We start from the raw sequence: 115343 nt of genomic DNA on the forward strand, positions 1-115343 counted from the left end.
CGTGCCTGACAATTTTAAACCAGACATTCTTAGCGCCATTACTATACCACTCTTATCTTTTGTATTCGCACCACTTAGTGCTATGCCTGACTTTAGCATAGGATCTATGATTTTCTCGTCATTGATAAAGAAGCCATGAGTAGTTATATGTAAAACCTTTGGAGAAGATATGCTAAACATATTTTTTTCGCTAGCATTTTCTCTATCATAAATTTTTATGTTAGTGCCAAATACTGCTTTTATAGCGTTTTCTTCTTCTTTAAAACCTTTTAATCTAGTGAAGAAATTCATCTTGCTTAAAGACCTTGTAAGTACGATCTCATCTGAGCTACTTGAAGTTTTATTACTTGTACCTACTGCATTATCATAGTCTGGATCACTAAACATGGTTACAGGTTCTTTTGCACTACTTTGATTATATTTATGAGCTCTTACAAATTCTTTAGCAGAAGCTATGTATCTTATATTTTTATTTTCTATTAAGTAACCATCATTATCACGCAGTGCTTCAAATGGAAAGAGTCGTAAGGCGCCATCGGCAGCTATTATTAAATTCTTATAACTATTTATCCTTGCAGGCATATTGCCAAATAGTGTTTTGTATATATTTGAAGAGAGCTCTTTTGAAAGTTGTGTAGCTTTAGTACTTTGCTCTCCACTTGATATTATATGTTCTATGTCATCTCTAAATTTTTTAATATCTTGATTTATCTCGCTACTTTGAGATTTGTTAAGAACTACAAGATCTACTCTTTGATTTTTATCTACACTAAATATATAGTATTTTTCATCGTAATATCCTATATCTATAAGCAGCTCATCTTGATTTAAAAATTTAGTTACGTCTTGGATACTTATATTTTTCATGTCAAGTATCTCTTTGAAATTTGATGATACAGCAGATAGCTCTGATTCTAAATTCTTTATATTTTTTTGTGTTTGATCTAGCTTTTCTTTACGTTCTTTTTCTAGCTTTTCTGCCTCTTTTTCATCTTCGCTCTCAAAGCTTTGTCTTGAAAGGCCAGCGTATTCTTTTTTTAGAGCATTTAGTTCATCTATTTTTGAAGCTACTAAAGAATTTGTAGTGGTTTGTCTTAGCATATATATAGAGTTTTCAGCATCTAATAAAGAATCTTTTGAGTTTATGAAAATTTTATACATATCTTTTATTATGTCTGGTCTTTGTTGCATTGCTTTTGAGCCAATATCTAAGAAATTAGGCATAAATTCTTTATTTGCATCCAAAAATGCCTTCTTTTGATCATTATCTAGTGATTTAAAATTTTGATTTTTCATAGTATCAAAGATCGTCATAGACTCTTTTGCGTAAGTATAAGCTTTTTGGTAGTCTTGCTTATCGGCGTATATGCTACTGATATCTTTTTTATTATTGGCAAAAAAGATATGGTTGTTGACACCATAAGTTCTATTCATCATATTAATTGCCTTATCATAGTAACTTAGTGCTGAATTATAGTCTTTCATGCCTTTGTAGCTATAGGCTAGATTAGCATATATGTACATTATCAAGTTACTTTTTGGTGCGTATTTATTAGTTAGATCGAGCGACCTTTGCAGGTAGCTAAGAGCATTGTTGTACTCTTTCAGTTCAGTATAAGCAACAGCAACATTTACATAAATCGAAGCTAGTTGCATAGCCGTGCTTGTTTTTCTTTCGTTATTGAAATCTTTTTCTAGTATATTTGTTGCTTTTAGTGAATATTCAAGAGATTTTTTGAAATCCTTTGCATATATATAAACAACTCCTGTATTTGACATTATAGTGCTTATTAAATCAAAATCAGTGCTGCTGCTACCATTATATTTATTTTCAGCTACATTTAAAGCATCTTCGCAAAGTTTTTCTCCCTTTGTAAATTCGCCCAGTGCTCCATAGACTACTCCTTTGCTGCATTGAGCTTGAAGTGTGAAGTGGCCACTAGGATTATCTTCAGCTTTTATTATCTTATCGTAGTAATTTAGTGCTTCTTGATATTCTCCTAGCTCTTGACTAGCAAAAGCAATATAATCATACATTTGAAGTCTTGAAAAAGATGCCTTGCCTAGTTGTTTATCATATCTTTTAAGAAATATAGGTGCATTTCTTAGTAAACTATCATAGTCCCTGTTAGCTACATTTTTTACTAATCGCTTATAATCATCATTAAACTGATCTAGCTTTCCAGAAAAGGTAACTATGGCTACATCTTTTACCATGCTTAGCTCAGCACAACCTGTTAAAATGCCAGCTACTGCAGCTGATATGGCTATGCTTGATATTTTTTTATTTAACTTCATTTAGTTCTCCTTGCTTTATGATGTTTTTGATGTCTAAATTTATATGATGAAATAGCAAAAATGATCTCTAGCCCTTTAAAAGAAAGCAAAGGCAGAGCCCAGGGTATATAATAGCCCCAAAATAATCCAAAAAAAGATATAGTAAAAAAGATCACAAAATTTACAGTGGTTACTAGAGTTAGTCTAACTCCTTGTGATTTTATAGGGCTAAGTTTTAGTGTTAAAAATGCAATTGAACTAAGCATAAAAAAGTAGAGAATAAATGAATAGATAGGTTCTAGCTGTTTTAGCTCTGTTATCTTATATGCCGTAGTTATAGCATCGCCCAATACTAATACCCCACTTCTAGTATCGTCAATAGCTGTTTGATATATATCACCAGAACCTTTGTAGTCTGAGCCTATAAGCACGATAGCATCTTTAAAGCCACTTATGGTTGCAAGCTTGTCAGCAGAATATATAGAGATGTTTTCATAGTTTGATTTTAATGATCCGTTTTTTAGTTTAGTGATCCTTTTATAAAGTACTCTTGTAGAGAGCAGCTGTGAAAAATCATAGCTTTTGTTATCGTCACAATAAAAGCTTTCATATCCACTGCTTAAAGCCACAGCTATGTTAGGTATACTTTTATTGTCTTTGCATGTAAATTTGGCATATCCTCTTGTAATATTATCAGAATTTATATGCATGGTTGTAGAAATTAAAGTGATATTTTTATCTAAATATGGCTCAAGAAATAGTTTATTTTTTTGAGTAGGAAGATAAATTTTATATCTTTGTGAGTATTTATTCAAAGCATTTATAAGTAGTCTATCATCATCGGTTACTTTGCCTTTTATATCACTTGGATATGCCAAATAATAGTCCAGTAAAACAGCCTTTGGCTCTTGATCTTTCGTTCTAGCACCTAGCTCATCAAGAATTGAGGCGAGAAGGTCTCTTGGGGTAAAATTTGCTGCAAGAGGCTCGTCCGCTTTGGATAAATTTTTCTTTTTAAGATATGTTTCATCTATAAGGACAACTATGATTTTTAGAGATTTGTCACTACTTTTTATGAATGAATGAGTTTTTATGGCAATGTCATAGTCTGCCGTATCGATAAAATTTTTTCTAACAAATTCGTTATTTGATAGAAAAGTATTAAAAATAAAGAAACAAAAAGCTGAAACTAGACCGAGTATTAGTGAAAATTTAAATTTGCCATATTTTTGAACAAGGTCTGACTTATTTTTTGATATGGCTACAACAAGTTTTACTAATTCTAAATAAAATTTACGCAAAGCTTTCATGCGAATTATTTTTGAATTCTTAGACAATATAAGTCGTAACCATCCTTGTCTAAAATGCGAATAATATCACCAGATTTAGATTTTATTTTTTTCTGTGTAAAGCATTCGTCTGCCTTACAAGTATAGACTAGCTTGTCGTCCTGATAATATTTTAGTGTATGGGCATTTTGGTTAATAGGTAATGTGTCGGTTGAAATTTTAAATGCCAGACAATCACCACCTCTTGTAAATGCGCCTTTTTGCTCGACTTCAACCTTTGCTGTAAAAAATGCCTTGATCTCGCCAAAGATAGTTTGAGCTACTTCAGCCGTATGGCTTTGCCCAGGCTTTGATAGCTCTATATCTTGATTTGAAACTGTGTCGGTAAGAAAAAGTTTTCCGTTTCCACTTTCAAATTTTATAGTAGAGCCATCTTTAACTTCCGTTTTAGCGCTTGTTTGTCCATCTATGGTGTATATAACATCGCCTTGTGTTTTTATATAAACATTCGCTAAACATAATGAAGCCACCAAAGATAAAATAAAAGCTTTTTTCATAGACATTCCTTTGTTTGATTTATGTTTAAGAATTATAGCAAATTTAAATAATTTTTTAGTTAAATAAACATATTAGAAATAAAATTTGAATATTATAAATTAAATTTGCAGTTCACTACGTTTCCTTACTATCTCCACCTCATTTATATCTTCAAATTTGATCTTAGTTTTTACGATCATGAGGATTTTATCTTTGAAATTTACATCTGAGACTAGTCCGCCAGATCTTACGTAAGTAAAGCCGTCGTGGTAGCTCACACATACTTCGTCAGCGATCTTTATCTCGCTTATCTTTTTTAAAATTTCATCGATCTTGCTCTCATCAAGCTCTAGCTTTTCGCATTTTTCTCGCTCTTTTTGTCGCAAGGCTCGCTCTAATGTTGAGAGAGGATTAAACGAGCTAAAAATTTTCGCCCTATCTTTACTCGCCACTTTTGTGCCCTCCGATCTTTTTGTTTCTATCTTGCCCAGTCGCTTCTGGCAGCAGGTCGATCGCGCGCAGAATCGAGTTTTTACCAAATTTCTCTTTTATCAAATTTAGCGACTTTAGCACTGCTTTTTCTTTGGCGTCATCTTCAAATAAGCTAAATTCTGCCAAATTTTCTTTCACGACGTCGTTTGCCGATATGCCTATTTGCCTGATTAGCCCGACATTTTTTATCTTGTTTAAAAGTAGCTCCTCAGCTACACTCATTAGCACGCTTGAGACATTTGTTGGCGTTTTGAACCGCACACTTGCACGTTGCTGCGGCTCAAGCTTATCGGCAAATCTCACATTTATCGTTAGCCCACTCGCCCTCACATCTTTGTTTATCATCCTAAGCGCGAGCCTGTCAGCCATCTCTTTTAGCACGATCACCGCCTCGCAGCGCTCATAATCTCTTGGTAAAATTTCCGAGCTAAAGTAGGACTTCGTGCTTGGTTTATAGGCCTTTATCTCAGCTATCGTCGTTGGCTCTATGCCGTTAGCGTGATCGATCGTGATGTAGGCATCGACGCCAAAAATTTTTTCAAGCAGGCTTTTTGGCGCATTTGCGATATCTTTCATGCAAAAGATGCCGCATTTTTCGAGCTTTAGCCTAGTTTGCTTACCGATACGCCAAAAGTCACTTAGCGGCTGATGCGTCCAGAGCTGCTTTTTGTAAAGCTCTTCGTCAAGATAGGCGATGCCGTCATCTTGGTGCTTTGCTAGTATATCAAGCGCGATCTTTGCGAGGTATAAATTTGTCCCCATGCCACAAGTCGCCGTCACGCCAGTCGTTTTTAAGATCTCATCCATCATCATTTTCGCCATCTCTTTTGCGCCAAGAGCGTAAAATTTCAAGTAAGAAGTGAGGTCTATGAAGCACTCATCGATCGAATAGACGTAGATGTCCTCTTTGGAGACATATTTTAGATAAATTTCATAGATCCTTGCGGCGTAGTCGATGTAAAACTGCATCCTAGGAGGTGCGATGATAAATTTGACATCTCTTGGTATCTCAAAGAGCCTGCAGCGGTTTTTCACCCCTTTTGCACGAAGCGCAGGGCTAACAGCTAAGCAGATGCCGCCACTGCCACGACTAGCGTCAGCCACGACTAGATCAGCCTTAAATGGATCAAGCCCACGCTCCACGCACTCAACCGAGGCGTAAAAAGACTTTAGGTCGATAACGGCGTAAATTTTCTCTTGCAAATTTTCGTTTTTCATAAGGGGATTATAGATGAAATTTGGTAAAAGTTAGTTTGCAAAATTTTGTTTGAAATGGCTTAAAATTTTTAGAAAATAAAATAAGAAAAAGGCTAAATTTGAGTACAAAGACCACACACCACAGATACCAAAATAACTCCGTGATCAGAAACTATGCCAAGCTGAGCGCAAAAGAGCCTTTGCAAGCACGGCTGTGTCAATGTCCTAACTCGCGACAAAGCTACAACTAGCATCGCTCAAGCAAGTGCGGACGCATGGTCTTAGCTGGTCGTGAAAAATAAAGGCGAGATCAAGCTGGTCGCTGTAAATTTCTAATTTTAGCCCTTGCTTGGGCGATAAATTTGATTTGTTTTTAACTCGAAACTTGGCTGAAATTTAGTAAATAAATTTATCCGTAAATTTTCTTTATATTTTCAAGCTTTGCAGTTGCATTTAGCAGTAGCATATCAGCGATAACTAGCCTTATCATCGCAGTTGCGACGACACTACCACGTATGCCTATGCAAGGATCATGCCTGCCTCTTAGCTCAAAATCCACCGCCTCGCCAGCCGAATTTAGCGTTTTTTGCTCTTTAAATATCGAAGGTGTTGGCTTAAAATGGCTCTTTAGCACGATCTCTGCACCACTGCTTATGCCACCAAGTATACCGCCAGCGTTGTTGCTTAAAAAGCCAAGCTCGTCCATCTCGTCGTTGTTTGCTGAGCCAAGCATAGAGCTTACATTTACGCCAGCGCCGATCTCTACGGCTTTTACGCCATTTATACCCATTAAGGCTGCTGCTAGAGCGCTATCTAGCCTATCATAAAGTGGTTCGCCAAGACCAGCTGGCACGCCTTTAGCCACGCTCAAAACCACAGCTCCAACGCTATCGTGCTCGCTTCTAGCCTTGCTAACCGCCTCTTTCATCGCCTCTTCGTTGCCAAGTGCGTAAATTTGCGAATTTTGTGCAAAAGCAAAATCAACCTTGTCGCTGATGACCTTGCCAATGCCAAGCACGCCGCTTAAAACTTCTATCTTAAGCTCATTTAAAAGTAGCTGCGCAAATGCCCCACCAGCAACTCTTACCGCAGTCTCTCTGGCACTTGCGCGCCCGCCACCTCTATGATCTCTGATGCCATATTTTTTAAAATATGTTAGATCAGCATGCCCAGGACGGAAAATTTCACGTAAATTTTCATAGTCATTTGACTTTTGGTTGTTGTTAAAAATGGCAAAACCTATCGGCGCTCCGGTGCTCATGCCATCAAAGACGCCGCTAAAAATTTCTATCTTATCAGCCTCATCTCTTGCCGTTGTGAAGCTACTTTGTCCAGGGCGACGTCTGTCAAGCTCACTTTGGATGAAATTTGCATCGATCATTAGCCCAGCTGGCAGGCCGTCTATCACGCCGCCTATCGCCACCCCATGGCTCTCGCCAAAGCTAGTTAAGGTTAGTTTTTTGCCAAATGTATTCAAAATTTATCCTATTTTTTGATTTTTTCTAGCGCTATCTTTGCTGCGAGCTGTTGGGCTTGTTTTTTCGAGCTTCCAACGGCACGTGAAATTTCCTTGCCATTTAGCAGCAGGGCTATCTCAAATTCTTTCTTGTGATCAGGGCCAAAAGAGCCGATGAGCTCGTAGCTTGGTATGACGCCAAGGTTTGCTTGAGTGACCTCTTGAAGGGCTGTTTTGTAGTCCTTTTCAAGGTGCGCAAAGTCGATCTGCGGATAGCAAAGCTCAAGCAGCGTGATCGAAATTTCACGCACTTTATCAAGTCCAGCCTCAAGGTAGATAGCCCCCATCACCGCTTCAAATGCGTCGCTTAAAATGCTATCTTTCTCTCTGCCGCCGTTGTTTTCTTCAGCTTGGCTAAGCCTTAAAAACTCGCCCATTTTTAGCCGCCTAGACATATTTGCAAAGCTTTTTTCATTTACAAGCGCGGCACGAAGTTTGCTCATGTCGCCCTCTGCGATCTTGCTAAATTTCTTAAAAAGATACTCAGCCACGAGCAGATCCATCACCGCATCGCCCAAAAACTCGAGCCTCTCATTATTTAATGCCTGCTTGGTGCTTTTATGCGTTAGCGCCTCTTCTAAAAGCTCAGATTTTTTAAATTTATAGCCAAGATTACGTTCAAATTCTTCTAAATTTTTCATATCTTATTCTCATCTTTTATTTTTAATGCCTCGTCTCTTGCCATCTGGTCGCACTCCTCGTTTTCAGGGTGTCCAGCATGCCCCTTGACCCAGCTAGCTACGACTTTATGGGGCTTTGAAATCTCTAAATACTCCTGCCAGAGCTCGACATTTTTTACATTTTTGAAATTTCTCTTTTGCCAGTTTGCAAGCCACTCATTTATGCTATTTGCCACGTATGAGCTATCGGTAAAAAGCCTCACCTCGCATGGCTCTTTTAGCGCTTTTAGCCCCATTATCGCAGCTTTTAGCTCCATTTGGTTATTTGTCGTATATGCCTCGCCACCACTTGCTTTTTTCTGCGCTTCGTTATATCTCAAAATGTAAGCCCAGCCGCCAGCTCCAGGGTTTCCAAGGCATGAGCCGTCGCTAAAAAGTGTTACTATCTTCACTTGGTTTTTCTGTGATGTGGGATAAAATTTTCACACTTCCAAGCTCGTGGCAGACCGGACAGCGGTAAAAGTGCATAGGAAATGAGTTTTTACAGTTTTTGCAAACGTAGTTAAAGCTTAGCCCAGCCGCGTCAAATTTAGCGTCCTTTAGCCTTTTTATGACATTTAGCTCAAAGCCGTAAATTTCACATGGCTCATCTATGTCGCCCTTTGCGTAAAAGAGGGATTTGTATTTTGGATCGCTTAAATTTATAGGCGTTTTTAGGTTGTAAAGTAGGTCTAGCACATCTTCAAATTTGGCAAAATCTTTTAAATTTTCTAAATTTTCATTGTGTCTTATGAAAAGTGCTAAGATCATACGTTTTAAAAGCTCAAAATTTTGGCTAAGGTGCGAGAGAATTTCCACCTTTTCGCTAAAGCTTAAATTTCTATCATCAAGCGTGCTAATCGCCTTTATATAGGCCTTTTGATCTTTCACATTTGCCCCAAGCTCTTCAAGAGAATTTAGTGCATAAAGCGCTTCTTTATAGTTTTTAAGCTTCTCATCTATCATTGTTAAAAAGCGCAGTGCGAGGACGTTTCTAGGGCTTAGCTCGAGCGCTTTTTCAAAGATTTCGCTAGCTTTTTTTAAAAATCCAGCCTTAAAATAGACCTCTCCAAGCTCGTTTAGGATAAATTCCTTCTCGTTTTTATCTTTTACCTTTTCAAGTGCGATGAGATAGACGCCGATTGATTTTTCAAAGTCGCCATTTTTGGCAAAGGTCTGACCTAGCATGCTAAGGCTTGGTATATCTACTTCTGGGCTTTTTAGCATCTGCTTGTGCTCGTCGCTTATGCCATCTTTGCTGTCAAATTTCTTGATAAATTTCTCGATGCGTTTTTTCTCATCTTTGCTAGAAAATATGCCCCAAGCATAGCTTAAAGCAGCGATCATCAAGATGATACTAAATAGAATAATAAGGCTAAATATCGGATCTCTGTGTCCAATGAAAAAAATATCCACGCTAACACTTTGTAATAAAATTTTACTTTAATTATAACAAAGCAGTTGTATAATTTTGCTTATGATAGATCCAAAATCCATTGAAAAATTAAAAAACCAGATAGATATTGTTAGCATTATCGAGCAGTATATCCCTGTTAAAAAGATGGGCTCAAGCTACAAGTGCGTCTGCCCGTTTCATGACGACAAAAACCCGAGCATGAGCATAAATCAAAACAAGCAGATGTATCACTGTTTTGCCTGCAAGGCTGGCGGAGATGCGGTTAAATTTGTGATGGATTATGAAAAGCTAACCTACCCAGAGGCGATAGAAAAGATCGCTCAAATTTCAAACTTTAGCCTTGAATACACAAATGACAAGGTGCCAACGCAAAAAGAAAATAAGCACATTTTAGAAAAGGCAAATGCTCTTTACAGGAGCGAATTTTACAAAAACGAAGCAGCCATTAGATATATCAAGTCGCGCGGTATAAATGACGCGATGATCGAGAAATTTGAGCTTGGCTGGGCTGGGGATAGTAAAAGTACCATTAGGCTTTTGCAAAACGAAAACATAGAGCCAAAAGAGGCACTTGAGGTTGGTATTGTAAAGCAAAATGAAAAGGGGATTTACGCTAGTTTCATCGAGCGCATAACATTTCCCATCTACTCGCACACCACAAGACTAGTTGGTTTTGGTGGCAGGACGATCTCAGATCACCCTGCAAAATATGTAAATTCTCCCCAAAGTGTGGTATTTGATAAGTCAAAGCTGCTCTACGGCTACCACCTAGCTAGACAAAGTATCTTTGAGAAAAATCAGATCATCATAACAGAGGGCTATCTTGACGTCATCATGCTTCACTACGCTGGCTTTACAAATGCTGTTGCAGTGCTTGGCACAGCACTTACTACAAGCCACTTGCCACTTTTAAAAAGGGGTGAGATAAGCGTAGTGCTTTGCTTTGACGGCGATGGCGCTGGCATAAATGCAGCCATAAAATCCGCTCACCTGCTAAGCATAAATAAGATAGATACAAAAGTAGTCATCATAAGTAACGGCGCAGATCCTGCTGATATGGTCTTTGCAGGTAAGATAAAGGAGCTAAAAGAGCTCTTTGGCTCTGGCGAGGATGCGGTGAAATTTTACATAGAAAAGATCATGCAAAAGTATGACATCACTCGCTCAATGCAAAGAGATAACTGTCTTAGCGAGATAAAAGCCTATATGGACGAGCTTGGAGAGGAGATAGCAAGCTCGTATGTAACAGAGGTAGCGGCAAGATTTAACCTAACTCCACAAAGCGTGGCAGATAGGTTTGGGCTAAAGCAGAAGCCAAAAAATGAATATAAATTTAAAAAAGAGTTGAGAAAAAAAGATAAAGATGAATTTAGCAACTCTGTCATGGTAGATGAGGTGCCAGCTGTGATGAACAAAGACCCGCTCGAGTTTGCTCTTTTTAAAACCATGCTAAATAACCCAAACTACAGAGATGAGATACTCTCAAAGCTTGGGGCTAGATACTTTATAAAGCATCCTGAGTATCTAAACGCCATCCTTTATAGATACGACGTGAGCGATGAGGAGATGGTTAGAGAAATTTTAATGGACGAAAAGATCCATGAGATCACTGACCCAACTACTTTGCAAAAGGCAATTTTAAATATGCAAATCGCATTTTACGAGAACGAACAGCAAATTTTAAAAGGCTCTGACAACCCAAAAAAGATAGAAATTTTAGAAAAACTGCTATTTATCATCAAAGATCTCAAGACTCAGCTTTATAAAATTTAAAAACTCACACTTTTTCAGCTTCAAATCATAAAACAAAATGTAAAATGCTTAAAGTAATAAATCTTTTTAAGATTGGCTTTATATTTTAAGGATTTATGATGATAGACGATAAAAGATTTGAGAGAAATTTTAACGCTATAAGCGAGTTTGGAGCGCTAAAAGGTGGTGGGCTAACAAGACTTGCTTTTAGCAAGGAAGACCTTGAAGCAAGAGAATTTCTTATAAATTTGATAGAAAAAAATGGCTTTAAACTTAAAATTGACAATGTTGGCAACATCTATGCCATCTATGATGAGGGTTGTGAGCTAGGCGCAAAGCCAGTTTGCGTGGGCTCTCACATAGATAGCGTGCCAAATGGCGGCTTTTATGACGGCACACTTGGCGTTATGGCTGGGCTTGAAGCGCTAAGCTCTATAAAAGAGGCCGGCATCAAGCTAAAGCGCCCACTTTGGCTCATAAATTTTAGTTGTGAGGAGTCAAGTCGCTTTAAGACAGCGACTATCGGCAGCAAGATAATAAGCGGCAAACTAAGCCAGCAAAGGCTTCATGAGCTAAAAGATGAAGATGGAATTTCGCTTTTTGAGGCGATGAGTGCGGCTGGGTTTAAACCACAAAATTTAGATGAAGCCATCTTAAAAGAAAACTCCCTACACGCATACTTAGAGCTTCACATCGAGCAAGGCCCAGTTTTAGAGCGAAGCGGTATAAGCGTTGGCGTGGTAAGCGGGATCGCAGCTCCAATTAGATTTGAGATCACTATCCATGGCAAAGCTGATCACAGCGGTGCAACTCCTATGAATATGCGTAGTGACGCCCTGCTTGTCGCTTCACACATCATAATCGCTGCAAATAAATTTGCTAAAAACAAAAAAACAGCCGTCGCGACCGTTGGCTATGCGCATGCAAAACCAGGCGTTTTAAACGTCGTGCCAGGCGAGGCGAGGCTTGGCGTTGATCTGCGAGATATCGATAAAAAAAGCCTTGAAGAGCTAAATTTAGAGCTTAGAAATTTTGTTGGCGAGCTAAGCCGTGAGCTAAATTTTAGCTACGAGATAAGAGAGCTAAGTAGCGACGAGCCAGTAAAACTAAGCGAGCACGCCATAAATTTACTTGAAGATGAAGCCAGAAAGCTTGGTGTAAAAACGCTTACTTTGCCAAGTGGGGCTGGGCATGATGCGATGAATTTAACAAAGCTTGCAAGCAGCGTTGGCATGCTCTTTATCCCTTGCGTAGATGGCATCAGTCACAACACCAAAGAGGCGATAAATTTCAAAGACGCCGTAGCAGCAACAAAAATTTTGACAAACGCACTAATAAGACTTTCAAACGAGGAGTAGTCATGGACAAAATAGCAAAATTAGCACTATCTTTAAAAGAGGATATGATCAAAGATCGCAGATACTTTCACTCGCACCCAGAAACTGGCTGGTTTACCTTTTTTACGACTGCGGTTTTGGCAAAAAGGCTTAGCGAGCTAGGATATGAAGTGAAGCTTGGCGAAGAGGTCGTAAAGAGCGATGCAAGGCTTGGAGTTGGCAGCAAAGAGCAGTGCCAAAAGGCGATCGAGCGGGCAAAAAGCCTTTTAAATCCTGACGAGGCAAAATACCTTGAATGCATGAAAGATGGCCTAACTGGCTTAACAGCCTTCATCGATACAAAAAGGCCTGGTAAATTTAGCGCATTTAGATTTGACATTGATAGCGTTGATGTGACAGAGAGCGCAGAGGCTGCTCATAGACCTTGTAAAGAGGGCTTTGGCTCAGATATCGTTGGTATCACGCACGCTTGTGGGCATGATGGACACATGGCGATGGGTCTAGCACTTGCAAAGCTGATCGCTAAAAATTTAGATGATTTTAATGGCAAATTTAAATTTATATTTCAAACAGCAGAAGAGGGCACAAGAGGCGCTGTGGCTATGGAGGCTGCTGGCGTGCTTGATGGGGTTGAGTACCTACTTGGCGGACACATCGGCTTTCAAGCAGAAACAAATGGGGGCATAGTTTGTGGCACAAACAAACTGCTTGCAACTTCTAAATTTGACGTGCATATCACAGGTCGCTCAGCCCACGCTGCAGGAGCACCAGAAGAGGGAGCAAACGCCCTTTTAGCCGCTGCTCAAATGGCTCTAAATATGCATGGCATCACAAGACACGCAAAGGGTGTGACTAGGATAAATGTAGGCGTTTTAAGAGCAGGCGAGGGCAGAAACGTCATAGCACCAAACGGCTATCTAGCCTGCGAAACAAGGGGCGAAGATACAAATTTAAATGAGTTTATGTATAAAAAATGTATGGATATCGTAAAAGGTGTCAGTGAAATTTATGATGTCGATAGCAAGGTCGTGATGACTGGTGGCACAAGCGGAGCAAATAGCGACAAAGAGGTGACTGAAATTTTCTATGAAGCGGCAAAGCAAAGCCCATTTATAGATGACGATAAGATCGTTAAAGAGCTTGACTTTGGCGCTTGCGAGGACTTCGCTCACTTTATGAGAGCTTTGCAAGATAGGGGCGCAAAGAGCGGATATATGATGATCGGTACAAATTTAAAAGCAGGCCATCACAACAGCAAATTTGACTTTGACGAGGAGTGCTTGGTCGCTGGGGTTGATATCTATCTAAGGGCTGCTTACAAACTAAATGGAGTGAAAAAATGAAAAATGCTTTACTAATCAGCGCTTCAAGCTACCAAGATACTGGCTACTTGAGACACTGCAAAAACTGGGTTAAGGACTTCTTGGGTGAGAGTGGCAAGGAGGAGATTTTATTTATCCCTTACGCTGGAGTTAGACGAACAAATGACGAATATGAGCAAAAGGTGATCGACCGCCTAAAAAATAAAAATATAAAATCTATCCATCACTACGAGGATAAAATTTCAGCGATCAAAAACGCTAACAGTATCGCAGTTGGCGGTGGTAATACCTTCATGCTTCTTTACACGCTTTATAAGCTAAATTTAATCGAGCCTATAAAAGAGGCTGTGGCTAATGGTGCAAAATACTTTGGCTGGTCAGCAGGCGCAAATATCGCTGGAAAGACGATGATGACGACAAATGATATGCCTATCATCATGCCAAAGTCCTTTGATAGCCTAAATATCTTCCCATATCAGATCAACCCTCACTTTATAAGCGGCAAGCTAGCAGGTCATAACGGCGAGAGCAGGGAGGAGAGGCTGGAGGAGTTTTTGATAGCAAATCCAAAAGAGACTATCTGTGCTTTGCCTGAGGGGACGGCTTTGCTTATAACGGACAATGAAGCTGAGGTCATAGGACACAGCGAAATTTTAAAATTTGAGTATCAAAAAGAGATAGAAAAAATAGAAGTTGGAACTAAATTTAAAATCTAAACAAGGAGAGAGGTATGGAAACATTCAAGCTAATTGCTGCCATTCTTGGCATCGTTGCAGTTGTAGCACTTCTAGTCTTAAAAAAAGAGACAAGAACGGTGCTAATAGGTGTTGGTTTGGTGCTTTGTATAATCGCACTAAAACCGATGGGGGCACTAAGTGCTTTTACTGACTATATGACTAAAGCAGGGCTTATAAAAGCTATTTGTGCTAGTATGGGTTTTGCTTTTGTTATGAAATACACAATGTGTGATAAGCACCTTGTTGCGCTTCTTACAAAGCCACTTAGAAACGTGGGATTTATCTTGATCCCTGTAACAACCGTGCTAACTTACTTTATAAATATCGCTATCCCTTCAGCTGCTGGCTGCTCGGCTGCTGTTGGTGCGACGCTTATACCGCTTCTTATGGCTTCAGGCGTTCGCCCTGCGATGGCTGGTGCGGCTGTTTTTGCAGGTACATTTGGCTCAGTCCTAAGTCCAGGCTCTGCGCACAACATATATGTGGCTGACCTTGTTAAAAAGACAGTTGAGGGATATACAGTTCAAGACATCATAAAAGTGCAAATTCCTAGCGCATTTACAGCTCTTGCTATCGTAGTTGTCATGCTAACTATCGTCGCAATATTATTTAAAGACTATCAAAAAGGTACAAATTTCACTCTTGAAAATGGCGCAGCTAGCGAAGAGAAGTCAGCGTTTAAAGTAAATTTGATCTACGCTATTATGCCACTTGTCCCACTTGTCATCTTGATTATTGGTGGAACAAGCCTTGCAAAAGACTACAGCTTTTTGGCATGGACAAAGATGGGCGTTGCTGAAGCTATGATACTTGGTGCTGTCATAGCTATCTTTGCTACGCTTACAAACCCACAAAAGATCACAAAAGAGTTCTTTAACGGTATGGGTCACGCTTACGCTGATGTTATCGGTATCATCATCGCAGCTGGCGTCTTTGTCGCTGGCTTAAAGGCGTGCGGAGCTGTTGATGTGGTCATCGCATGGCTAAAAACTGATCAAAGCTATGTTAAATTTGGCGGAACATTTGTGCCATTTATCATGGGTATAGTTACAGGTTCAGGCGACGCTGCTACATTTGCGTTTAACGAAGCCGTCACAACAAACGCTGCTGCTCTTGGCTTTGAGCAAGATAAGCTTGGTATGGCTGCAGCAATAGCTGGCTCACTTGGACGTTCAGCTTCTCCGATCGCTGGAGCTGCTATCGTTTGTGCTGGTATCGCTATGGTTAGCCCAGTCGAGCTTGCAAAAAGAACATTTTTAGGCATGTTTCTCTCGGTTGTGGTTATCGCATTTTTTGTCATCTAAAAGGATGAAAAATGGATATCGTAGAGAGATTTATAAACTATACGAAATTTAATACCACGACAAATAAAGAGAATGGATTAAAAGGCGTTATGCCTTCTAATCCAACCGAGTACGAGCTAGCCAAATTTCTAAAAGATGAGCTTAGCTCGCTTGGTATAAAAGATATCATCTTGCAAGATAATGCCATCTTGATAGCAAAGATCCCTGCAAACTGCGAAAATGCTCCAAGTATCGCCTTTTTTGCACACTTAGATACAAGCAGCGAGCAAAAAAACGACACAAAAGCTAAGATAGTAAAATACACAGGCGGCGACATCTGCCTAAACGAAGAGCAGGGCATCTATCTTAAATTTAGCGACAATCCAGAGCTTAAAAAATACGTTGGCGACGAGATAGTCGTGACTGACGGCACTAGCTTGCTTGGCGCTGATGATAAGGCTGCGATCGCTAGTATCGTAAATATGGCTAACTTTTTCATGCAAAATCCTGATGTAAAGCACGGCAAGATCGTGATCTGCTTCGTGCCTGATGAGGAGCAGGGCTTGCTTGGTGCAAAGGCGCTTGATGTAAATTTACTGGGAGCTGACTTTGGCTACTGCTTAGACTGCTGCGAGATAGGCGAGCTAATATATGAAAACTGGAACGCGGCTGACTGCACGGCGGTCTTTAAAGGCGTTTCGGCTCATCCGATGAACGCAAAGGGCAAGCTTGTAAATTCGCTACTTCTTGCACATAAATTTATCTCGCTTTTGCCAGGTGGCGAAGTGCCAGAGTGCACCGAGGGCAAAGAGGGCTATTTTTGGGTAAAAGAGCTTAGCGGAAACAGCGCGAAAACGACGCTCAAGATTGACATAAGAGAATTTGACGAGGTGAAATTTCAAAAAAGGCTTGATTTTTTAAGTGAGATGGCAAATTCTTTTAACAAAATTTATGGTGAGTGCTGTGAGATCACGCTAAAAACACGCTATGAAAACGTCTTTAAGTTCTTAAAAGATGAAAACTCACTGCCTATAAAACTAGCAAAAGATGCCTTTAGTGAGCTAAATATCACGCTAAACATAAAGCCGATGCGTGGCGGATATGACGGTGCTGCGATCTCTGCAAAGGGCGTACCAACGCTAAATTTATTCACAGGGGCAAACAACTTTCACTCTATCTACGAGTACTTGCCAGTTAGCAGCCTAAAAGCCGCAAGCGAAGTGATCAAAAAAATCGTAATTAACGCTGCTAAATAAACTTCATAAAAGCCTAGATTTAGTAAATTTAGGCTTTAAATTTTACTTTCAGGACAAAAATGAAGGCTTTAGCTTTGTTTAGCGGAGGGCTTGATAGCATGCTCTCTATGAAAATAATAAGCGATCAGGGTATCGAAGTGGTCGCACTTTATATGGATACTGGATTTGGCGTGGATGAGGAGAAACACGAAGTTTTAAGGCGCCGTGCAGCCTTGGCTGGGGCTAGCCTGAAGGTGGTTGATATGAGAAACGAGTATCTTCGTGATGTGCTTTTTAACCCAAAATACGGCTACGGCAAGCAGTTTAACCCTTGCATCGACTGCCACGGATACATGTTTAAAACCGCTTTAAATATGCTAAAAAGCGAAAATGCAAATTTTATAATCACAGGCGAAGTCGTGGGTCAAAGGCCGATGAGCCAGCGCAGAGATGCACTTTTTCAGGTTAAGCGCTTAGCTGATGATGAGGATGATCTAGTGCTTCGTCCGATGTGCGCCAAGCTCTTGCCGCCAACTAAGCCAGAGCGCGAGGGCTGGGTCGATAGAGAGAAGCTACTTGACATAAGCGGGCGCGATAGAAAGCCGCAACTTGCTTTGGCAAAGGAATTTGGCTTTGAAGACTTTGCAACGCCAGGAGGTGGGTGTTTGCTAACGATCGAGAGCTTTGCTGTAAAGATAAAAGACTACTTGAAATTTGACAAAGAGATGCGAGATATCGATGTCGTGTGGCTAAAGCTTGGTAGGCATCTGCGCTTGGTAGATGGCGCTAAAATGATAATAGGACGTGATGATAGCGATAACAACGCACTTTTGGCTCATCCAAATGATAAATTTGAGCAGGTGAAATTTAAAGAGAGCGATGACATCGTAGGAGCTGTTAGCTTCATAAGCAAAAACGCTAGCCAAGCTGACAAAGAGCTTGCCGCAAGGCTCGCACTAGCATATACAAGAGCTAGTAGAGAAGATGAATTTGAAGTTAGTATCGCTAATGAGAAATTTATTATTAGGCCTGAAGATAAAAAGCTAGCGCAAGAGTTTTTTGTAAAATAAATCCAAATTTGCAAAGGAATTTGATATAAATTTCTTTGCAATATCTAAAATTTTATAACTATTTCAAACTCCCACAAAATCTAAATTCACAAAATTTTCAGTCATAAATATGTCACACTTGTACTGAAGTACAATGGTTTGTTTTTAATAAAACCGCTAAATTTAAGAAAAAATTTAAAAAGGGAGATACATGTCAAAGGAAATAGGTGTAGTAAAAAATGTAACGCAAGGAAGCGTAAAAGCTGTAAGTCTAACAGGTGAAAGCAGAGAGTTAAAAGTAGGTGACATAGTATATCAAGATGAAAAGATAGTCACTGAAACAACTGACGCAAAAGTAGTAATAGTAAAAGCGGATGGAAAAGAGATAAGCCTAATAGGTAAAGACTCAATAAATTTGGACCAAAGCGTTAGTGAAAATTCTCAAACAACAGCTGATATAAATTCACTTCAAAAAGCAATTTTAGGCGGTCAAGACCTTAACGCTTTAGAAGAGACTGCAGCTGGTGGAAACCAAGCAGGTGGAAACGCTGGAGGTGACGGAGTAAGCCTTGGTGCTGCTAGATTTGCACAGGGTGGTCACTACTCAAATATAAGTGCGAATTTTTCTAACCTTTCATCTCAAGCAAGCGCAAATGCCCCAGCTGTTTCAAACGTAGGTGGTGGACAGGCTATCACTCTTGATACTCTTGCAGTTGCTATTAATGAGATATATCCAACTAGCAATGTTCCAACTCCAACAATTACATCGATAGTAGATGGTACTTACGGTGGTAAATGGAATGCTGATGTAATAGGTGATCTATCAAATGATAATAGACCATTTATCAAAGGAACAGCAGAGGCTGGATCAATAGTTGAAATCTATGATAATGGCAATAAAATAGATGAAACAAGAGCCTATGATGATGGCACTTGGGAATATGTGGTGCAAAATGACCTTCCTGATGGAAAGCATACTATCACAACTGTCGCTGTTGTAGATGGAGAGAGAAGCCTTAGCAGCAAAGGAGCTGAGGTTACTATTGACGCAACTAGGCCAACAGTAGAGTGGACAGATTTACCACATAATATTATAAGAAAAGATGTAGTTTCTATGAGTGATGGTGATCCTGAACCATCAATGAGCGGTAAGACTGAGCCAAATTCTGAAATAAATGTAAAAATAGGCAAAATAGAAGATAGTGGAACGCATACAGTTTTTGAAGGCAAGGTAAAAGCTGATGATAATGGTAATTTCACAGTAGATAAATCTACAATGGGAGATGGTTTCCCAGAACACTTTACGCCTGGTGAGTATTCTTTTAGAACACAGGTGTTTGACCCTGCTGGTAACTCAAGTTTTACAAATTTGCCTAAAAACTATATACCAAAAAATGGTGCATTCTCAATAGAGCGCATATATGATGACGATTTTAGTGATCTAACAGAAGTGCAAGGTGATTATAGTCCTGTTTATAGACCTGTTGATGGTGATAGAAAGCCAACATTTGAGGGCACAGCAGAAGCAAATGCTGAGATAACATTAGTTGTTAAACATCATGGCTTTGACTTTATGACTAATCAAAGAACTCAAGTTGATATACAGGAAGTTTTAACAACAAGAGCTGACGAGAATGGTAGATGGAGCGTAGAGGCAAAAGTTGATTATAAAGACTCTATGCAAGATTACCACACAGTAGAGGCAAAGGCTACTAACCCATCAGGTGAGACACTTGATCTTACTCCAACTACATTCTTTATGCCAACAACTGCACCTGAAGATCACCTATAATCAATTATGCGAAGAGTTTTTCTCTTCGCTATTTCTTATTATTTAAAAACTCTTATTTGGCACTAAAAATTTATATTTATGCAAATTTCAAGTAGGATAACTCAGTGCAAAATGTCCCTAGCGCATATCTAGTACCTAGCTCTGTCTATGAAAAAATGGTAGAAATAATAGAAGAGTATCATATAAGCAAAGCAGTAGATGCTGCTCTGACAAGTGGTGAAAAACCAGTAAAGGTAAGCTTAGATGAGATATGAGTTAGAATTTTGCTAAGCGTAAAAAAGAGGACTTTATAAAAAATTAAAATATTTACTATTTAAATTTACAACTACGCCACAAATCCAAAAAATTTAAAAAACTATTTCCTATTAATTTTTTATCATAAATAACATAATCTCTTTCTTTGCCTATTTAAGATACTTTATAGCTACTTTATCACAATTGCGATCAGTTAGCTCTAGTAGTATCTATATTGCTGTTTTATTTAGATCTATGATGATAGTGTTATAGAGATGGTTGGGGAGAGGAAAGAAGGAGAAAGAGTCAATGCCTAAAATATAATCCACTCTTTAGCCTGAGATTCTCGCAATTAAATTAATTGCTTTTCAAAAATTTAATTAGAGATTGACCTATTATATAAGTTCTTATACTAAAAAGAGAAGCTAATGCTATAAAGTTACACATAATCCCTCTACATTATTTAGTTTTTATAAAAATATTTTTATGTCTTATAAACTTAAGCCAACACTTTGTTTAACAAATCTATAATAAGCCTTTTTATCTTAATCTTAAAGGAATAGACATGAAAGGGACTGTATTAGCTCCTGGCATAATATTAAATGCTGATGATCAGCGTTTTACTTATCTACAAGAAGACGTAGCGTCTGTGGCAAAAGACGGAGCTGCCATAGTTTTAAAACAAGGCGATGAGGTTGATTTTATCGCAGATGGACAAACTGCAAAACAAATCTATCTCACAAAAGCAAAATCCATGAATCTAAATTTAGATAACATAAATTTTGATATTAAAAGCAATGATTTATCTACCATTAGAACGCTGGGATTAGCAGGCTCTGCTTTACCTATTTTGGGCATTATCCCTTTCATCGGATTTATCTTTTTTATCGCTGGATTTTTATGTATGTTGTTTGCTATATTTAAGCTATCAGATAAAGTCGGTAGTCCTACACTAAAGAAAAACTATATCTTATATCTAGTTGTCGCGGTAGCATCGACTATCCTGATCTCAATCGGCGCGATAACTGGAGCATTAGGCTTTGCTGGTATGGGTTCTGGCTATGCAAATGCTGGTGGGACAGGCGCTATTTTTGGCGTCATTTTAGGCTTAGCGGGCGTTGTAGGTATGATTTATGCATTTTTCAAAGAATTTCAAGTCTATAACGAGCTTTCAAACATATCTGGTGATAAATTTTTCCTCTACTATTTTATAGGTTCGGTTGTTGGAACCATTACTATATTCATATTCATTGGCTATATCTTGTTGATTGTGGCATTTGTTTTACAAATCATCGCATGGTATAGATTGCAAGAGGTTAAAGCAGCTTAAAAACTTCAATCATAAATCGGACAAGAATTTTCTGGTCCGATTTTCTTTCTTTATACAACACAAAACTCATATTTAATTGATATTAGTAAAACTAACACTAAGGGATAGTGTCTTGTGTATAGTAAGTTTGCAGTATAAAATTTTGCTAAACACTTATGCCAAGCCCATTAACGCTAATACACTAAAGGCTAAAGTAGAGATGGTATCGTATGAAAATGAATAGGGGCAAATTTCAAAGCATGAGTTTTAAGACTATCTTTATATCTTATTTAGTATTATTTTAGGTATTAAATAAAGGATAAAAATGCAAACCATACAAGCAAATTTCACAGCTAGCATAAGCGAGCTAAAAAAGTCTCCAGCTCAAATTTTAAAACAAGCTGGAGATAATGTTGTAGCTATACTAAACCACAATGTCCCTAGCGCCTATCTAGTACCCAGCTCTGTCTATGAAAAAATGGCAGAGATAATAGAAGAGTATCATCTAAGTAAAGCAGTAGACGCTGCTCTAGCAAGTGGTGAAAAACCAGTAAAAGTAAGTCTAGATGAGTTATGAGTTAGAGTTCTTGCCAAGTGCTTTAAAAGAGTGGCAAAAGCTTGACAATAGCATAAAAGTGCAGTTTAAAAAGAAGCTAAGTGAGCGTCTAGAAAACCCAAAGGTTACCAAAGACAAGCTACGAGGCTATGAAGATGTCTACAAGATCAAGCTAAGAGATGTCGGCTACCGCTTGGCATATCAAGTAAAAGATGACGAGATCGTAGTATTGGTGCTAGTTGTCGGCAAAAGAGAGAATAACGAAGTGTATGAGATGCTAAAGGATAAATTTAACTAAGCATAAAGCTAGACTTTAGTTATCTTTGATCTGTTAGCAGTTAATTTCATATTGCTAGCTTGTCCTATCTAAAGTGCTCTTTTATGATGAGTATAACCCCCTACATTTTTATTATTTTATTTTCTTAATTTCATACTAGACTAAATTTTTAAGAGAAATTTAAAAGCTACAAAAATTATATTATATATTTCATAGTATTTTTAAAAAACACGCATTTTAGCGGCCTGAAGCCTACCGAATTCCTTGTTTTAGGTTGTGAAATTTTATAAAATAATCTTAAAAGATATTTAAAGAGCAAGTCTGACAAAAATTTTTATGGCATAGGATTTTTTGAGTGGCTTCTTCTTAGATTGGGAGTAAATTTACGTGAGTTCTGAAAAGATAAAAAAACGCAAGGTAACCAAAGTCATAACTAAAAGACTTAGGCTAAGTAATGCAGAATGGTTGGTAATTAATGATAAATTACAAGAAAGTGGCCTAACTTTCTCAAAATTTGCCCTAAGAGCTATGTTGTCTAAGCAGATTTATGCACCAATTATGAGAGAGCTTTTAGCTGAACTATCTAGACATGGACAAAACATGAACCAAATAGCTGCCAAATTAAATAGTGGGCAAAGCCTAGATAGAGTTGGTATTGAGATCATAGCGGACGATAATGATGTCTTACATAAAGTGTATGAAGCATTGGGTAAATAATATGTTGCTTGATTTACTTTGCATCAATACAAATAAAGGCACTAGTGATGCTAGTTAAATTTCTTCGTACTTATACTGGTGGTGGCCTTGGGAGCATAAATTATCTTTTAAATGAGAGAAAAGCTGCTGGAACAGCAAGAGTTATAAAAGGTGATGAAAATTTAACTAGAGCTATTATAAAAGGCATCACCTATAAACAAAAGACCTGTTTTGGTGTTTTATCATTTGAAGAGAAGTATGACTTTTTGACTGAAGAGCAAAAACTAAAAATCATTAAGGATTTTGAATACGCTCTTTTGGGTGAATATATGCTTGAACGTACAAATGTATTATGGGTAGAACACTCAGACAAGGATGGACGGCTTGAGTTAAATTTCCTTATCCCTAAGATAGATCTTGAAACAGACAGGTCATTTAATCCTTATTTTGCCAAATATGATCAAACGAGAATAGATCTAATCAAAAAGATCATTAACGATGAGTATGGACTATCAAGTCCAGATGATCCAGCAAAAGAGCAAACTATATTGTCTAGCAAGAAAAACATCAATCATTATAAAAATTTAGAAGAGCTAGACCAAAAGTTGCACGATCTGGTTAAGCAAGGCTATATTAAAAATAGAGACCACATGATTGAACTTCTTAAACAAAATGGTATCGAAATAACCAGGATCAACAAAAAAGGCATAACGATCATACTGCCTACTAAAAAAACAAAAAATCGTCTAAAAGGAGGAATATACGATGCAGACTTCACCAGTGCTCAAAGACTTGGAGAACTCAGCCAAAGCTCAAGCAGAAGAATTAGAGAATTCCATGATAGAAATACACAAGCAGAGTGCAGAGAAAATAGGCGAAAACTTGAGGAGCTTATTGCTAAAAGAGATAGATTTAATCAAGAAAGATATGTCGAAAGAACTTCAAAAAACAATATCCTTGCATCACAAGGACAGATCGGTGATAATCTCGCTATCAGCGGCTACCGCACTAATTTTGGGAATAGCAATTGGCTGGGTAGTGCACGCAATGATATTAAAGGAAGAAGTAGCTTGGACGATACCAAAACAATGGAGATACAGCCAACCTACTGCGGACAAGACCCAGAGGGAGTATTACATATCGATTCCAAAAGACAAAGAGATAATAGAGAACGAGAGCAGGAAATTTATATTAATGAAAATGGAGTAGAGGATGACAGCATTAGAGAAAGCATTGCTAGAAGAGAACGAGCGCTTGACGAAGACGATCGAAGACGAAAGGAGCAAGCACGAATTAGAAACAATGAATTTGCAACAAGACTGCGAGAAGAAGCTCGCGATATTACAGACAAATGTGACAGAGCTAACAAAGAAAGTCAAGAGCTTGAACAAAGATTGCAACGACGCCTTAACGGAATCTTTGCAGCAACAAAGAGATATGTACGAGAGTTCAATATCTTGCTTGGAAGAAAAATTAGAAAATTTAGAAGAAAAATTCCAAAATTTGAGAGAAGAATACGAGAGCTTACAGATAGAGCACAAGATGCTACAAGAATATGTAGAGAATTTATAGAGGAGCGTGAATACTCCCAAAAAGCCAGCATATATCACCATGTGGGTGATGTATGCAAGGAAAAAACTCAAAGTCTAGATATGTTTTAAACGTAGAGACTCTACTAAGTTTATTACATAATCATCTCATTTATTACTTCCAAAAAACCTTATTTGTTACGTTGCCATTTTAAAAATATACTAAAATATATTTTGTAGATCATAAAAAATAATTTAGTCTAATTATTTTTGTTCTTATGGCTGCCTTTAATCAACTTAAGCTTTTATTAAAAAAAGCCTATCTTGCATGGCCACTTTAATAAAGAAAATATTTTTTAAGCGTGGGTCAAGGGAGCGGCAAGCTATCCTTGCGAGCCTCTATGGAGATGCAAATGGTAACATTTTGTAGCTACATAGAGTATGCTCGCCCTAATATCTGAATTGAATTTTGGCGCATACTGGAATTAAATCAGTCCCACCAAAGAATGACTTAGTAAAAGTAAATTTTTGTAATTTTTGTGATTGGCATATTTGTCACTTGTTTATTTTGACTGATAAATTTGGATAGTCAATTATTTTATGGTTACTTTAATTAAAACTTAAAAAGCAAGAAGCTAGGAGGCAAACCACGAATGATATTAGCATCTTAAGCACCAATATAAATTCATACACTAAGCAACAGCACAAACAAGGCAGGTCTGCAAATTTTAGTGATATTTTTAACCAAAAGACCAAAGAAAAGATTAGCGAGCCAAACCTGTAACAACTTGTCAAGGACTTTCTAATCATTTTTATCATTTTTTTGATGTTTTTCACTCTCAATTTCTCTAAGCATTATGCGTTTCAATTTGTCTTGCATTGTTTCAGTAGTATTTTTATTAAAATGTACAACAACTTCATAGGTAGTTTTTCCAATCTTCTTTATTGTTTTTGTTTCTGTATTATTTTTTTGCATATCATCATTCCTTTTCTTGCAATTAAAAAGCGATTAGAATTTTTTACTTTTCCAATCGCTCTCATTCATCTATTAAGTTTTGTGCTTTCTTCAGCTTTTCTTTGCTCTGTATTTTTCTTCTATCAAGTCCCGTTATCCTAAGAGGTAAACACATCTCGATTATCCTTGAATAAATCCTGCCAAGCATTATATCTTCCTGTTCTTTTTCTATATCTTTGAAATTAAGGTTAGTAGTTATAATGGTTGGTCTTGCCTTTAGGTATCTTGCATTGATTACATTGTAAATTTGCTCTAAGGCATATTCTGTATTTCTCTCTATTCCAAAATCATCAAGAATTAGTAGGGTAGGGCTTGTTATCTATTCGATATATTCGTTTCTATCAAGATTAAAGCCGCCTTTTTGTAAGTCGTTTAATATCTGTGCAAAGTTCCTCATTTTTACTGTATGGCTATATTCTGTAATTATAGCGTTGGCAATAGCACAAGCTACATAGGTCTTGCCACTTCCTACATTTCCGTAAAGTAACAGTCCAACATTATCTTTTCTCATTTCTTCAAAATGTTTTACATAGTTCTTTGCTTTTTTGATGATTTCCTTATCTGTATCTTCATCGGCATTTTTAAAGGTGTAGGCTATTTGATTTTTGGATATAAAGCAGCTTTGTCTCAACCTATCTTGTTTTAACAGTTTTTTCTTGTTCAGCTCTATCTCTATCACATTTACAAGCCGTTCTGATAATCATAGGCTTATCCAACATCGGAATTACCTTACCGTCTATTCTTTCATTACAAATCTTGCAATAGATATGTCCGTCTTCTTCATAGTGAGTATCTTTGTTGTAGATAAAATCTGTCCCTTGAATTTTTGTAGTAATCATATTTTCTTTATCATTCATAATTTTAGTCTCCTTTTCTACATCAGGCTCTATAATGCGTTTTTAAGGCTTATTTTTATCTTAACCATAGTCTGACACCTCTTTTATGATTAAACCCTTAAAAACACCTTTTATAGGCTGTCGCTGTCTTCATAGTTGGTTGAATAGGTTCTATGGCTTTTATTTTGATTATTTTTCTGTGATAGCTTTTCTTTATCCTGTTCATACCAATTCATACCAATTAAGGATTGTTACATAGTGGTCTTTGTAGTCTGTGCCTTTACTTTTGATATATCTTAATAGCTTTTCAGTCATTGTATCTGTATGACCTTTCAGCCTATCTTTTAGATTTTGGTATTTTTCATCGGTTAAATGAATATTTTGATACTCTCCATAAAGGGACACTGGGGCAACCTGTTCTATTCTCCTCTTATCTAATCTACCCTTAACTATACTATGCGGACAAACGGTTGACACTTGGTTGTCATTTGGTATACCAAGATTTTCAACCTTGATATATGCTCCATTTTCCGTTTGCGTTATACTTTGCTTTTCTTCAAGATACATCGTTTCTTTTCGTCTGTCATTTCTGATGTAGTTATTTATCTTCCAATAGGTAATGACTATAACCCCTCTTTAAAAGACAATTACAAAACCTTTTGTAATTAGAATTTTTAAGTCATCATCATCTGCCCTCATAGATAGATGAAAATACAGGCATTGGCTACTTAATGGCATATCCAAAAATAAGTCGCTATCCACTATCTTTATTGAAAACATCCTTTTATCTGCCATTTTTCTCTCCTATCTTTTGTTATGAAAATGTAGCAACAAATCGTTACTCCTTTTATCTTTTAAGGAAGTCGTGTTTCACTACCCCCTTTGATTAGTACTGTCTTTGATTTAGGTACACTCCCATTTTGGGAATGTGGCATTTGTCATCTTCTTATTTTTCTTTTGTTGTTTTAGATGTCGGTCTTAAAAATACTTTTGCTTTTCTATAAACTGAATGAGCGTTTTGAAACGGTACAATAGAAAAAGCCGACTTTTGTTGTTTCAGTATGTCGGCTTAATGTAAGCTATCTGTTTCAAATTTTTATTGTCAAGGGTGAGCGATAGTGAATGTGCTTTACCCTTGATGATAAAAAAGCGAATGAATTATATTCAGTTGTCTTTTGCCTTTAATACGGAAAAATGCTTCGGCTTTTTTCTTTGCTCCCCGCAAGGGTAAAAGCACCGCAGGTCGCAAGGACACCTAAAGGGTGTATAATTGCGCCCTTAGAAAATCTAAGGGAATTACAATTATACTATGTCCTTGCGTTTCTTAGTCTTTTTGAAATGCTCTTTGCAAAATAGCCTTTATTTCTTCATTACTTTTCTCGCTTGCTCCCTCAATTAAACTTTCTAAGATTGCTCCTCGCTCTATCAATCTATGGTTTCGCTTTTTTCTTTCTTCAAGGCTCGTTTGCTTTCTGATTTTCTTTTCCTGATTTTTAAGCTGAGATAGTTTCTTTTCATATTTTTTTTCTTCTTACTTGCTTTCAATCTTTTCTTTTACTTTTTCTAATTCTGTTTTTATTGTCCATAAATTTCATCTCCTTTCAAGTTTTTTTCATAAGAAAAGACGATAGATGTTTTACTTTCTATCGTCTTGAATCTGTATTATTCAGCTCGACAAACTGAAATTTGACTTACTTCTTGTATTTCTCAACGATTATGCCTGCTACAATACCTACAATAAATCCCGCCGTAGTAACAGCCGAAAACTTAAACTTACCCCAAAGAGAAGGAAGCGCAGAAATCGCAAGTGCATACCAAAACAGATTACTACTGAGCAACCAACCATATAAATAACTATGCTCACCAGTTGGAATATTAGTAAATAGCCAACCAATCAAGTTGCTCTCACCAATATATCACCAGATATACAGCTATGTATCCCAATGTTATATAAACATTTTTCTTTCTCAAGTATAATCACAATCCTTTGTCAAACGGGAATTTTATTCTCCTGTCACTCGTTTATAGGATCATAGTCGGAAGGGACAGGTGCTACTATACTTACAAAGATGATATCCTCATCTCCAGTATTTTTTGCTCCGTGGCAGGAGTCTTTCTTCGATACTATGACATGGCCTTTCTTGAATGGAACCTCTTCATTAGGCTGGGGGTAGAATATTCCCTCTCCCTGAAGGACGATCCATATATCGTCGGAATTGTGGTGATAGTGCTTTTGCAATGTCTGACCGGGTTTGATAACCCAGACCGATCCGCCTGTAGATTCTGTCTGATAAAACGGTGTTCTGACAGCCTTTTCCGGATCCTCTTTTTTTACAAGGTCCATGCAATAGATTCTCTGTTCGCTCATGATTATTTGCTCCTTTGTATTCCATAGTTTAATCGAAAAAATGCGATTTAATGATATACCGACAAATTCTAATTTGTCTACTTCTTTATGTTTTTTAATCGTTCATCATAATATTCTTCTACAAATTTATGATTTTGGTGTTTTTCAATTTGCTTAGTGATAAGCTCTATCATTTGCTCATTTTGTTCTACTGTGTAGTTGAAATTTTTCCAATGAGAAACATTGTCTAAACATATTTCAACCAACTTTTCAAAGGTTAATACCCTTTCATTATCGGAATAATATGTTTCTTTTATATTTTTTGTTGTTGTAACTTGTATATTAGCCTCATATAGAGTGTTCAATACATCAGAGCTAATAGAAGTATCAAGAGTTGCTAAAAACATTTCTCTTGCACCTGTTCTTCCCATTTCTTCAGGTACTTCTTGCCATCTTTCTCTTAATGTGGTTTTTGCACTAATTAAGACAGTATTTCTCTTATTTACAATGTATTCTAAAACACCCGGAGAAACTAAATCTACCAATTTACCAAGACCTTTATTGACAAACTCTTGTTTACCTATATTACCTTGACTGTCAAGTGGAATCCCTGCACCAATCAAAATGAGTTCTATAATACTTTCAAATTCTTTACCTGCTCTACTCCTCCTACTTTGAGTATTTGACAAAGTCAAAGCATATATATGTTCCGGAAATTCTTCCACAAACCAAGTAATTGCCTCTATTGGTGTAAGAGTTTTGATATACTCATCATCAACTAACTCTTTTAGCATTTTTGAAGTAAAGTCTTTTTCTAATGGCTGAAATTCACTCCAACAGCTATTTCTAAGTTTTTCAACAACTTCACTTGCATTACTTAAAAAGAATTCTTTAGGGACTTTGTCGTATCCTAATGTAATAAAATTATCATAAACTAAGTCATAAGGCTGTTTAAAGCCTTCTTTCCTTTTTTCTTTAACTAAGTTTTTATATTCATCAAGAGAAATATTTGCCATAACTCTTTTCCTTTCTTGAAAAATTTTCTTCTATATGGTACAATAGTGTCAAATAGAGGACAGTTAGTCCTTGAAATAACATATATAAAAAGGAGAATATATATGAATATTATACCACAAATCATAGATAATTCCCCTGCTATTTTAATAAAAAATAAGCGTATCAGATTACAAATGACTCAAAAAGAATTAGCTGATGCTGTTGGTATGTCCAAATTCGGAGATAGGACAATTCGCAGATGGGAAAATGGAGAAAGTCAGCCATCGTCCATTGAGCTGAAACATATTTTATCATTTCCTGAAAAAGTACCTTTCCCTAATAATGAAAATGCCCCCTATAAAATCATTGATTTATTTGCCGGAATTGGTGGTACAAGGCTTGGATTTTACCAAACAGGTAAAACAAATGTCGTATTCAGTAGTGAAATTGATAAATTTGCAGTAAAAACATATAAGGCAAATTTTGGTGAAACTCCTTTTGGAGATATTACAAAAATATCTGAAAAAGATATTCCTAATCATGATATTATTGTCGGTGGTTTTCCTTGTCAAGCATTTAGTCAAGCCGGTAAAAAGCTTGGTTTTGAAGATACTCGTGGAACATTATTTTTTGAAATTGCAAGAATTATTAAAGAGAAACGACCTAAGGCATTTCTTCTTGAAAATGTCAAAAACCTAAAATCTCACGATAAAGGTCGTACCTATAAAACAATAGAAAAAACATTAAAGGATTTAAACTACGATGTTCATTCTATTATACTTAAAGCAAAAGACTTCGGTGTTCCACAAAATAGAGAGCGTATTTACATTGTTGGATTTGATAAGGATAAAATAGATAACTATAAAGATTTTTCTTTTCCAATTCCTCCCTGCCCAGATGTTTCTGTGGGAAATATTTTAGAGCAAAATGTTGATACTAAATACACCATTTCAAATGCACTTTGGCAAGGTCATCAACGACGAAAGAAAGAACATAAAATAAAGGGAAATGGATTTGGTTACACATTGTTCAATGAAAACAGTCCTTATACAAATACATTATCTGCAAGATATTATAAAGACGGGAGTGAAATACTTATTGAGCAAAAAGGAAAAAATCCACGAAAACTAACACCTCGTGAAGCTGCAAGACTTCAAGGCTTCCCCGAAAACTATATCATTCCTGTAAGTGATACTCAAAGTTACAAACAGTTTGGTAATTCTGTTGCCGTTACTGTTATCCATGCAATTGCAAATAACATAATTGATATACTTGATACCTGTACTAAAAAAGAGATTGACTAACTTCAATCTCTTTTTTCTAACTTATTAACTTGTATACCTGCCCTTTTCAGAACCTTTAATTTTTCTTGTTTTCTCTGTTCTCTCCTTGCCTTATACCTTTCCTCATATTCCTGTTGTTTTCCATTTACTTTACGCTTTAAGTAGTTTTGATGAAGTCTATCTTTTCTTTCCTTGATTTTTCTCTTTTCTTCCTCAATTTTTAATCTTTCTTCTTCTTCAGTCAATTCTTCTTTTGGTGGCTCATAGTTACCGATAAAATTAAAATATATCTCTATTTTTTTGCTTTGATGTTTGACTACCTTTTCTATTCCTTTCATGAACAATAATCTTTTCTACAAACTCATTTATCATTGTAGTTGTAAGTTCATCAAAATTTTCATATCGGCTTATTAGAGATATAAACTTTTTCGCCTTATCTGTTTCTTTTTCATATCTTGATATTGCAAACTCTAAGTCTTTAATTTCTTTGCTTAAAGCTATTTGCTCTGTTTCATATTGACTGTTAAGTATCTCATATCTATTACTTGGTATTTTTTCAAGTATCATATCTTCGTAAATACGGCACATCAATCGTTCAAGTTCCTGAAGCCTGTTTTTACTTTCCATTAATCTTATTTTTTTCTTTTCTATCTCTACTTTTTCCTTTTCTTCCATTTCATTTTAAATGGAACGGATAAAGGCTTCGTGATCTTCATCAAGATATTTTTTAATGTCTTTTAAGGTTTCCTGTATAAGGTTTAAGACTGCTTCCGCTTTTATCCTGTGAGTAGATGGACAAAGCGTTCCACAGGGTACTTTCGTGTAAGCACTGCAAGTGTAGTAGGGAATATTTTTGTAATTACTTGTTCTATGAACATACATTTTACTGCCACAATCTGCATAATACATAAGCCCAGTTAAAGGGTGATATTCTCCCCAACCATCGGGATACCTTTTTACATTTCCTCTTATCCTTTGCACATTATCAAAGGTTTCTTGGTCTATAATTGCCTCGTGGGTATTTTCAAATATCAGCCAGTTTTCTTCAGATACATATTTGCTTTTCTTATCCTTGAAATGCTTTCTTGTTTTGAAGTTTACAGTATGACCTAAATATTCCTGTTTCTTTAAGATACTTACAATTGTAGAACTGCACCAACGATAAGGATGTTCAAACACTTTGCTTTGATGTAGTCCATATCCTAATTTTTGCTGATGGTAAGCAGGTATATCTACTTTTTCACTTTCCAATATCTTTGCTATTCGATACGGACCATTGCCTTGCATGGTCAGATTGAATATTCTCCTTACTATCTCCGCTGCTTTTTCATCTACAATCCACTTATCTTTGTCTTTTTCATCTTTGATATATCCATAAGGTGGAGAGCTTGCCGTATGCTTTCCGCTTTCCCCCTTTGACCTGAATGTAGATTGTATTTTTCTTGAAGTATCTCTTGTATACCATTCATTCATAATATTTCTAAAAGGGGTAAAATCATCTTCTCTATAAAAGCTATCTACATTATCATTGATAGCAATGAGCCTAACTCCCTTTTGTCTTAAGATTTCCATACATTGACCGACTTTAAGATAGTCTCTGCCAAGTCTACTCATATCTTTTACGATTATACAACCTATTATATTACCTTGATTAACTCCGTTCATCATTGCCATAAAGCCCGGTCTATCAAACTGTGTTCCGCTTATTCCATCATCTGTAAAATGTATGATGTTGCTTAAATTATTTTTACCTGCATATTCTTCAAGGATTTTCTTTTGATTTACAATAGAATTGCTTTCTCCTTGAAGTTCATCATCACGACTTAATCTCTCATAGAGTGCTGTTATCTTTTCATAATTCCTCATTTTTACCCCCTTTCTCTTAGTTTCTTAAATAAAAAAGAATTAAGAAGTACATATTTCACTAATATAGTGATTAAGTGTTCTCCTTAATTCTATTACTCCAAGAGCCAGCTAAATTTAACTATATCTCTTCTTCACAAAACAGCCTCATCTCTTTAAATTTCAGTGATCTTCAAGCTTATGGCTACACAGTAGATAAAGCTGGCTTTATGGGAGCTGACTTTAACAAAGCTGCAGACTTGCCACAGGACTTTAAAATTCACAAAAGCACGCTTGATGAGCTTAGTAGATTTGCCGAGCGCAACCATGTACTAAACCGCATCAAGAGCAAAGACGAGCAGATAAAGATCTTTGATAACATCGATATGGCTGACACCATAAAGCACTACTACAGACTATTTGACCAAATGACGTCTAGCACTTTAGGTGATGATAAAAAGAGCTACACCCTTGCAGATATAGGCAAACTACCAAAAGGTTACAGCACAAAAGGCACTAGCTACGATGCCAAAGGACACTTACTAAAAGATCTATCAAACTCTACTATCTCAAACATCTACTCTAGCACTGATGAGCTAAATAGCGCTAAGTCTCTAAGTAAAGAGCTTTCAAGTGCAGGCGTTAGGCTCATAGTAAAAGAGGTTGATTTTACGATGAGTGAAGCAGGTGATGAGTTTAGTTTTAATCCTGATATCTCTTTTTATAAGTCAGATGAAGGTTACAGCAAAGAGGCTCTTTTTATGGGATTTTTACGCAGTTCTAGACCACTACCAAGTGATAGTGCAAAGACTAAGCTTAGTAGCGCTGCCTTAAATGATATCTCAAGCACTGGAGAGCATAAAGAGTACTTTGTGGATTTTGAAAAAGTGGGCAAGGACAACGAGAGCATAAAAGTGCTCATAAAAGAAAGGTTAAAAGAGCTAACCCTTTTAATGTATGCAAGATCAAAGAACATTGGCGCAGAGAGTGTCACTTCAAACGAGTATGAGAAATTTAAGCCAACTAGAGAGGATATAAATTCTCTAGCAAATTCCTGGAGTGAGAGGATAAGCTCTATTAGCAAGACTTTTGTGTAGAGAAATCATATATAAACTAAATTATTAAAAGGTCGATTTACAAACTAAGAAAATTTCACTCAAACAAAAGGCTTTTAAATATGATAAGCAGTGTAAATGGATTTACATATCAAAATATGAGGTATGAGCCAGCTGGAGCGGAAGAGAAAAACATACAAACAAAAGCAGAGCAACAACCTGATAAAAATAAAATAAACGATGATAGCAATAACGCTGTAGCAAATAGTGCTCTTCAGCGCATTTTTGGAAACTACATGAGTGGTATTGCAGCTGATGGTAGGATAACCATTTGGGGTAAAGCAACAGGACTTGATAGCACGATAAGCAATGACGAAGCAAATTCTTTGTTGCACTTTATACAAGAGAGCAAGACAGGCGATTTTATGCCAATGATATCTGATGATATTAGCGATGAGTTGTTAAACTCAGCTGACCTTAGTATCAGTGAATTTAAAGAACGCTGGCTACAAGATAGAGCAAGGATGGCAGAGAAGCTAGAAAAGAGCAATGAAGATTTTTTCGCACAAGTAGATGCTATGAATGAAGAAGCTCAAAGAATTTTAAATAATAAAAACAATAAGCCAAGCTCAAATGATATAAAAGAAGAATCCTTTAAGCCTATTCAGGGACATAGCAAAAATTTAGAAACTTATGACATTACTAAGGATGAGAAATTTTCATATTTGCTCAAGCTTCAAAAACTTGAGAGAGAACGAGGTATCGATGTGCTTCGTATCATGCAAAAACTTGAAGAAAATGGTAAAAAGGTTGTCGATAAAAAGGTTTAAATTTATCTTTATATCTAGCACAAGTCGCAACCAAGTCATCCTATGACAAGGTAGAGAATGATCCTCGCTCTGCTTTATCCATCAAGCCATCTTATTTAAAATTTGCTTCTTATCTATCTTTTGCATAAGCTCCAAGACATCTATGCCTCTTTTTTCTTTAAATTTTAAAAGCTCTCTTGCATAGAGAAATTTCTGATCCTTGTTTATATCATAGGTCTCATACTTCTTCTTAACCTGCATAGGTTTAAATTTCTTCTCGCTTTGCTCTTTGGCGAAATTTGCATTGTATTCTTGCTCTTCTTTGATTATCTGCTTTCTTTGCTCCTCAACATCCTTTGTAGCTTTCTCTCTTGCTTTGGCAAATAAGCTCTTAAATTCATCTATACTTAGGTCGGTTCTATCTAAAAGACTAAGCGACTCCTTGTTATTATTTGGATATAGAGAGGACATAGTTTCCATAAAAGCATCTAGTTCATCTTCTTCTTCTTTTGTGCCGATACCAACCATCAGTCCAGAAATTGTTGGTTTGCCGTCTATAGAGTTTGTAAGCAACCAGTCCATGTAATCTTGGAGTTCGCGAACTCTAAATTCTTCCATATTTTCTGGCTCTCTTTTTGCTGATAAAGCCCGTCTTTCTTGAATGGTGTAATCAGACAGCATATTATCAATTCGATTTATAGTATCTGCTATCCAGCCCTCTTTGCTTTTGTCTATATCTATAAATTCTTTTATAGTTTCGCTCCAGGGTTTAAAAAGATTCTTTGAGTAGTCAAATTTTTCTTCGGTAGCGTTTTTGTCTTGCTTACCTTCTTTGGTTATATTTTCTGTTGCATTTTCTTTTTGGATAGTGTTATCTTGTATCGGTGTGTTGCTAGGTCCGTTTATGCTAGTTATCATTTTAACTCCCCCTTACGCCTTTATATCAACATCTCTTTTTATACCAAGCATATCTACTAGGTATTTTCCAGCTTGGTTTTCATTTAGCTCTTTTACTAAATTTAAAGGCGGCATGCTAAATCTCAAAAAGCTATCCATAAAGTCCTTGCTCTTTTTGCCGTCCTTGTCTATCTCACCAAAGAGTAGCTTTAGCATTTTTAGATTACGCTCCATCATCTTTTTAAATGATAGCTCATCTTCTTCATCTGAATACTTACCAACAAACCCAGTCGTTAGATCTACATAGACAAGGTCTCTTTTATACTTAGCATACTCTTGCATATATTCAGGCATACCAGCTAGGTCAGAGTCGCTTGCTTTGTTGAAATTTGCTCCAAATTTCATCTCGCCCATAAGTTCAAATAGCTCAAATGCTCTACTAAATTCTTTGCTATCTACGCTCTTATCAAAGCCTTGCTTCTTTCCAAAAACGGTGGTTTCACCTTCTTTGACGTCAAGGTTGCTATTTATGACGGCTGCTAAAAGGCCACCTTTGGTTATAGAGCCATCTTTATTTGTATATCTTTCGCCGTGCGGATCGATAAAAACACCACTTCCCACACTCTCCTTGCCACCATTGTTGTTGTTAAAGATATCTGTTGTTGGCTTTAGTGGCTGCCTGCCATCTCCACCGCTAAAGCTTGGGTTGAAAAAAAGCGTGCTTATCATCTGTTTGTTTGACTCTTTGTAGTTAAAGCTAGAAGCAGCTGCATCAAATTCGTAAATAGAACTATGAATTTTTGTTACTTGCATGCTTTGGCGGTTATACTCAAAGCCTTGTGGGAAATTTCTTATCTCATCTAAGCTAAAGCTATCCTTTGAATTTAGCGTATCTTCGTCAACTACTTGTGAGAGGATTTTGTAGGCATTGCCAGCAGTTTTTGCTATATCTATGCTTTTAAAGGTGCGACTAAAAAATGAAGTCCCCTCTGCAACATTTACTAATGACTCCAGCGTGCTTGAGTGAATTTTATAATCACTTGGTATGCCAGCTTGTTTATTAAACTCATCTGTAAAGTAGCCATCTTTATCTATCTTGTAGCCTAAAACTTCTGAGCTGGTTTGGTTGGTGGCAACTTTGGTTGATACCTTTATGTTCTGCTCTAAATTCAAGGGGTAGCTGCCAAGTGCGTTTATCATCTAATATCCTTTAAATTTAAGCCATCTTATTTAGAATTTGCTTCTTATCTATCTTTTGCATAAGCTCTAAGACATCTATGCCTCTTTTTTCTTTGAAATTTAAAAGCTCTCTTGTAAAGAGAAATTTCTGATCCTTGTTTATGTCATAGGTTTCATACTTCTTTTTAACCTGCATAGGTTTAAATTTCTTCTCGGCCTGCTCTTTAGCAAAATTTGCATTATATTCTTGTTCTTCTTTGATTATCTGCTTTCTTTGTTCTTCGACATCTTTTGTTGCTTTTTCTCTTGCTTTGGCAAATAACGTTTTAAATTCATCTATGCTTAGATCGGTTCTATCTAAAAGACTAAGCGACTCCTTGTTATTATTCGGATAAAGAGAAGACATACTGTCCATAAATGCTCTTAGATCGGCCTCTTCTTCTTTTGTACCAAGACCTATCATCTTACCTTCTATTGTTGGTTTGCCGTCTATAGAGTTATCCCTCAGAAAATCCATATAGCCTTGAAGTTCCCAATCTATCGCTTTTTCTATGGTTTCTGGATATTTTCCGTATAGAGCTCTTCGCTCTTCTGGGGTGTATTTGTTTGATAGCATACTATCTATTTTATCTATGGTTTTTGTTATCCAGTCTTCCGTTCCTTCTTCTATACCGATTATCTTATCTAGTCCAACACCAAATGGTCCTTGCATATAAGCATCAACTTTAGCTTTCTCATCTTCTGCAGATAAATTTTTATTGCCATGAGCTATGTAGTCATCTAAAATTTCTTTATATTGCATCGATCCATTATAGGTAGTAATAAACATTTCAACTCCCCTTTATGCCTTTATATCAACATCTCTTTTTATACCAAGCATATCTATTAGGTATTTTCCAGCTGGGTTTTCATTTAGCTCTTTTACTAAATTTAAAGGTGGCATACTAAATTTTAAAAAGCTATCCATAAAGTCTTTGCTCTTTTTGCCATCTTTATCTATCTCACCAAAGAGTAGCTTTAGCATTTTTAGATTATGCTCCATCATCTTTTTAAATGAGAGTTCGTCTTCTTGGTCGCTAAATTTATCAAGGCTTTGTCTGTGTCTCACATAATCTTGCATATAATCAGGCAGCATAGAGACAGCACCATCATCTGCTTTTGAGAAATTTACCCCATAAGCCATTTGCCACATAGCGTTAAAGGCATTAAATGACCTTTGAAATTCTTTTGTGTTGATGTTTTTATCATAGCCGCCATATTTGCCTATCGCAGTGGTTTCGCCCTCGTATATGTCTAGGTTGTGATTTAGCACGCCAGCTATAAGACCACCTTTAGTTATGGAGCCATCTTTGTTAGTGTATTTTTCTCCGTGTGGATCCATAAATATACCAATGACCGTGTTTTCTTTACCGCCATTTGCGTTGTTAAAGATGTATGTTACGTTTTTTGGATGTATCTGCTTATCTGCCGCAATAGACAAAGAGCCATTGTAAAAGAGCGTGCTTATGGTCTTTGTTGGCGTATGCACAAAGCTATCTTCTACCGCAGAATACTCACTAGCACTAGCATATCTTTGATCTACTTGCAGACTTTGACGATCATAAGAAAAGCCTTGAGGGAAATTTCTTATATCTTCTGCGCTAAAGCTGTCCTTTGAGCTTAGTGTATCTTCGCCAACCACTTGAGCTAGCAACCTATAAGCGTTGCCAACTGTTTTAGCTATATCGATACTTTTAAAATTCTTGATGTCTGGGTCTATTATGTCGTTTGATCTGACTAACGACTCCAGTGTACTTGAGTGAATTTTATAATCAATTGGTATGCCAGCTTGCTTGTTAAACTCATCTGTAAAATAACCATCCTTATCTACCTTGTAGCCTAAAACCTCTGAGCTGGTTTGGTTGGTGGCAACTTTGGTTGATACCTTTATGCTCTGTTCTAAATTTAAGGGGTAGCTACCAAGTGCGTTTATCATCTAATATCCTTTTAGCTTCATGCTAAAGATATCGTCTTTTTTGTAAAAAGATTTATTTTGCAAAGGGTTTTTAGTCTGCATAAATTTACTCCTAAACTCTCGCATCTATCTTTTTATAAAGCCTATCTTTACTAGATAGTTCTTTAAAGTTTAGGTCATTTTCAAGATAGGTGATGTTGTAAATTTCTTTGGTGGTGATGCTTTTGCCGTTTTCAAGTCCGATCAGAAATTTGCTTGTAAATTTATCAGAGAGGTTTTTAACCAGCTTTGCTCCAAGCTCTTTTAGGCTAGATATCTTCTCATCTTGCTTTATGCCTATATCTTTAAAGTCAAGTCTATTTAGCTCTACATCATTCATGCTCTTAGCATCTAAATTTATACTTGCTCTTTTGCTATCCTTGTCATCTTTGCTGATTAGCTTGCCAGTGTCGCTATAAATTTCTTTTACCTCTAGCTCTCTTCCGCTATCAAATTTAAGCGTGATCGTGCCATTTTTGTTTAGCTTCATAGCTATTACGCTATCTGTGTCCTTTAGCGCAGCTGCTGCCTTGCTAGTATCACTCTCAAAAGCATGCTTTGCTCTTTCTAAATTTTCTAGGCTAAACTCCAGTCCAGTCGCTTTTTCAAACTCACTCTCCATAGCGATTATATAAGATGACTTTGTGACTTTTAGCTTTGAGATGAGATCATCTGCGTCTTCTACATCATTTTCTTTTAAATTTTTGCTTATCCACTCTACGTCTTTGCTGTGAGCGCTAGACTCTTTTTGGTAGTCGTTATAAAATTTCATAAAGCTATCTTTTTGATAGCCTGCGTATGAAAAGCTCTCATCTTGTTTAGGCCCAGAAGGCTTTATGATAGGGTTAAACTCGCTAAGCTTTTTCTTGCCGTCAAAGCCAACTTTCTCATAGGCAAAGTTATTTAAGCCGCTCTCTTCGTTAAATATCTTATTATCCCTAAGATCTACCCAGCCGTCTTTGTCTGCATGGTCTTTGAAAAATTTATTAGTCTCTTCTTTGTCTATCTTTTGGTAGCGATATTCGGCTGAAAATAGAGTATAAGGGTTTGAGTTATTTAAACTAACTCTGTAATCAACCGTGTTTTTGCTAGCAAAGTCCATAGCCTCATGGCTTAAATTTCTAATATCTTTTTTGATAAAGTCGTTAAGGTTTATCTCGCTTACAACTTCGCTTAGTTTGAAAATTTTCTCATTTCCGTCTTTATCGTAGCCTCTAACTTTTAGCTTATCAAAGTATTTATCACCAGAATTTATCACTCCGTCCTTGTTGCTATCAAAGTTAAATAAAAATCCATTTGCATCTAGCTTGCCTATGCCTAGTTTGTCATTATCGTTATAAAGATCCAAAAAGACCTCCACGTCACCCAGTGAGGTTTTTATCGTTTTTTCATAGGCGTAGTCATTTAAATTTGTAAATTTAGTATCTGCTGCCGCAATGGGCTTAATGGGAGTTTTTGAATTTATAGATGAAAAATAGGTGCTAGTTTGATCCACTTTCCTTAGTGCTGAGGCATCTTCGCCAAAGAGATATTTGTTTTCAAAGTCCTTTTTGTCCCAGTTTCTCCGCTGGATATCCACGTAAGAAAAAGCATCGTTTGTCCCGCTATCTGCTTTAGCATACTCTGACTTTACGCCACTGGTGCTGGCATTTTGAATGATAGAGTAGGTGCTATTTGAGATAAGCTTAGTAGCTATGTCTTTAAGCTCAGATTTTAAATTTGTATTGTCTAAAGTTTGCACTCTATCTACACCAAGAAGGACTCTTGAATAGATCATATCTTTGGGTAAATTTATATTTATGGGCTCTAAATTTGGTGATACATTCATTTTAAATCCTTTTAAAATATATATCTTATATCGGCAAATATAAAAAATGTTTAGTAGTTTATAGTCTAAAAGGGCTTAGAGCGAATGCCTACTATGTTATATTTTTTAAAGCTCTCTTGTCTTCGTCCTCTCATCAAATTCTTTTAAAACGTCCATTATCTTGCTTGCTAGCCCCTCGAGCGTGTGATCTTTTTTAAGCTCTAAATTTCTAAGCTTTAAAATCCTAGCTAGTATATCTTTTAGATCTTTTTTGCCAGATAGTATCTCATTATAATAAGCCTTTGGTATGCCTATCTCGCTTCTATCTTGCTTTGTAATTATTTGATAGTTTTTATATACACTAAGAGCCTCGTCGGTTATCCTTGTTGTGCCACCTTGCAGCACAAGACCTTGCTCGTTTTTTAAAAATGCGACAAAGATTTGCTCCTTTGTATAGCCTTGTTCATTGTCATATACAGACATATCAGGCTTGAAGTCATATCCAGCGCTACTAACCCACATATAAGGGATAGTATGCTCAGTTGTCATCACTTCTGGAGAAAAGTCAAGGAAATTTCCATTGACTTCTACATTTATATCGCTTAGATCATCCCATAACCTATGTGCATCTTCTGCGTCTTGGGCTGTCCTGAAGATATGAGTTACCTTCTCATTGCTCCTATCAGTTAGTCCATCTAGCTCATCACTAGTCATCCTACCCATTAGGTATTCATAATGCTCTATTTTTTTATCTTTTGAAAAGTAGCCCTTTGGCATCTTTGCTAGATCTTCGTTTGAGTAAAACTCTTTACCCTTACTGATCACTCCAGCTGAAATTTGATCAAAGATTTTATAGTATTGCTTTATAGTATCTGCTATATCGATATTTGCAAAGCTATCCTCTCCAAAGAGCGCATTATCTTTCTTTGTGTCCATTGAAATATTTGTATAGTTTGGATGTTTTTGATTGTGCAGCACTATAGCATCAAGTGTGCTTTTGTGGATTTTAAAGTCCTGTGGCAAGCCTGCAGCCTTGTTAAAGTCAGCTCCCATAAATCCTTTAGCATCTACACTATATCCATAACCCTCTTGTGAAGTAAATTTGGCCTGATAAAGAGAGTCGATAGCGCTAGATGAAACAAAGTCATTTTTAGGAGTAGTGGTTTGGTTGATCGAATTTATATTTGGAGTGTTAGGCAAGAAATTTGCAAAGCCTTCGCTTTTTGTCTGTTTTTGGTAGTGCTGTTTTGTTAAGATGGAGTTGTAGGAAACTTTCATAGCTTACTCCTTGAAATTTAGCTTCAAAGAGTAAGCAAAAGTTGTGCCGTAAATTTAAGCGAGATAAATTTATGTTTGTTCACTTTGAGATAAAAATTTTATCTATCAGTAAAAATAAAAGCAAATTTATAGAAAGCATCTTGTAAAATAAAACAATCCTGAAAAAATGTACCGCTTTTTTTAAAAAGTGTACCATACTTTTAGGAAATTTTAAAGAAAGGGAAACTGCAAAAAGGGCAGTTAAAGTATCGATAAGTAGGACATCTATGGTGTCACGGGGGAGACTTGAACTCCCGACCTCCGGCTTATGAGGGTTTAAAATAAACCTTGTGTAAGCACCAAAAAGACGGCACACAGCCAGTTTCACACTAGATATCTGCTACATTTTGCTACAAAGTTATATTGCATAGGTAACAAAGATGCAATATCTAGTCAAACGAAATGGCATATACTACTTTAGAGTAGCCATTCCACTATATTTGAGACCTTATTTTGGTAATAAAACCGAATACATAACCTCCTTCCTCACAAAACGCTTTGATACAGCAAAAAATCGTGCTAAGATCTACTCTATAATTTTTAACGCGATCAAAAAGGCATGGAAGATGAATTTGAGCAGCGAACTTATAGAGCACTTGGTGCTTATGCTTTTAAAAGCCAAGGAGGCCAAAAGTATCAAAGAGCATGATATGCTTGGCAGATATATAAATTTAGATGGATTACTATCACTAAATTTGTTTTTAAAACAGAGTTTAAAAGAAGATAGCTTGCCTAGTGTAATATCAAAAGAGGTTGATGAGATCTGCAAAAAGCTATCTTGTACTGACTCTCACACCAAAAAGCTTCTTGGTAAAAGAGTGCTTGAGGCAACGATAGATAACATAAATCACATATCATATAAGATGTGCAAAAACCAAAAGCTACTAAATGATAAGCAACAAGCATTTGTGCCTCTTAACAAAAAGCACAAGAGCAAAAATTTAGATGATAATGCCAAAGATGAGATAGCAAAAGGCATTAAAGAGGCTAACATAGATAGCTATCAAGACTACATAGAGACTTTAAAAAAGCAGAATTTGGTACTCCCTTTTACTAAAAAGTCCTTAAAACACTCTGTTTGTGAGCTAAGAGATGCTATAAATGAGCTAGCTAGGCAAAAAGGAGCACTCACACAAAACGATATCCTAAGAATATTTGGTTGTGAGCTATTGCCAGATGGAGACAATGAGCTAAGTGAAGATCTAAAATTTGGATATGGAAATTTAAATGATCCTACCTTTGGTGGTCAGGTAAAGCTATATAAGGCAGATAAATATGAAGATAAGGGTATAGTTTTAAGTGACATTGAGGCTAAAGATCTTGCTTTGAATGATACAAGTGATGCTAGCTGCATGACTTTCAATGAAGCTATAAATTTCTTTCAAAAGCTCTTCTCAAATAGAGCTAAAAGTCTTAGATATAAACTAGACTCTTCTACTAAAAATGAGAGTAAAGCTGACATTCTCACGCTAAAGAGTACTTTTGAAAACTATGTATCAAACACAAGCATTTCAAACAACTGGAGTGATAGCACATTTGGCCTTGTCAGACATGTAGGACGGTTAATGTCTATAAAATTTGGCGATGAGCTAGACATCAAAAAGATAAAAAGAGATGACTTGCTAAATTTTAGAAATATCTTGCTACAACTACCAACCAAGCTCTCTCAAAATAGTCTCTATAAAGATAAGAGCATAGATGAGATCATAGCTTTAGCAAAGGATAGGCCAAAAATTTCTAAATCAACTATCAAGAAGTATATTGTTAGAGTTAGTGAGTTTTTTAAATACTGCTATGATAGCGACTATATAGATAAGAATCCAGCTACAGATCTACAAATAAATTTAAACCAAGATGACGTTACAAATAAAAACCCTTATGAAGATAGTGATGTAAATGCACTTTTGGATATTGTGAGTAAGATTAGATCAAGTGGTGATACTAAAAGCCAAAGAATTAGTAAAGATGAGCTATTTTTCGTTACTCATATAGCAGCTTACTCTGGTATGAGACTAAATGAGATAATACAGTTAAACACAGATGACATAGTCGAAAAATATAATATAGTATGCTTTAGTTTAAATACAAAAGTAGATGTAAAAACGGGTAAGAGCAAGACTTTAAAGACTAGAAACTCTGCTAGGATTGTTCCTATCCACTCTAAGCTAAATAGCATTGGGCTGTTTGAATTTATAGAGGGTAAAAAGAAGCTAGCTAAGCAATGTGGCAAAGCAGTTAGGCTATTTAATTGTAACAATAAAGACTTCTCTGAGTATTTTAGAAAAAAGATTAATACTCAAGTTATAAAAGATGGTGATAAGACAAGGACATTTCACTCATTTAGGCATACTTTTATAAACAAGCTCATCCAAAGTGGCCAAAGGGTTGAACATATAGCCGCTCTGGTAGGACACGAACAACAATACAAGATCACCATGAATACTTATGGAGAGCCAGTAACTCCAAAAATTCTAAATGATCTAGTTGAAGAGATAAATTTTTATCAAGAAGGGGAAGGGTGATAAACTATTTAAAATGATGAGATTGTTAGCATAAATAGTAAAGATTGATTTATAATTTAAGGTTATTTAAGATTCTAAAATTATGCTTAATTTTATGGCTTTTTAATATTTTGCTATATGTTCTTTGATTTATCTTAAACGGATCGATAACAACGAAAAACATAACCTAAACCAGCTTGCATCTATATTCTATATATGGTATTTTGCTATCAAAAAGCCATCTTGTATTTCACCTGGGCGAGGATACTTTTTGTCTGACAAGTCAGACAAAAAGACCTCGTTAGGGATAGTCCCTAAAACCCCATATTTATTATACAGCCTAAAAAATTACTGTATTTTGTTCCATAAGAACCAAACACTAATAACTCAAACGCATCTTTATTTTCAAAAAAATACCCTCCTTACTGGTTTGTCCAGTAAGGAGGGTACATATCAAAACCCTTCTCTTTTTCTTTTATAGAACTTTTGCGTTATATACTTCTTCGGGCTTAGCGGCCAATAGTCTTGCTGCCATATCTTTTTTCATCTGAATCAAAGTAGTCTCTTCTTCTTCACTTCTATCTTCTTTTCTTGCTAATTCAATAAATTCTTTTAGTACAAAACCTGGCTTTATGGTTATAACAACTGTTTTATCTCTATACTTGAATTTAAAATAATATCTTCCATGGGGACTTTCTAAGACTTCTTCAGCTTCTTTTAAATTAATATCAACGGAAATTCTACCATCTGTTACGCATCTTGTTACCATTTCAAAAGCATCTAGCCCTCCCGGTCCAGGAAATGCTGTAATAAGATATATCTCTCTTCTTTCTAATAATTTCCCATCATCTAAAAGTGGAAAGGCTCTACTCATGACTTGAAATGCATGAGCTACTCCCCCAGGATAACCTACACCATGATAGCTTAGTAAATTATCAAAGCTATATTCTAATTCATGTCCTTTTTCTAATACTTTTATTTTATCCATGTTTTTTCCTTTCTTGTTAAACTACTTCCTCAATATTGTAGCAACTTCATCATCTGATAATTTGTAATCATATTTCTAATACTTTTATTTTATTTATCCATGTTTCTTCCTTTCTTGTTAAAACTACTTCCTCAATATTGTAGCAACTTCATCATCTGATAATTTGTAATCATATACATATTCAAAGAAATTCTTTAACTCTACTTCCATGTCCATATCTGAAAACAATTGTGGATACTGTATTTTTGCAGCCCATTTAACTGTAAGCGGAGTTTCAACCCCAGGAGGATCCCACCTATAAACACCTATAGGAATTTTGTATACTTGTTTGTTAGCTACAGCTTTAATTGTTGACCAGTTTCTACCTTCCTGCTTATTTTCAATAAAGTCTTCCGGCATTAAGTCTGAATGATTTCCTAAATAAATGATATCAGGGTTCCATACAATCATCTGCTCCATGTCCACTTCAGCCAATTTACCCTTAAGCTCGTGGGCCGGATTATGGGCTCCACTTGGTTTCATCCAATGGTCGTATGTTTTTACAGCTATTTTCATGTCACTATAAAACTCTATAACTTTTGGTTTATCTTCATCTTTTATTTCAGCTAACTTTGATGTTACTTCATTAATTCCTTTGTCCATATATTCAACTAATAAGTCGCCACGTTCTTTCTTTTGAAGTACTTCAGATATCATTTTTATATTTTCTTTTATACTGTCAAATTCTGCCCTCTTTAAAGCTACTACCTTAAGTCCTGCAGCTTCCATTTTTTCAATTTCTTTCTCAATATTCGAATAAATAAACACTACATCCGGTTTTAGCTTCAATAACTCTTCCACGTTAACAACTGAGTCTTTTGAACACCATTTAGTATTCGCATTAGCTAGTTGTGGATACATGTTTTTTAAAACACTTTCTTCAAAAGCTTTAATAGAAGATGGGTTGCATCCTACAATTTTATCTGTCTTTCCATCAATTGCATATATTATAGACGGAAGAGGCTTGTCCACCGTTGCAATTCTTTCCGGTGTTTTTTCAAATTTAATCGTTTTTCCTCTAACATCAGTAATCGAGTATTCGCTTTCTTTTACCTTTTTAACTTCTTGCACTTGACTAGCTTCTTTTTCCTTGTTTTCACTGATTTCATTTTTATTACTTTGAGAGCTGCCGCCATAAGCATTTAAAATTAATGCTAGTACTAAAAATAATAATAAACTAATCCTTCTTTTCATTTTTCCTCCTTCGAAAATTATACACTTAGTGGATAAACTCCAAACAAATCTGCAACTTCTTCTCTTAATATATGAGGTCTTTGTCTAAGAGCTTTGCCAACTTCTATCTTTCTTTCTAAATCAACTTGATTAATTCTTTCTTTTAATTTTCCTTCTTGTTCACTCCTTTCTTTAGCAGAGTAAGGTTCTTGATATAGGGTTTTAATAGCTTCATTAATTTCATCTTTTGAATTAAAGGTTCCCAGTACAGAATCTATAAAAGGAAAGGACAGAATATATGCATATGCCGCTTGAACCAAAGTTTGGTCTTCTTTTATACGAATAGCGTTAAATATATCTTCATAAAGCAACAAGTCTCCTGTTGCCAGCGGATTCATAGCTATTGTCCCTATATCTTTTTCATGAGTCTTCATTATTCCTTTTAATCTGTATTTGGAATTAATTATATTAAAGCCCTGTAAACTATAATCAAATTTATACTCCCCAATCATCTCAATTAGTTCTTTATTTTGTAAGTGTGAAGAAAAAGTAATATGCTTAATAAGTCCTTCTTCTCTTGCTTTTTCCATCTCTCTTATAGCTCCATAGTTTTTAGCTCCTCTCCATTCTTCAAAAGATTTTACACCCCAAAGACAAGTAAAGGAGTCAATACAACTTATTCCTAAATTCTTCAAAGAATTTTCAAGATTTTTTCGAAATGTTTTAGAATCTCCGGCATGCGTCTTTGACATAATATAAAATGGTTTTTTATGCTTCTTCATTTCTTTTATGGCTGTACCTAATATAAGTTCTGAACAATTGTTTCCATAAGTATCGCCGGTTTCAAAGAAATTTATTCCTTGTTTATATGCATAGAAGAAATTTTCTGCATGTTTATCTATATCTTGGGGATTCTTTAAGTGATGACTTCCCATAGATATTCTTGAAATTTGTATGCCTGTAGATCCTAATTTTCTATATTCCATTCATTAACCTCCTTCTAACAGTTCTATATGGCTTTATAAGGTGCAACTGTTTTGTATTCAACTTCTTCTGCTTGAAAAATTAAAATTTTAGCTTTGATCTGAAAATACTTTTGTAAGTTATCTTCAGTAATGGCTTTCGAACTTTCATCAAAGGTTGTTTTGTAGTCACTACCGATAAACAAAGTTTTGTCAGATATCTGCAATGCATGACTAGGAAAATGAGTGTTTATTATGCAAGCAGATTTTTTATTTACATTTATATGTTTAATTGCCTCTATGATTCTAATTTGATTCTTCATATCCAGGTTTGACTCCGGTTCATCTAAAATAAGAAGTTTTGGATTAGAAACAAGAGCTCTCGCAATCATAACCATTTGAAGCTCTCCTCCGGATAGCTCATCACAGTATCTATTTGATAGCTTTTCAACTCCTAATTCTTTTAAAGTTTCATAAGCTTTATCATAATCTTCCTTCGTAGGGATATGGAAAAAACTGTTTTCCTTATCTAAACCCATCACAACCATTTCTAAAACCCCATAACTAAACACACTTTTCTTAACTTGAGGAACATAACTTAAGTTTTCCCATAATTCTTTTTCTGCATATTCATTTATATCTTTGCCGAACAATAAGGCTTTTCCCGTGTCCCATTTTAAAAATCCCATAAGACACCTTAAGAAAGTAGTTTTACCCACCCCATTGGGTCCAAGAATGGACATTACTTCTTCTTCTTTTAAATCAAATGAAATATCTTTTAAAATTTTTCTCTTGTCATATGAAAAAGTACCTTTTTTAACTTGGAGTATCATCTTCTTTCTCCCGAATTCTTTCTAAGTATAGTTATGAATAATGGCGCACCTATAAATGCTGTTAATATTGAAATGGGAATTTCATTGCTTGTAGCTGCTCTTGAAAGGGTATCTATCAGTAATAAATAAATTGCTCCCATAACACAACAAGTTGGAATAAGGTACCTATTATCATTTCCGATAACCATTCTCGCCAAATGGGGAATTATTAAACCTATCCATCCTATAATTCCACATACAGAAACTGTAGTTGCAGTTATCAATGTTGAGAGTAAGATAACCACAATACGTAATTTTTTTACATTAATTCCTAAAGACCTAGCCTCATCAGAATCTAGAGATAAAAGATTCAATTTCCACCTTAATAGAAAGAAGCCGAAAATACAAGGTATTATTATTATTGAACAAATAACAAGGTCTCTATAGGATACACTTGCTAAACTTCCCAGCAACCACATAGTGATAGTTGGAAGCTTATCTTCCGGATCTGCTATATATTTAATAAATGATATTGAAGCATCAAATAGTGACTTTACAATTACTCCGGATAAAACTAACACATACAAATCTGTTCGTTTTTTTACTCTGGATAGGTTTAAAACTATATAAACTGCTAAAAGCCCCAGAAGCAAAGAAACATGCTGAGTCACTATCATGTCTAGGGATAATAATATAGATAAAGCCGCCCCAAAACCTGCTCCTGAAGACACCCCTAGTATGTCCGGGCTAACTAAAGGGTTTGAAAAAACAGTTTGATATGCTGCTCCTGCCAGTGATAGCCCTGCACCTACTAAAACTCCCATAAGTATTCTAGGTAGTCTTATGTCAATTATTACACTAGTTTCATATACATCTAAGCCGCTAACATCTCCGGTTATTGTTTTGTATATAATCATAAATGCTTTATAGGGGCTAACCGGATATCTTCCTAAACAAATAAAAGTTAGTATTAAAAGCAATAGCAATACAAAGAGAACCAATATGCATAATTTTTTATTCTTAAAGAAACCTTTTCCCATTTATCCACTCTTTCTAATTAATAGTAAAAATCTTTTATATAGTCTCCTATCCTCAATATAAAGAAGTTAACAAAATCTTTTTAGATATTTGCTCTAAATTAGGACTTAAGGATAAGTCATAAGAGATTATTTCATTTGTATACATATCAAGTATTGGTGAAATGTAGCATTTACTCCATGAAAAGTTAAATTGAGATACATCAGTACTCCATTTTTGTAACGGCTTATCAGCTTTAAAATTTCTGTCTATTATATTATCAGCAATCTTTCCTACTTTACCTTTGTATGAATGATATTTTTTCTTTACACTATTAAGAATCCTATTATGAGTTACTTCATAATCTCCGTTTGCCATGATTTACCCTCATTTCTTTAAATGTAACTTGGTTGTATTATAGCACTTGTTATATTTGAAAGTCAAGATATTGATACGCATATTCATCTTTAAAATGGTCATCATCATACTCTTCATATACATAATCATAATTTAACCTAAAATGCACATTACCAATGTACGCATCTACCATTGTTGTGTTGGCAGTCGGTTTTTTAGTGTAGGCTTCGATAGTTAGGCTTGCTGGCAAAAAAGATTCTTGGTAAGTAAATTCACTTTTGGCAATAACACATTTTTCATTTAGGTATGAACTACAAAATTCTAAAAACTTAGCTCCTAATTCATCTGCTAGCTCTCTTTGTGTGCTAGCCAAATCTACAAACTGATGTGTCCCGTGAGGTATATGACGTCGCCGATTTTGATGTTTGAAAGATCATCAGCGCTTATTGGTGTGGTTAAAATTTTCTTACTCATAGCGCAAACTCCTTGTGCGATTTTACATCGAAATTTAGATCTGCGTCCCAGACAATGTGGCCTTTACGGTGCGACCAACAGCCCACATTTACGGCGACAGCGATTACACTTGGGTGGCGGGCGCAGTTTTCTATATGCACGCCCATCACAGAGCTTGCACCGCTCATACCTTGTGGTCCAAGGCCGATTTTATTGATGCCATCTTCAAGCAACTTTTCAGTTAATGCGGCACGTTCGTTTGGATTTTTAGAGCCCAAAGGCCTCATAAGCGCCTTTTTAGAAAGCAAGGACGCTACGTCGATCGAAGTACCCACGCCAACACCCACTAATAGCGGTGGACAGGCGTTTATTCCGTAGCTTGTCATTATATCCATGACAAATTTAACAACGCCCTCGTATCCCATACCAGGCATCAGCACGGTCGCTTTACCAGGCAAGCTACAGCCACCGCCTGCCATATAGGTGTGGATCTCACACTCGCTGCTTTGCGGCACGATCTCCCAAAACAGGCTAGGCGTGCCTTTGCCGACGTTTTTGCCGGTATTGTACTCGTCAAACGTCTCGACACTGTTATGGCGAAGTGGGGCTTCACGAGTAGCTTGCAGCACCGCCTCTCGCAGTAGCTCCTCAAGCTCGCCGATAAGCGGAAAATTTGCACCGCAACGGACGAAAAACTGGATCACTCCAGTATCCTGACAGGATGGGCGGTTTAGCTCCTTTGCAAGACGCTGATTTTCAAACATCGTTTTGTAGATCTCCTTTGCCAGCGGCTGCGTCTCGCGCTCGGCGAGCTCGCTTAGCTTCGCCGTCACGTCATCAGGCAGCACCTTGCCCGTGTAGCCAACGAATTTTGCCATGACCTCGGTCATCTTTTTTATGGATTTTTCTTTATCCATCGCTTCTCCTTTTTTCAAATTTTTCATACGCACCCGCTAAAATACAGCCAGCCGCGTAGCAGAGCAGATCGGTAAGATCAAACGTCCCGCCGATCATTATCTTTAAAATTTTATTTTCTATGCCTAAAATTTGCACCACTCCAAAATACTGCGCAATCTCCAAAGCCGCCGCAAAAGCAAAAATTTTAAGCGCTAAATTTGACGGCGTCACGCTAAAAATAGCCCTTGCCAAAGCGTAAAGCAAGATAACAGCCAAAACGTCGCCAGCGTAGTGCCGCACAAAGCCACCCTTTACGCAAACTGCGATGTAAATTTCAGTTACTAAGATCACACCAGCCACAGCTAAAAATGCTAGCCTCGACCGCAAACTTTCTCTTTTTGCTAAAGCCTCTTTTCTCCAGCTTAAATTTAACTCTCGCAACGCTTTTTCTTTAAATTTAGTCTATTTTTCAGTGCTACAAGCATAAAATTACAAATGATTTATCAGGCTTGCGTTATATGCAGCGCCGTATCCGTTGTCGATATTTACGACACTTATGCCATTTGCACAGCTATTTAGCATCGCTAGCAGTGCCGCAACTCCGCCAAAATTTGCCCCGTATCCCACACTAGTAGGCACTGCGATCACTGGAGAGCTTACAAGCCCAGCTAGCACGCTAGCAAGTGCGCCCTCCATGCCAGCAACGGCAATCACGACCTTTGCACCGCGTATCTCATCAAGCTTTGCGACCAGCCTATGTAGCCCTGCTACGCCGACATCGGTAAATTTTCTCACGTCATTGCCTAAGAATTTTGCCGTCTCGTAGGCCTCCTCCACGACTGCACCATCAGCAGTGCCAGCAGAGACGATAGCTATATAGCTTTTTGTAGGCGCAGACTCTTTGAAATTGACGCTGATCACCCTGCCACGAGCGTTAAAATTTGCCTGCGGAAAGATCTCATGAATGCGTTTAAAAACGCTCTCATTTGTTCTTGTGATTAAGATATTTTCATTTTTTTCGCCGATCGCACTAGCAATTTGCAAAATTTCATCATCTGTTTTATTTGCCCCGTATATCACCTCGCCAGTACCATTTCGCAAAGCGCGCTGAGTGTCGATCTTGGCGCATCCGATGTCGTTAAATGGGTAGTTTTTTAGATACTTTAGCGCATCTTGCTCGCTCATCTTGCCGTTTTTTATACCAGCGATAAATTCTAAAATTTCAGTCTCGCTCATACCAAAACATCCTCTCTAAGCCCCTTTAGATCAAGCGTTACCTCTGCCACGCCAAGTGCAACTAGCTCTTTAACGATAGACTTAAATTTCACGTCGCTCAAAAAGGTTTGCATGCTAGAAAATGGCATTTGCAGCTTCATTTTTCTATCATCAAGCCTTGCTCGCACATTTGCGTAGCCGCTTTTTATCAGTAAATTTTCAGCCGCTTCTACTAAATTTAGCCCATCTATGCTTATCTCTTTTTCATAGGGTAAACGAGTTAGCAAGCATGCGTAGCTTGGCTTGTCTGCTGTTGCTAAATTTAGCTCGCGCGAGAGCTCGCGGATCTCAAATTTACGTAAATTTATTAGCGGCGAAAGCACGCCAAGCTCTTCTTTTGCTTTTAAACCAGGGCGATATTCGCCAAGATCGTCTTTGTTTGTGCCATCAGCCAAATTTGTAAAGCCTATCTCTTTTGCACGAGCAAGAAGTCTTGAAAAAACTGCTTTTTTACAAAGATAACAGCGATTTTGCGGATTGAGCTTTATCTCATCGGCGATATCCACTTCAAATATCTCGTGTCTGATGCCATAAAATTTAGCAAATTCTACCGCCTCGTCTATCTCGCGCAAAGACATATAGGGCGATTTTACCGTGAGTGCTAGTGCATTTTCACCAAGCACATCTGCAGCGACCTTTAGCAGTAGCGAGCTATCTACGCCGCCGCTAAAAGCAATGGCTAAATTTCCTAGCTTTTTTATATCATTTTTTAGAATTTCTAGTTTCGTCATATTTTTTTAAAGTCTCGTTTCTAACCTCGCGAATCGTCGTTTGAAATCTCTGCGCAGCTTTTTTGCAGTCCTCGAATTCGGGCTTGATTTTTAAAATTTCGGGGTAATTTCGGGCTAAATTTTCGTCCGTTAAATTTTGTTCGGCGTTAAAACCGCAAACTCGGCCGCGCGAAATTTTAAGCCTTATTTTGCCGTATTTAGTCTCTACCTCGCAAAACTCGCGCGCAAGCTCCGTTTTCCTCACGGCGCACTCTCTAACTCCGATCGCCGTCGTATGCGCGAAAATTAGCCCCTTTATCCGCGCGGCGTCCTGCTTGCGGCACAGCGCGTTTAGCTCAAAGCCCGCGCGCCCCTTTTTCATAAAAATAGACCTGCTAAATACGTCCAGCGCGCCGCTATCTCGCAAAATATCGCACGCAAAGGCAAAGCTCTCGGCGTCCATGTCGTCGATATTAGTGGAGATTAAAATCCGCTCGCAAAGCTCGCCATAGCCGATCTGCACGCTCAAATTTGGCTCATCTCTCAAGCCTAAATCCTCGCTCGTTTCGCAAAGTATCACGCGAAGCGCGTTGGCAAAATCTGCGATGTCTTTATCGCCAGCGCCGTAGCCCGTGCTTAAAATTTTAAAATTTCGCGGCGACTCGCGGCGGTCTTGCTCCCTTAAATTTAGTGCGCAGGCCTTTAAAATCGCCGCTCCTGTGGGCGTAGTCATCTCGAAATTCGCTCGCCCTAGGCTTACTTGCGCGCTTTTTAAAATTTCGCAAACCGCAGGCGCCGGTACGGTCAGCCTGCCGTGAGCGCAGTGCGCAAAACCGCCGCCAAGCTCGATAGGCGAAGCAAAAATTTGCGGCGCACCCAAGGCCTCCAAACAAATAGCCGCACCCACTACGTCCGCGATGCTGTCCGCGGCGCCCACTTCGTGGAAATGTACTTGCTCTGCGCTAGTGCCGTGGATTTTGGCCTCGGCCTGCGCGATAACGCTAAAAATTTCGCTTGCCGTTTTTTTTACGAAAGCGCTTAGGCTAGAACCCTCGATAAGCTCTAAAATTTGCGTGAAATTTCGCGGACGCGGATGGTTTTGGGCGGACTTATCCGCTCTAAATTCGGCGCCGTGAATTTTGCCGTTTAAATTTTGACGCGGGCTAAATTTAGCGCCTAAGAGGCCAAGCGGAATTTGGCTCGGATTTGCCGCGCAAACGACGTCTATTTTGGTTGCAGAGATACCGCATTTTAGCACTTTGCGCTTGCGTAGGTAAAATTCGCTAGCTAAATTTAGCTTAGCAAGCTCGGCGCAAAGATAGCTAAAATCCGCGCCCAGATCCACCAGTGCGCCTAAATTCATATCGCCGCTGATGCCACAGCTAGCATCATAGTATAAAATTTTAGCCATACTTAAACCTTAGGCACAGTCATAGAGCCAAACGGCAAGATGACTATTTTTGCGTCCGCACCCTTTTTGTGCCTGATAAAGATCGACGTCCATCGGATAGGGCGCGACCGAGATCACGATATCTGCCTTGCGCGGAATATTTACGCAAAAGACCTCGTCTGCCTTTTTCATGCAGTCATAAAAGCTGTCGTTTAGGTGTCCGGCACTCGCGTAATACACGCCGTGTTCGCTGTCAAGCACCGTCTGGATCGAAAAAACGTCGATGTGCGCGAGCACCTTCATCGCGTCGATCATATCTTCATACACGGGGTTGCCCTCTAAGCGCAGCGCCTGAGCATCGGCGCTAAGGGCTAGTTTGTGGTTTTGCTCGATAGTTTCGTATTTGGCGACGCCGGGTAAAAACGCCTTTCGTCCGCCCGTATAGCCTGCAAAATAGTACGGCTCGACCGAGCCTATGACGATCACTTTTTTTGCTTTGGCTACGATTTTGTTTAGATACATCTGCGTGCCGTTTTTGGACTCGCCCAGATAGCTCATTTCGTCTTTTTTCGAGTCGTGGTCGCATATTTCGCTTTTAGCGTTAAGCTCGGCGTAAATTTCTTTGCCGAATATCATCTCGTACTCTTCTAGCGTGCCCTCTCTATGGCAGCCTGTGGCGATGATGAAAATTTTATTTTTATCGCGGATTTTTGGGTAAATTTGCTTTAAAACTTTTGCCGTCGGCGTAGGTCTCGTGCCGTCGTTTACGATGATGACGATCTTTTCGTCGCCAGCGATAAACTCATCAAAGCTTTTTTGATTTATCGGATTTGCCAGAGCCTTTGCGATGAGTGCCGTTTCGTCGAATTTAGCCACGGGGTTGGGGTTAAAAACTCCCAGTAAATTTTTTTCCGGAACGCTTAGGTCGATGATATCATCTTTGCCGTAGCGAATAGGAATTCGCATGTTTGCTCCTTAAGTATAATTATTAATTTTTTATCTTAGGATCATATATAAATTTTTCTTTTAAATGTATTTAAAAAGGGTATTTAATTTTTAAATTTATAGAGCGGATAAAATTTATTATGGTTCTTTGTCAATAGTGGGGGGGGGTGTAAAAACACCTCTATCTATTGCAAAGACGTAAATATATCAATTTTCTAAATCTTTCATAGTTTCTTAGTCCATAAGATACTCTTTTTATTACTTTTATTTTGTTGTTATTTCCTTCTACAAACCCATTGTTTATTTTATATTCTACTATATTTATTATCTCTTTTTTCCAACTTGTTATTGTATCTGCTAGTTTTATACTTTGCTTTATATTAAATACTCTCAATTTTTCAATTAATTGCTCTATTCTCCTTCTCATTGTCTTTACTGTCTTGCTCTCAAACATCTTGTAAAATTCTTTTATTATTCTATACATCTTTTTCAATGTCTTATCTACTTTTAATATCTCTTTTAATATCTCTTTTTGTCTTTGACTAAACTGACTTATTGGGCTTTTACTTAGTATTTTCCAATATTTTTTTAACTTCTTATACTTTTCATTGTCTTTGTTAAATAATTCTACTCTTAAATCTCTTAATGCCCATATCCCTTGTCTTATTACATGATATTTATCTGCTACTATTTGGGCCTGAACTATATTACTATTTATTACGCTTCTAAATGGCTTAAACATATCCATTACAACTACTTGTGGTTGTATTTCAAATTCGTTTATTATATTTTTTATTGTTTGTGAATGTCTATTTCTTAATATATCTACTAGTTTACGGTTTTTATCATACATCGCTAGCTGATATTTCTCTTTTTCTATATTTCCTTTAAATTCGTCTATATGTATGACTGATGTATCTGGAGAGGTTTGTCTTTTTAGGGCGATTGCATTTTATGAGGGAGATATTAAGCATATTTATTTTGTTGCGGAGACCAAGGGGTCTATGAACTCTATGCAGCTTCGCCAAGTCGAAGAGTCCAAAATCCACTGCGCAAAGGAGCATTTTAAGGCTATAAGCAATGATAGCGTGGTCTATGACGTAGTGGATAGCTATAAATCGCTACTGGATAAAGTTATGAGGTAAAAAATTTATTGGGAAGTTAGGTTGCAGTATAAAAGAGCCTGTGCAATATTCCAAAAAATGGTTATTGTGCTGCTCCTTTTGAGGAAAAATTTGACTACCATTTGTCAATATGGAAATCTGAGGTGATATTGCTTAAAACTCTACAAATAAAATACTCAGTATGATAGAAAATCACAGTGACTGACTTAATCTTGCCAGTTTTAGTTCGAATTAAATTTAAATATACAATTATCTTAACCAAGCCATCCTTGTAAATTTATATAAATCATAGTATTATACTCCTAAATATTTAAGGATAAAATACTATGTACATCAAACGAGCCATAAGCGACGAAATAAAAGAGTATATGAAAAGCTTTCCTGTGCTTTTGATAAGCGGAGCTAGACAAGTTGGCAAATCAACCCTTGCCTTAAATTTAGAGATACCAAACTACATAACGCTTGACGACATAAACATATATGAATCCGCAAGGAATGATCCCAAAGGCTTTATAGAGCATTGCGATAAGCCCATAGTAATAGATGAGATACAAAGAGTGCCCATACTGCTTTTAGCAATAAAAGAATTTGTAGATAAGGATAGAACAAATGGGCAGTTTATATTAACTGGCTCTGCAAATTTAAAAGGCTTTAAAGATATCTCGGACTCTTTGGCTGGTAGGATAGGTATAGTAGAGCTTTACCCGTTTTCTCAAAAAGAGTTAAGCCATAGTGATGAAAATTTGATCGATATTTTAAGTGGCGATATAAGCCATCTAGCGCTAAAGAAGTATGACAACGACGGCTTATCTGAAAAGATCATAAATGGCGGCTACCCAGAGATCACAAAGATAGACTCAGAGAAATCAAAATATCTCTGGTTTAGCTCATACATAAGAACATATATAGAATCAGACGCCAAAGAGATAGGTAACATCAGAAATATGGATAAATTTATCACTATGTACCGCCTATGTATGCTAAGAAGTGGCAACATCTTTAACAAAAACGAGCTATGCTTGGAGTCGGGGCTTGATAATAAGACATTTGATAGCTATTTTAGCGTGCTTGAGCATACATATCAGATCCAAAAACTGCAACCGTATTTTAACAACGCTCTAAAAAGGCTTATAAAAACACCTAAAATTTTTGCTACAGACACAGGGGTGCTGGTACACTTGCTACAAATTTCTTCAGCACAAGAGCTTGCAAATTCTCCTTATAAAGGTGCTATATATGAGACATTTGTATTTGATGAGCTACTAAAGGCAAATACAAGTAGCAAAAAAAGAGCAAATATATACTACTATAGAACGAGCGATCAAAAAGAGATAGACTTTATACTTGAGATATCGGGCAGACTCATAGCTATAGAGGTCAAATCCTCAAAAACTATCAGCAAAGATGACTTTAGACATATCTACCACTTAAAAGAGAATTTGCAAAGTAAATTTGATAAGGGCATAGTCTTTTACGCCGGAGATACGGCCGTAAAACTAGATGATGATATGTTTGCCTTGCCGTTTGGTTTTATGGATTAGAGATAGCTGAGAAGATGCAATGCTAATGATCTGACTTCTACAAAATCTATCTCTCCAAGCTGTCATATCCTGACTTTACATCCTGATCTTTGGGTTCTACTACACTTGATGGTTGTTTTGTTTGCTCTATCCCAAAGTCTTTATCAAGTCCTTGACCATATAGCTCTTGCTTTGTTATTTTTAGTGAACCAAATGATATATGATCCTCTGTTAGATATATCTTATCTGTTTTATAACACTCCTTTAGCTTATTAAAGCCTTGCATATCTTGCCAATCTTTCATATATGTTTTTATATTATAAATTAAGCCTTTATAGTTAATTCTAACTATATCTGGCAGGTATTTTTTAAAGCTTTCGGTTCTATTTATAAAAGCTAAATAGTATCTATTTATATCTAAATGACCATCGATATCTTTTACGAAGCCTTCATATTCATTTTTTGTAATACTTAGCTTTTGAATGAGATCATCATCATAAAATCCAGTTTTTATCTTTCTGGCTGCTTCATCAAATTTATCTCTGATATAGATATACGGAGTATAGTGTCTATTTAGGCTAAAAGAGTAGGCTGTGTTTTCTTCTGGTAGGTATAGGTATCTGCCACTCTTACCAGAAAGTATTTGATGATTTTTATATTCTTTAAGCACAGCACTCTCGTCAAAGTATTCTATTAAATCTTTTATAGAAATCTTTGAAGATATGGCTTGGTAGCTTACTCTTTTAATATGCAAGTTGTTATCTTTTGGCTCACAGCTAAGCTCATATATTCTTAGTTTTTGTAAATTTTCCTCTAAGGCTTTAACATCCATATTATTAATATCTGTTTTTAAGCTGGCATCTTCAATAGCTCTTGTATTATCCAAAGTTTTTCCACTAATGCTTACAAGTTCAGATCCTGGCACTGGAGTGTAGTGAAATTTACTATGATGCAAGCTGGAGTTATTTACTATGTTATATAACCCAAGCTCTCTTGTTATCTCTTTTATGTATTCATCATATTCATTTAAGCTTGGAGCATCTGTTGTGGGTATGATGAGTTTAAAATTCTCTACTTTTGCATCTGGAACTTGATAGCTTGTTGGATATATAAAGCCCTTTATTCCTTTGCTTTGCAGTAAATTTTGAGCATCATTTGTAGTAAATTTTGAGCTATCTATATCATATATAAGCGTAGGAGTTATGCTGTCAATACTGCTAGCTTTTTCATTTTTATCTTTGGAACTTGCCACTGATATAGCTGAATAGTTTTTAAGTATTGATTTTAGATTGTATGGCTCTATTTGTATCGTTTCCCAGCTATTTAGCACTTGAGCTTTTGGATCTTTACTTGGCGTGCTAAAGTCACTGCTTACACTTAATGTTATTTTTGGCTCATTTTTATTGGCCTCAAGCTCTATAAGCATTTGCTCTAGCTCATTAACTACGTGAAATAACGCTCCTTTTTTGCCATTATAGACTATCTTACACATTAGATCAGTTAGATTATAAGTCCCCTTAAAACCATCCACTCTTACTTTATATTTGTCATTTACTATTTCAGGTTTTGCGGTAATGTTAAATTTTGCATTGATCATAGGCAAAAATTCCCTTATATCCACTGCATTAAGCCTCTTTGCTCTATCATAATAGTCTTTTTTGAAACTCTCATCTTCTTCTATCATTCTTAATAGATAATCAGCTGTAGAATTTCTAGCATCAGCTAGCAGCTCTTCAACACTTATATTTTGCTTTTTTGTATTTGCTTTTGGCTCGATCACCACATCTGTTTCTATCTTCATCTGCGTATCTTTTTCTTTGCCTTTCTTAACCTTTTGTGCTGCACTTTTAAAGCTTTCATATTGCTTTTTTAGTTGGTCTTCATCCATGCCTAAAGGCTCTATATTATTTAATCCATACTTGTTAGATAAGATGTCATTAACAACTCTTTTAAATTTCTCTGCTGATTTAGCCATAACAGCTTTTGCTTGTTGCTTGGATGCACCTTTTGTATATATGGCTCCACCAGTTTTTACACTATGAGTAAATTTCATATTTTCAAAAGAGACTATTAGATGGATGTGAGGCTCTCTTTTTAGCGGTTCGCCATTTTTATGTTTCTTGTTTAATGTTCTATTTTCTAGTGCCCCTTCTGGGCGAGGGATATATGGCTCTTCTTTGATTATAGGCAGATGAGCTTCAGCATAAAAAAGTAACTCATCTATGTCGTGATTTGGGAAAGTGAGCTTCAAAAAATCCATTATAAACTCATCTATATTGCCACTTTCATATAGTCTGCTCCACTCCTCTGAAGTAAATGATAAGGATATATGATAGTAGTTATATTTTTTGTTCTTTTTCTTTATCTGGTGCTTTTCAGACATCTCTATAAGATCTAAATTTCCAGCCAGTGGCAATCTATCATCTTTTTCATCTCTAGTTAGCTTTGAATCTCTTTTCTTACCAGTTTTTAAATAATCAGCTATGCCTTTTTCTCCCTTTGAGATCTTAACTATCATAGCTACTCCTTATTATGCTTAAAATTTCAGTTAGGACTGATTGAACTTTGTACAACTCTTCTTGTGTTCGCAGTATCGTTTTTAAATCTATATCGCCACTAGTCTTATAAGCTATATTTAGTCTCTTTGCTATTTGATTGATGTTATTAAAAGGTCTAGCAAAATATGTAATGATTGTTGGATATAGCTCTTTCTTTTTTATGGATTCAGAATTTACAGTGCCATTATCTATAAGATAGGAAATGATTTCTGATTTTGATATTTTTAGTTCTCTAGCCATATCAGATAATTTGCTATTTTGCTGAGAAGTGATCCTTGTGGAGAGTACCTTATCCTTGATATTTTTTGGCATATGATATCCTTTCATAAAATACGTTAAATATGTTAGCAGATGAAGCGCTTTTAACGCTTCTTATATCTCGCATTGTAGCCCTCGGCAGAGCAAGATTATACAAGGTATGAAAACGAAGTGTCATACATTGTATGTGTCTTGCTATTAGAAAAATTTGCTTACTACCAAACATTGCTGTCGCCATTTTTGTTTAGCCATTTAGTAAAATCTTCACTAGCTTTTTGACTATCTTGATTGTAAATATGGATGATAAAGTCTTTAAGGTTAGACACATCATAAAGTGCCTTATCTAGACTGCTTTGTAGTGCGGATTTGGCTTCATTTGTCTTATGGCTATCATAAAACATGTAGCCAAAAAAGAAGATCGCTTCTATAAATACAAAGGCAATTAATGCAGATACTATATTCTTCATCAAAGAGCTAAAAGATGAGTTGATCTTCGATATAGTTTTGTCTGCACCTTTTAGAGTATTTTTAAAGTTGTTTTGAATCTCTTCTGTCGCGTTCATAAGTTCAGCACCTCCTTGCTCTATAAGCTCTATTTTTTCTTTAAAGCTTTTATCAAAGATATCTGCGGTTTGATTAAAAAGTTCAATATTATTTCTAATATTTTCACTAGCCTTATTGCCCATTTCGATATATTCTTGTAGAGCAATTACGGCATTTGCCGCAACTGCTGTATCGCTACTCTTGGTTATTAGTGCCATTGCTTAGCTCCTCATCTTCTTTTTTGTTTTCGTTGGGTACGAGAATATGACATGCATCAGATGATTGATTTGTTATTTGTGCTTCATATTCTTTCTTCCATTTGAAAAACTCTTTATTTGATAGCTTTACGCTATAACGATTTTCGATTAGTAACTTGCACTCTTTGAGTGTTGCTTGTTGTGGAAACAAGACCTCAAGGCATGCTTGTTTAATCTCTTCTTTTGTTTTATTTTTTCTAATAGCCTTTAAATCATTTAAAAGCATTTTTTTACTTGGCATTTTTTCTCCTTTTTGCCATTTAAAAATCAAGAGACAGCAATAGCTATCTCACCAAATAGACATACCTATAGTGTGTCTAATAAACTCAATATGATTGGTACTAATGAAGTTTTTTTATTTAAGTAGTTTAAAAGTAGAGAACGATTACAATAGGAGTGCTAACAACCTATCGTAGAAGCTCTCTTTTAAATACTTAAAATAGAGCTTCTGCTTTCAACTGGTTTTAATCATCTTAACCTCCTTTGGTTAAAAACATTTTATTTTTAAATTTGTGTGTATTATAGAATATTTTGGTGGCTAGATTGCTTAAAGTGGTAAATAATTTTTGACTTTTATCTCATAAGCACGATGTATCAAGGGGTTTTGCTTATGATTTATTACGTATCATAAAAATACTTATAAATTACTTAATGATAGTATATATATTAGGAATCGAAATAAATATCTTAAAATTATAGACCATGAATGACCTTATTTTTAAGCGGAAAGATAAAAATATTTTATTAATAACATGTATTTCTTTAAAAAGATAAACGAAAAATATTACATAATTATCAACTGCATTCTAGATACTCCTCAAGCAATTTCTCAAATTTCACCCTTAGATATTCAGGCTCTTTTATCTTGATAAATGGCAACCAGTATTTGACCACGCGCAGGATCTCGTAATGCTTATGTGGTCTATCTCTATTTTGTGTTTTGTTGTTAGGAAATATGAATGAATCATAATCATCAAAAATATTTTTTAGCCCATATTCAATAGCTATAAACGCCATTTTTACTACGCATCTATACTCATTTTATTTAAGTTATGATAAAAATTTAACACAGTAGAGTGACAGATTATATCATAGTAGATGATTCGTTAAAAAATTTTACTTGTTTTTTAAAATTTTACAAAAAACGTGTTAAAATTACTGCAAGCTTAAAAATTTGCTACATAAAATTTTATTTTGCTACAAACTTTAAGCTATATTTTATGAAAGGTGACTGCAATATAATATTGTAGAAACATCGTAGTTTAGGTATTTATGGTGTCACGGGGGAGACTTGAACTCCCGACCTCCGGCTTATGAGACCAGCGCTCTAACCAGCTGAGCTACCGTGACAACTTAAAATAAGTTTTGGATTATACAACCTAAGAACTTATTTTTAGCTAAAATTTATCTCACAAATTTTATATATAAAAAGCAAATTTGACTGCAAGGGCAGCCAAATTTATTTAAGCTTTTTTAGTGAAAAATCCAACGTAGATGGCGTAGATAAAGCCGATCACTACGGCATACGGAGCAAAAGGTGTTATGCCAGCTCCTGAGCTTGCAAGCACGAAGTTATGACTTATCGCAGCTCCAGCTCCCATACCTAAAACAAATACTGCTGAGCTTAAATTTCCAGCTCCCATTTGCACTAGGTGTTTGCCAGGGCAGCCATAGCTTAGGCTAAAACAAAGACCAGCCAAGCTCATGCCAAGGAAATTCCAAAGCATATCATTGTGAGCGATAGGTTGAGCTTCAAAGCCAAATTTGTATTGATCTAGCACTAAATTCGTTACGCTTGCGCAGATGATGATAGAGACGACGCCATAAAACATCGAAAAGTCACGCTCGAAAATTTTGCTTATTGCTCCCACTGAGCAAAATTTACTTCTTTGCATAAACGCACCGATGATGATGGCACAAATAAGCGAGATAAACAAATTTGCATGCTGTGAGCCTGGACCTTTTTCTGAGCTAAATAATGCGCCATTTTCACCAAGTTTTAGGCCAAAGATAAGTGCCATCAAAAGTAAAATCGCAATAATCAGTGGCAAAAGTCCTATCGCCTTTGCAGTGGTCTCGCTCTCTGGTAAGATGTAGCCATTTTTCTTGAAAGCTCGTCCCACAAAGACGCCAGCAAATAGACCAACTACGCCAGCAATAGCAGTCATATCTCCGCCTCCAAGACGCAAAAACGCCCTCCAAGGGCAGCCTAAAAATATAAGGCAGCCTATCATCGCAAACACGCCTAAGAAAAACCTAGAAAATGCCGCACTACCAGATACTGGAGTGAAATTTCTACTCCAAAGCATGCTAGCTAGAAAGCCTCCGATGATAAGCCCTAAAATTTCAGGCCTTAGATACTGCACGACTTTGGCCTGGTGAAAGCCAAGCGCACCCATGCTATCTCGTAAAAAGCAAGCCGCACAAACGCCCATGTTTGCTGGGTTGCCAAAATGAACGAGCACTGGAGCTAGTATGCCAAGGCTCGCACCTGCGATGATGTAAAGTAGTGTTTTGTTCATGTAAATTCCTGTGTAAGGGTAAAACCAGACTGGTTTCTTAAACGACATTTTAATAATCATTAAATAAAACAAAGATTAATTTTTTGTAAAACAGAAGTGGCTAAAATATGCAAAAATTTCATAAAAAGGACAAATGATGAAAGATTTTATGAGCTATGCAGATAGCCTGAAAATTCTAAAAGATACGATAAATGCGTGGGAAAAGGTCGAAAAAGTAGCCATCACAGATGCGCTTGATAGAAATATCGCCTATGATGTGAAAGCTACTGAAAACTATCCAGCAAAGCCAGTTTCGGCGATGGACGGCTACGCTTTTGCCTTTAAAGATGGACTAAGCGAGCTTGAGCTCATCACAGATCTGCCAGCAGGTAGCGACAAAGGGCTGCATGTAGAGGGTAGCAAATGTGTCAAAACCTTTACCGGCTCGCTAATGAGCGAAGGCACCGACACTCTTGTGCCAGTTGAAAATGTCGAGGTAAGCGGCTCAAAAATAATCATCAAAAAGAGCGTGCCAAAGGGCTTTGCTGTGCGAGCAGTGGGTGAGAGCTACAAAAAAGGCGAAATTTTAATAAAAAAAGGCACACGTCTAACTTACGCTGAGATCGCACTTCTTGCCGAGCTTGGCGTCTTTCACGTAAGCGTCTTTATCCGTCCAAGAGTGGCGATACTTGCAACTGGTAGCGAGATAAAAGACCTTGGCGAACCTCTTGATAGTCCAGCGCAAATTCACAGCTCAAATCACGTAGGTATCGCTATGCAGATACGCAAAATGGGCGCGGAGCCGATCCTTTGTGAGATCGTAAGAGATAAGGCCGAGCTTGTTGAAAAAGCGATCATAAATGCGCTAAAATCAGCCGATATCTTAGTGACTACTGGTGGCATCAGCATGGGAGACTATGACTTTGTAAAGGGCGCTTTAAATGAAAATTTTAGCCTCATCATCGAAGGCGCTGCGATAAAACCAGGCCGCCACATCAGAGTGGCAAAATCAGGCGACAAATACATCTTTGCGCTGCCTGGATTCCCTTACTCGGCGATGGTTATGTGCGTGCTTTACGTAAGGGTGCTTATAAACACTTGGTTTAGCCAAGAAGAGCCAAAGATCACAGCGATAATGGACGAAGACTACAAAAAACGCTCGCCATTTTTGGAATTTACAGCGGTAAATTTAGAAAACAGAGATGGCAAGATCTTTGTAAATTTAGATGGCAAAAAGCTAGGCAGTTCAGCGATCGTAAATAACCTAACAAACGAAGCTGCACTGCTTATCATCCCAAAAGAGACAGAATTTATCGCAAAAGGTGAAGTAGTAGAAGTTTTAAAGATGCCTTGCTAAAATGAGTGAAATTTAAATTTGCCAGAGTTACTTTGGCAAATTTAGAGTAAAAAGCAGGGAGAGCTCCCTGCTGTGGTTATTTCTCTTCGTTTGTTTTGATGTAAGCGTAGTCAGAAATTTTAGTCCATTCTCTTGCTTTTTTGAGGAAAGCTCTTTGAGACTCGACGATCTCTTTAAATAGTGGATCTTTTGCGCTCTCTTCATCAAGTAGCTCATTTGTAGCCTTTTTAAGAGCTGCGATGACCTCTGGTGGGAAAGATTTTACTTGGATGTCTGGATACTCGGCCTTCATCTTGTCCCAGTACTCTACGTTTGCGTAAAATACCTTAGTATTCACATCTCTTGCCACCTCAGCAGCAGCCGCTTCAAAGATCGCTTTTAGATCATCTGGAAGTTTTTCATACGCATTTTTGTTGAAGAAAAACTGAGTTTCGCCATCTGGCTCTTGCCAGCCTGTGTAGTAGTATTTTGCCACTTTGTGAAAGCCAAGCGCCATGTCGTAAGCTGGGCTAACCCACTCAACCGCGTCGATCGTACCCATCTCAAGTGCCATATATAGCTCACCAGTTGGGATAGTGTTGATATTTGCGCCAAGTTTAGCGTAAATTTCACCGCCAAAGCCTGGAATTCTTATCTTTAAGCCTTTGATATCATCAACTGACTTGATCTCTTTTTTAAACCAGCCGCCCATTTGCATGCCAGTGTTACCAGCTCTAAAAATTTTGATGTTATACGGGTCAAAAACTTTTGCCTCTAGCTCTTTGCCACCGCCAAATTCATACCAAGCTGTTTGCTCGTCGGTATTCATCATAAATGGTGTCGCTGTAAAAAACATTGTCTTAGGGTCTTTGCCCTTGTAGTAGTAGCTAGCTGTGTAGCCGATGTCGTACTGACCGCTTTTTGCAAAGTCTAGCATCGCAAAAGGTGACTTGTGTTTTGACGGGTAGTCGATCCTGATCTCGATGCGGCCGTTACTCATCTTTTCGACCTTCTCTTTTAGCTCTTTTGGCACTTCACCAAGCACTGGCATAGTGCTCTCCCATGAGCTTGCAAGCTTGAGCTTGTAGACTTTGTCATCTCCCATAGCAGCACAAGCAAGAGCCGCTAGGCCAAGAGATGTTAATAAAAATTTATTCATACTCTCTCCTTTAAAAATTTTGCCTATTATACAAAAAATTTACATTATTAAAATGTGTTATAATCGCAAAAATCAAATTACAGGGCATAAAAATGATAAAAAAGACGAAAATTGTAGCGACTTTAGGGCCAGCAAGTGACAACGAAGAGACGATGGAAGCGATGGTTAAAGCAGGTGTTAATGTTTTTCGTTTAAATTTTAGCCACGGAACACACGAATACCACAAATCAAACATCGACAAGATCAGAAACATCGAAAAAAGACTAAACAAACGCATAGGCATCTTGCAAGATATCTGCGGACCAAAGATCAGAGTTGGCAAGCTTAGTGAGCCATTTTACTTAAAAGCTGGCGACGAGCTTAGCATCTACGCAGAGGATATCGTGGGTGAAAAGATCGAAAAAGGCGTTTATAGAGTGAGCCTAAATCAGCCTCAAATTTTACCTATGCTAAAGGCTGGCGAGTACGTCTATCTCTACGATGGCTCGATCAGAGCAAGAGTTACAGGCGAGGGCAAAGATGTGGTAAAAACCATCATCGAAAATGACGGCATTTTAAACTCAAACAAAGGTGTAAATTTCCCAAATACCACCCTTGGTATCGAGATCATCACGCCAAAAGATAAAGAGGATATGGAATTTGGCGCAAAGCAGGGCGTAAATTTCGTCGCCATTAGCTTCGTGCAAGACGCAAATGACGTGATAAAAGCGAGAAATATCTTAAAAGAATTTGGCTCCAAAGCGGCTATCTTATCTAAGATCGAGAAATTTGACGCAGTTGAAAACATAGACGACATAATCGCAAAGAGCGATGGCATCATGGTAGCTCGCGGCGATCTTGGCATAGAAGTGCCATTTTACAAGGTCCCAACCATACAAAAGCTCATCATCAAAAAGGCAAATGCAGCCAGCAAGCCAGTCATCACAGCAACGCAGATGATGCTAAGCATGGCTGAGCATGAAACTGCTACAAGAGCGGAGATCAGTGACGTGGCAAACGCCGTGCTAGACGGTACTGACGCAGTTATGCTAAGCGAGGAGAGCGCGATCGGCAAAAACCCAGTCGCAGTCGTAGAGGCGATGAGCAAAACGATCATACAAACGCAAAGCATCTATCCATACAATAAATTTGACGAATTTGACTTTTTAGACGAGACAGATATGGTCGCAAATAGCGCAGCTTCGCTAGCTGTTCGCATCAAGGCAAATGCGATACTCTCTATCACGGGCTCAGGCAAATCAGCAATAAAGCTAGCTAGAAACCGCACAAGTATCGACATCATCGCTATCGCGCACGACGAGCAGACAGCTCACATGCTTACCCTTGCTTGGGGCGTGACGCCAGCGCTCGTGCTTGAAAAGACAAAGCTAAATATCCTACTTGCAAATGTCATCAAAAAGGCTTACGACGCTGGATACGTCGAGCATGACAAAACCTATCTCGTCACAGCTGGCCACCCAACAGGCGTAGAGGGCAGCACAAACCTCATACGTATCATCAGACGCGACCAGCTTGATTATTACCTAGACCTTGCAACTGAGTAAATTTATGGATTCTAGTGCCTGATATTTTGGGCACTAAAATTTTTTTAAATTTATTTATCATACGAATTTTAAAATTTGATCGAGTTTTTTAACTGCATGCAGTGCGAAGCACTAAAGCATGCCCTTCTAACGTTGTCGGAGTTAGGGGATCGTTAAGGGGGAAGAGAGCGACTTCGTAATTCAAGCCTCTTCCCCCTTAACAGAGAAACAAAAATCTAAATTTATACTTGTAAATTTTAAAATTCCATTCACTCGCAAGAATTGACTACTAAAATTTGGCTTCGCTTACCGCTTAGCTCAAATTTTAGAGCCGAAATTACTCGCTCATGAAATTTTAAAATTTACTTGGCACTTATTTGTTTTGATAAAGCAAATTTTGCAAATTTTAAAACTTTACTTACTCGCCTTAGCAGACTACTAAATTTAGATCTTGCGAAGCTCGCCACTAAATTTAGAAGCGTGATATGCTCGTTCATGAAATTTTAAAATCTGTATGAAATTTACTTGTAAAAATATAGGATATATAAAATTTATTTTGAAAGAATTTGTGACACCAAATTTAGCGCCACAAATTTAGATTTATTTTTTCTTTTTGCCTTTTGGCTCGTCGCCTTTAAACCAGCCTTTTATCTTGTCAAAGACGCTCTCATCGGTGCTTGACTTGCCTGAAACTATGCCAAAGCTAACTTGAAGCTTGTTTAAAAGCTCTTTTTGCTCGTCGCTTAGTTTATCAGGCGTTTGGATAGAAATTTGCGCTACGAGTCTGCCTTTTTTGCGCGAATTTACACCCTTGATGCCCTCGTTTTCAAAGACAAATTGCTGTTTATCTTTTGCGCCAACTGGCAGTTTTAGCTCTGTTTCACCGCGAAGAGTTGGGATTTTTATGCTCTCGCCAAGAACGGCTTGGGTGAAAAAGACTGGAATTTCTATATAAACGTCGTCGTTGTGGCGGATGAAATGCTTGTCGTCTTTTACATTTATGCTCACATAAAGATCGCCTTGAACGCCGTTTGCACCGATGTTGCCTTTATCAGCGACCCTCATCCTCATGCCACTATCAACGCCCTCTGGGATCGTGATCTTGACGCTTTGTTGCTGGATTTTATAAGCTTTTGCGTTGCAATCAGGGCATGGCTCGCTTATCACTTCGCCAGATCCGTGGCAGTATGGGCACTCTTGAACGATATTCATAAAGCCATTTCCGCGCGTGATCCTGCCGCTTCCGCCGCAGTGCTGGCAAGTTTTGTTTTTGCCATCTTTACTGCCTGTGGCGTTGCATGTTGGGCAAGGCACTTTTTGATCAAATTTGATCTCTTTTTCGCAGCCAAAAACAGCTTCATTAAACTCTAAATTTATAGGAATTTCAAGGTCGGCTGAGTACTTTTCAGCTCGTCTTTTTCTCTGTCTAGAGCCACCGCCAAAACCGCCTCCAAAAAACGAGTCAAAAATGTCTGAAAGGTCAAAATCGGCGCTAAATCCGCCCCCACTGCCAAATCTACCCTCAAGCCCGCCCTTGCCGTATCTATCGTAGATAGAGCGCTTTTGCTCGTCGCTTAAGACCTGATAGGCTTCGTTTATCTGTTTAAATTTCTGCTCAGCCTCTTTGTCGCCAGCGTTTCTGTCTGGATGGTATTTTAAAGCGAGCTTTCTAAAGGCTTTTTTTATCTCGTCGCCAGTTGCATTTCTTGAAATTTCAAGGATCTCGTAATAATCAAACTCCACATTTTTCCTTGTTTATTAAGCTTATTTTAAATGTGAGATTTTATCCAAAAAAGTTTAAATTTAAAAAAAAATTTACATTTTTGCCGTATAATCTCTACTATTTTTCAATGAAAAGGATGATTTATGATTAACGTTTTAATGATAGAAGACGATCCAGAATTTGCTCAAATTTTATCTGAATATCTTGATAGCTTTAATATAAAAGTGACTAACTTTGAAGACCCATATCTAGGACTAAGCGCAGGGATAAAAAACTATGACCTGCTCATACTTGACCTTACTTTGCCAGGCATTGACGGTCTTGAAGTTTGTAAAGAAATTCGCCAAAAATACGACATCCCTATCATCATAAGCTCAGCTCGCAGTGACATCAGCGACAAGGTTGTTGGACTTCAGCTTGGCGCGGATGATTATTTGCCAAAACCATACGATCCAAAAGAGATGTATGCTCGCATCACAAGTCTTATTAGAAGATATAAAAAGACAAATGAAGTTCAAGAAGAGGTCGTTGATAGCGCATTTAGGATAGACGACAAGCGCCATGAAATTTACTTTAATAATGAAGCCCTTGCTCTAACACCTGCTGAGTATGAAATTTTAACCTATCTCATCAAACAGCACAGCTTTTCAGTATCTCGCGAGCAGCTAGTTTATAACTGCAAGAGCCTAAAAGATAAGGACTCAAAGAGCTTAGACGTCATCATCGGACGCCTTAGAACAAAGATTGGCGACAGCTCAAAAGCGCCAAAACATATATTTTCAGTTAGAGGCATAGGATATAAGCTTATCGGATGAAATACTCCATAACCACCAAGATAACTATCATCTTTGCCATCGCTTTCTCGCTGATGTGCTTGCTCTTTGTGACATTTGCAAACATTCAGCAAGAAAGTGCGCTTGAGAAGCTAAAAGACAAACAAATAAGCGCTATGAACTACCTTGTGGCGCTTTACGAGCGTGGCAACCCACCAAGAGATTTAGAACACTACTTTAAAAATTTCAACCTAGAATATGTCGGCAACAAAAATTTAGCCACCTCAGTTACTACAAGCGGAAACGCCATTTTTACGCAGCACACGCCTCTTGGCATGATGCAGTCGGTTAATTACAAAGGCGATTTGTATCTGCTTATCAAAAATCCATCTTTTCAGCTCTTGCTTGAGAGCAACGATGCAAGGCACGTAAATGACCCGCTTTGGGTGGCATTTTTGATCATCTCGGCTCTGCTCATCTCGCTTTATGTCTCGGTGCTTAGAAGCCTCTTGCCGCTTAGAAGACTGAGCAAAGATATCAGAAAATTTGCCAGCGGAAATATGGAGATGGCGATGACTGCTAGGCTAAATGAAAACGAGCAAGACGAGATCGGGCAGGTCGCGGTCGAGTTTGACAACGCCGTTTGCAAGATCAGAGAGCTCATCCGCTCAAGGCAGCTATTTTTACGTGCGATCATGCACGAGCTAAAGACGCCTATTGGCAAGGGCAGGATCGTCTCTGAGATGGTCGCAAACGACACCCAAAAAATGAGGCTCATAAACGTTTTTGAGCGCCTTGAGATGCTGATAAATGAATTTAGCAAGGTCGAGCAGCTTCTTTCAAAAAGCTACGCGCTAAACTACCAAGAGTGCCATTTCTCGCTCATTTTGGAGCAGGTGCAAGATATGCTCATGCTTGATAAATTTGAAGAGCGAGTGAGCTGTGATATCAGAGATGACGTCTTGTTAAGAGTGGATTTTCAGCTTTTTAGTTTGGCGATTAAAAATTTGATAGACAATGCCCTAAAATACGCAGAGAACAAGAAAGCTATTTTGATCTGCGATAGCGAATTTATAGCGGTTAAAAATTTAGGCAAAAAGCTAAATCACCCGATTGATTACTACAAACAAGCCTTCGTGCGCGGCGATAAAGTGAGTGCGGGGAGTGGCATGGGGCTTGGACTTTACATCATCGAGCAAATTTGTCAGATGCAAAAATTTGAGCTTGCTTACGACTACGAAGACGGCTATCACGTATTTAAAATTTTACTTCGTGCAAAGGCAAAACGCGTATGAAAAGGGGCTTAGAGAAATTTAACGAGCTAACTGAGTCTTTTGCTAAGCTACCAGGTGTGGGTAAAAAGTCAGCCGCAAGATTTGCTTACTTTGTCTGCATGCAAGATAGCTTTGCAGGGCTAAGGCTTGCGCAAAATATCGAAGATGCGGTGAGATTTATCAAGCGTTGTGAGCGTTGTGGTGGGCTAAGCGAAAATGAAATTTGCGACATTTGCAGTGACGAGAGCAGGGACAGCGAGGTCATCTTGCTAGTAGAGAGCCCAAAAGATATCCTAGTCTTTGAGCAAAATGGTATCTACAATGGCCTTTACTTCGTGCTTGACGAGATCGATGAGGACGCCATAGAGAGGCTGCGAAGCGCTATCAAGCAAAATGGCTCAAAAGAGGTCGTCTTTGCCTTTACGCCGGGGCTAAATTCAGACGCTCTTATGCTTTATGTCGAGGATAAGCTTGGCATGAGTGAAATTTCTTTTAGTAAGATCGCTCAGGGCGTGCCAACTGGTGTAAATTTAGAAAACGTCGATATGCTCTCACTCCTAAAAGCCTACGAGAGCCGCACAAAAGCCTAATTAAAATTTCTTTTAGTTATAATCTCACCTAAATTTATAATATTTAGTCCGTGTAGCCGCCGCTAAATTTAAAAGGATAGAGATTGATTTTACTTATAGATAACTACGATAGTTTTGTCTTCAACGTCGAGCAGTACGTAAAAGAGCTCACCAGCGAAGAGGTTAGATGTGTTAGAAATGACAAGATAACGCTTGAAGAGATCAAAAAACTAAACCCAAGTAAGATCATCCTAAGCCCAGGACCAAAGCACCCAAAAGATAGCGGAGTTTGCTTAGAAATTTTAAAAGCAGACCTTGGCATGCCGGTGCTTGGCATCTGTCTTGGACACCAAGCCATAGGACTTAGTTACGGTGCAAAGATAAAAAGACTAGATGACCCGCTTCACGGCAAGACCTCGTTTATCGACGTGAAAAACAAAGAGCCGCTCTTTGCAGGGCTGCCTGAGCGCTTTGAGGTTATGCGCTACCACTCGCTCTATGTCGATGAGCTCCCAGCTAGCTTAAGCGCTGATGCGGTGAGCGATGATGGCGTAGTCATGGCACTTAGCGTAAAAGATAAGCCGATCTTTGGCATCCAGTTTCACCCTGAAAGCTACTTCACACAATACGGCAAAAAGATCGTTGAAAATTTTGTAAATTTCAAAGCAAAAGATGAGGTAAAAGAGCCAAAAACACGCTCATTTAAACCATATCTTATCAAGCTTCAAGAAAACATCCCACTTGATGATAGCGACTTTGAGCAAATTTGCGAGATAATAGCCAGCAAAGAGTACGAGATCGTGCAGCTCTCAGCCCTTTTGGTGCTAATTAGCGAAAAGAGCTTATACCCAAAAAGCCTTGCAGCGCTTGCAAAAAATATCCTAAAATACTCGCAAACTTACCGCGACGATACGCCTATGATCGATCTTTGTGGCACTGGAGGCGATGGCTTTAAGACGATAAATATCTCAACTACAGTTGCTTTTATCCTTGCAAGTCTTGGCATAAAGGTCGCAAAACACGGCAACAAGGCCGTCTCAAGCAAGTCAGGCAGCTCTGATGTGCTTGAAATTTTAGGCGTAAAAAGTGAAAAATCACTGGCAAAACAGCGTGAAAATTTAGCTAGTAAAAATTTAGCCTTTTTCCACGCGCCATTTTTCCACCCACTAGTTGGCGAGGTGAGAGAGGTGCGCCAAAGACTTGGCATAAGGACCGTATTTAACGTGCTCGGACCTCTTTTAAATCCAAATTTAAACCTTACAAACCAGCTAGTTGGTGTCTATCATAAGCCAGTGCTAAAACTCTACGCCCAGACGCTTAAGATCCTTGGTAGAAAGCATGCTTTGGTCGTCCGCGGCGATGACGGACTAGACGAGATCACGCTTTGCAGTGAAACAAGCGTTGTGGAGCTAAAAAATGGCGAAATTTTTGAGTATAGCATCACGCCAGAGCAGTTTGGCTTTAAAAGAGTGCTTCACAGCGATATCGAGGGTGGCACACCTGAAGAAAACGCCAAAACCTTGATACGCACGCTAAAAGGCGAGGAGCATGGGGCAAAATTTGACATCGTGGTCTTTAATGCGATGTTTGCCCTCTACGCAGCTGATGGGGCAAAGAGCCCAGACGAGGCCAAAAAAATGGTGCTTGAGGCGATAAATTCTGGCAAGGCGTATAAATTTTATGAAGAGTTTATAAAGGCGCAGGCGTAATGGCGCTAGTTAAAATTTGTGGCATCAAGACGCTAGATGAGGCAAGTGCGGTTTGCGCTTTGGATGTTGATTTTATCGGGCTAATATTTGCCAAAAGTAAAAGAAAGGTCGAGCTAAATTTAGCTAGGCAGATAGCGAAATTTGCTCACAGCAAGGGCAAAAAAGTAGTTGGTGTTTTTGCTTTGCAAAGTGATTGTGAGATAATGGAAATTTGCCAGTTTGCGGAGCTTGACGTCGCTCAGGTGCATGGAGTGGTGAGCGAAAATTTGCATGCAAATTTAAAAGATATGGGGCTTGAGATTTGGCAGGTTTTTAGCGTGAAAGATAGCTTGCCAGAGGTTGATTTTAAGCATTTTGACATGGCGCTTTTTGACTGCAAGGGCGAAAATGCTGGCGGAAATGGCACCAGCTTTGAGTGGGAAATTTTAAAAGAGGTTAAGTTTAAATTTGGCATGGCTGGGGGCATAGGCGAGCACAATATAAAAGAGGCGCTCAAATTTAAGCCATACCTAGTCGATATCAACTCCAAAGTCGAGGACGAAAACGGCATAAAAGATGCGCGAAAGATAGAGAGAATTTTAAAGATCATAGGTGAGGTAGAAGATGAACACTAAAGCATATTTTGGAAAATTTGGCGGGCAGTTCGTGCCTGAGACGGTGATGTTTGCCCTTGATGAGCTAGAAAATGCTTATGAGAGCATCGCAAAGACAAAAGAGTTTAAAGACGAGCTTGATGATCTTTTGAAAAACTATGTTGGCAGGCCTAGTCCGCTCTTTTTTGCAAAGCGCTTAAGCGAGCACTACGGACATGAAATTTACCTAAAAAGAGAGGATCTAAACCACACTGGCGCGCACAAGATAAATAACGCCCTAGCTCAAGCGTTGCTTGCTAAAAAAATGGGTAAAAAGAAAATTTTAGCTGAGACTGGAGCTGGTCAGCACGGCGTGGCAACAGCGACTGCAGCGGCACTTTTAGGCTTAGATTGTGATGTGTATATGGGCGCAACAGACGTTGCTAGACAGCAGCTAAATGCCTTTCGCATGCAGCTTCTTGGCGCAAAGGTGGTGAGTGTAGAAGATGGCTTAAAAACGCTAAAAGAGGCGACCACGGCGGCCATACAAGCGTGGGTAAATGAGATAGAGAGCGCATTTTACGTCATTGGCTCAGCCGTTGGCCCACACCCATATCCAAAGATTGTGCGTGACTTTCAAAGCATCATCGGCACGGAGGCTAAGACCCAGCTTGCAGAGTATGGCAAAAAGGCCGACTACGTCATCGCATGTGTTGGCGGTGGCAGTAATGCCATTGGCATTTTTAGTGCGTTTTTGGACGATAAGAGCGTAAATTTAGTAGGTATAGAAGCTGGCGGCCTTGGCATAGATACGCCTTATCACGCAGCTACGCTTAGCAAAGGCAAAACCGGCATCATCCACGGCATGAAAACGACGGTCTTACAAGATGAATACGGCATGATCTCGCCAGTGCATAGCATCTCAGCAGGCCTTGACTACCCAGGCATCGGCCCAGAGCACGCCCATCTAAATGACATCAAAAGGGTAAAATACGAAGCCGTGACCGACGATGAGTGCATAAATGCCTTGTATTTTTTAAGTAAGATGGAGGGTATCATCCCAGCCATCGAGAGCGCGCATGCGGTGGCGTATCTGGAGAAGCTTTGCCCAAAACTTGATAAAAAAAGCGTCATCGTCGTAAATGTCTCAGGCAGGGGCGATAAGGACATAAACACAGTCATCGGCTACGAAAAAGGAAAAATTTATGGATAAGGTTAGAAGCGCATTTAACGGCAAAAAGGCAAACATCGGCTACATCGTGGCTGGATATCCAAGCCTAGAGAAAACTAAGGAATTTTTAGAAAATTTAGATGAGAGCACGCTTGATCTGCTTGAGATCGGCATCCCATACTCTGACCCGCTGGCTGATGGCAAACTCATCGCGCAAGCTAGCTTTGAGACAGCTCAAAGTGGCGTAAATACCGACGTTGTCTTTGATATGCTTGAAGGCTGCAAGGCAAAAGTGACAAAGCCACTTGTTTTTCTAGTTTATTACAACATCATCTTTGCTTATGGCGTTGATAAATTTCTAAAAAGATCATGTGAAGCTGGAGTGAGCGGCTTTATCGTGCCGGATCTGCCTTGTGAGGAGTGCGAGGAATTTGCTCTAAAATGTAAGGAGCTAAATTTATGCCTTGTGCCACTTATCAGCGTCACCTCTGGGGGCAGGGCGGATGGAATTTTGAAATTTGGCTCAGGATTTATCTACGTGCTAGGTGCTATCGGCGTTAGCGGTTCAAAAAGAGCTGATGAAGATAGGATAAAAAATTTAGTCCTAGAGCTTAAGAAAAAGAGCGATCTGCCAGTGGCTGTGGGCTTTGGCATCAAAAACAAAGATGATGTTAGTGAAGTGAAAAAATATGCTGACGCTGCGATCATAGGCACGCAAATAGTCAAGCTTTGCGCCAAATTTAGTGGAAAAGAGCTGGTTAAAGAGGTCGATAAACTCTTTTAAAATGCTTAATAAATTTATAGCTAATTTAGTAAAGCCAAAGTATAATTAACGCGCATTTCAAGTCTTAAGGAAGAGATATGAGAAAAGTTATAGATGAAGCCACAAGCTATCTTTGCAAGGATACTTTGGGGTTGGATTTAGAGTTTGGCAAGAGCCTTGGTAAAGGATTTTACGGGGCTAGCATACCAGTTTATAAGGGCAAAAGTGAGTATCAGTTTTATCTATTTTTTAAAAAAGATACTTTAAAAATTTTCATGAATGCCTTTTTTGGTCACGAAGATGTTGATGGTGGCGATCTGGACGATCTTTGCAAAGAGATAGCCAATCAGATCATCGGCAAGGCTAAAAATCTACTAAATGAAAAAGAGCCAAATGCTTATAAGCTTGGAACGCCTGAGTTTTTAGGCGAGGTTGAGAATTTTGGCATAAAGCTAAAAGAGAAATTTATATATAAGATAAAAAATAGAACATTTCAAATAGGCTACAAGATACAATGAACGACGAAGGTGCGATAGAGACACTAGAACAGCTAGGGCTTTTCAAGAGCTATGACGAGCTTATGGATATAAGCGTTGATTTTATAGCTGAGCTAGGAACTACCACAGTTAGCATAAATGAGCTTTTGAAATTTGAAGCTGGCTCGGTAATAGACCTCGAAAAACCAGCTGGCGAGAGCGTGGAGCTATATATAAATAATAGAATTTTTGGAAAAGGCGAAGTAATGGTTTATGAGAAAAATTTAGCCATCAGGATAAATGAAATTTTGGACTCAAAGTCAGTTATTCAGTACTTCAAAAAAGAACTTTTATGAAATTTGTACTATTTTTTGTGCTTTTTGCTACGCAGATCTTTGCCTCAAACTTGCTAACATACAACATCTATGAGCGCACTGACAGGGTTGATATCATGCTTAGCTTTGATGCGCCGTATGAGGGCAATATCTTTCAAAAGCGAGAAAAAGATACGACCTCTTTGATACTAAATTCTCTAAGCTACGATCAAAGCGCGAGCAAGGACATAAACTCAAAGATCATTCAAGAGCTAGAGATAGAGCCAAAGCAAAACTCCTTGGTCTTAAATTTACGATCAAACGATGCGATCATCGTAAATGCTTCAAAGACAACTGACAGCTTCGGACTTCGCATCCGCGTAACACTAAAAAACACAAAAACGCAGGTGCAAAATATGCCTCAAGCAAGCGCAAAGATAGAAACTGCTAGCACGCCAAAGACAGAAAATGAACCTATGGTTAATATTGATTCGAGATACTTCATCGTCCTAAGTGTGCTCATCGCACTTCTTATATTTTTATATGTTTTTAAAAGATATATCACTTCAAAAAGTAGTGATTTTAGCGGGTTCAAAACGCCACAAAATCAACCACAAAACGACACAAAGTCGATGAACTGGCTACTTAAAAACCAAAATAGTGGCGTCAATATCATCTATGAAAAATATCTTGACCGCACAAACAAGCTAATGCTTCTAAGCCACGAAAATAGGCGCTATCTAGTGATAGTTGGTAGCTCAAACGTCATGCTTGATAGCTTTGGCGAGGATAAGATCCAAAACGAGCAAGACTTCGCTGTTTTCTTTGAAGAAAATAAGAAAAAACTTGGTTCATTTTTACAAGAGCGCCAAAATAGCCTAAATAACTACAAAGATAAAATGAGCGGGGAATTTTAGTCTCACTTCGCTACTAAATTTAGAAAAGTGTTTTCGCAAATTTTAAAAGCGGCTTCGTATCCGCCATGAAGTTGCTAGCCTGCGAAGTAAAATTTGAGACCTTTCTCACCTTTAAATAAAGATCTTTCGTAAATTTTAAAACTTCATTCACTCGCAAGAGTTGACTACTGATTTTAGGTCTCGCAAAGCTTGCCACTAAAATCAGAGCCGAAATTACTCGTTCATGAAATTTTAAAATTTATCGTATTTTTTTAACCGCATGCAGTGCTTCAGCACTGACGCATGCACTTTGAACGTGCGAGGGGATTGGGGGATTTTAAAAGGGGGATAAGGGGACGGCCTCGTAATTCAAGTCCCCTTGTCTCCCTTTTGGATAAAAAGAAATTTATAAACTTAATCAAGCTGTCTTTACAAAATTTTAAAATCTCACTCACTCGCAAGAGTTGACTACTAAAATTTAGCTTCGTTTGCAGCTTAGCTCAAATTTTAGAACCGAAATTACTCGTTCATGAAATTTTAAAATTTGCCCAAATACACTAGCGTTTTTTTAAAATTGTCAGCTACTTTTACCCTACACAAACGAAATGGCGAAAATTTCAGGTTTTGCGATCTTTTTTATCTCTTCTTTTGCCATGGCAAATTCTTTTGCGCCCTCTATTTTTAGTGTGTGGCCGCTAAACTCAAAGCTCAAATTTAGCTTCTCGCAGGTTATATCAAGTGCCTTGGCTAGCGCAAGGATGAAGCTTAGCCACCTTACACACTCAGCCTTTGGTAATAAATTTTTATACTTTTCAAACTCATAAATATTTTTCTTGCCGTTTGTGCCAATTACTGCGGCTATCAGTGCCTTTTGCTCATGTGAAAAGCCGTAGTTTAGGGCATTTAGTATGATATAGGCTGAGTTTTTGTGATCGCCGTAAAAGCCTATCTCTTGACCGACGTTGTGGAGCTTTGCGGCAATTAGCAGTGTCTCAAGATAGCTATCATTTAGTCCATGAAGCTTTTTAAGCGCCACAAAGATATCCTTTGCGTATCTTGCCACGGCTTTGTTGCAAGAGAGGATGAAGCGATCTTGCAGGCTTTTTACGCTTGGATTGAAATTTTCTGGAAATTTAAGACTTGGACGCAAAAAGTCTTTTAAAAAGACGCCCTCTCTTACACCAACGCCACTTGTGATGACGTTTTTGGCGTTTAGCGCCTTGGCAAGGGCTAAAAATATATGCGCACCCTCTCTGATGGTGTCATATCTATCTTTTTTTATAGGAAATTTATTTAGTTCAAGCACGCTAACGTTTGCGATGCTCTCGATGTAGGCTTGTTCGTCGCTAAGCTTGTAGCAAAAGCCGTGAAGCGATGAGAGCGGATATAAATTTTTGCTCATTATGGCCGATGAGATCGCTCTTAAAGAGCCGCCGATCGCTATTAAATTCGGACACTTAAATCGCTCATCTATCTGCGCCGTGATCTGCGACAGAAATTTTGGTAGTTTGTTTAAATTTTTCTTATCAAAAAATAGCTCTTTTAGCCTCACTGTGCCTATATCAAGCGAGAGGACATCGACTATCTTGCCGTTACTTATCCTGGCAAGCTCAGTTGAGCCTCCGCCGATGTCGATAGTGACGCATTCAGCTAGATTATGAAGCAAATTTTTAGCTGCTATCGCTCCAAAAGTGGCCTCCTCCTTGCCGTCAATAACTTTTAAATTTATGCCAAGTTTTTTTCTTAAAAGCGAGATTAAAACGCCTGAGTTTGGAGCATCTCTAAGCGCTGAAGTGCCGACACATAGGACTTTAGAGCATTTATAGCTTTTTATGATGTTATCAAATTCGCTAAAAGCTTTGATCGCTTTTTGCATTGAAGCTTCTGAAATTTCGTTGTTTGAGCCGTAACCGCCTTCGCCTAGTCGCACTTTGGTTTTGTATTCAGCTAGTATAAAAAATGCTAAGCGTGACGTGCGCTCAAATATCGCCATACGCATAGAATTTGAGCCAAGATCGATCACTGCGGTTCTCTTTGCCATTTTTTATCCTTTTAAATTTAAAACGAGGCTTGCAACTGCTCCGTTTGCACCCTCTCTATTTTTGATAGATATCTCAGCGCCAAGTGCCTGTGCTGCACCTTTTGCGAGAAATAGTCCAAGTCCAGCACCGCCTTTGTTGCCGTATCTTTTAAATGGAGCAAACAAGTCCTTGCTCTCGTCTATACCTACGCCTTCATCGGTTACTTTGATGATAAATTTGCTCTTTTCAAGCCTTGAGCTAATCGTAATGGTGCTATTTTTTGGAGAAAATTTGATAGCATTTTGGACGAAATTTTGCATGATGTGAGTTAGTAGGCTAGTTTGGATGTTGAGATTTAAAATTTCTGGTTTTAGGTCGAGTGCGAGATTTTTTTCTTCACCTTTTGCGAGCACTTCGTAATTTTTACCTAGTTTTTTTAAAAATGCGATCACATCGGTATTTACTGGCTCTTCAAACTGCGCGCCCTCTTGACGACCGATCTCAAGGACTGAGCCTATCATAGCGTTCATGCCGTTGATCGCTTCGTTGTTTGATTTTAGCGCTTCTATGTATTTTTCGCTATCTCTTGGTTTTAAAAGTGTCACTTCGTTTTTGGTTTTCATAACGGCAAGTGGCGTCTTTAGCTCGTGAGCAACGCCTACAAAGAGCTCTTTTTGGTATAAAACGAAAGTTTGTATGCGAGAGATCAGTCTATTTATGCTGTTACCAAGTGGCAAAAACTCATCTGGCAGGCTTTTGATATCGATCTCTTTTAGAAATTTCTCATCTAAATTTGTAAGCTTGTGACTTAAAATTTTTATAGGTATTAAAAGCATTCTTGATAAAAATAGTGCGTAAAATAGCACCAAAAGTATCGCTGTGACATTTACGATTATAATATCTATAAAAATTTCTTCTACTATCTGGCTTTGAAGAGTGGTATCCTTTTCGAGGACTAAGTAGTTGCTTTCATCTAGCCTTGTTGTTAGTGTGGTTGTGCTCTCATCTTTGATCTTTTGCATCACGAGGTAGGGCTTTTCGCCTTTAAGCTCGCCTGCTTTTATGGTGGCTAGAGTTTTGTTTGGGATTTCTATAGTAAAAGTTTTTAGATTGTTTGGATTAAAATTTTGAGGATTGTTTTTGTAAGATATGGCTTGCTGGTTTAGCTCGCTAACTACACTTTGAAAAACGGTGACTCTTATGTAGTGATAGAGCATCACCGAAACAACGGCAATTAGCATCATCGCACCAGATGCTAATTGCAGTATAAATCTATTTCTTAAGCTTTTTTGGGAAAGCAAAATCTATATCCGCGTCTTCTAACAGTTTCTATTGTCGAAATATTTAGCGGTTTGTCCATTTTTTGGCGGATTTGGTTGATAGCAACCTCAATAACGTTTGGAGTTACAAGCTCTGGCTCTTCCCAGATAGCGTCAAGTAGTTGCTCTTTAGATACGATCTGATCTGAATGTCTTGCAAGGTGAGTTAATACCTCAAATGGCTTGCCTTTTAGCTCGATGTCGCGGCCAAGATATGTGATCTTCTCTTCATCAGGGTTGATGATAAGCTCGTCTATCTTGATGATATTTGTGCCGCCAAAGCGTAGTCTAGCCTCTAGTCTAGCTACTAAAATGTCAAAATCAAATGGCTTTTTGATGTAGTCATCAGCGCCAGCTCTAAGTGCTTTTATCTCGCTCTCTTTGTCGTCTTTTGCAGAAAGAACTACAACTGAGGTGCGTGGAGATTTATGTTTTATAATGTTTATAAGATCAACGCCGTCACCATCTTGAAGCATCCAGTCAGTCAAAACTAGGTCGTAGTTTCTGATACCGATGTAGTACTCAGCGTCTTTAAAATTTTCAGAGCTATCTGTCTGATAACCAAACTCTTGCAACCCCTCAGCAATCGTCTTATTTAGCGTTACTTCGTCTTCTACTATTAAAATACGCATTTCTTTTCCTTAAACTAAAATTTATGGTCGATTGTATCATAAATTAAGAAATATTTCAAGATACTTTAATAAATTTTTAAAAAATAGTGCTGATTTTTGCACCAACAATTGCATTTGGTAAAATCTCGGTTTTTAAAATCTCCATATCCAAGCTAGTAAGCGAGCTAAACCTCTCTTTTAGCGCTTTGCAGGTTGCTTCCAGTGATTCCTCTACGCTTTGAAATTTCATTTCATTGTAAAATTCTTTTATAAAATCAGCCACCAAAACATAATCAATCAAGCTAGTCGAGCGAAATTCTAAGCTTACTTTTACTTCTTGCTTTGCAACTCGCTCAAAGTCAAACATTCCGATGACGGTTTGAAATTTATAATCCTTAATAATCGTTGTTATTTCACTTTTCATATGACTTTTTGCTCCTTGCCTGAAAGCAGGCGAACGATGTTTGGTATGTGCTTATAAACTACCAAAAATGCGATGATAAGGATCGGCGCGTGAGTGTAAATTTCATCAAGCTCTGGGTGGATGATGAAGCTTGATGTGATGAGAGCTATCAGCGCGCATAGCGAGGCTAGAGAGCTTATCTTTAAAAACTTACCAACCAAAAACCAAACGACAAGAGCGATTATTATCTCAACTGGTAAGAAAAATGCGAGTACGCCAGCTCCGGTTGCTACGCCTTTGCCGCCTTGAAAGCCCAAAAATATAGAAAAACAATGCCCCGCAACACTTAAAACCGCCATCGTCCAAAGCACGCTTTGGCTAGCTCCAAGCAAAGAGGCTATGATGAGTGGCAAAACGCCCTTTAACACGTCACAAACTACGGTTAAAATGGCTAGCTTTTTGGCGAGTTTTGGGTTAGTTTGTTTTAAAACCCTTAAAACATTTGTCGCACCTATGCTTTTGCTACCTTCGTTTTTTATATCAACATGTCCAAAAATTTTTGCTAGTATGAGCCCAGATGGGATGCTGCCAAGCAGGTAGCTAATGGCATAAAGTATTAAATTTTGCATATTTTACCTTTTAAATTTAAAGAGAAATGATATTAAAAAAATTCTAATTTTTTTATAAATCATCTCCACAAAAGCACGACTTTTTCGTCGTAGATATCGCTTTTCTTTGGCGAAATTTGCGTTTCATTTATCGTGATGTTTTTAATATCATTTGCCTCTTTTAGCGCATCGCACTCTTGTGCAAATTTCTCCTCAAGCTCGCTTATGGCCAAATTTATATCATTTACGCTTTGCTCGCTAAGCTTGACGTCGCTTCGCTCTTTTAAGACCTTGTTTGCGCTTCTTGCACTTGATGCGATCTTGCCGGCGTTTTGGCGAGATAAGAGCTTGTTACCAAATATCGCTCCAAATATGCTTGCGCCTATATTTATAGCAGCATCAAGGCCGCTTGTGGTCATCTCTTTTTGCTCTTTATCAAGCTTTGCAAGGGCTTTGTTTAGCTTATCTTGCAAGCTTTTTTGCTCTTTTTCAAATTTAGCCGTGAGCTTTGCGGTTTGCTCCTCTAAAATTTCATTGCACTTATCTTGAAGTCTTATGAAAAACTCCTCTTTTGACTCGTTTTCTTTTGAGTAAATTCCCATCGCTTCAAAGGTGTTAAATTTGAAATTTCTATACAAAAACTCTTTAAAATCTTTCTCTAAAGCGTCAAAATTTTTAGCACTCGTTATGAAATTTGGCACAGTAGCAAAGCTTGCGCCGCTTGGCTCATTTTCGCTCGCATCAACGTGCATGCCTTCGCTAGCCTCGCTCCAGTTTGGCTCTTTGTCGTTTTCACTAAGCTCGTAAAGATAGCTCACCTCACAAACGCTGTCTATGCCCTTTTTAGCGTCATAAATTCTCACTTTTGCGCTTGCTAGTAAATTTGGTGTGAGGTTTTTTGAGTTAGCATAAAGCTGCGTGATTGCACTTGATATGATAGGTTTTGCGCTAAATTTCATCTCGCTTTTATCTACATTTTGGGTGCTTAAATTTTCTTTTTTATCTTTCATCAAATTTGAAATTTGCTCGCGGCTGAGCGGGCCTTTTAGATAGCTAAGTGCCCAGCGTGTGGAGATGACGTTTAGGCCGTCCTCGTTTATATTTTTGAGTAAGAAATTTCTTTTGGCTAAATTTGATATGAGGCTCTCAAGCGAGGCTTTGTCTAAGCTTGAGCCTGCTATGCCGCTTAGGCCGTCGATCACGCGGGCTTTGTCCTGCGCTGTTTGGAGGCGGCCGATGAACCAAGTGCCGATGTTGCTAAGGCCTTTGTAGTCAAGATCGACTGGGTTTTGCGTGCTTAAAACGCAGCCAAGACCAAATGCACGAGCCTGTTTTAAGAGCGTGAGCATAGGCGTTTTTGACGGAGGATTTGCGTTTGGCGGAAAAAAGCCAAAAATTTCATCCATATATAGGATCGCTCTAAGTGAGCTAGTGCCCTCTGTGCCACGCATCCACGCGATGATCTCGTTTAGTAAAAGGGTGACAAAAAACATCCTCTCAGCGTCATTTAGGTGTGAGATCGTAAAGATGTTGCACTTTGCTTTGCCGTTTTCGTCAAAAAGCATCTTTGAAATTTCAAGTCTAACGCCCTGCGTCCAGCCCTTAAAGCTTGGACTTGCGATGAGTGCGTTTATCTTCATGGCAAGCTTTAGGCGCTCACTGCTTGGATAGAAGGTATCCACGTCAAAAACGCCTATCTTTTTAAACGGCGGATTTGCTATGAAATTTATGAGCTCTTCGATGCTGACGTCTTTTTGCTCTTTAAATTTGCTCTCAAATATAGTGGATATTAGCAGCTGTTCTTTTGAGCTCATATCCTCAGAACTCATGCCAATAAGCGATAACACCGAGGCTGCTAGCGAATTTATATAGTTGCTAAAAATTTCCTCGTCACTAATATTAGGACAAGCAAAGTCGCTAAGTAGCGCCACGCCTATGCCAGATGAGCTTTTTGGTGTGTAGATGTTAAAGCTAGCGCTATCTTTTAAAATTTTTACGCGCTCAAGGTCTTGAAAGCTAGACTCTATGCCGTTTCTCCAAAGCTCGGCCTGAGAGGCGGCAAATTCCTCTACGCTTTGACCTTTGTTTGCCGCTTCTGCTTCATCGACGTATGGTAAAAAATCCTCCGGCCTCATCTGCGGAAAGGTGAGGGCTAAATTTGTGATATCGCCCTTTGGATCGATGATGATAGAGGGGATGTTGTCTATGCAGGCCTCTTCTAAAAGCGTGATGCCAAGACCTGTTTTGCCGCTTCCAGTCATACCGATAATGGCTGCGTGGGTGGTTAGGTCCTTGTTTTTATAAAAAAATGGCTCTTTGTCTTTTAGTCCGATGTAAAAAAGTTTTAAATTTTCTTGTATGGTTTTCACTAATTGCCTTATTCGTATAAATTTATGCGTGAGCGAAGCTCGTCAAGTGTCTCTTTGACGCGCTTTTGCGTGAAGTCTTTTATCGTTTTGTCATCATCAACTAGCTGCATGCAGTATCTGATGTAGCCCTTGTATGCTAGCTCAGTAACGAGCCTTAGCTTTAAAGATACGTTTTTTACTTCATCTGGTGAGAGCATGATGTCAAAATTTGCCTCAAGCTCTTCGCCGTCTTTAAAATTTGTAGCTTGTGAGCTCAATATACTTATGCCGCCCTCTGAGATGTCGTAAAGGCTGCCAACAAGCTCGCCTTGCTCTCCTTTTAGAGAAATTTTGGTAAAGCGGTTTGGTAAGACGCGCTGGAATTTTCTCTTGTTTGCATGCATGGTCGCTGTGCGCGAGAAATTTGAAAGAGTGACGCTTTTATCGGCGATATTGTAGTCGATGATGTCGGCGCGAAGTTGCTTTGAGAAGAAGCTATTTGGTAGGATAAAGCCCTTGCCATCTTGCTTCATGGCTAAAATTTGCATCATATCTACGCGAAAAACGACACTATCTTCTTTAACCTCTAAAATTTCGGCTTCGTATTTTATATTTAGTCCGTCGTATAAATTTAAAAATTCAGGGCGGACCTTGGCGTTTTTCATGCGTGTAAATGTGTTGATCGGATCTTCGTAGAAAAATGAGCCAGTATCGATCATCTCTTTTACTGTGGTCTCTTGATGATTTTCGGCGTTATATAAAATTTCTTTCAACCTTGAGACGGCATTTACAAAATATCCCACATAGACTGCATTGTCGCAGGCATGACTAAAATTTAGTGTCAAATTTAAGAGCAAGAAATTTATCAGCTCGTCTTTTGCGTTTAGTTTTGGTATTAGGCTGTTTAAGTCGTCGCGAATTTGTGTGGCATTTGGTTTTTGGATGAGTAGCGCGTCAAAGATACTCTCAAGGCAAATTTTCATCTGCTCGTGCGGTACTACAAGGGTTAATTGTCTGCAAAATTTGATGCCCTCATCTATAAATTTAGCTCTTAAACCAAGTATGCAATCCTCGCAATTTTCGACAAGTTCTTGCCTGCCCTTAAACTCCATGGGGTCTCCAAAAAAGGTTATTTATTAAAACATCGCTATCATATATAAAGTTATATTAAAAAAATATTTAAATTTGTGTAGAGAGAGAATTTCTAGGCAAAGCTGCCTAGAAATTTGAATAATTATAGTTTGCTTTCGTTGTGTGAAAGGTAGTCAGCAACACCTTCAGTACTTGGTTTCATACCAGAATCACCTTTGTGCCAGCCAGCTGGGCAAACTTCGCCGTGCTCATTTGTAAATAGCATAGTATCTACCATTCTGATCATCTCGTCGATGTTTCTGCCAAGTGGTAGGTCATTTATAACTGCGTGGCGAACTGTGCCGTCTTTGTCAAGTAGGAATGATCCGCGAAGTGCTACGCCAGCGTCTTCTAGAAGTACGTCAAAGCCACGAGCGATTGATTTTGTCATGTCAGCTACGATTGGGAAGCGAACTTTGCCGATACCGCCTTTATTTACTGGAGTCTCTTTCCATGCAAAGTGTGAGAACTGGTTGTCGCAAGAAACTGCGATAACTTCGATACCACGCGACTTGAACTCGTCATATCTTTTATCAAATGCGATGATCTCGCTTGGGCAAACAAATGTAAAGTCCATTGGGTAGAAGAAGACAACAGCGCCCTTTTCGCCGATATTTTTGTAAAGGTTGAAATCATTTACAATTTGATTGTTTCCTAAAACTGCTGCAGCTGTAAAGTCAGGTGCTTTTTTTGTTACTAACATATTTTCTCCTTAATAATAAATTTTATTGATTGCGAAATTATATCCATAAAAATTTAAATTCTAATTAAATAGATCTAGAAATTTAAAACATTGTAATTTTAATATGCATTTGAAAATGAATGGAAATTTTTAAAAATTTATAGAAGATGTTGTAGAAATTTTATTAAATTTAGTGTTTTGGGTATAGAAGCGATTAATTACAGATCGCTAAAATTTCTACCGCCAAATTTTAGTATCGCAGAACCCCAAGTAAAGCCACCGCCAAATGCATCAAGAAGCAAAATAGAGCCATTTTTGATGCGTCCATCCTCGTAAGCATCATTCATCGCCATTGGGATCGAAGCAGAGCTTGTGTTGCCATATTTTGCAACCGTCAAAACGCACTGCTCGTCGGTGAAATTTAACCTATTTTTTACAGCGTCTATTATCCTGATATTTGCTTGATGAGGTATGAAAAAGTCGATATCTTCGCTTTGCATTTTGTTTGCGTGTAAAATTTCTATCACGCTTTTGCTAAGCGTTTGAACTGCTATCTTAAAGACCTCATTTCCGCTCATGTGGATGAAATTTAGCCTATTTTTTAGCGTCTCTTCGCTAGCTGGAAATGCACTGCCACATCCTGGAGTTATCAAAAGCTCAGCCTGTCTGCCGTCGCTTGCAGTGTGGATGTCAATGATCTCGTTTTCTTCGCTCGCACTTATCACAGCAGCACCAGCTCCGTCACCAAAAAGTATGCAAGTGCTTCTATCTGTGTAGTCGATCATCGAGCTTAGTTTTTCAGCTCCTATGATCAAAACATTTTTCTTAGCACCACTTGTAACAAGGGAATTTGCAAGCTCTAAAAGATAGATAAAACCCGTGCAAGCCGCACTTATATCAAAAGCTGTAATGCCAAAATTTAAACCTAAATTTGCAGCTATCTTACAAGCTGTTGAAGGCATGCAAAGATGATCTGGAGATATCGTAGCGCATATCACCGCATCGATTTGTGATTTTTCAAGTCCTGAGCGTTTTATAGCTAGCTCGGCAGCTTTTGTGCCAAGGTCGCTTGTTATCTCAGTCGTTGCAATGTGTCTTTGTTCTATGCCAGTTCGCTTTACTATCCACTCATCGCTCGTATCGACCATTTTTTCAAAATCAAAATTTGTTAAAATTTTTTCTGGGACATATGACGCAATGGAGATCAATGAAGCTTTTGGCATATTTTACCTTGCAAAGTGTGAAAGTTCTTCTTCTATAACTTTATTTATATTCGAATTAGCAAATTTAATTGCTTGAAAGATTGCATTTTTTATAGCTTTTGAGTTGCTTTTGCCGTGACTTATGATGACGCAGCCATTTACGCCAAGAAGCGGAGCACCGCCGTACTCATCGTAGCTAACCTGTTTTTTTAGAGTTTTGAAAACTTTTCTCATAAGCACCGATCCAGCCATAGCAAGGGGTGATTTTTTGACTTGCTTTTTGATGATCTTGCCTATGGCATCAGCAACGCCTTCGCTCGTTTTTAATAGGATATTTCCCATAAAACCGTCACAAACCATTACATCAATGCTGCCATCAAAAATTTGATTGCCTTCCGCGTTTCCAACAAAGCTATCAAGTCTAGAAACTAGTTTAAAAGCCTCTTTGCTGACCTCGTTGCCTTTGCTCTCTTCTTCGCCATTTGATAAAAGACCGACTTTTGGGGCTTTCCTACCTAAAATTTCTTTTGCGTAGGCTTCACCCATTATGGCAAATTGAAACAAGTGTTCGCTTCTGCAATCAACATTTGCGCCAACATCCAAAACCAAAGTAGCTGTCTCTTTTGAATTAGGCATAAGTGTTGCGATCGCTGGACGAGATACATTTTTTAATCTACCAACTCTTAATGTAGCTAAGCTCATAGTAGCACCGCTGTGACCAGCAGAAACGACAGCATCGACTTCTTTTTCTTTTAAAAGCTCAACAGCTTTGTAGATCGTACTATCTTTTCTTTTTAGCGCGTCTGTGGCTCCGTCAGCCATAGAGATGACTTCAGTAGCTTCTATAAATTCTATATTTTTTAAATAGGGTTGTGGGATGAGTGGTTTTATGGCATTGCTATCGCCAACTAATACAGCTTTAAATTCTGCCTCTTTCAGTGCTTCGATAACGCCAGATATTATAGGCTCTGCACCAAAATCACCACCCATAGCATCAATAGCAATGCGAATCATATTTTAGTATTCACCTGTTGTTTTGTTTATGCGGTGAGGCATTTTCCAAGAACCATCTTTGTCTTTTACAGGCACTGGAAGTGTAACTTTGTAATGTGTTCTACGTTTTGCTGCACGAGAATGACTCACTCTACGCTTTGGTACTGCCATTTTACTCTCCTTTATAAATTTTTACATTTTTCACAATAAAAATAATCGCTCTTAAAAGCTTCTAGCTCACTTTCAAAAACTTCTTTTAAATCAATATTGCCATCAAAAAATTCAACCGTATCGCTAAGCTCATTTTCTCTGTCTTTATAGACACCATCACTTAAATTTAGCTCTACGTCTTGATCGATAGGCAACATAAATTCATCACCGCATCGATCACAAATATATTTTATCTCGCCCTTTATAGTGCCTTGACATTTTACCAAAAAAGGGTCTTTTCTTTTTAAAATTCCACTAAAAATTAGATCATTATTTCTTACTAGCTCAAAGTTTATCTCTTTGTTTGCTATTTTAGAAAACGGAATAATCAAATTTTAGTCCAAAATTAGCAAATTTCTCTTGAAGCAAAGAAGAAATTTATCTCATTTACAGCGTTTTCTAGGCTGTCACTTCCGTGAACCGCATTTGCATCAATGCTATCAGCAAAATCAGCTCTAATAGTGCCAGGAGCTGCTTCTTTTGGGTTAGTTGCACCCATTAGCTCGCGGTTTTTAGCAACTGCATTTTCGCCCTCTAAAACCATAACCACAACTGGTCCGCTTACCATAAAATCAACTAGATCGTTGAAGAAAGGTCTATCTTTATGAACTGCATAAAATGCTTTTGCATCGCATTTGCTAAGTTTGATTTTCTTTGCAGCTGCGATTCTTAAGCCATTGCTTTCAAATCTATCTATAATCTTTCCAACAACATTTTTCTTAACAGCGTCAGGCTTAATAATAGAAAGTGTTCTTTGCATAAATTTTCCTTAAAATTTAGGTTATTTAAATGAAGTTGGCAATTATATCAAATAAAGCTTAAAAATAAAATAGGCTCAAATTTGAGCCTAAAATTTGTAAATTTATTGGATAACTGGAGTGCTGCCAGTGCGAGCGTCAGCACCGATTTGGTCACGTGAAGGTTGTCCTGCTACTACGGCATCCCAAACGATGCAGCCATCAGTTGGACAGGCAGATGCACAGGCTGGCTCATCGTTGTAGCCTACGCACTCAACGCATTTGTTTGAATAAACATAGTATGTATCTGCTCCAGTTGGGTTATCGCTATCATCAACAATAGCTGAAACTGGGCACTCATCGATGCATGAACCACAGCTTATGCATATATCGGTTATTTTTACAGACATTTTTTCTCCTTAAATAAAATTTTGGCGTAGAATATCAAAAAAAACTGAAAATGATATAAATATACTTTTAAATTTTCATAGCACGCTTAATTTCTCTAAACTACTTTATAAAGTTTTTATCACTTTTAGACTAAATTTACAGATTAAAATTTTAAAAAGGTCGTATAAATTTAATGAATGATACTATAAAAATAACTGGCGCACGCGAGCACAATCTTAAAAATTTAAACCTTGAAATTCCTAAAAATAAATTAGTAGTTTTTACCGGTCTTAGCGGCAGTGGCAAGAGCACACTAGCCTTTGACACGCTCTATGCTGAGGGGCAGCGCAGATACATGGAGAGCCTTAGCAGCTACGCTAGGCAGTTTTTAGACCGCGTGGGCAAGCCTGATGTAGATAAGATCGAGGGTCTAACGCCTGCAATAGCGATCGATCAAAAGACAACTTCAAAAAACCCTCGCTCAACGGTTGGCACGATCACTGAAATTTATGATTATCTAAGGCTCTTATATGCAAGAGTGGGCGTGCAACACTGCCATAAGTGCGGCAAACCTATCTCAAAAATGAGTGCGAGCGACATCATAAATGAAATTTCAAAGCTCCCGTTTGGCGCAAAAGTGATCATCTATGCGCCGCTAGTTCGTGAGAAAAAGGGCACATGGGCGGACTTGATCGAAAATTTACGCCAAAAAGGCTTTGTTAGAGCACAGATAGATGGCGTAGTGGTGAGGCTTGATGAGGAGATCGAGCTTGCAAAAACGAAAAAACATACGATAAAGGTCATCGTTGATAGGATCGCTATCGATGAGCAAAATCACGAACGCCTTGCAAGTGACGTGGAAAAGGCGCTAAACGAGAGCTTTGGCGAGGTCGAGATAGAGATCACAAATGCTGACGAGCTTGGTTTAAAAGAGAGCTTTATACATTACAGCGAGCACATGGCTTGTTTTGATTGTAAAATTTCATTTACGCCGCTTGAGCCGCTAAGCTTTAGCTTTAACTCGCCAAAGGGCGCTTGCGAGCACTGCGACGGACTTGGTATAAGATATAGCCTAGATATGAGCAAGATCATCGACGAGGAAAAGTCGATAGAAAACGGCGCAATAAAGCTACTTTACGGCTACAACATGAGCTATTACTATAAATTTTTACTTGCTTTTTGTGAGCAAAATGAGATCGACATTAAAAAGCCATACTATGAGCTTAGTGAAGATGAAAAAAGGCTCGTTTTATATGGCAACGTCAAGGAGGTTTCGTTCTTTTGGAAACGAAACAAGCTACTTAGAAAATTTGATGGTGTGGTTAAAATTTCACACGGGCTTTTAAAGGATTACAAAGACTTTGACGAGTATATGAGCGAGAAAATTTGTGACGCTTGTAATGGCCACAGACTAAAGCCTCAAAGCTTAGCGGTCAAGGTCGCTGGCCTTGGGCTTGGTGAAATTTTGGATATGAGTATAGAAAACTGCACCGCTTTTTTCTCAAACGAGAAAAATTTTGCCTATCTTAGCGACTACGACAAGGCGATCGCAAAGCCTATCTTAAAAGAGATCAACGAAAGACTTTTCTTTTTGTATGACGTGGGACTTGGCTACTTGTCGCTTGGGCGTGATGCTAGGACGATCAGCGGCGGCGAGGCACAGCGCATCAGGATAGCGAGCCAGATAGGAAGCGGGCTAAGTGGCGTCATGTACGTGCTTGATGAGCCAAGTATCGGCCTTCATGAGCGAGATACTCTAAAACTTATAAAAACGCTTAGAAATTTGCAAGCCAAAGGCAACTCCGTAATCGTCGTCGAGCATGATAAAAAGACGATAGAGGAGGCTGACTATATCGTAGATATCGGCCCTGGAGCTGGTAAATTTGGCGGTAGCGTGGTCTTTGCAGGCACGGCAAAAGAGCTTTTAAGCTCAGACACTCAGACTGCACAATATATAAATGGTAAGAAAAAGATCGACTATCAAAAAAATAGGAAAGCTGAGAAGTGGCTTGAAATTTCAAATGTAAATATCAACAATATCTCAAATTTAACCGCTAAATTTCCGCTTAGAAACCTTGTTGGCATCACCGGTGTCTCAGGATCTGGTAAGAGCTCGCTAGTGCTTCAGACCTTGCTTCCAGAGGCGCAGGAGCAGCTAAATAGAGCTAAAAAAGTGAAAAAGATAGCTGGGGTAAATTTAAGCGGGCTTGAGAATTTGGACAAGGTCATATATCTTGATCAAAGCCCGATCGGTCGCACCCCACGCTCAAATCCAGCGACTTATACTGGCGTGATGGATGAGATAAGAAATTTATTTGCGCAGACTAAAGAGGCAAAGCTTAGAGGCTATAAAATAGGGCGCTTTAGCTTCAACGTCAAAGGTGGGCGCTGCGAGAAGTGCCAAGGCGAGGGCGAGATCACGATCGAGATGCACTTTTTGCCTGATATCAACGTGGTTTGTGACGTTTGCAATGGCGCTAGATATAACGCTCAGACTTTGGAAATTTTATACAAAGGCAAAAACATCGCCGAGGTGCTAAATATGAGCATAGATGAGGCGGTTGAGTTCTTTAAGGCTGTGCCAAAGATCGCTTCAAAGCTTACGACACTGCAAGATGTGGGGCTTGGCTATATCACGCTTGGACAAAATGCAGTCACACTTAGCGGCGGCGAGGCGCAGCGCGTAAAGCTAGCAAAAGAGCTTAGTAGAAGTGACACCGGAAATACCCTTTACATCCTTGATGAGCCAACGACGGGACTTCATTTTGCAGATGTTGATAGGCTGGTAAAGGTGCTAAATCACCTGGTTGATCTTGGAAATTCGGTCTTTGTCATTGAGCATAATATGGATGTCATCAAAAACTGCGACTATATCGTCGATATGGGACCAGAAGGTGGCGCAAAAGGCGGTAAAGTGATAGCGTGCGGCAGCGTCAAAGAGGTGGCTAAAAACTACAAAAAAACTGGCAGCTACACAGGAGAATTTCTAGCGCAAGAGCTTGCTTTGTTAAAAGCGAAATAAAATAAATTTGATAGTTTGGTGTTTGTCTAAAATGCCAAGCTATATAATATGTAAGATAAATTAAATTTGTTAAATTTTAGGGGATTTAAAAAAAAAGGGGCGAATGCCCCTGGGGTTATGCAGCTGGATAAACAGATACTTTTTTTCTGTTTTTATCAAGTCTTTCAAATTTTACAAAGCCATCGACTAATGCAAAAATAGTGTGATCTTTGCCAAGACCTACGTTATTTCCAGCGTGAGTTGCTGTTCCTCTTTGGCGGATGATTATATTTCCAGCACGAACGAACTCGCCACCAAATTTCTTAACACCTAATCGGCGTCCGATACTATCACGGTTATTCTGGGTTGAACCTTGACCTTTTTTGTGTGCCATATCTTATCTCCTTAAGCTGCGATACTTACGACTTTTACACGTGTAAATTGTCTTCTAAAGCCGCGTTTTAGTTTTGAGTCTTTACGTCTGCGTTTTTTGTAGATAACTACTTTTTTGTCTTTGCCTTCATTAACGACCTCAAGAACAACTTTTGCACCCTTAACAAATGGCGCACCTACCTTTACTTCGCCGTCATTTACAGCTAAAACTTCTGTAATCTCAACGGTTGATTTAGCTTCAGCGCTAAAGTGATCTAGCTTAAGGAATTCGCCCTCGCTAACACGATATTGCTTACCGCCATGCTTAAATATAGCGTATTTTGACATACTCTACCTTTCTAAAATTTGGTAAGACCAAAAAGCACTTTTTTGCAAAAGATTTATGGAGCTTTGTTGGTTGTAAGGTGTGAATATTAGCTAAAAGTTTATAAATTCTACTTTAATGCCCCTGATCTTATGATCTCGTCGGCTAAATTTCTTATCATAGATGTATGATCTAGTAAAAATGTTTTGTCATTTGGCAAATGTGGCTGATATATCAGCGTCTTGGCTACTGGTGCGCTTAAGATCACATTTATCAGTTCAAGCTCAGGCGGAAAAGTAAAATAGAGTTTTGGCTTAGGAATTTCATTTTGAAAGAGCCTTTGTGCGTAAAATTTACTGAAATTTTCATTTTTTGGTAGCTTTATCTCTTTAAAGAGCTCAAATGGCAAAAAGTAGCGCGCTAGTGCGTGAAGTCCGTGCGCAAAGATGTAGAGCCGCTTTTCAAATTTAGGTGCCTCCGTCCTGCCAAAAGTGGAGCAAAATTTCTGCAAATGCTCGCTCATGGCAGCCGTATCTTTTTCATGCAAGGCTAGTACAAATTTAACCACCTCTCTTTCGTTTGCTGGCTTTTTAGAGTCCGCAAAAGTGCGGGCTTTTTCTAGGGCAGGGGCAAGTAAATTTTCATCTTGCCAAAGTATCGCTGTGAGCAGATCGTGCATAACACATAGAAATTTATAGCCGTTTTTGCTAGGTGGCAGACCTTTTGGAAAGATCCTCGCCAAGCTATCTGTGTCACCGCAAGCGATAGCAAAAAACGCAGGGATCAGTTTCTCACACTGGTCATATCCGCCGCTGCAGCCTGGGAGTAAATTTAGCTTAGCGTATTGAAAGATGAGATCGTTTAGTGCCTCGGCGTCGCCGTCAGCTAGGCACTTTTCAAGGCAAAAGTCGTAGCGTCTAGCTCTTGAAAAAGAGAGTAATCGTATGAGCTCACATAAAAAGTCGTATTCGTTTAAATTTTTCTCTTTTATCTCGGCGTAAATGCTTGCGTACTCGTCTAAAAGTAGCTCTTCATCGCTTTTTGGTGGTTTTTTGGCTTTGAAAATGTTAAATAAGCTTTCTAAAAATGACATTTTGCGTCTCCTTATTTTTGCTAATTTTAGCCAAAAACGCCTAAAATGGCTTAGTTTTTTGGCTCACAAAAAGTTAAATTTAGCGGATATTTTAACTGCATTTTGGCTATAATCGCCCCAAATTTAAGCAACACTAGGACAAAAATGGCAGGCGAAGATCAGGAAAAAACCGAAGAAGCGACCCCCAAAAAGATAGAAGACGCCAAAAAGGACGGCAACGTCCCCAAAAGTCAGGACCTATCAGGCTTCGTGACCCTAGTTATTGCTATTGGTGTCCTGCTTGCGATGCTAAATTTCATGAAAGATCAGGTCATCTCGCTTTATATCTACTACTCTAAATTTATCGGTCAGCCACTGACATTGCCAACGGTAAAGATGATCGTTGTAAATACCTTTGGCAGGGCGCTTTTGATGATCCTGCCAGTTTGCATCTGCGTCGCGGTTGCCGGTATAATCGCAAATGTAATGCAGTTTGGTTTTATCTTTACCACAAAGCCCATAACGCCAAATTTTGGCAAGATAAATCCACTAAAAGGGCTAAAAAATTTATTTTCTATGAAAAAGGCGATCGAGAGCGTCAAGATCGTCGTTAAAGTAAGCATTGTCTTTGGTGTTGGATTTTACTTTTTCTTGCAGTTTATCAAAGAGCTTCCGCACACGCTATTTTTTTCTATGTTTGACCAGCTTGCGTGGCTAAAGGAGAAGCTCATCATCCTAGTTAGTGTCATGCTTTTTATACTTTTTGTGATCGGCCTTGCTGACCTGCTTATCGTGCGTTTTCAGTATTTTAAGGACCTTCGTATGAGCAAGCAAGAGATCAAGGACGAGTATAAGCAGATGGAGGGTGACCCACAGGTAAAAGGCAGGATCCGCCAAGCACAAATGCGTGCAGCCAAACGGCGAATGATGCAAAATATCCCACAAGCTGACGTCGTCATCACAAACCCGACCCATTACGCCGTGGCGATCAGATATGATAAGAGCCGTGACGAAGCGCCGATAATACTTGCTAAAGGGGTTGATTTCTTAGCGCTTCAGATAAAAAAGGTGGCGGTTGAAAACGGAGTGCAAATTTATGAAAATCCACCTCTTGCAAGGGAACTTTATAGAGTTTGTGAGGTCGATGATACGATACCAGCGCACCTTTTTAGGGCTGTGGCTGAAGTGCTAAGCTTTGTTTATATGAGCAATAAGCAGAAATTTCAAGATAAGCTTTGAGAGCATTAATCCAAAAAATTTTATAAAAATAGTAGTAAATTTTGTAGAAAAAAGACAAGCTGCCTTTAAAACAGCTTGTCAGAAATAAAATTTTAGTTAAGATATCCGTAGATATTTGCTAGCACCCAGCCAACTGCACAAGAGCTAAATACACCTATGAAACCAGGTATGATAAAGCTGTGGTTGATTACATATTTGCCAATGTGTGTTGTGCCTGAGCGGTCAAACTGCACGGCTGCAAGGTCGCTTGGATATGTTGGAAGGATGAAGTATCCATAGCAAGCAGTAGCAAACGCGACAATAACGCCTGGGTGAACGCCTATTTGAACAGCGAGTGGCACGAAAGTCGCAGCTGCAGCAGCTTGAGAGTTTAGGAATTTTGATATAAGCATACCAACTATGATATACATCCAAGGATATGCTTTCATAACCTCGCCAAGTGAGCCTTTAAGCATATCAATGTGTGAGTTGAACATTGTCTCAGCCATCCAGCTAATGCCGTAAATCGCAACAAGTGCAACCATACCGCTGTGGAAAATTTCATTTTGACCAATTTTGGCTGCTTTAATGCCTGAGTAGATCATCATGATAGATGCTGCTAAAAGCATGAAAATTTGGATCGTATCAACCATGCCAAGTGGTGCAGTCTTTTTCATAGTATCTTTTACTACAATGTTCGCGTTTGTGATAGTTTCGCTTTTATCACCTGCAGTGATAACAACATCAGCGCCATTTGAAACAATGCTTTGTGTTACCTTGTTGTCTTTATCTAGTACTTGAACGCTTGTAAATTTAGTAGCGTCTTTTACTTTATTGTCTTTTACGTTTGAGACGATTTTGCTGTCGCCAACCATAGAAACAACTTGTCCGTCTTTAACAGTGATGTTTTTAACTGTTTTTTTATCTACGATTATTTCTATTGATTTACCAGGAACGTTACTTGTCCAGCTTGGGCGAAGTTGTTTGTAATAGCCTAAAACCGCAACGACAGCGATTGTAGCAAGGAATATCCACATAACATTCCATTGTTTTTTTGGTAAATGCACACCGATCAATGAATGTGCCTCATCAGAACCATATATATATTTTCTTTGCTCTGGATCAGCTATTTTTGCTTGGAATTCTGGATCTTTATCAAGATCTTTACCTCTAAATACTGAGTAAGTTCCTATACAAAGCACACCTAAAAATGTAGAAGGGATGGTAACTTTTAATAGATCAACATAGCTTGTAAAGCCCTCAATATGAACTGTGCCAGTACCAAGAAGAACAGCAACCATAGACACGCCAGCAACTGAAACTGGGCTTGCGATAATAGCAAGTTGTGAAGAGATCGTAGTAGCTGCCATCGGACGTTCTGGACGGATGCCACTTTTCATTGATACGTCATATATGATCGGTAAAAGTGTATAAACTGTGTGACCTGTACCGCATAGCACTGTTAGTGTCCAGCCGCAAATCGGCGCAAGATAGCAAACTGTTTTTGGATGTTTTCTAAGCGCTTTTTCAGCTATCTGAAGCATAACATCAAGACCACCAGCTGCTTGAAGCGTAGCACTTGCTACAACAACTGCAAGAATAGTTAATATAACATCAATAGCAGGCTTACCTGGTTTTAAATCAAATGCAAATACCAAAATAACAAGACCGATGCCGCCAAGGACACCAAGTGCCATACCACCTTTTTTTGCTCCGTAGAACAAACAGCCGAGCACGACAATCAATTGTAAGAAAAACTGCGTACTCTCAGACAAACTTGTAAGAAATTCCATGATTTCTCCCTTTTCGAAAATTACGCAATGAGTATATAAATATTAAAATTAAATACTAATTAAAAAAGATATGTAGAATTTAATATTACATTTAATTCTTGTTATCTTATCTATATTTTTGTGAAAAAATTAAATATATTTAAAAGAAAGATTGAGATAAAATCCTAAAAGTAAATAACTAATAGTTAAATTTAAGGAGAGAAGCATGCAAATCCCTATCGCTTATGGTAAAGATGACCATATAAATTTAAAAATAGACGAAAAAAACTTGCTTGGTGTTTTTGACCCAAACAAAGTCGCTAAATTTGACGAAACAGCGCTTATCGCAAAGGCTTTGGCTAATCCAATAAATCAAAAAAGTTTTGATGAGTTTATCGCTGGCGATGAAAAGATCGTTATCATCGTAAATGACGGCACAAGACCTACGCCAACTGCTAAAATTTTAAAGCAAATTTATCCAAAACTTCGTGATAAAAATAAAATTTTCATCATCGCTACTGGCTGCCACAGAGAGGGCACGCTAGATGAATACAATATGATATTTTCTAAAGAAATTTACCCAGAGATCAGAGCTAAAAACGAGGTTCATGACCACGACTCAAAGCATGATGAAATGGTCTTTTTAGGCGAGAGCAAAAACGGCACGCAAATGTATCTAAACAAGATCGTAGCCGAAGCTAAAAAAGTGATCGTCATAGGTTCGGTAGAGCCTCACTATTTTGCAGGCTACACCGGCGGTAGAAAGGCCTTTTTGCCAGGCACTGCCTCATACGAAAGCATCACGCAAAACCACAAGCTAGCGCTTAGCGCCGATGCTCAGGCTCTGCGCCTTGAGGGCAACCCTGTGCACGAGGATATGATAGACGCGATGAAAGTTCTTGCGCATATCGACGTATTTTCTATACAGACGGTGCTTGATAGCGAGCATGGCGTCTATTACGCAAGTGCTGGAGATCTAAACGATAGCTTTTATGACTGCGTAAAAAAGGCTGATGAGGTATTTTGCGTAAATATCCCACAAAAAGCCGACATCGTGATCTCTGTTGCGCCTTATCCTATGGATGTGGATCTTTATCAGGCACAAAAAGCCTTAGATAATGGCAAACTAGCGCTTGCACAGGATGGAATTTTAATAATGGTCGCAAAATGCCGCACAGGCATCGGTCCAAAACCTTTCTTTGACCTTATGGCATCGGCCGATACGCCAAAAAAAGTGCTAGAAAAGATAAATTCTGGCTTTAAACTTGGCTATCACAAGGCTGCAAAAATGGCTGAAATTTCGCTTTGGGCGCAGACTTGGGCAGTGACTGATCTAAGCGATGATGAGATGAAAGCTGTGCATCTAAAGCCGTATCACGACCTACAAAAGGCCGTAGATGAGGCGCTAGCTCAAAAAGGCAAGGATGCAAAAATAATCATATTGCCGTTTGGCTCTATGACCGTGCCTAAGGTGTGAGTTTGGCTAAAATTTTATACTATGACGCAAGTTCTGGCATTAGTGGCGATATGAATTTAGCCGCTCTTGTCGGTCTTGGGGTGGATTTTAACTATCTTTGCTCTGAGCTAGAGAAGCTAAATTTGAGCGGAGAATTTCGCTTAGAGCAAAAAAATGTAGTAAAAAATGGCATCGCTGCGACCAAAATAGACGTCGTGCTACTAAAATCGCAGCCTCACGCTAGGAGTTACGCTGATATCAAGCAAATTTTGACTAGCTCAAATTTAAGCGAGATTTGCAAGAAAAAGGCTGCAGCGATATTTCACGTGATCGCTCAATCTGAAGCAAAAGTGCATGCAGTTAGCATCGATGAGGTGCATTTTCACGAGGTTGGAGCGATTGATAGCATAGTAGATGTCGTTGGAGCGGCGATCTGCTTTGAGTATTTATCTAAAAATTTTGGTATTTCTAGGATTGTTAGCTCAAAGATCGAGCTTGGTGGCGGCGTAGTAAAGTGCGACCACGGCTATCTTAATGTCCCAGCGCCAGCGGTTTGTGAAATTTTAAAAGATGTGCCAGTTGGTCTTGGGCGAGCAAATTTTGAGATGACTACGCCAACAGGTGCTGCGATACTAAAAGCATGTGCAGATGAGTTTGTGAGTGAGATAAATTTCAAAATAGAAAAAGTAGCTTACGGAGCTGGCGAAAAAAATGCGCCAAATTTTGCAAATGCCCTTCGCGCGATGATCTGCGAGGTAGATGAGAGCCAAAATTTAGTGCAAAAAATGATATCTACAAACATAGACGATATGGACGCAGAAAGCTTTGCCTTTGCGTGTGAAATTTTACGTGAAAATGGCGCGCTAGACGTCTTTAGTCACTCTATCTATATGAAAAAAGGACGTATCGGCTTTGAGCTAAACGTCTTGTGTAAAAGCGAAGATGCGAAAAAACTAAAAGAGCTTATATTTACGCATACGACGGCCATTGGCGTTCGTGAGATAGATGTCGTAAAAACCGAGCTAAAACGAAAATTTGTAAGTGTTCGCACAAAATTTGGCGATATAAGGCTAAAAATTTCAGGCGAGGATGAAAAGGTAAAGCCTGAATTTGACGAGTGCAAAAGCGCTGCACTTGCACATAAAACATCGATATTTCAAGTAAAAAAAGAAATTTTTAAAAAGTATGACGAAATTAGAAATTCTAAAAAATGATATAAAAAAGCTAGGAAATTTAGCCGTTGCATTTAGTGGCGGCGTGGATAGTTCGCTACTGCTAAAGGTCGCTGCGGACGTGCTTGGCGAAAATGTGCTAGCACTCACGGTAAAATCGCCCTATATGTCTTTGCGCGAGACAGACGAGGCGGTAGAATTTGCTAAATTTTATGGCATCAGGCACGAGGTATTTGAGGTAGGCATCGCCGATGAGATAAAGCTCAATCCGCAAAATCGCTGTTATCTTTGTAAAAAAGCAGTTTTTTCAAGACTTCTTACTCGTGCAAAAGAGCTTGGTTTTACAAATTTGGCTGATGGCACGAACAAAGACGATCTTGGCGAATATCGCCCAGGGCTTAAGGCAAAAGAGGAGCTTGGCGTGCTTTCGCCTCTAATAAATTTACGTAAATTTGAGATCCGCGAGCTCTCGCGCGAGCTAAATTTATCAACGGCTGAAAAGCCAAGCTACGCATGCTTGCTAACTCGTTTGCCACATGAAAAAGAGATAAGCGTGAGCGATATAAATTTAGTAGAGGCAGCTGAAAATTTACTGATAAAAAGCGGCTACGCAAATGTGCGAGCAAGGCTTGATGATAGAAAAATGAAGCTGCAAATGCCGTTTTCTAGCATGCAAACCTTTTTAAACGATGTGAAATTTAAGTCTATCGTTAAAGAGTTAGTCGCACTTGGCGCGGCAGAGGTGACGCTTGATCTAAAGGGGCTTAGAGAGGATGTTTTGGCATGAGTGAGGCTGAAATTTTAGAATTTATCGCTGGTATAAAAAACGGCAAGACGAGCGAGCAAGATGCGCTAAAGTATCTAAAAAACTACCCATTTAACGACATCGGATGCGCTAAGATCGACACTCAGCGTGCTTTGCGAAATGGTACTGGCGAGGTGATATACGGGGCAAATAAAACAGATGATGAAATTTTGCAAATCGCTAGTGCGATCGGCGAAAAAAATGAAAATATCTTAATCACAAGAACAAATGAGAGTGTTTTTAAACGCATTTGTGAGATCTTTCCGCAGGCAAATTTTAACGCTCGTGGCAGGGTGATCAGCGTCAAATTTAAAGAGCCCGCACCTACAAAAAGCTACATCGCGATAGTCTCTGCTGGCACTGCTGATGGCGCAGTCGTGGAAGAGGCCTATGAGACGGCAAAATTCTTAGGCAATGACGTGAGAAAATTTACCGATGTCGGCGTGGCAGGGCTACATAGGCTGGTCGCAAAGCTTGACGAGATACGCGGCGCAAAGGTCGTGATCGCCGTTGCTGGCATGGAGGGTGCGTTAGCTAGCGTGCTAGCTGGACTTGTAAGCTCTCCAGTGATCGCAGTGCCTACCAGCGTGGGATATGGGGCAAATTTTGGCGGAGTTGCGGCACTGCTAGCCATGCTAAATAGCTGTGCAAATGGCATAAGTGTCGTAAATATCGACAACGGATACGGCGCTGCATATAACGCAAGCCTGATAAATCATCTCTAAATTTTAAATAGAATTTGTAAGGGTAAAATTGAGAGAGGATACGAAAAAAGCAATACTTTCGCCTACGGACGCATCTAGAAGTGAGTATTGTTGGGATGCTAGAATGAACTGGGCGATGACGGGTATTGCTATTTTAGCATTTGAAATTTTTATCGCAATTTACGCCAAAGACGGCTTCATACGCTACTATCTAGGCGATGTGCTAGCCGCAGCGATGCTTTATGCATTTGGGCGAGCCGCGTTCAGGCTACCGCCTAAAATTTTAGCGCTCGCGGTCTTTACTCTCTCGCTAGTTATCGAAATCGCACAATATTTTAAAGTACTTGAAATTTTAGGTGTTCAAAATTCTATATTGCGGATAATTTTTGGTGGAACATTCGATTGGACGGACATTATCTGCTACGCGATAGGCTGCGTTTCAGCTTACGCATCTGAAAATTTCATCGGTAGTGAGCATGCGACCTATAACGAGATACGAATTTTTAGGCGTAAAAGATTACCCAAAAATTTTAATGAAATTTTGCAAAGCGGCGACGATGAGAAGATTAAGGCGGTATTTGAAATTTACGATATAAATGCGACCGACAAAGACGGCAACACGATACTGCATATGCTACATGCAAACAAAGATATCAAGAAAAAAGATCCAAACTCGCCCTATGCGTATGCGGACGCAAATTTAATCGAATGGATTATTATGCAAGGCGGCGACATAAACGCTAAAAATAAAAAGGGCGAGACGCCGCTTAGAAATTTTATGTGGTATGTATATAAAAATTTAAAACCGCATCAAAAGTTAGTAATCGTAGGCAAGCAGGACTATACCTCTCGGGAATATATAAAACAGGCGGGTGAAGTCGTTAATATCGATTTTGGAATAATGTATAATTATATATACAATCTTCTACCTGAAAAATCGCAAATTTATATTTGGCGTCGCTTTGGCAAAAGGTTGGAATACCTATATGTACCCGAGTATCCAACGGATATGGAAAAATACGATCCGCAAGAATACAGCGAATTTACCTATAATTTTTGGATGAAATTCTTAAGACAAAAAGATAGCGTGCAGTATAAAATGATACATGTGGCTACTAATTTATACCGGTACTGGGACTACAACGGAGAATATGGACGTTGGAATTCATGGGATGATGAATATACAGATAAAGCTGCTGTCGAAATTAAAAAATATTTTAAGCTAGGCGATAGGCTCGAAGAGCTAAATGACGACGCGCTTGATAAGATGTTTTATAATTTAAGGAAAAGCTGGCATGCTGAAGATGTAGGTAAGCTTAGATACCTGTTCGTGCTTTGGTTGCTTAAAAATCCCGAGCCGTTTTTCGAGGGCGAAATTTAAAAGGAGAAGCGATGGATAAAGAAAAAGCTGTGCAAAAAATGACTGAAGTTATGGCGAAATTTGTCGGCTACACTGGCAAAGTGCTACCCGATGACGTGACGGCGAAGCTGAGGGAGCTCGCAGAGCGCGAGACGCAGCCGCTGGCAAAGGAGATCTACAAAACGATGTTTGAAAACCAGCGCCTTGCAAAGGAGCTAGACCGTCCGTCCTGCCAGGATACTGGAGTGATCCAGTTTTTCGTAAAATGTGGCGCAAATTTCCCGCTCATCGGCGAGCTTGAAGAGCTGCTGCGAGAGGCCGTACTGCAGGCTACTCGCGAAGCTCCGCTTCGCCATAACAGCGTCGAGACATTTGACGAGTATAATACCGGCAAAAACGTCGGCAAGGGCACACCGAGTGTGTTTTGGGAGATCGTGCCAAATAGTAGCGAATGCGAGATACACACCTATATGGCAGGTGGCGGCTGTAGCCTGCCTGGCAAAGCGACCGTTTTGATGCCTGGCATGGGTTATGAGGGCGTTGTTAAATTTGTTATGGATATAATGACAAGTTACGGCATAAACGCCTGTCCGCCGCTATTAGTGGGTGTTGGTGTGGGCACTTCGATCGACGTAGCGTCGCTGTTATCCAAAAAAGCGCTGATGAGACCTTTGGGCTCTAAAAATCCAAACGAACGCGCTGCATTAACTGAAAAGCTACTCGAAGAGGGCATAAATAAAATCGGCCTGGGCCCGCAGGGCATGAGCGGGGCAAGCTCTGTAATGGGCGTGCATATCGAAAACTGCGCTCGCCATCCAAGCGTCATTGCCGTCGCCGTAAATGTAGGCTGTTGGTCGCACCGCAAAGGGCACATCGTTTGGGATGCGGATCTAAATTTCGACGTAAAATCGCACAAGGAGTTCGCGCTATGAGTAAGAAAATTTTAACCACGCCAATAAGCGCTGAGGATCTTTCAAATATCAAAATCGGCGACGTCATATACCTCACGGGACACATCGTCACTTGCCGAGACGTGCCACATAGACGCGTAGTAGAGGAGGGTATGGAGCTGCCAGTTGATATCAAAGGCGGCGCGATCTTGCATGCAGGGCCGATCATCAGAAAAACAGGCGAAAAAAGCTTTGAGATGGTCTCGGTTGGGCCTACGACTAGCATGAGAATGGAGAAATTTGAGCGAGAATTTATCGCAAAAACTGGAGTTCGTCTCATTGTCGGTAAAGGCGGCATGGGTGAGGGCACGATGAGCGGATGTAAGGAGTTTGGCGCGATTCACTGCGTGTTTCCGGCAGGCTGTGCGGTAGTGGCTGCGACGCAGGTTGAGGAGATAGAGAGTGCGGACTGGACGGAGCTTGGTATGCCAGAGACCCTTTGGAAGTGCCGTGTAAAAGAGTTTGGCCCGCTAATAGTCTCGATCGACGCACACGGAAACAACCTTTTTGAGCAAAATAAGGTCAAATTTAACGAGAAAAAGGACGAGGCATTAGCTGAAATTTTACCGCAGGTTGGGTTTATAAAGTAGGTAAATTGATGCTTGGTTGCTTATAAATGCGCTTTAAAATTTACGCTAATTTAAAGCGCATTATTTATTGCTGCTTCTAAAATTTCTCTAGTTTTTGCAGTGTGTTTGGTACTAAAGACTATTGTCCCTCTTGTTAGCCAAAATTTGCTCTATTTTAGTTCGCCCCAGTTTTTGGCGATATTTAGCGATGTTTTAAGTGGCACATTTAGCGTGTAAATTTCTTCCATCGTCTTTTGTGTCGCCTTGCCAAATTCCTGCGTAAATTCGTCTTTGACCTCGAAAATTAGCTCGTCGTGGATCTGAAGTAGCATTTTTGCATTTTCATCTAAATTTGCTCTAACTTTTACCATCGCCATCTTGACAAGATCTGCCGCAGAGCCTTGAAAGACCGTATTTACCGCCTCGCGCTCAAACATAGCTATTTGCATAGGTGTGGCACTTTTAAAGTCAAAGTAGCGCCTTCTTCCAAGCAGCGTCTGCACAAAGCCCTCGTTTTTAGCTGAAATTTTTATGCTCTCCAAAAACTCTTTGATCGTCTCAAAAGCCTTGAAATAGCGCTCTATATACTCTTTTGCCTCAGCTCTTGTGATATTTACTTGATTTGCTAGTTTGCTTGAGCCCATGCCGTAAATGAGACCAAAATTTATACTCTTTGCCACGGCTCTATTTTGCCCGTCGCTGCTACCAAATATGCTAATAGCCGTCCTTGCATGGATATCCTCGTCATTTTTAAACGCCTCAAGAAGCGCAGGATCACAGCTAAAGTGAGCTAGTAGCCTAAGCTCGATCTGGCTGTAGTCAAGCCCCACAAAACTATACCCTTCGCGCGCTTCAAAGCACTCTCTGACGTCCTTTGCGAGGTTGCCACGAGCCGGGATATTTTGTAAATTTGGATTTTTGCTTGAAAGTCTGCCAGTACTCGTGCCAGTTTGCAAAAAGCTCGTGTAAATTCGTGAGCCCTCGTCCTTTTTCGCAAGCGCTAAAAGTGGCTCGCAGTAGGTGCTTTGCAGTTTATATAGCTCTCTGTAAGCTAAAATTTTTTCAATCACCGGATGAGCGTCTATGAGCTCAGCTAGCACGCTCTCATCGGTGCTATATCCTGTTTTTGTCTTCTTTTTGCTTGGAAGCTTTAGATGCTCAAAAAGTATGACACCAAGCTGTTTTACTGAGTTTATGTTGAAATTTTCGCCGCTTAGCTCGTAAATTTCACTTGTTAGCGCCTTTAGTTTGGTGTCGTTTTCAAGGATGAGCTTTTGCATTTTGGCTTCGTTTATCTTGATGCCGTTTTGCTCCATGTCAAAAAGCGTAAGGATAAAAGGAAACTCGTGCATATCGGCAAGGGTGAGTAAATTTTTATCAAGCGTGTTTTGAAAAGTTTTATAAAATTTAAGCGTTATCCAAGCGTCCTCAGCGGCGTATTTAGCGGCATTTTCTAGAGGCACATCGCCAAAAGTCTGCCCCTTTTTGACCATATCTTCAAATTTGATCGTGTCGTAGTCATAGAGCCTCTTTGCTAGCGCGTCCATGCCCACACTCGAGTTTGGATCGCTAAGCCACGCAAGTATCATCGTGTCTTTGAAATTTGCAGGCGGATTTAGCCCAAGGTTGTTTTTTACTATCTCAAAATCATATTTTAAATTTTGTCCGATCACGCAGCCTTTATAAATTTGTCCTACCGCCCAAGTGGCAAATTTTAGGTCTATTTGCTTTGGCGCGCCTAGGTAGTTGTGAGCTACCGGCACGTAGTAGGCGTCCTCGTCGTTAAAGCAAAAGCTAAAACCAACGATCTTTGCGCTCTTGCTATCAACGCCCGTGGTCTCGGTGTCAAAGGCGACGATGGTCTCTGGTGTGACGTCTGATAAGAGCTTTTCGATGCTTGCCTCATCAAGTAGTAAATTTGCTCTAAAGCCAAGTTTAAATTCAGCATTTTCCTCTTTTTGCAAACTCTTAAGAAGCCTGTTTAGATCGTACTCTTTTAAAATTTCTGAGATATTTATCAGAGGATTTTGCTCTGGAAATTTAGAGTGCTCAAGATCAAGCGAAGTGATGGCGTCATCAAATAGCGTGGCTAGCTTTTTGCTCAAAAAGGCCTCGTCCCTTGCGGCTGCTAGCATATTTTTGGTGCGTTCGTTTCTAACAAGGGCTAAATTTTCATAAATTCCCTCTAAGCTACCATACTCGGCTAAAAGCTTCTTAGCTCCCACTGCGCCGATACCTTTTACGCCTGGGATATTATCCGAGCTATCTCCTGCGATCGCTAAAAAGTCCCTAACCTGCGCTGGATAGACGCCATACTTTTCAAAGCAGCTAGCGCTATCGTGGTCGATCTTGCTTTGTGGGCTGTAGATGCTCACTTTGCCGTCTTCTATGAGCTGGTAAAGGTCTTTATCATGCGTGACTATTCGCACAAATATATCTTTATCTTTGCAAATTTTAACCGCACTTGCGATGATATCATCAGCCTCGTAGCCCTCGCGGCTAAGGCTGTAAAGTCCCATTTTTTCTATCATATCTATACAAACTGGCAGCTGCTCTTTTAGCTGTGCTGGCGGCTCGCTCCTGTTTGCCTTGTATTCGCCCAAAATTTCATGACGCAGGGTCTTGCCCTTGCTATCAAGTGCGAAGATGAGGTAGTCGCTTTGGTACTCGTCTTTTAGGCTTGCTATGAAATTTGCAAAGCCACTTATCATGCCACTTGGTTTGCCCTCGCGATTTTTAAGCCCGCTCATAGCGTAATAAAGCCTAAAAAAGAAGCCAAAAGTATCAATAATCGTAAGTGTTTTCATTCTCTATCCTTTTGCGCCATTTTATGAAATTTAGGCAAAAATTTGGCTGATTTTCTAAATTTATAAGATGCTAAAAACAAAGTGAGATTTTAAACGCAAAACAAATTTTAATCATTTAAAAGATATAATCCACCCTAAATTTAAAAACAAAAAATAGATAAATTTAAGGTAAAAAATGTTTATAGATAGCGTGAAATTAACCCTAAGCTCAGGCCATGGCGGAGCTGGTGCAGTAAGCTTTCGCCGCGAAAAGCACGTCATTTTAGGCGGCCCAGACGGCGGAGATGGCGGTGACGGCGGAGATGTCTATTTTGTCTGCGACAACAACACCCACACACTGGCAAACTACAAGGGCAAAAAGGCGATGAGAGCGAGCGACGGCGAGGCTGGCATGGGCAGACGCATGACTGGCAAAAAGGGTGAGAGCCTAGAGCTCATCGTGCCACCAGGAACGGCGGTCTATGACGCACAGACAAACGAGCTGCTTTGCGACATGGTAGAAGAGGGGCAAAGGACGCTATTTTTAAAAGGTGGCAAGGGCGGACTTGGAAATTTCCACTTTAAAAACTCTATCAACCAAGCCCCAGAGTACGCTCAAAAGGGCATGCCAGAAGAGAGCGTAGAGGTTAGGCTTGAGCTAAAGCTGATCGCTGACGTGGGTCTTGTTGGCTTTCCAAATGTTGGTAAATCAACCCTTATCTCAGCCGTCTCAAACGCCAAACCACAGATAGCAAACTACGAATTTACCACGCTTACGCCAAAGCTCGGACTTGTCGAGGTCGATCAGTTTAGTGGCTTTGTCATGGCTGACATCCCTGGTATCATTGAGGGAGCGAGCGACGGACGCGGCCTTGGCGTGCAGTTTTTAAAGCACATCGAGAGAAATAAAATTTTGCTTTTTATGATAGATAGTGCAAATTACAGAAGCATGAGCGAGCAGTTTAGCGTGTTAAAAGAGGAGGTCGCTAAATTTTCAAGCGTACTTGCTGGAAGGGACTATGCTATCGCGATCACCAGAGTCGATGCGGCGGAAAATTTAGATGAAAATATAAGCGAATTTATGAAAAGCATAAATTTAGAGCCAAATCAAGTTGGTAAATTTGTCTATAAGCAAGACCTATACAGCTTTGACGCCAAAAAACCATACTTTGTTTTGCCAATCTCATCAGCGACAAACGAGAACATCGACGAACTTAAATTTGCACTGCTTGAGCTGCTAAAAAAGGAGCTTTGAGTTGCGACTTTTTAGTGCTTTGAACTTAGAAATTTAAGAGTATAAAATGAAGAAAATTTTTTGCATTATGTTATTTTGCCTTGGTGCATATAGCTGCGAGCCAGCCGATCCAGCATATATGTTTTTGCATTACAATGACATAGACCGCGACGGCGCACTAAATTTAGATGAGTGGACGGCTTGTAAGGTGCCATCAGCGCTAAAAATAGCGCCAGATCTATGCACTAGTGATGAATTTAAAAGGCTAGATCTTGATCGTAGTGGCAAAGTTAGCGTTAATGAGCTAAGAAATTTAGTATTGCAAAAGATTAGCTGGCAGAAAGATCCATGCGCCTCTTGGCCGCCAAGCAGCAAAAACGCAGATCAAAATAAAAGTCGTTGAAATTTAAAGGAAAGTGATGAATGTAGTTTTTATGGGGACGCCTGATTATGCTGTTAGGATACTTAGGCACCTAAAAGAGGCTGGCTTTAACATAAAAGCGGTCTTTACCCAGCCTGATAAACCAGTTGGCAGAAAGCAAATTTTAACCCCAAGCGAGGTCAAAATTTACGCACAAAATGAGCTAGGAGGCGTGCCAGTCCTTACACCAAATACACTAAAAGATGAGGCGGTGGTTTCCGAGCTAAAGGCATTTGAGCCTAAATTTATCGTGGTGGCAGCTTATGGCAAAATTTTGCCTAGGAGTGTGCTTGACGTGGCAACTTGTATAAATTTACACGCTTCGATCTTGCCAAAATATAGAGGAGCTAGCCCCATTCAAAGCGCGATCCTAGCAGGCGAGAAGCAAACTGGCGTCACAGCTATGCTGATGGACGCTGGCCTTGATACTGGCGATATGCTAGACTTCATCTACACGCCTTGCGAGAGTAAGATGTCAAGCGAGCTTTTTAGTGAGCTTGGCGAGCTTGGCGGTGAGCTAATCGTAAAAGTGCTTAAAAATTTTGAAAATTTAAAGCCACAAAAGCAAGACGACGCGCAGGCCTCGCACTGCAAAAAGATAAGCAAGAGCGACGGGCTTTTTAGCTTTGACGAAGAGGCTGGGCAAATTTATAATAAATTTCGTGCGCTCACACCTTGGCCAGGGCTTTATCTAGCAAGCGGACTAAAAATTTTATCGCTTGAGCTAAGCGACAAAAGTGGCAAAAGCGGAGAAATTTTAAGCGTAGAAAAAGATCACGTTGTGGTAGCTTGTAAGGGTGGTGCAGTTAAAATTTACGAGCTTCAAGAGCCAAGCAAAAAGCCAACAAACGCAAAAGCATATATAAATGGTAAGCGTCTTAGTGTTGGCGACAAGATAGAGTAATAATCAAATTTAATAGGAGAAAATATGAAAAATGCGCTAAGTATAGCAGGTGTTGATCCAAGCGGCGGAGCCGGAGTTTTAGCTGATATAAAGGTCTTTATAGCACACGGCGTATATGCGATGGGAGCGATTACGGCGGTCACTGCTCAAAATACAAAGGGCATATTTGGCATGCAGTTAGTTGAACCAAAGCTCATCGAGGATCAGATAAGAGCGATATTTGATGATATAAGAGTTGATGTGATAAAAATAGGCGTTGTTCCAAGCGTTGAGATCATCAAAAGCATCGCAAAAACGCTAAGAGAGATCAAAAATTTACCGCCAGTCGTGCTTGACCCAGTCATGAGCTGTAAAAATGGCGACATCTGGCTAGAAGGTGCTGCAAAAGACGCCATCGTGGAGGAGCTTTTCCCGCTTGCTAGCGTGATCACGCCAAATATCTTTGAAGCGCGTGAAATTTTAAAGCGTGAGCTAAAGGGCGAGAGCGAGCTAAAAGAGGCTTGCAAGGAGCTTTTGAAATTTGGCACAAAGAGCGTTTATCTAAAGTGTGGCGAGCTTGACGGCAAGTCGCTTGATATATTTTATGATGGTAGCGAGTATGAAATTTTTAGCGATGAGCGCATAAAAACAACTGCTACTCACGGCTCAGGCTGCTCGCTATCAAGCGCGATCGCTTCAAATTTAGCAAATGGCCATAGTCTAAAAGAAAGCGTGAAAAACGCGCATGATTATATCTTTAATGCTATTAAAAACGCGGTCATCATCGGCGGCGGACAAAATCCGGTAAATCACTTCTATAAATTTAAGGTGTGATTTGAAGGTTGAGTTTATCCAAAGCCTGCCTTCGACGCAGGAATTTTTGATAGACGCCCTAAAAAACGGCGAGATAAAGCCCCCGCACATGGTCGTGGCATACAATCAAACAAAAGGGGTCGGCAGCCGTGGCAACAGCTGGGAGGGGCTTGGCGGAAATTTATTTATGTCATTTTGTGTAAGCGAAGATGAGCTGCCAAGCGACATACCTCCGCCCTCGATCTCGATATATTTTTCTATGTTGATGCGTGAAGTTTTGAGCGAACTTGGCTCAAAGTGCTGGCTAAAATGGCCAAATGATTTTTACGTGGACGAGCGTAAAATAGGCGGCACTTTGACAAATAAAGTGGATGAAATTTACATTTGTGGCATGGGGATAAATTTAGCTAATGCGCCCGAAAATGCGGGCATTTTAGACATAAAAGCTAGCGTAGAAGAGCTAGTTTGGGGCTTTGTTAGCATGCTTGATAAAAAGATTTTATGGAAGCCAATTTTTAGCAAATTTAGGATAGACTTTTGCAAGTCAAAAAGTTTTATTACGCATATTGCAAATAGAGCTGTTTCGCTTCAGGATGCTGAAATTTGCGAGGATGGAGCGATATTATTAAATGGGGAAAAGGTATATTCGTTAAGATGAGCGAGATAATAACAATAGCTAACCAAAAAGGCGGCGTTGGCAAGACCACAACGGCCGTAAATTTAGCCGCATCACTGGCAGTTGCTGAGAAAAAAGTATTATTAATAGATATCGATCCGCAGGCAAACGCGACGACAGGACTTGGTTTTAGCAGAAGCGACTACGAGTTTAACATCTATCACGTCTTAACAGATAGAAAAAAGCTCTCACAAATCGTACTAAAAACTGAGATCCCAACGCTTTTTTTAGCTCCGTCAAACATAGGACTTGTCGGCATCGAGCAAGAATTTAACGACCAAAGTAAGGACTATAAACTAATCCTTAAAAACAAAATTTCAGAAGTTGTGGGCGACTATGATTTTATCATCATCGATAGTCCTCCAGCACTTGGCAGCATCACGATAAATGCTCTTAGTGCAAGCGATAGTGTGATCATCCCGATCCAGTGCGAATTTTACGCACTTGAGGGCTTGGCGCAGATCCTAAACACTGTAAAGATCATCAAAAAAACGATAAATCCAAAGCTAAATATAAAGGGCTTTTTGCCAACGATGTTTAGCTCGCAAAACAATCTCTCAAAAGAGACCATTGCAAATTTAAAGCAGCATTTTGAAAATAAGCTCTTTAAGAGCAAGGACGGCAAGGATGAATTTGTTGTCGTTCCAAGAAACGTAAAACTTGCTGAAAGCCCAAGTTTTGGCAAGCCGGTGATACTTTATGATATAAAATCACCAGGCTCGATCGCGTATCAAAATTTGGCATATTGTATTTTAAACTAAAAAATAAGGAAAAAAATGGCGAAAAAAGGTGGATTAGGGCGCGGACTTAGTGCGATACTTGAAGATGTAGAGCAGGCCTACAGCAAAGAGATCGCAAATTTAAACGACTCTGAGATAGTCGAAGAGATAAATATAGATGAAATTTTACCAAACCCATACCAACCAAGAACGCATTTTGACGAAGAGGCCTTAAAAGAGCTAAGTGCCAGCATTAAAAGGCACGGTCTCATACAACCAATAATCGTCATCAAAAAAGATGACGGCTATATGTTAATAGCTGGTGAGCGAAGATACCGTGCTACAAAGATGCTTGGAGCAAGCAAGATAAAGGCGATCATCGCTGATATCAAGTCTCAAAATTTAAGAGAGCTTGCGCTTATAGAAAACATACAACGTGAAAATTTAAATCCAATCGAACTTGCAAAGTCATATAAAGAGCTCATAAACGAGTATAAGATCACACAAGATGGCCTAGCAAACATCATCCATAAGAGCAGAACTCAGATAACAAATACGATGAGACTTTTGCTGCTTAGCGACTATACGCAAAGACTTTTGCAAGAAGATAAGCTCACGCAAGGCCACGCTAAAGTCATCGTAGGACTTAGTAGCGAAGAAGAAAGAATGGTTGTTGATACGATCATTGGACAAAAACTAAGTGTTAGAGATACAGAAATTTTAGTAAAAAAGATAAAAAATAAAGAAGAAGTAAAAGAGCCAAAACCTCAAATTTCAGAAGAAATGAGCAAAAAACTATCAAATTTACAAGAAATTTTTAAAAATTTAAAGATAAAGACGAAAGTAAAATCTAAAAATTTAATATTAGAATTTAGCGATATTTCGCAGGTAGAAGAATTTATCGCTAAGCTAAAATAGAATTACAAATTTATTTTTATTTTTAGTAATTTATTGTAAAATCAGACTTTGATTTGAATATTAAATAAAACTTAATAACAAAATAAGGAGAGTGGATGTTAGAAATAGATGTGCCATTGATGCTTTTAACGGCTATCGTTTTCTTTGTCTTGATCGCCATTTTAAATCCTTTGCTATATAAGCCAATGCTCAAATTTATAGACGACAGAAATGCCTCTATAAAAAATGACGAAGAGAGCACTAGCAAAAATGCAAGCGACTTAAGCGTTCATGAAAAAGAGATCGAAGAGATCATACAAAATGCAAGATCTGAGGCTAACAAAATAAGACAAGAAGCCTTAAATTTGGCAAAGGAAGAGTCTTTAAAAGAGATAAATGCGGTAAAAAGTAGTTTAGATGCTGATTATAACGAATTCCTAAACGCTTTAAGCTCTCAAAAAGATAGCCTAAAGGCAGATCTATCAGCTAAACTACCTGAGCTTAGAGCAGCTTTAAACGCTAAGCTCTCTAAAATTTAAAGGAAATTTATGAAGATAAAAATTTTATTTTTTCTAGCACTTCCATTTCTAGCATACGCTAGCGAGCATGGTGGAACAAACTACGACATAGTCGAGAGAACGCTAAACTTCTTACTTTTCTTTGCTATTTTGGTCTATTTTGCTGCTAAGCCACTAAAAGCTCTTTATCAAAGCAGGATCGATAGGATCGCAAATAAGCTTGAGAGCATCCAAGAGAAGCTTCGTGAGTCAAAAGCCAAAAAAGATGACGTTTTAAAGCGTGTAGAAGAGGCTAAGCAAAATGCAAATGCTCTAATCGAAACTGCGAAAAAAGAGGCTGTAAATTTAGCTGCTAAAGTTAAAAAAGAGGCTCAAAACGATATCGCAAATATCGAAAAAGGCTACAAAGAGCAAAAAGAATTTGAAGAGCGCAAGATGACAAAAGGCGTTGTAAATGAAATTTTGAGCGACATTTTCTCAAGTGATAGCCTAAAAGTCGATCAAAAAGAGCTTGTAAATATCATACTTAAAAAGGTTAGCTAATGAATGAAGTAGTAGC

116 protein-coding genes, 1 tRNA gene and 2 pseudogenes (2 of these 119 only partly in view) are annotated in these 115343 nt (G+C 38.6%); 51 read left to right on the forward strand and 68 right to left on the reverse strand.

Annotated elements, in window-relative coordinates:
- The 9 genes from MTT29_RS08430 to MTT29_RS08470 all read right to left on the reverse strand — a co-directional run.
- Positions 1–2298, reverse strand: the 5' portion of a protein-coding gene (locus MTT29_RS08430) for a CHAT domain-containing protein (RefSeq protein ID WP_103639143.1). The gene continues 291 nt to the left of window position 1, outside the view; the window shows 2298 of its 2589 coding nt (coding positions 1–2298); the start codon lies at positions 2296–2298; its stop codon lies beyond the left edge, outside the window.
- Positions 2295–3614, reverse strand: coding sequence for a CHASE2 domain-containing protein (locus MTT29_RS08435; RefSeq protein WP_429800326.1), 1320 nt, complete (start codon positions 3612–3614; stop codon positions 2295–2297). The genes MTT29_RS08430 and MTT29_RS08435 overlap by 4 nt, the downstream gene beginning before the upstream one ends.
- Positions 3593–4123, reverse strand: coding sequence for a hypothetical protein (locus MTT29_RS08440; protein ID WP_429800327.1), 531 nt, complete (start codon positions 4121–4123; stop codon positions 3593–3595). The genes MTT29_RS08435 and MTT29_RS08440 overlap by 22 nt, the downstream gene beginning before the upstream one ends.
- 99 nt (positions 4124–4222) lie before the next feature.
- Positions 4223–4555 (reverse strand): hypothetical protein, encoded by a 333-nt coding sequence (locus tag MTT29_RS08445; RefSeq protein ID WP_429800328.1) that lies wholly within the window; start codon positions 4553–4555, stop codon positions 4223–4225.
- Positions 4545–5813: a DNA repair protein gene (locus MTT29_RS08450; RefSeq protein ID WP_429800329.1), complete on the reverse strand. Its 1269-nt coding sequence runs from the start codon at positions 5811–5813 to the stop codon at positions 4545–4547. Before MTT29_RS08450 ends, MTT29_RS08445 begins: the two co-directional genes overlap by 11 nt.
- A 388-nt stretch (positions 5814–6201) precedes the next feature.
- Positions 6202–7269 carry a chorismate synthase gene (gene aroC / locus MTT29_RS08455; protein ID WP_429800330.1) on the reverse strand — a complete coding sequence of 356 codons (1068 nt, stop codon included), beginning with the start codon at positions 7267–7269 and terminating at the stop codon, positions 6202–6204.
- Between the two features lie 8 nt (positions 7270–7277).
- On the reverse strand, positions 7278–7949 hold the full coding sequence (gene rnc / locus MTT29_RS08460) for a ribonuclease III (protein WP_429800331.1): 672 nt from the start codon (positions 7947–7949) through the stop codon (positions 7278–7280).
- Positions 7946–8380: a ribonuclease HI gene (gene rnhA / locus MTT29_RS08465; RefSeq protein ID WP_107848029.1), complete on the reverse strand. Its 435-nt coding sequence runs from the start codon at positions 8378–8380 to the stop codon at positions 7946–7948. Before rnhA ends, rnc begins: the two co-directional genes overlap by 4 nt.
- Positions 8358–9383 carry a tetratricopeptide repeat protein gene (locus MTT29_RS08470; protein WP_429800332.1) on the reverse strand — a complete coding sequence of 342 codons (1026 nt, stop codon included), beginning with the start codon at positions 9381–9383 and terminating at the stop codon, positions 8358–8360. Before MTT29_RS08470 ends, rnhA begins: the two co-directional genes overlap by 23 nt.
- A gap of 61 nt (positions 9384–9444) precedes the next feature.
- Here MTT29_RS08470 and dnaG point away from each other — a divergent pair, with 61 nt between their 5' ends.
- From dnaG to MTT29_RS08540, 14 genes are all read left to right on the forward strand, one after another.
- Entirely contained in the window at positions 9445–11157 is a 1713-nt protein-coding gene (gene dnaG / locus MTT29_RS08475; protein WP_429800470.1) for a DNA primase, read from the forward strand.
- Positions 11158–11255: 98 nt separating this feature from the next.
- The gene (locus MTT29_RS08480) at positions 11256–12494 is read left to right on the forward strand and encodes a M20 family metallo-hydrolase (protein ID WP_429800333.1); all 1239 of its coding nucleotides are present in this window, start codon (positions 11256–11258) and stop codon (positions 12492–12494) included.
- 2 nt (positions 12495–12496) lie between these two features.
- Positions 12497–13816: an amidohydrolase gene (locus tag MTT29_RS08485; RefSeq protein ID WP_429800334.1), complete on the forward strand. Its 1320-nt coding sequence runs from the start codon at positions 12497–12499 to the stop codon at positions 13814–13816.
- On the forward strand, positions 13813–14511 hold the full coding sequence (gene pepE, locus MTT29_RS08490) for a dipeptidase PepE (protein WP_087581787.1): 699 nt from the start codon (positions 13813–13815) through the stop codon (positions 14509–14511). Before MTT29_RS08485 ends, pepE begins: the two co-directional genes overlap by 4 nt.
- A 14-nt stretch (positions 14512–14525) precedes the next feature.
- Positions 14526–15836, forward strand: a complete 1311-nt coding sequence (gene dcuC, locus MTT29_RS08495; protein ID WP_429800335.1) for a C4-dicarboxylate transporter DcuC — start codon at positions 14526–14528, stop codon at positions 15834–15836.
- Between the two features lie 11 nt (positions 15837–15847).
- Complete coding sequence (pepT, locus tag MTT29_RS08500; RefSeq protein WP_429800336.1) at positions 15848–17071, forward strand: peptidase T; 1224 nt, start codon at positions 15848–15850, stop codon at positions 17069–17071.
- A 59-nt stretch (positions 17072–17130) separates the two neighbouring features.
- Entirely contained in the window at positions 17131–18120 is a 990-nt protein-coding gene (locus tag MTT29_RS08505) for an argininosuccinate synthase domain-containing protein (RefSeq protein ID WP_429800337.1), read from the forward strand.
- Positions 18121–18310: 190 nt separating this feature from the next.
- On the forward strand, positions 18311–19891 hold the full coding sequence (locus tag MTT29_RS08510) for a retention module-containing protein (protein WP_429800338.1): 1581 nt from the start codon (positions 18311–18313) through the stop codon (positions 19889–19891).
- A gap of 104 nt (positions 19892–19995) precedes the next feature.
- Positions 19996–20145, forward strand: coding sequence for a hypothetical protein (locus tag MTT29_RS08515; protein ID WP_429800339.1), 150 nt, complete (start codon positions 19996–19998; stop codon positions 20143–20145).
- Positions 20146–20690: 545 nt separating this feature from the next.
- The gene (locus MTT29_RS08520) at positions 20691–21455 is read left to right on the forward strand and encodes a DUF996 domain-containing protein (protein WP_429800340.1); all 765 of its coding nucleotides are present in this window, start codon (positions 20691–20693) and stop codon (positions 21453–21455) included.
- 304 nt (positions 21456–21759) lie between these two features.
- The gene (locus tag MTT29_RS08525; RefSeq protein WP_084042015.1) at positions 21760–22011 is read left to right on the forward strand and encodes a type II toxin-antitoxin system Phd/YefM family antitoxin; all 252 of its coding nucleotides are present in this window, start codon (positions 21760–21762) and stop codon (positions 22009–22011) included.
- On the forward strand, positions 22001–22288 hold the full coding sequence (locus MTT29_RS08530; protein WP_021084979.1) for a type II toxin-antitoxin system RelE family toxin: 288 nt from the start codon (positions 22001–22003) through the stop codon (positions 22286–22288). Before MTT29_RS08525 ends, MTT29_RS08530 begins: the two co-directional genes overlap by 11 nt.
- Before the next feature lie 366 nt (positions 22289–22654).
- On the forward strand, positions 22655–22984 hold the full coding sequence (locus MTT29_RS08535; RefSeq protein WP_072595324.1) for a plasmid mobilization protein: 330 nt from the start codon (positions 22655–22657) through the stop codon (positions 22982–22984).
- Positions 22985–23031: 47 nt separating this feature from the next.
- The gene (locus tag MTT29_RS08540; protein ID WP_429800341.1) at positions 23032–24624 is read left to right on the forward strand and encodes a mobilization protein; all 1593 of its coding nucleotides are present in this window, start codon (positions 23032–23034) and stop codon (positions 24622–24624) included.
- Between the two features lie 670 nt (positions 24625–25294).
- On the opposite strand, the gene MTT29_RS08545 is transcribed toward MTT29_RS08540, so the two are convergent.
- The 8 genes and pseudogenes from MTT29_RS08545 to MTT29_RS08580 all read right to left on the reverse strand — a co-directional run bounded on the left by MTT29_RS08545 (position 25295) and on the right by MTT29_RS08580 (position 29706).
- A complete protein-coding gene (locus tag MTT29_RS08545) occupies positions 25295–25468 on the reverse strand; it encodes a transposon-encoded TnpW family protein (RefSeq protein ID WP_009295461.1) in 174 nt (57 codons plus the stop codon).
- A gap of 61 nt (positions 25469–25529) precedes the next feature.
- A complete protein-coding gene (locus MTT29_RS08550) occupies positions 25530–25826 on the reverse strand; it encodes an ATP-binding protein (RefSeq protein ID WP_107698022.1) in 297 nt (98 codons plus the stop codon).
- Positions 25827–26186 (reverse strand): ATP-binding protein, encoded by a 360-nt coding sequence (locus MTT29_RS08555; RefSeq protein WP_009295463.1) that lies wholly within the window; start codon positions 26184–26186, stop codon positions 25827–25829.
- Positions 26140–26364: a hypothetical protein gene (locus MTT29_RS08560; protein WP_009295464.1), complete on the reverse strand. Its 225-nt coding sequence runs from the start codon at positions 26362–26364 to the stop codon at positions 26140–26142. Before MTT29_RS08560 ends, MTT29_RS08555 begins: the two co-directional genes overlap by 47 nt.
- Positions 26365–26565: 201 nt before the next feature.
- Positions 26566–26910: a hypothetical protein gene (locus tag MTT29_RS08565; protein ID WP_009295465.1), complete on the reverse strand. Its 345-nt coding sequence runs from the start codon at positions 26908–26910 to the stop codon at positions 26566–26568.
- A 757-nt stretch (positions 26911–27667) separates the two neighbouring features.
- Positions 27668–27856: pseudogene (locus MTT29_RS08570) on the reverse strand (DUF3847 domain-containing protein); the annotation flags it as partial.
- A gap of 501 nt (positions 27857–28357) precedes the next feature.
- Positions 28358–28711, reverse strand: a complete 354-nt coding sequence (locus MTT29_RS08575; protein ID WP_009295467.1) for a cupin domain-containing protein — start codon at positions 28709–28711, stop codon at positions 28358–28360.
- A 77-nt stretch (positions 28712–28788) separates the two neighbouring features.
- A complete protein-coding gene (locus MTT29_RS08580) occupies positions 28789–29706 on the reverse strand; it encodes a type II restriction endonuclease (protein ID WP_009495139.1) in 918 nt (305 codons plus the stop codon).
- Between the two features lie 102 nt (positions 29707–29808).
- Here MTT29_RS08580 and dcm point away from each other — a divergent pair, with 102 nt between their 5' ends.
- Entirely contained in the window at positions 29809–30990 is a 1182-nt protein-coding gene (dcm, locus tag MTT29_RS08585; protein WP_009495138.1) for a DNA (cytosine-5-)-methyltransferase, read from the forward strand.
- Between the two features lie 2 nt (positions 30991–30992).
- Here dcm and MTT29_RS08590 read toward each other — a convergent pair whose 3' ends face one another.
- Genes MTT29_RS08590 through MTT29_RS08600 form a run of 3 tightly spaced genes read right to left on the reverse strand, consistent with a single transcriptional unit; the run spans position 30993 to position 32835 of the window.
- Positions 30993–31307, reverse strand: a complete 315-nt coding sequence (locus MTT29_RS08590; protein ID WP_429800342.1) for a hypothetical protein — start codon at positions 31305–31307, stop codon at positions 30993–30995.
- On the reverse strand, positions 31249–31644 hold the full coding sequence (locus MTT29_RS08595) for a DUF4368 domain-containing protein (RefSeq protein WP_429800343.1): 396 nt from the start codon (positions 31642–31644) through the stop codon (positions 31249–31251). The genes MTT29_RS08590 and MTT29_RS08595 overlap by 59 nt, the downstream gene beginning before the upstream one ends.
- Positions 31645–31650: 6 nt before the next feature.
- On the reverse strand, positions 31651–32835 hold the full coding sequence (locus MTT29_RS08600; RefSeq protein ID WP_021092745.1) for a recombinase family protein: 1185 nt from the start codon (positions 32833–32835) through the stop codon (positions 31651–31653).
- 74 nt (positions 32836–32909) lie between these two features.
- Here MTT29_RS08600 and MTT29_RS08605 point away from each other — a divergent pair, with 74 nt between their 5' ends.
- Both MTT29_RS08605 and MTT29_RS08610 read left to right on the forward strand, forming a co-directional pair.
- On the forward strand, positions 32910–33908 hold the full coding sequence (locus MTT29_RS08605; RefSeq protein ID WP_429800344.1) for a Cj0814 family flagellar-dependent secreted protein: 999 nt from the start codon (positions 32910–32912) through the stop codon (positions 33906–33908).
- Positions 33909–33988: 80 nt separating this feature from the next.
- Complete coding sequence (locus tag MTT29_RS08610) at positions 33989–34696, forward strand: hypothetical protein (RefSeq protein WP_429800345.1); 708 nt, start codon at positions 33989–33991, stop codon at positions 34694–34696.
- Between the two features lie 81 nt (positions 34697–34777).
- Here MTT29_RS08610 and MTT29_RS08615 read toward each other — a convergent pair whose 3' ends face one another.
- The 6 genes from MTT29_RS08615 to MTT29_RS08640 form a co-directional block, all read right to left on the reverse strand.
- A complete protein-coding gene (locus MTT29_RS08615) occupies positions 34778–35593 on the reverse strand; it encodes a cell surface protein (protein WP_429800346.1) in 816 nt (271 codons plus the stop codon).
- A 12-nt stretch (positions 35594–35605) separates the two neighbouring features.
- Positions 35606–36772, reverse strand: a complete 1167-nt coding sequence (locus MTT29_RS08620) for a Cj0814 family flagellar-dependent secreted protein (RefSeq protein ID WP_429800347.1) — start codon at positions 36770–36772, stop codon at positions 35606–35608.
- A gap of 16 nt (positions 36773–36788) precedes the next feature.
- On the reverse strand, positions 36789–37580 hold the full coding sequence (locus MTT29_RS08625) for a cell surface protein (protein ID WP_429800348.1): 792 nt from the start codon (positions 37578–37580) through the stop codon (positions 36789–36791).
- Positions 37581–37592: 12 nt separating this feature from the next.
- Positions 37593–38726 (reverse strand): Cj0814 family flagellar-dependent secreted protein, encoded by a 1134-nt coding sequence (locus tag MTT29_RS08630; protein ID WP_103607123.1) that lies wholly within the window; start codon positions 38724–38726, stop codon positions 37593–37595.
- A 91-nt stretch (positions 38727–38817) separates the two neighbouring features.
- On the reverse strand, positions 38818–40572 hold the full coding sequence (locus MTT29_RS08635; RefSeq protein ID WP_429800349.1) for a response regulator: 1755 nt from the start codon (positions 40570–40572) through the stop codon (positions 38818–38820).
- Between the two features lie 105 nt (positions 40573–40677).
- Positions 40678–41829 carry a Cj0814 family flagellar-dependent secreted protein gene (locus MTT29_RS08640; protein WP_429800350.1) on the reverse strand — a complete coding sequence of 384 codons (1152 nt, stop codon included), beginning with the start codon at positions 41827–41829 and terminating at the stop codon, positions 40678–40680.
- 419 nt (positions 41830–42248) lie between these two features.
- Between MTT29_RS08640 and MTT29_RS08645 the strand changes: the two genes are divergently transcribed.
- Positions 42249–44390: a tyrosine-type recombinase/integrase gene (locus tag MTT29_RS08645; RefSeq protein WP_429800351.1), complete on the forward strand. Its 2142-nt coding sequence runs from the start codon at positions 42249–42251 to the stop codon at positions 44388–44390.
- A gap of 454 nt (positions 44391–44844) precedes the next feature.
- On the opposite strand, the gene MTT29_RS08650 is transcribed toward MTT29_RS08645, so the two are convergent.
- From MTT29_RS08650 to MTT29_RS08715, 14 genes and pseudogenes are all read right to left on the reverse strand, one after another.
- A complete protein-coding gene (locus MTT29_RS08650) occupies positions 44845–45357 on the reverse strand; it encodes a hypothetical protein (protein ID WP_009295483.1) in 513 nt (170 codons plus the stop codon).
- Positions 45358–45480: 123 nt separating this feature from the next.
- Complete coding sequence (locus MTT29_RS08655) at positions 45481–46590, reverse strand: ABC transporter substrate-binding protein (RefSeq protein WP_009295484.1); 1110 nt, start codon at positions 46588–46590, stop codon at positions 45481–45483.
- Positions 46591–46607: 17 nt separating this feature from the next.
- Positions 46608–47555, reverse strand: coding sequence for an aldo/keto reductase (locus MTT29_RS08660; protein WP_009649659.1), 948 nt, complete (start codon positions 47553–47555; stop codon positions 46608–46610).
- 23 nt (positions 47556–47578) lie between these two features.
- Positions 47579–48364: an ABC transporter ATP-binding protein gene (locus MTT29_RS08665; RefSeq protein WP_009295486.1), complete on the reverse strand. Its 786-nt coding sequence runs from the start codon at positions 48362–48364 to the stop codon at positions 47579–47581.
- The gene (locus MTT29_RS08670; RefSeq protein WP_009295487.1) at positions 48361–49383 is read right to left on the reverse strand and encodes a FecCD family ABC transporter permease; all 1023 of its coding nucleotides are present in this window, start codon (positions 49381–49383) and stop codon (positions 48361–48363) included. The genes MTT29_RS08665 and MTT29_RS08670 overlap by 4 nt, the downstream gene beginning before the upstream one ends.
- A 52-nt stretch (positions 49384–49435) precedes the next feature.
- On the reverse strand, positions 49436–49738 hold the full coding sequence (locus MTT29_RS08675) for a hypothetical protein (protein WP_219809355.1): 303 nt from the start codon (positions 49736–49738) through the stop codon (positions 49436–49438).
- A 49-nt stretch (positions 49739–49787) separates the two neighbouring features.
- Positions 49788–50090, reverse strand: a complete 303-nt coding sequence (locus tag MTT29_RS08680; protein ID WP_021086679.1) for a hypothetical protein — start codon at positions 50088–50090, stop codon at positions 49788–49790.
- Positions 50091–50187: 97 nt separating this feature from the next.
- Positions 50188–51087 carry a L(+)-tartrate dehydratase subunit alpha gene (gene ttdA, locus MTT29_RS08685; RefSeq protein ID WP_429800352.1) on the reverse strand — a complete coding sequence of 300 codons (900 nt, stop codon included), beginning with the start codon at positions 51085–51087 and terminating at the stop codon, positions 50188–50190.
- Positions 51080–51454: a DUF2809 domain-containing protein gene (locus tag MTT29_RS08690; protein WP_429800353.1), complete on the reverse strand. Its 375-nt coding sequence runs from the start codon at positions 51452–51454 to the stop codon at positions 51080–51082. The genes ttdA (MTT29_RS08685) and MTT29_RS08690 overlap by 8 nt, the downstream gene beginning before the upstream one ends.
- A gap of 102 nt (positions 51455–51556) precedes the next feature.
- The gene (gene larB, locus MTT29_RS08695; protein WP_429800354.1) at positions 51557–52303 is read right to left on the reverse strand and encodes a nickel pincer cofactor biosynthesis protein LarB; all 747 of its coding nucleotides are present in this window, start codon (positions 52301–52303) and stop codon (positions 51557–51559) included.
- The gene (larE, locus tag MTT29_RS08700; RefSeq protein ID WP_429800355.1) at positions 52300–53073 is read right to left on the reverse strand and encodes an ATP-dependent sacrificial sulfur transferase LarE; all 774 of its coding nucleotides are present in this window, start codon (positions 53071–53073) and stop codon (positions 52300–52302) included. Before larE (MTT29_RS08700) ends, larB (MTT29_RS08695) begins: the two co-directional genes overlap by 4 nt.
- Positions 53045–54463, reverse strand: a complete 1419-nt coding sequence (gene larC / locus MTT29_RS08705; RefSeq protein WP_009295502.1) for a nickel pincer cofactor biosynthesis protein LarC — start codon at positions 54461–54463, stop codon at positions 53045–53047. Before larC (MTT29_RS08705) ends, larE (MTT29_RS08700) begins: the two co-directional genes overlap by 29 nt.
- Before the next feature lie 63 nt (positions 54464–54526).
- Positions 54527–55408 (reverse strand): annotated as a pseudogene (gene larA / locus MTT29_RS08710) (nickel-dependent lactate racemase); the annotation flags it as partial.
- A 160-nt stretch (positions 55409–55568) separates the two neighbouring features.
- Positions 55569–56333 carry a transposase gene (locus tag MTT29_RS08715; protein WP_103597087.1) on the reverse strand — a complete coding sequence of 255 codons (765 nt, stop codon included), beginning with the start codon at positions 56331–56333 and terminating at the stop codon, positions 55569–55571.
- Between MTT29_RS08715 and MTT29_RS08720 the strand changes: the two genes are divergently transcribed.
- Both MTT29_RS08720 and MTT29_RS08725 read left to right on the forward strand, forming a co-directional pair.
- The gene (locus tag MTT29_RS08720; protein ID WP_087580539.1) at positions 56293–56532 is read left to right on the forward strand and encodes a hypothetical protein; all 240 of its coding nucleotides are present in this window, start codon (positions 56293–56295) and stop codon (positions 56530–56532) included. The genes MTT29_RS08715 and MTT29_RS08720 overlap by 41 nt on opposite strands.
- Positions 56533–56837: 305 nt before the next feature.
- Positions 56838–58052, forward strand: coding sequence for an ATP-binding protein (locus MTT29_RS08725; RefSeq protein ID WP_429800356.1), 1215 nt, complete (start codon positions 56838–56840; stop codon positions 58050–58052).
- Positions 58053–58098: 46 nt separating this feature from the next.
- Here MTT29_RS08725 and MTT29_RS08730 read toward each other — a convergent pair whose 3' ends face one another.
- From MTT29_RS08730 to yedE, 7 genes are all read right to left on the reverse strand, one after another.
- Positions 58099–60549: an aminotransferase gene (locus MTT29_RS08730; protein ID WP_429800357.1), complete on the reverse strand. Its 2451-nt coding sequence runs from the start codon at positions 60547–60549 to the stop codon at positions 58099–58101.
- Positions 60539–60901, reverse strand: a complete 363-nt coding sequence (mobC, locus tag MTT29_RS08735) for a plasmid mobilization relaxosome protein MobC (RefSeq protein ID WP_429800358.1) — start codon at positions 60899–60901, stop codon at positions 60539–60541. The genes MTT29_RS08730 and mobC overlap by 11 nt, the downstream gene beginning before the upstream one ends.
- A 161-nt stretch (positions 60902–61062) precedes the next feature.
- Positions 61063–61608, reverse strand: a complete 546-nt coding sequence (locus MTT29_RS08740; protein ID WP_429800359.1) for a hypothetical protein — start codon at positions 61606–61608, stop codon at positions 61063–61065.
- A complete protein-coding gene (locus MTT29_RS08745) occupies positions 61586–61888 on the reverse strand; it encodes a hypothetical protein (RefSeq protein WP_429800360.1) in 303 nt (100 codons plus the stop codon). The genes MTT29_RS08740 and MTT29_RS08745 overlap by 23 nt, the downstream gene beginning before the upstream one ends.
- 554 nt (positions 61889–62442) lie before the next feature.
- Entirely contained in the window at positions 62443–62664 is a 222-nt protein-coding gene (locus tag MTT29_RS08750) for a hypothetical protein (RefSeq protein WP_429800361.1), read from the reverse strand.
- A gap of 256 nt (positions 62665–62920) precedes the next feature.
- A tRNA-Met gene (locus tag MTT29_RS08755) sits at positions 62921–62997 on the reverse strand.
- 113 nt (positions 62998–63110) lie between these two features.
- Positions 63111–64169, reverse strand: a complete 1059-nt coding sequence (gene yedE / locus MTT29_RS08760) for a YedE family putative selenium transporter (protein ID WP_429800362.1) — start codon at positions 64167–64169, stop codon at positions 63111–63113.
- A 136-nt stretch (positions 64170–64305) separates the two neighbouring features.
- Here yedE and MTT29_RS08765 point away from each other — a divergent pair, with 136 nt between their 5' ends.
- The gene (locus MTT29_RS08765; RefSeq protein ID WP_429800363.1) at positions 64306–65505 is read left to right on the forward strand and encodes a molybdopterin molybdotransferase MoeA; all 1200 of its coding nucleotides are present in this window, start codon (positions 64306–64308) and stop codon (positions 65503–65505) included.
- Between the two features lie 76 nt (positions 65506–65581).
- Here MTT29_RS08765 and MTT29_RS08770 read toward each other — a convergent pair whose 3' ends face one another.
- Positions 65582–66643, reverse strand: coding sequence for a TRAP transporter substrate-binding protein (locus MTT29_RS08770; RefSeq protein WP_429800364.1), 1062 nt, complete (start codon positions 66641–66643; stop codon positions 65582–65584).
- 92 nt (positions 66644–66735) lie between these two features.
- Here MTT29_RS08770 and pyk point away from each other — a divergent pair, with 92 nt between their 5' ends.
- A complete protein-coding gene (gene pyk, locus MTT29_RS08775) occupies positions 66736–68187 on the forward strand; it encodes a pyruvate kinase (RefSeq protein ID WP_429800365.1) in 1452 nt (483 codons plus the stop codon).
- 579 nt (positions 68188–68766) lie between these two features.
- Here pyk and dnaJ read toward each other — a convergent pair.
- Positions 68767–69909, reverse strand: coding sequence for a molecular chaperone DnaJ (gene dnaJ, locus MTT29_RS08780; protein WP_429800366.1), 1143 nt, complete (start codon positions 69907–69909; stop codon positions 68767–68769).
- A gap of 123 nt (positions 69910–70032) precedes the next feature.
- On the opposite strand from dnaJ, the gene MTT29_RS08785 reads away from it, so the two are divergent.
- From MTT29_RS08785 to MTT29_RS08830, 10 genes are all read left to right on the forward strand, one after another.
- Entirely contained in the window at positions 70033–70704 is a 672-nt protein-coding gene (locus MTT29_RS08785) for a response regulator transcription factor (protein ID WP_009294394.1), read from the forward strand.
- On the forward strand, positions 70701–71957 hold the full coding sequence (locus tag MTT29_RS08790; RefSeq protein ID WP_429800367.1) for an ArsS family sensor histidine kinase: 1257 nt from the start codon (positions 70701–70703) through the stop codon (positions 71955–71957). Before MTT29_RS08785 ends, MTT29_RS08790 begins: the two co-directional genes overlap by 4 nt.
- Positions 71954–72526 (forward strand): recombination mediator RecR, encoded by a 573-nt coding sequence (gene recR / locus MTT29_RS08795; protein ID WP_009294391.1) that lies wholly within the window; start codon positions 71954–71956, stop codon positions 72524–72526. The genes MTT29_RS08790 and recR overlap by 4 nt, the downstream gene beginning before the upstream one ends.
- 83 nt (positions 72527–72609) lie before the next feature.
- Entirely contained in the window at positions 72610–74214 is a 1605-nt protein-coding gene (gene trpD / locus MTT29_RS08800; protein ID WP_429800368.1) for an anthranilate phosphoribosyltransferase, read from the forward strand.
- The gene (locus MTT29_RS08805) at positions 74214–74828 is read left to right on the forward strand and encodes a phosphoribosylanthranilate isomerase (RefSeq protein WP_429800369.1); all 615 of its coding nucleotides are present in this window, start codon (positions 74214–74216) and stop codon (positions 74826–74828) included. Before trpD ends, MTT29_RS08805 begins: the two co-directional genes overlap by 1 nt.
- Positions 74818–75999 carry a tryptophan synthase subunit beta gene (trpB, locus tag MTT29_RS08810; RefSeq protein WP_429800370.1) on the forward strand — a complete coding sequence of 394 codons (1182 nt, stop codon included), beginning with the start codon at positions 74818–74820 and terminating at the stop codon, positions 75997–75999. The genes MTT29_RS08805 and trpB overlap by 11 nt, the downstream gene beginning before the upstream one ends.
- Positions 75992–76741: a tryptophan synthase subunit alpha gene (trpA, locus tag MTT29_RS08815; protein WP_429800371.1), complete on the forward strand. Its 750-nt coding sequence runs from the start codon at positions 75992–75994 to the stop codon at positions 76739–76741. The genes trpB and trpA overlap by 8 nt, the downstream gene beginning before the upstream one ends.
- A 77-nt stretch (positions 76742–76818) precedes the next feature.
- Positions 76819–77238 carry a chemotaxis protein CheX gene (locus tag MTT29_RS08820; RefSeq protein ID WP_002942548.1) on the forward strand — a complete coding sequence of 140 codons (420 nt, stop codon included), beginning with the start codon at positions 76819–76821 and terminating at the stop codon, positions 77236–77238.
- The gene (gene fliN / locus MTT29_RS08825; protein WP_002942551.1) at positions 77235–77552 is read left to right on the forward strand and encodes a flagellar motor switch protein FliN; all 318 of its coding nucleotides are present in this window, start codon (positions 77235–77237) and stop codon (positions 77550–77552) included. Before MTT29_RS08820 ends, fliN begins: the two co-directional genes overlap by 4 nt.
- The gene (locus MTT29_RS08830) at positions 77549–78427 is read left to right on the forward strand and encodes an excinuclease ABC subunit A (protein ID WP_429800372.1); all 879 of its coding nucleotides are present in this window, start codon (positions 77549–77551) and stop codon (positions 78425–78427) included. Before fliN ends, MTT29_RS08830 begins: the two co-directional genes overlap by 4 nt.
- Before the next feature lie 571 nt (positions 78428–78998).
- Here MTT29_RS08830 and MTT29_RS08835 read toward each other — a convergent pair.
- The 14 genes from MTT29_RS08835 to MTT29_RS08900 form a co-directional block, all read right to left on the reverse strand.
- Complete coding sequence (locus MTT29_RS08835; protein ID WP_429800373.1) at positions 78999–80447, reverse strand: Ppx/GppA family phosphatase; 1449 nt, start codon at positions 80445–80447, stop codon at positions 78999–79001.
- Positions 80448–80450: 3 nt separating this feature from the next.
- Complete coding sequence (locus MTT29_RS08840; RefSeq protein ID WP_429800471.1) at positions 80451–81668, reverse strand: sensor histidine kinase; 1218 nt, start codon at positions 81666–81668, stop codon at positions 80451–80453.
- Positions 81669–81706: 38 nt separating this feature from the next.
- Positions 81707–82378 carry a homeostatic response regulator transcription factor HsrA gene (hsrA, locus tag MTT29_RS08845; RefSeq protein WP_002942555.1) on the reverse strand — a complete coding sequence of 224 codons (672 nt, stop codon included), beginning with the start codon at positions 82376–82378 and terminating at the stop codon, positions 81707–81709.
- 76 nt (positions 82379–82454) lie between these two features.
- Entirely contained in the window at positions 82455–82781 is a 327-nt protein-coding gene (locus tag MTT29_RS08850) for a dihydroneopterin aldolase (RefSeq protein WP_012001302.1), read from the reverse strand.
- Positions 82778–83389: a glycerol-3-phosphate 1-O-acyltransferase PlsY gene (gene plsY, locus MTT29_RS08855; protein ID WP_429800374.1), complete on the reverse strand. Its 612-nt coding sequence runs from the start codon at positions 83387–83389 to the stop codon at positions 82778–82780. The genes MTT29_RS08850 and plsY overlap by 4 nt, the downstream gene beginning before the upstream one ends.
- Before the next feature lie 59 nt (positions 83390–83448).
- Positions 83449–85737, reverse strand: coding sequence for a helicase HerA domain-containing protein (locus MTT29_RS08860; protein WP_429800375.1), 2289 nt, complete (start codon positions 85735–85737; stop codon positions 83449–83451).
- Positions 85738–85745: 8 nt separating this feature from the next.
- Positions 85746–86828, reverse strand: coding sequence for a PilZ domain-containing protein (locus tag MTT29_RS08865; protein ID WP_429800376.1), 1083 nt, complete (start codon positions 86826–86828; stop codon positions 85746–85748).
- Positions 86829–86950: 122 nt separating this feature from the next.
- Positions 86951–87550, reverse strand: coding sequence for a peroxiredoxin (locus tag MTT29_RS08870; protein WP_021086863.1), 600 nt, complete (start codon positions 87548–87550; stop codon positions 86951–86953).
- A 197-nt stretch (positions 87551–87747) separates the two neighbouring features.
- Positions 87748–88752 (reverse strand): beta-ketoacyl-ACP synthase III, encoded by a 1005-nt coding sequence (locus tag MTT29_RS08875; RefSeq protein WP_429800377.1) that lies wholly within the window; start codon positions 88750–88752, stop codon positions 87748–87750.
- 3 nt (positions 88753–88755) lie between these two features.
- Complete coding sequence (gene plsX / locus MTT29_RS08880; protein WP_429800378.1) at positions 88756–89745, reverse strand: phosphate acyltransferase PlsX; 990 nt, start codon at positions 89743–89745, stop codon at positions 88756–88758.
- Between the two features lie 3 nt (positions 89746–89748).
- Positions 89749–89895: a 50S ribosomal protein L32 gene (gene rpmF / locus MTT29_RS08885; RefSeq protein ID WP_002942540.1), complete on the reverse strand. Its 147-nt coding sequence runs from the start codon at positions 89893–89895 to the stop codon at positions 89749–89751.
- Between the two features lie 11 nt (positions 89896–89906).
- On the reverse strand, positions 89907–90266 hold the full coding sequence (locus tag MTT29_RS08890) for a hypothetical protein (RefSeq protein WP_103571456.1): 360 nt from the start codon (positions 90264–90266) through the stop codon (positions 89907–89909).
- Between the two features lie 14 nt (positions 90267–90280).
- Positions 90281–90694 carry a nucleoside-diphosphate kinase gene (gene ndk, locus MTT29_RS08895; protein WP_002942517.1) on the reverse strand — a complete coding sequence of 138 codons (414 nt, stop codon included), beginning with the start codon at positions 90692–90694 and terminating at the stop codon, positions 90281–90283.
- Positions 90695–90796: 102 nt separating this feature from the next.
- Positions 90797–91081 carry an NADH-quinone oxidoreductase subunit I gene (locus MTT29_RS08900; protein WP_002942606.1) on the reverse strand — a complete coding sequence of 95 codons (285 nt, stop codon included), beginning with the start codon at positions 91079–91081 and terminating at the stop codon, positions 90797–90799.
- A 173-nt stretch (positions 91082–91254) separates the two neighbouring features.
- Here MTT29_RS08900 and uvrA point away from each other — a divergent pair, with 173 nt between their 5' ends.
- Positions 91255–94083, forward strand: coding sequence for an excinuclease ABC subunit UvrA (uvrA, locus tag MTT29_RS08905; protein ID WP_429800379.1), 2829 nt, complete (start codon positions 91255–91257; stop codon positions 94081–94083).
- A 115-nt stretch (positions 94084–94198) separates the two neighbouring features.
- Here the strand turns inward: uvrA and rpmA are convergent, their stop codons facing one another.
- The 3 genes from rpmA to MTT29_RS08920 all read right to left on the reverse strand — a co-directional run bounded on the left by rpmA (position 94199) and on the right by MTT29_RS08920 (position 95852).
- Entirely contained in the window at positions 94199–94456 is a 258-nt protein-coding gene (gene rpmA / locus MTT29_RS08910; RefSeq protein WP_002942569.1) for a 50S ribosomal protein L27, read from the reverse strand.
- 11 nt (positions 94457–94467) lie between these two features.
- Positions 94468–94782 (reverse strand): 50S ribosomal protein L21, encoded by a 315-nt coding sequence (gene rplU, locus MTT29_RS08915; protein ID WP_002942523.1) that lies wholly within the window; start codon positions 94780–94782, stop codon positions 94468–94470.
- Positions 94783–94889: 107 nt separating this feature from the next.
- Entirely contained in the window at positions 94890–95852 is a 963-nt protein-coding gene (locus MTT29_RS08920) for a hypothetical protein (RefSeq protein ID WP_429800380.1), read from the reverse strand.
- A 144-nt stretch (positions 95853–95996) separates the two neighbouring features.
- Between MTT29_RS08920 and flhB the strand changes: the two genes are divergently transcribed.
- A complete protein-coding gene (gene flhB / locus MTT29_RS08925) occupies positions 95997–97070 on the forward strand; it encodes a flagellar biosynthesis protein FlhB (RefSeq protein ID WP_002942594.1) in 1074 nt (357 codons plus the stop codon).
- A 92-nt stretch (positions 97071–97162) separates the two neighbouring features.
- Here the strand turns inward: flhB and MTT29_RS08930 are convergent, their stop codons facing one another.
- Positions 97163–98842, reverse strand: coding sequence for an anaerobic C4-dicarboxylate transporter (locus MTT29_RS08930; RefSeq protein ID WP_429800381.1), 1680 nt, complete (start codon positions 98840–98842; stop codon positions 97163–97165).
- A gap of 205 nt (positions 98843–99047) precedes the next feature.
- Here MTT29_RS08930 and larA (MTT29_RS08935) point away from each other — a divergent pair, with 205 nt between their 5' ends.
- The 7 genes from larA (MTT29_RS08935) to ttdB are packed head-to-tail and all read left to right on the forward strand — an operon-like array spanning position 99048 to position 105858.
- Positions 99048–100298, forward strand: a complete 1251-nt coding sequence (gene larA, locus MTT29_RS08935) for a nickel-dependent lactate racemase (RefSeq protein WP_429800382.1) — start codon at positions 99048–99050, stop codon at positions 100296–100298.
- 2 nt (positions 100299–100300) lie between these two features.
- On the forward strand, positions 100301–101491 hold the full coding sequence (gene larC, locus MTT29_RS08940) for a nickel pincer cofactor biosynthesis protein LarC (protein ID WP_429800383.1): 1191 nt from the start codon (positions 100301–100303) through the stop codon (positions 101489–101491).
- Complete coding sequence (gene larE, locus MTT29_RS08945; protein WP_429800384.1) at positions 101463–102236, forward strand: ATP-dependent sacrificial sulfur transferase LarE; 774 nt, start codon at positions 101463–101465, stop codon at positions 102234–102236. The genes larC (MTT29_RS08940) and larE (MTT29_RS08945) overlap by 29 nt, the downstream gene beginning before the upstream one ends.
- The gene (gene larB / locus MTT29_RS08950; RefSeq protein ID WP_429800385.1) at positions 102233–102979 is read left to right on the forward strand and encodes a nickel pincer cofactor biosynthesis protein LarB; all 747 of its coding nucleotides are present in this window, start codon (positions 102233–102235) and stop codon (positions 102977–102979) included. The genes larE (MTT29_RS08945) and larB (MTT29_RS08950) overlap by 4 nt, the downstream gene beginning before the upstream one ends.
- A gap of 28 nt (positions 102980–103007) precedes the next feature.
- A complete protein-coding gene (locus tag MTT29_RS08955) occupies positions 103008–104339 on the forward strand; it encodes a DUF2809 domain-containing protein (protein ID WP_429800386.1) in 1332 nt (443 codons plus the stop codon).
- Positions 104340–104350: 11 nt separating this feature from the next.
- A complete protein-coding gene (gene ttdA / locus MTT29_RS08960; protein ID WP_429800387.1) occupies positions 104351–105250 on the forward strand; it encodes a L(+)-tartrate dehydratase subunit alpha in 900 nt (299 codons plus the stop codon).
- Positions 105247–105858, forward strand: a complete 612-nt coding sequence (gene ttdB, locus MTT29_RS08965) for a L(+)-tartrate dehydratase subunit beta (RefSeq protein WP_429800388.1) — start codon at positions 105247–105249, stop codon at positions 105856–105858. Before ttdA (MTT29_RS08960) ends, ttdB begins: the two co-directional genes overlap by 4 nt.
- 149 nt (positions 105859–106007) lie before the next feature.
- Here ttdB and polA read toward each other — a convergent pair whose 3' ends face one another.
- Entirely contained in the window at positions 106008–108644 is a 2637-nt protein-coding gene (gene polA, locus MTT29_RS08970) for a DNA polymerase I (protein ID WP_429800389.1), read from the reverse strand.
- Between the two features lie 175 nt (positions 108645–108819).
- Here polA and obgE point away from each other — a divergent pair, with 175 nt between their 5' ends.
- The 10 genes from obgE to MTT29_RS09020 form a co-directional block, all read left to right on the forward strand.
- Positions 108820–109878, forward strand: a complete 1059-nt coding sequence (obgE, locus tag MTT29_RS08975; RefSeq protein WP_429800390.1) for a GTPase ObgE — start codon at positions 108820–108822, stop codon at positions 109876–109878.
- A gap of 46 nt (positions 109879–109924) precedes the next feature.
- Positions 109925–110260, forward strand: a complete 336-nt coding sequence (locus tag MTT29_RS08980) for a hypothetical protein (RefSeq protein ID WP_429800391.1) — start codon at positions 109925–109927, stop codon at positions 110258–110260.
- A gap of 16 nt (positions 110261–110276) precedes the next feature.
- Positions 110277–111182, forward strand: coding sequence for a methionyl-tRNA formyltransferase (gene fmt, locus MTT29_RS08985; RefSeq protein WP_429800392.1), 906 nt, complete (start codon positions 110277–110279; stop codon positions 111180–111182).
- 24 nt (positions 111183–111206) lie between these two features.
- Entirely contained in the window at positions 111207–111995 is a 789-nt protein-coding gene (gene thiD / locus MTT29_RS08990; RefSeq protein ID WP_429800393.1) for a bifunctional hydroxymethylpyrimidine kinase/phosphomethylpyrimidine kinase, read from the forward strand.
- 1 nt (position 111996) lies between these two features.
- Positions 111997–112632 (forward strand): biotin--[acetyl-CoA-carboxylase] ligase, encoded by a 636-nt coding sequence (locus MTT29_RS08995; RefSeq protein ID WP_429800394.1) that lies wholly within the window; start codon positions 111997–111999, stop codon positions 112630–112632.
- On the forward strand, positions 112629–113411 hold the full coding sequence (locus tag MTT29_RS09000; protein ID WP_087582696.1) for a ParA family protein: 783 nt from the start codon (positions 112629–112631) through the stop codon (positions 113409–113411). The genes MTT29_RS08995 and MTT29_RS09000 overlap by 4 nt, the downstream gene beginning before the upstream one ends.
- A 15-nt stretch (positions 113412–113426) precedes the next feature.
- Positions 113427–114287 carry a ParB/RepB/Spo0J family partition protein gene (locus MTT29_RS09005; RefSeq protein WP_009294347.1) on the forward strand — a complete coding sequence of 287 codons (861 nt, stop codon included), beginning with the start codon at positions 113427–113429 and terminating at the stop codon, positions 114285–114287.
- Positions 114288–114382: 95 nt separating this feature from the next.
- Complete coding sequence (locus MTT29_RS09010) at positions 114383–114805, forward strand: FoF1 ATP synthase subunit B' (RefSeq protein WP_429800395.1); 423 nt, start codon at positions 114383–114385, stop codon at positions 114803–114805.
- Between the two features lie 9 nt (positions 114806–114814).
- Positions 114815–115327, forward strand: coding sequence for a F0F1 ATP synthase subunit B (locus MTT29_RS09015; RefSeq protein WP_012001332.1), 513 nt, complete (start codon positions 114815–114817; stop codon positions 115325–115327).
- On the forward strand, positions 115327–115343 hold the 5' end (the start) of the coding sequence (locus MTT29_RS09020; protein WP_429800396.1) for a F0F1 ATP synthase subunit delta. It continues 514 nt past the right edge of the window; the window shows 17 of its 531 coding nt (coding positions 1–17); it begins with the start codon at positions 115327–115329; its stop codon lies off the right edge, out of view. Before MTT29_RS09015 ends, MTT29_RS09020 begins: the two co-directional genes overlap by 1 nt.

The organism is Campylobacter concisus, assembly GCF_050447485.1.
GTDB lineage: Bacteria > Campylobacterota > Campylobacteria > Campylobacterales > Campylobacteraceae > Campylobacter_A > Campylobacter_A concisus_BQ.

Excerpts from the sequence above, each read along its gene's own strand:
- MTT29_RS08440 (WP_429800327.1), bottom strand. The coding sequence starts at position 4,123 with ATGAAAAAAGCTTTTATTTTATCTTTGGTGGCTTCATTATGTTTAGCG.
- MTT29_RS08450 (WP_429800329.1), bottom strand. The coding sequence starts at position 5,813 with ATGAAAAACGAAAATTTGCAAGAGAAAATTTACGCCGTTATCGACCTA.
- rnc (WP_429800331.1), bottom strand. The coding sequence starts at position 7,949 with ATGAAAAATTTAGAAGAATTTGAACGTAATCTTGGCTATAAATTTAAA.
- dnaG (WP_429800470.1), top strand. The coding sequence starts at position 9,445 with ATGATAGATCCAAAATCCATTGAAAAATTAAAAAACCAGATAGATATT.
- MTT29_RS08480 (WP_429800333.1), top strand. The coding sequence starts at position 11,256 with ATGATAGACGATAAAAGATTTGAGAGAAATTTTAACGCTATAAGCGAG.
- MTT29_RS08485 (WP_429800334.1), top strand. The coding sequence starts at position 12,497 with ATGGACAAAATAGCAAAATTAGCACTATCTTTAAAAGAGGATATGATC.
- pepE (WP_087581787.1), top strand. The coding sequence starts at position 13,813 with ATGAAAAATGCTTTACTAATCAGCGCTTCAAGCTACCAAGATACTGGC.
- dcuC (WP_429800335.1), top strand. The coding sequence starts at position 14,526 with ATGGAAACATTCAAGCTAATTGCTGCCATTCTTGGCATCGTTGCAGTT.
- pepT (WP_429800336.1), top strand. The coding sequence starts at position 15,848 with ATGGATATCGTAGAGAGATTTATAAACTATACGAAATTTAATACCACG.
- MTT29_RS08505 (WP_429800337.1), top strand. The coding sequence starts at position 17,131 with ATGAAGGCTTTAGCTTTGTTTAGCGGAGGGCTTGATAGCATGCTCTCT.
- MTT29_RS08510 (WP_429800338.1), top strand. The coding sequence starts at position 18,311 with ATGTCAAAGGAAATAGGTGTAGTAAAAAATGTAACGCAAGGAAGCGTA.
- MTT29_RS08520 (WP_429800340.1), top strand. The coding sequence starts at position 20,691 with ATGAAAGGGACTGTATTAGCTCCTGGCATAATATTAAATGCTGATGAT.
- MTT29_RS08525 (WP_084042015.1), top strand. The coding sequence starts at position 21,760 with ATGCAAACCATACAAGCAAATTTCACAGCTAGCATAAGCGAGCTAAAA.
- MTT29_RS08530 (WP_021084979.1), top strand. The coding sequence starts at position 22,001 with ATGAGTTATGAGTTAGAGTTCTTGCCAAGTGCTTTAAAAGAGTGGCAA.
- MTT29_RS08540 (WP_429800341.1), top strand. The coding sequence starts at position 23,032 with ATGCTAGTTAAATTTCTTCGTACTTATACTGGTGGTGGCCTTGGGAGC.
- MTT29_RS08545 (WP_009295461.1), bottom strand. The coding sequence starts at position 25,468 with ATGCAAAAAAATAATACAGAAACAAAAACAATAAAGAAGATTGGAAAA.
- MTT29_RS08560 (WP_009295464.1), bottom strand. The coding sequence starts at position 26,364 with ATGAATGATAAAGAAAATATGATTACTACAAAAATTCAAGGGACAGAT.
- MTT29_RS08565 (WP_009295465.1), bottom strand. The coding sequence starts at position 26,910 with ATGTATCTTGAAGAAAAGCAAAGTATAACGCAAACGGAAAATGGAGCA.
- MTT29_RS08575 (WP_009295467.1), bottom strand. The coding sequence starts at position 28,711 with ATGAGCGAACAGAGAATCTATTGCATGGACCTTGTAAAAAAAGAGGAT.
- MTT29_RS08580 (WP_009495139.1), bottom strand. The coding sequence starts at position 29,706 with ATGGCAAATATTTCTCTTGATGAATATAAAAACTTAGTTAAAGAAAAA.
- dcm (WP_009495138.1), top strand. The coding sequence starts at position 29,809 with ATGAATATTATACCACAAATCATAGATAATTCCCCTGCTATTTTAATA.
- MTT29_RS08590 (WP_429800342.1), bottom strand. The coding sequence starts at position 31,307 with ATGAAAGGAATAGAAAAGGTAGTCAAACATCAAAGCAAAAAAATAGAG.
- MTT29_RS08595 (WP_429800343.1), bottom strand. The coding sequence starts at position 31,644 with ATGGAAGAAAAGGAAAAAGTAGAGATAGAAAAGAAAAAAATAAGATTA.
- MTT29_RS08600 (WP_021092745.1), bottom strand. The coding sequence starts at position 32,835 with ATGAGGAATTATGAAAAGATAACAGCACTCTATGAGAGATTAAGTCGT.
- MTT29_RS08610 (WP_429800345.1), top strand. The coding sequence starts at position 33,989 with ATGATAAGCAGTGTAAATGGATTTACATATCAAAATATGAGGTATGAG.
- MTT29_RS08615 (WP_429800346.1), bottom strand. The coding sequence starts at position 35,593 with ATGATAACTAGCATAAACGGACCTAGCAACACACCGATACAAGATAAC.
- MTT29_RS08620 (WP_429800347.1), bottom strand. The coding sequence starts at position 36,772 with ATGATAAACGCACTTGGCAGCTACCCCTTGAATTTAGAGCAGAACATA.
- MTT29_RS08625 (WP_429800348.1), bottom strand. The coding sequence starts at position 37,580 with ATGTTTATTACTACCTATAATGGATCGATGCAATATAAAGAAATTTTA.
- MTT29_RS08630 (WP_103607123.1), bottom strand. The coding sequence starts at position 38,726 with ATGATAAACGCACTTGGTAGCTACCCCTTAAATTTAGAACAGAGCATA.
- MTT29_RS08635 (WP_429800349.1), bottom strand. The coding sequence starts at position 40,572 with ATGAATGTATCACCAAATTTAGAGCCCATAAATATAAATTTACCCAAA.
- MTT29_RS08640 (WP_429800350.1), bottom strand. The coding sequence starts at position 41,829 with ATGAAAGTTTCCTACAACTCCATCTTAACAAAACAGCACTACCAAAAA.
- MTT29_RS08645 (WP_429800351.1), top strand. The coding sequence starts at position 42,249 with ATGCAATATCTAGTCAAACGAAATGGCATATACTACTTTAGAGTAGCC.
- MTT29_RS08650 (WP_009295483.1), bottom strand. The coding sequence starts at position 45,357 with ATGGATAAAATAAAAGTATTAGAAAAAGGACATGAATTAGAATATAGC.
- MTT29_RS08655 (WP_009295484.1), bottom strand. The coding sequence starts at position 46,590 with ATGAAAAGAAGGATTAGTTTATTATTATTTTTAGTACTAGCATTAATT.
- MTT29_RS08660 (WP_009649659.1), bottom strand. The coding sequence starts at position 47,555 with ATGGAATATAGAAAATTAGGATCTACAGGCATACAAATTTCAAGAATA.
- MTT29_RS08665 (WP_009295486.1), bottom strand. The coding sequence starts at position 48,364 with ATGATACTCCAAGTTAAAAAAGGTACTTTTTCATATGACAAGAGAAAA.
- MTT29_RS08670 (WP_009295487.1), bottom strand. The coding sequence starts at position 49,383 with ATGGGAAAAGGTTTCTTTAAGAATAAAAAATTATGCATATTGGTTCTC.
- MTT29_RS08675 (WP_219809355.1), bottom strand. The coding sequence starts at position 49,738 with ATGGCAAACGGAGATTATGAAGTAACTCATAATAGGATTCTTAATAGT.
- ttdA (WP_429800352.1), bottom strand. The coding sequence starts at position 51,087 with ATGGATAAAGAAAAATCCATAAAAAAGATGACCGAGGTCATGGCAAAA.
- larB (WP_429800354.1), bottom strand. The coding sequence starts at position 52,303 with ATGAGCGAGACTGAAATTTTAGAATTTATCGCTGGTATAAAAAACGGC.
- larE (WP_429800355.1), bottom strand. The coding sequence starts at position 53,073 with ATGACGAAACTAGAAATTCTAAAAAATGATATAAAAAAGCTAGGAAAT.
- larC (WP_009295502.1), bottom strand. The coding sequence starts at position 54,463 with ATGGCTAAAATTTTATACTATGATGCTAGCTGTGGCATCAGCGGCGAT.
- MTT29_RS08720 (WP_087580539.1), top strand. The coding sequence starts at position 56,293 with ATGACTGATGTATCTGGAGAGGTTTGTCTTTTTAGGGCGATTGCATTT.
- MTT29_RS08725 (WP_429800356.1), top strand. The coding sequence starts at position 56,838 with ATGTACATCAAACGAGCCATAAGCGACGAAATAAAAGAGTATATGAAA.
- MTT29_RS08730 (WP_429800357.1), bottom strand. The coding sequence starts at position 60,549 with ATGATAGTTAAGATCTCAAAGGGAGAAAAAGGCATAGCTGATTATTTA.
- mobC (WP_429800358.1), bottom strand. The coding sequence starts at position 60,901 with ATGCCAAAAAATATCAAGGATAAGGTACTCTCCACAAGGATCACTTCT.
- MTT29_RS08740 (WP_429800359.1), bottom strand. The coding sequence starts at position 61,608 with ATGGCACTAATAACCAAGAGTAGCGATACAGCAGTTGCGGCAAATGCC.
- MTT29_RS08745 (WP_429800360.1), bottom strand. The coding sequence starts at position 61,888 with ATGCCAAGTAAAAAAATGCTTTTAAATGATTTAAAGGCTATTAGAAAA.
- MTT29_RS08750 (WP_429800361.1), bottom strand. The coding sequence starts at position 62,664 with ATGGCGTTTATAGCTATTGAATATGGGCTAAAAAATATTTTTGATGAT.
- yedE (WP_429800362.1), bottom strand. The coding sequence starts at position 64,169 with ATGAACAAAACACTACTTTACATCATCGCAGGTGCGAGCCTTGGCATA.
- MTT29_RS08765 (WP_429800363.1), top strand. The coding sequence starts at position 64,306 with ATGAAAGATTTTATGAGCTATGCAGATAGCCTGAAAATTCTAAAAGAT.
- MTT29_RS08770 (WP_429800364.1), bottom strand. The coding sequence starts at position 66,643 with ATGAATAAATTTTTATTAACATCTCTTGGCCTAGCGGCTCTTGCTTGT.
- pyk (WP_429800365.1), top strand. The coding sequence starts at position 66,736 with ATGATAAAAAAGACGAAAATTGTAGCGACTTTAGGGCCAGCAAGTGAC.
- MTT29_RS08785 (WP_009294394.1), top strand. The coding sequence starts at position 70,033 with ATGATTAACGTTTTAATGATAGAAGACGATCCAGAATTTGCTCAAATT.
- MTT29_RS08790 (WP_429800367.1), top strand. The coding sequence starts at position 70,701 with ATGAAATACTCCATAACCACCAAGATAACTATCATCTTTGCCATCGCT.
- recR (WP_009294391.1), top strand. The coding sequence starts at position 71,954 with ATGAAAAGGGGCTTAGAGAAATTTAACGAGCTAACTGAGTCTTTTGCT.
- MTT29_RS08805 (WP_429800369.1), top strand. The coding sequence starts at position 74,214 with ATGGCGCTAGTTAAAATTTGTGGCATCAAGACGCTAGATGAGGCAAGT.
- trpB (WP_429800370.1), top strand. The coding sequence starts at position 74,818 with ATGAACACTAAAGCATATTTTGGAAAATTTGGCGGGCAGTTCGTGCCT.
- trpA (WP_429800371.1), top strand. The coding sequence starts at position 75,992 with ATGGATAAGGTTAGAAGCGCATTTAACGGCAAAAAGGCAAACATCGGC.
- MTT29_RS08820 (WP_002942548.1), top strand. The coding sequence starts at position 76,819 with ATGAGAAAAGTTATAGATGAAGCCACAAGCTATCTTTGCAAGGATACT.
- fliN (WP_002942551.1), top strand. The coding sequence starts at position 77,235 with ATGAACGACGAAGGTGCGATAGAGACACTAGAACAGCTAGGGCTTTTC.
- MTT29_RS08830 (WP_429800372.1), top strand. The coding sequence starts at position 77,549 with ATGAAATTTGTACTATTTTTTGTGCTTTTTGCTACGCAGATCTTTGCC.
- MTT29_RS08835 (WP_429800373.1), bottom strand. The coding sequence starts at position 80,447 with ATGGCAAAGAGAACCGCAGTGATCGATCTTGGCTCAAATTCTATGCGT.
- MTT29_RS08840 (WP_429800471.1), bottom strand. The coding sequence starts at position 81,668 with ATGCTAATTGCCGTTGTTTCGGTGATGCTCTATCACTACATAAGAGTC.
- hsrA (WP_002942555.1), bottom strand. The coding sequence starts at position 82,378 with ATGCGTATTTTAATAGTAGAAGACGAAGTAACGCTAAATAAGACGATT.
- MTT29_RS08850 (WP_012001302.1), bottom strand. The coding sequence starts at position 82,781 with ATGAAAAGTGAAATAACAACGATTATTAAGGATTATAAATTTCAAACC.
- plsY (WP_429800374.1), bottom strand. The coding sequence starts at position 83,389 with ATGCAAAATTTAATACTTTATGCCATTAGCTACCTGCTTGGCAGCATC.
- MTT29_RS08865 (WP_429800376.1), bottom strand. The coding sequence starts at position 86,828 with ATGGAGTTTAAGGGCAGGCAAGAACTTGTCGAAAATTGCGAGGATTGC.
- MTT29_RS08870 (WP_021086863.1), bottom strand. The coding sequence starts at position 87,550 with ATGTTAGTAACAAAAAAAGCACCTGACTTTACAGCTGCAGCAGTTTTA.
- MTT29_RS08875 (WP_429800377.1), bottom strand. The coding sequence starts at position 88,752 with ATGCCAAAAGCTTCATTGATCTCCATTGCGTCATATGTCCCAGAAAAA.
- plsX (WP_429800378.1), bottom strand. The coding sequence starts at position 89,745 with ATGATTCGCATTGCTATTGATGCTATGGGTGGTGATTTTGGTGCAGAG.
- rpmF (WP_002942540.1), bottom strand. The coding sequence starts at position 89,895 with ATGGCAGTACCAAAGCGTAGAGTGAGTCATTCTCGTGCAGCAAAACGT.
- ndk (WP_002942517.1), bottom strand. The coding sequence starts at position 90,694 with ATGCAAAGAACACTTTCTATTATTAAGCCTGACGCTGTTAAGAAAAAT.
- MTT29_RS08900 (WP_002942606.1), bottom strand. The coding sequence starts at position 91,081 with ATGTCTGTAAAAATAACCGATATATGCATAAGCTGTGGTTCATGCATC.
- uvrA (WP_429800379.1), top strand. The coding sequence starts at position 91,255 with ATGAATGATACTATAAAAATAACTGGCGCACGCGAGCACAATCTTAAA.
- rpmA (WP_002942569.1), bottom strand. The coding sequence starts at position 94,456 with ATGGCACACAAAAAAGGTCAAGGTTCAACCCAGAATAACCGTGATAGT.
- rplU (WP_002942523.1), bottom strand. The coding sequence starts at position 94,782 with ATGTCAAAATACGCTATATTTAAGCATGGCGGTAAGCAATATCGTGTT.
- MTT29_RS08920 (WP_429800380.1), bottom strand. The coding sequence starts at position 95,852 with ATGTCATTTTTAGAAAGCTTATTTAACATTTTCAAAGCCAAAAAACCA.
- flhB (WP_002942594.1), top strand. The coding sequence starts at position 95,997 with ATGGCAGGCGAAGATCAGGAAAAAACCGAAGAAGCGACCCCCAAAAAG.
- MTT29_RS08930 (WP_429800381.1), bottom strand. The coding sequence starts at position 98,842 with ATGGAATTTCTTACAAGTTTGTCTGAGAGTACGCAGTTTTTCTTACAA.
- larA (WP_429800382.1), top strand. The coding sequence starts at position 99,048 with ATGCAAATCCCTATCGCTTATGGTAAAGATGACCATATAAATTTAAAA.
- larE (WP_429800384.1), top strand. The coding sequence starts at position 101,463 with ATGACGAAATTAGAAATTCTAAAAAATGATATAAAAAAGCTAGGAAAT.
- larB (WP_429800385.1), top strand. The coding sequence starts at position 102,233 with ATGAGTGAGGCTGAAATTTTAGAATTTATCGCTGGTATAAAAAACGGC.
- ttdA (WP_429800387.1), top strand. The coding sequence starts at position 104,351 with ATGGATAAAGAAAAAGCTGTGCAAAAAATGACTGAAGTTATGGCGAAA.
- ttdB (WP_429800388.1), top strand. The coding sequence starts at position 105,247 with ATGAGTAAGAAAATTTTAACCACGCCAATAAGCGCTGAGGATCTTTCA.
- polA (WP_429800389.1), bottom strand. The coding sequence starts at position 108,644 with ATGAAAACACTTACGATTATTGATACTTTTGGCTTCTTTTTTAGGCTT.
- obgE (WP_429800390.1), top strand. The coding sequence starts at position 108,820 with ATGTTTATAGATAGCGTGAAATTAACCCTAAGCTCAGGCCATGGCGGA.
- MTT29_RS08980 (WP_429800391.1), top strand. The coding sequence starts at position 109,925 with ATGAAGAAAATTTTTTGCATTATGTTATTTTGCCTTGGTGCATATAGC.
- fmt (WP_429800392.1), top strand. The coding sequence starts at position 110,277 with ATGAATGTAGTTTTTATGGGGACGCCTGATTATGCTGTTAGGATACTT.
- thiD (WP_429800393.1), top strand. The coding sequence starts at position 111,207 with ATGAAAAATGCGCTAAGTATAGCAGGTGTTGATCCAAGCGGCGGAGCC.
- MTT29_RS09000 (WP_087582696.1), top strand. The coding sequence starts at position 112,629 with ATGAGCGAGATAATAACAATAGCTAACCAAAAAGGCGGCGTTGGCAAG.
- MTT29_RS09005 (WP_009294347.1), top strand. The coding sequence starts at position 113,427 with ATGGCGAAAAAAGGTGGATTAGGGCGCGGACTTAGTGCGATACTTGAA.
- MTT29_RS09010 (WP_429800395.1), top strand. The coding sequence starts at position 114,383 with ATGTTAGAAATAGATGTGCCATTGATGCTTTTAACGGCTATCGTTTTC.
- MTT29_RS09015 (WP_012001332.1), top strand. The coding sequence starts at position 114,815 with ATGAAGATAAAAATTTTATTTTTTCTAGCACTTCCATTTCTAGCATAC.